This is a genomic window from Mesorhizobium sp. M7A.F.Ca.US.005.03.1.1 (assembly GCF_003997975.1).
Lineage (GTDB): Bacteria > Pseudomonadota > Alphaproteobacteria > Rhizobiales > Rhizobiaceae > Mesorhizobium > Mesorhizobium ciceri.
Genome location: NZ_RZRO01000008.1, coordinates 1 through 114,967 on the forward strand (window position 1 = coordinate 1; position 114,967 = coordinate 114,967).

105 protein-coding genes are annotated in these 114,967 nt (G+C 63.6%); 66 read left to right on the forward strand and 39 right to left on the reverse strand.

Translation table 11 applies throughout. From position 1 onward, the window contains the following. Positions 1-429 precede the first annotated feature (429 nt). The 4 genes from EN990_RS05790 to EN990_RS05805 all read left to right on the forward strand — a co-directional run bounded on the left by EN990_RS05790 (position 430) and on the right by EN990_RS05805 (position 4,486). Entirely contained in the window at positions 430-1,893 is a 1,464-nt protein-coding gene (locus EN990_RS05790) for a phosphatidylserine/phosphatidylglycerophosphate/cardiolipin synthase family protein (RefSeq protein ID WP_127366090.1), read from the forward strand. Between the two features lie 108 nt (positions 1,894-2,001). Further along, a complete protein-coding gene (locus EN990_RS05795; RefSeq protein ID WP_013529834.1) occupies positions 2,002-2,850 on the forward strand; it encodes an endonuclease/exonuclease/phosphatase family protein in 849 nt (282 codons plus the stop codon). A gap of 62 nt (positions 2,851-2,912) precedes the next feature. Continuing rightward, positions 2,913-3,248 carry a hypothetical protein gene (locus tag EN990_RS05800; RefSeq protein ID WP_127370322.1) on the forward strand — a complete coding sequence of 112 codons (336 nt, stop codon included), beginning with the start codon at positions 2,913-2,915 and terminating at the stop codon, positions 3,246-3,248. A 377-nt stretch (positions 3,249-3,625) separates the two neighbouring features. Then, on the forward strand, positions 3,626-4,486 hold the full coding sequence (locus EN990_RS05805) for a hypothetical protein (RefSeq protein WP_024502664.1): 861 nt from the start codon (positions 3,626-3,628) through the stop codon (positions 4,484-4,486). Positions 4,487-4,548: 62 nt separating this feature from the next. On the opposite strand, the gene EN990_RS05810 is transcribed toward EN990_RS05805, so the two are convergent. The 8 genes from EN990_RS05810 to EN990_RS05845 all read right to left on the reverse strand — a co-directional run bounded on the left by EN990_RS05810 (position 4,549) and on the right by EN990_RS05845 (position 17,167). Next, positions 4,549-6,063, reverse strand: coding sequence for an aldehyde dehydrogenase family protein (locus tag EN990_RS05810; RefSeq protein ID WP_127385386.1), 1,515 nt, complete (start codon positions 6,061-6,063; stop codon positions 4,549-4,551). Positions 6,064-6,248: 185 nt separating this feature from the next. Further along, positions 6,249-7,523, reverse strand: a complete 1,275-nt coding sequence (locus tag EN990_RS05815) for an RNA polymerase sigma factor (protein WP_013529830.1) — start codon at positions 7,521-7,523, stop codon at positions 6,249-6,251. Next, positions 7,520-7,894, reverse strand: coding sequence for a YciI family protein (locus EN990_RS05820; protein ID WP_013529829.1), 375 nt, complete (start codon positions 7,892-7,894; stop codon positions 7,520-7,522). Before EN990_RS05820 ends, EN990_RS05815 begins: the two co-directional genes overlap by 4 nt. A gap of 107 nt (positions 7,895-8,001) precedes the next feature. Then, the gene (locus tag EN990_RS05825; RefSeq protein ID WP_127369741.1) at positions 8,002-9,108 is read right to left on the reverse strand and encodes a DNA topoisomerase IB; all 1,107 of its coding nucleotides are present in this window, start codon (positions 9,106-9,108) and stop codon (positions 8,002-8,004) included. A gap of 84 nt (positions 9,109-9,192) precedes the next feature. Further along, the gene (locus tag EN990_RS05830) at positions 9,193-10,077 is read right to left on the reverse strand and encodes a transglutaminase family protein (protein ID WP_013529827.1); all 885 of its coding nucleotides are present in this window, start codon (positions 10,075-10,077) and stop codon (positions 9,193-9,195) included. A 3-nt stretch (positions 10,078-10,080) separates the two neighbouring features. Further along, positions 10,081-12,492, reverse strand: a complete 2,412-nt coding sequence (locus tag EN990_RS05835) for a circularly permuted type 2 ATP-grasp protein (protein ID WP_063173000.1) — start codon at positions 12,490-12,492, stop codon at positions 10,081-10,083. 6 nt (positions 12,493-12,498) lie between these two features. Beyond that, positions 12,499-15,858 carry a transglutaminase family protein gene (locus tag EN990_RS05840; RefSeq protein ID WP_127368320.1) on the reverse strand — a complete coding sequence of 1,120 codons (3,360 nt, stop codon included), beginning with the start codon at positions 15,856-15,858 and terminating at the stop codon, positions 12,499-12,501. 112 nt (positions 15,859-15,970) lie between these two features. Next, on the reverse strand, positions 15,971-17,167 hold the full coding sequence (locus EN990_RS05845) for an acyl-CoA dehydrogenase (protein WP_013529824.1): 1,197 nt from the start codon (positions 17,165-17,167) through the stop codon (positions 15,971-15,973). A gap of 137 nt (positions 17,168-17,304) precedes the next feature. On the opposite strand from EN990_RS05845, the gene EN990_RS05850 reads away from it, so the two are divergent. Beyond that, a complete protein-coding gene (locus tag EN990_RS05850) occupies positions 17,305-18,216 on the forward strand; it encodes a LysR family transcriptional regulator (RefSeq protein ID WP_127368319.1) in 912 nt (303 codons plus the stop codon). On the opposite strand, the gene EN990_RS05855 is transcribed toward EN990_RS05850, so the two are convergent. The 8 genes from EN990_RS05855 to EN990_RS05890 form a co-directional block, all read right to left on the reverse strand. Next, positions 18,217-20,541, reverse strand: a complete 2,325-nt coding sequence (locus EN990_RS05855) for a Tex family protein (protein WP_127368318.1) — start codon at positions 20,539-20,541, stop codon at positions 18,217-18,219. Between the two features lie 125 nt (positions 20,542-20,666). Then, positions 20,667-21,848 carry a serine hydrolase gene (locus EN990_RS05860; protein WP_127368317.1) on the reverse strand — a complete coding sequence of 394 codons (1,182 nt, stop codon included), beginning with the start codon at positions 21,846-21,848 and terminating at the stop codon, positions 20,667-20,669. A 37-nt stretch (positions 21,849-21,885) separates the two neighbouring features. Then, positions 21,886-23,082 carry a serine hydrolase gene (locus EN990_RS05865; protein WP_127368316.1) on the reverse strand — a complete coding sequence of 399 codons (1,197 nt, stop codon included), beginning with the start codon at positions 23,080-23,082 and terminating at the stop codon, positions 21,886-21,888. 64 nt (positions 23,083-23,146) lie between these two features. Then, positions 23,147-24,181, reverse strand: coding sequence for an extracellular solute-binding protein (locus EN990_RS05870; protein ID WP_027161445.1), 1,035 nt, complete (start codon positions 24,179-24,181; stop codon positions 23,147-23,149). Between the two features lie 23 nt (positions 24,182-24,204). Beyond that, the gene (locus tag EN990_RS05875) at positions 24,205-25,005 is read right to left on the reverse strand and encodes an ABC transporter permease (protein ID WP_013529816.1); all 801 of its coding nucleotides are present in this window, start codon (positions 25,003-25,005) and stop codon (positions 24,205-24,207) included. Further along, positions 24,998-25,918, reverse strand: a complete 921-nt coding sequence (locus EN990_RS05880) for an ABC transporter permease (RefSeq protein ID WP_013529815.1) — start codon at positions 25,916-25,918, stop codon at positions 24,998-25,000. Before EN990_RS05880 ends, EN990_RS05875 begins: the two co-directional genes overlap by 8 nt. 2 nt (positions 25,919-25,920) lie before the next feature. After that, positions 25,921-27,015, reverse strand: a complete 1,095-nt coding sequence (locus EN990_RS05885) for an ABC transporter ATP-binding protein (protein WP_027161444.1) — start codon at positions 27,013-27,015, stop codon at positions 25,921-25,923. A gap of 141 nt (positions 27,016-27,156) precedes the next feature. Further along, on the reverse strand, positions 27,157-28,836 hold the full coding sequence (locus EN990_RS05890; RefSeq protein WP_127369444.1) for an amidohydrolase: 1,680 nt from the start codon (positions 28,834-28,836) through the stop codon (positions 27,157-27,159). Between the two features lie 154 nt (positions 28,837-28,990). Between EN990_RS05890 and EN990_RS05895 the strand changes: the two genes are divergently transcribed. From EN990_RS05895 to EN990_RS05910, 4 genes are all read left to right on the forward strand, one after another. Further along, positions 28,991-29,752 (forward strand): TetR/AcrR family transcriptional regulator, encoded by a 762-nt coding sequence (locus EN990_RS05895; RefSeq protein ID WP_244506862.1) that lies wholly within the window; start codon positions 28,991-28,993, stop codon positions 29,750-29,752. Positions 29,753-29,778: 26 nt separating this feature from the next. Next, positions 29,779-30,810 (forward strand): histone deacetylase family protein, encoded by a 1,032-nt coding sequence (locus tag EN990_RS05900; protein ID WP_127367437.1) that lies wholly within the window; start codon positions 29,779-29,781, stop codon positions 30,808-30,810. A gap of 551 nt (positions 30,811-31,361) precedes the next feature. Beyond that, complete coding sequence (locus tag EN990_RS05905; protein ID WP_024502680.1) at positions 31,362-32,072, forward strand: helix-turn-helix transcriptional regulator; 711 nt, start codon at positions 31,362-31,364, stop codon at positions 32,070-32,072. After that, a complete protein-coding gene (locus EN990_RS05910) occupies positions 32,069-32,839 on the forward strand; it encodes a helix-turn-helix transcriptional regulator (RefSeq protein WP_027161441.1) in 771 nt (256 codons plus the stop codon). Before EN990_RS05905 ends, EN990_RS05910 begins: the two co-directional genes overlap by 4 nt. A gap of 16 nt (positions 32,840-32,855) precedes the next feature. On the opposite strand, the gene EN990_RS05915 is transcribed toward EN990_RS05910, so the two are convergent. The 6 genes from EN990_RS05915 to motA are packed head-to-tail and all read right to left on the reverse strand — an operon-like array spanning position 32,856 to position 37,694. Then, on the reverse strand, positions 32,856-33,293 hold the full coding sequence (locus EN990_RS05915) for a hypothetical protein (RefSeq protein ID WP_024502682.1): 438 nt from the start codon (positions 33,291-33,293) through the stop codon (positions 32,856-32,858). Further along, positions 33,290-34,372 (reverse strand): flagellar biosynthesis protein FlhB, encoded by a 1,083-nt coding sequence (gene flhB / locus EN990_RS05920; RefSeq protein WP_027161440.1) that lies wholly within the window; start codon positions 34,370-34,372, stop codon positions 33,290-33,292. The genes EN990_RS05915 and flhB overlap by 4 nt, the downstream gene beginning before the upstream one ends. Before the next feature lie 9 nt (positions 34,373-34,381). Then, positions 34,382-35,392: a flagellar motor switch protein FliG gene (locus EN990_RS05925; protein ID WP_013529806.1), complete on the reverse strand. Its 1,011-nt coding sequence runs from the start codon at positions 35,390-35,392 to the stop codon at positions 34,382-34,384. Between the two features lie 43 nt (positions 35,393-35,435). Beyond that, a complete protein-coding gene (gene fliN, locus EN990_RS05930) occupies positions 35,436-35,822 on the reverse strand; it encodes a flagellar motor switch protein FliN (protein WP_023809994.1) in 387 nt (128 codons plus the stop codon). Between the two features lie 16 nt (positions 35,823-35,838). After that, positions 35,839-36,786: a FliM/FliN family flagellar motor switch protein gene (locus tag EN990_RS05935; protein ID WP_013529804.1), complete on the reverse strand. Its 948-nt coding sequence runs from the start codon at positions 36,784-36,786 to the stop codon at positions 35,839-35,841. Positions 36,787-36,818: 32 nt separating this feature from the next. Further along, on the reverse strand, positions 36,819-37,694 hold the full coding sequence (gene motA / locus EN990_RS05940) for a flagellar motor stator protein MotA (protein ID WP_013529803.1): 876 nt from the start codon (positions 37,692-37,694) through the stop codon (positions 36,819-36,821). 147 nt (positions 37,695-37,841) lie between these two features. On the opposite strand from motA, the gene EN990_RS05945 reads away from it, so the two are divergent. The 31 genes from EN990_RS05945 to EN990_RS06095 all read left to right on the forward strand — a co-directional run bounded on the left by EN990_RS05945 (position 37,842) and on the right by EN990_RS06095 (position 66,624). Next, a complete protein-coding gene (locus EN990_RS05945; protein ID WP_013529802.1) occupies positions 37,842-39,653 on the forward strand; it encodes a DUF1217 domain-containing protein in 1,812 nt (603 codons plus the stop codon). Positions 39,654-39,660: 7 nt separating this feature from the next. Then, complete coding sequence (gene flgF / locus EN990_RS05950) at positions 39,661-40,383, forward strand: flagellar basal-body rod protein FlgF (RefSeq protein WP_013529801.1); 723 nt, start codon at positions 39,661-39,663, stop codon at positions 40,381-40,383. A gap of 3 nt (positions 40,384-40,386) precedes the next feature. After that, complete coding sequence (gene fliI / locus EN990_RS05955; RefSeq protein ID WP_013529800.1) at positions 40,387-41,790, forward strand: flagellar protein export ATPase FliI; 1,404 nt, start codon at positions 40,387-40,389, stop codon at positions 41,788-41,790. Next, complete coding sequence (locus EN990_RS05960; protein ID WP_063173011.1) at positions 41,777-42,616, forward strand: hypothetical protein; 840 nt, start codon at positions 41,777-41,779, stop codon at positions 42,614-42,616. Before fliI ends, EN990_RS05960 begins: the two co-directional genes overlap by 14 nt. An 80-nt stretch (positions 42,617-42,696) precedes the next feature. After that, positions 42,697-43,077 (forward strand): flagellar basal body rod protein FlgB, encoded by a 381-nt coding sequence (gene flgB, locus EN990_RS05965; RefSeq protein WP_127369911.1) that lies wholly within the window; start codon positions 42,697-42,699, stop codon positions 43,075-43,077. A gap of 2 nt (positions 43,078-43,079) precedes the next feature. Then, positions 43,080-43,496: a flagellar basal body rod protein FlgC gene (gene flgC / locus EN990_RS05970; RefSeq protein ID WP_013529797.1), complete on the forward strand. Its 417-nt coding sequence runs from the start codon at positions 43,080-43,082 to the stop codon at positions 43,494-43,496. Then, on the forward strand, positions 43,496-43,822 hold the full coding sequence (locus EN990_RS05975; protein WP_013529796.1) for a flagellar hook-basal body complex protein FliE: 327 nt from the start codon (positions 43,496-43,498) through the stop codon (positions 43,820-43,822). The genes flgC and EN990_RS05975 overlap by 1 nt, the downstream gene beginning before the upstream one ends. Before the next feature lie 11 nt (positions 43,823-43,833). Then, complete coding sequence (flgG, locus tag EN990_RS05980; RefSeq protein WP_013529795.1) at positions 43,834-44,622, forward strand: flagellar basal-body rod protein FlgG; 789 nt, start codon at positions 43,834-43,836, stop codon at positions 44,620-44,622. 3 nt (positions 44,623-44,625) lie between these two features. After that, entirely contained in the window at positions 44,626-45,153 is a 528-nt protein-coding gene (flgA, locus tag EN990_RS05985) for a flagellar basal body P-ring formation chaperone FlgA (protein ID WP_127385032.1), read from the forward strand. Then, a complete protein-coding gene (locus tag EN990_RS05990; RefSeq protein ID WP_013529793.1) occupies positions 45,150-46,391 on the forward strand; it encodes a flagellar basal body P-ring protein FlgI in 1,242 nt (413 codons plus the stop codon). Before flgA ends, EN990_RS05990 begins: the two co-directional genes overlap by 4 nt. Positions 46,392-46,394: 3 nt before the next feature. Next, on the forward strand, positions 46,395-46,982 hold the full coding sequence (locus EN990_RS05995) for a MotE family protein (RefSeq protein WP_164753689.1): 588 nt from the start codon (positions 46,395-46,397) through the stop codon (positions 46,980-46,982). Then, positions 46,979-47,686, forward strand: a complete 708-nt coding sequence (gene flgH / locus EN990_RS06000) for a flagellar basal body L-ring protein FlgH (protein WP_127369921.1) — start codon at positions 46,979-46,981, stop codon at positions 47,684-47,686. Before EN990_RS05995 ends, flgH begins: the two co-directional genes overlap by 4 nt. A 17-nt stretch (positions 47,687-47,703) precedes the next feature. Then, positions 47,704-48,198 (forward strand): flagellar basal body-associated FliL family protein, encoded by a 495-nt coding sequence (locus EN990_RS06005; protein WP_013529790.1) that lies wholly within the window; start codon positions 47,704-47,706, stop codon positions 48,196-48,198. Next, complete coding sequence (gene fliP, locus EN990_RS06010) at positions 48,195-48,926, forward strand: flagellar type III secretion system pore protein FliP (protein WP_013529789.1); 732 nt, start codon at positions 48,195-48,197, stop codon at positions 48,924-48,926. The genes EN990_RS06005 and fliP overlap by 4 nt, the downstream gene beginning before the upstream one ends. Positions 48,927-49,126: 200 nt before the next feature. Continuing rightward, on the forward strand, positions 49,127-50,128 hold the full coding sequence (locus tag EN990_RS06015) for a flagellin (protein WP_013529788.1): 1,002 nt from the start codon (positions 49,127-49,129) through the stop codon (positions 50,126-50,128). A 267-nt stretch (positions 50,129-50,395) separates the two neighbouring features. After that, the gene (locus EN990_RS06020; protein ID WP_024502691.1) at positions 50,396-51,460 is read left to right on the forward strand and encodes a flagellin; all 1,065 of its coding nucleotides are present in this window, start codon (positions 50,396-50,398) and stop codon (positions 51,458-51,460) included. A gap of 134 nt (positions 51,461-51,594) precedes the next feature. Continuing rightward, positions 51,595-53,241 (forward strand): flagellar basal-body MS-ring/collar protein FliF, encoded by a 1,647-nt coding sequence (fliF, locus tag EN990_RS06025; RefSeq protein WP_013529786.1) that lies wholly within the window; start codon positions 51,595-51,597, stop codon positions 53,239-53,241. Between the two features lie 3 nt (positions 53,242-53,244). Further along, complete coding sequence (locus EN990_RS06030) at positions 53,245-53,871, forward strand: hypothetical protein (RefSeq protein WP_127385033.1); 627 nt, start codon at positions 53,245-53,247, stop codon at positions 53,869-53,871. Next, entirely contained in the window at positions 53,868-55,205 is a 1,338-nt protein-coding gene (locus EN990_RS06035) for a MotB family protein (protein WP_127385034.1), read from the forward strand. Before EN990_RS06030 ends, EN990_RS06035 begins: the two co-directional genes overlap by 4 nt. After that, positions 55,202-56,584 carry a hypothetical protein gene (locus tag EN990_RS06040; protein WP_063173017.1) on the forward strand — a complete coding sequence of 461 codons (1,383 nt, stop codon included), beginning with the start codon at positions 55,202-55,204 and terminating at the stop codon, positions 56,582-56,584. The genes EN990_RS06035 and EN990_RS06040 overlap by 4 nt, the downstream gene beginning before the upstream one ends. Next, positions 56,581-57,957 carry a flagellar hook-length control protein FliK gene (locus EN990_RS06045; RefSeq protein WP_127385035.1) on the forward strand — a complete coding sequence of 459 codons (1,377 nt, stop codon included), beginning with the start codon at positions 56,581-56,583 and terminating at the stop codon, positions 57,955-57,957. The genes EN990_RS06040 and EN990_RS06045 overlap by 4 nt, the downstream gene beginning before the upstream one ends. Next, positions 57,887-58,474 (forward strand): transglycosylase SLT domain-containing protein, encoded by a 588-nt coding sequence (locus EN990_RS06050; protein ID WP_164753690.1) that lies wholly within the window; start codon positions 57,887-57,889, stop codon positions 58,472-58,474. The genes EN990_RS06045 and EN990_RS06050 overlap by 71 nt, the downstream gene beginning before the upstream one ends. Before the next feature lie 223 nt (positions 58,475-58,697). Continuing rightward, positions 58,698-59,366: a response regulator transcription factor gene (locus EN990_RS06055; RefSeq protein WP_013529780.1), complete on the forward strand. Its 669-nt coding sequence runs from the start codon at positions 58,698-58,700 to the stop codon at positions 59,364-59,366. A gap of 79 nt (positions 59,367-59,445) precedes the next feature. Then, positions 59,446-60,705 (forward strand): flagellar hook protein FlgE, encoded by a 1,260-nt coding sequence (locus EN990_RS06060; RefSeq protein WP_013529779.1) that lies wholly within the window; start codon positions 59,446-59,448, stop codon positions 60,703-60,705. A 27-nt stretch (positions 60,706-60,732) separates the two neighbouring features. After that, on the forward strand, positions 60,733-62,187 hold the full coding sequence (flgK, locus tag EN990_RS06065) for a flagellar hook-associated protein FlgK (protein WP_127369441.1): 1,455 nt from the start codon (positions 60,733-60,735) through the stop codon (positions 62,185-62,187). A gap of 4 nt (positions 62,188-62,191) precedes the next feature. Continuing rightward, a complete protein-coding gene (locus EN990_RS06070) occupies positions 62,192-63,235 on the forward strand; it encodes a flagellar hook-associated family protein (protein ID WP_127369442.1) in 1,044 nt (347 codons plus the stop codon). Positions 63,236-63,266: 31 nt separating this feature from the next. Beyond that, complete coding sequence (gene flaF / locus EN990_RS06075) at positions 63,267-63,614, forward strand: flagellar biosynthesis regulator FlaF (RefSeq protein ID WP_013529776.1); 348 nt, start codon at positions 63,267-63,269, stop codon at positions 63,612-63,614. Beyond that, the gene (gene flbT, locus EN990_RS06080; protein WP_064995636.1) at positions 63,611-64,054 is read left to right on the forward strand and encodes a flagellar biosynthesis repressor FlbT; all 444 of its coding nucleotides are present in this window, start codon (positions 63,611-63,613) and stop codon (positions 64,052-64,054) included. The genes flaF and flbT overlap by 4 nt, the downstream gene beginning before the upstream one ends. Further along, positions 64,054-64,461 (forward strand): flagellar hook assembly protein FlgD, encoded by a 408-nt coding sequence (gene flgD / locus EN990_RS06085; protein ID WP_013529774.1) that lies wholly within the window; start codon positions 64,054-64,056, stop codon positions 64,459-64,461. Before flbT ends, flgD begins: the two co-directional genes overlap by 1 nt. Positions 64,462-64,485: 24 nt before the next feature. Beyond that, positions 64,486-64,752: a flagellar biosynthesis protein FliQ gene (gene fliQ, locus EN990_RS06090; RefSeq protein ID WP_013529773.1), complete on the forward strand. Its 267-nt coding sequence runs from the start codon at positions 64,486-64,488 to the stop codon at positions 64,750-64,752. Between the two features lie 228 nt (positions 64,753-64,980). Then, a complete protein-coding gene (locus tag EN990_RS06095) occupies positions 64,981-66,624 on the forward strand; it encodes an MFS transporter (RefSeq protein WP_063168926.1) in 1,644 nt (547 codons plus the stop codon). A 13-nt stretch (positions 66,625-66,637) separates the two neighbouring features. On the opposite strand, the gene EN990_RS06100 is transcribed toward EN990_RS06095, so the two are convergent. Continuing rightward, a complete protein-coding gene (locus tag EN990_RS06100) occupies positions 66,638-68,419 on the reverse strand; it encodes a chloride channel protein (RefSeq protein WP_063168927.1) in 1,782 nt (593 codons plus the stop codon). 136 nt (positions 68,420-68,555) lie between these two features. Beyond that, positions 68,556-68,855, reverse strand: a complete 300-nt coding sequence (locus EN990_RS06105; RefSeq protein ID WP_063168928.1) for a putative quinol monooxygenase — start codon at positions 68,853-68,855, stop codon at positions 68,556-68,558. 147 nt (positions 68,856-69,002) lie between these two features. Here EN990_RS06105 and flhA point away from each other — a divergent pair, with 147 nt between their 5' ends. The 3 genes from flhA to EN990_RS06120 are packed head-to-tail and all read left to right on the forward strand — an operon-like array spanning position 69,003 to position 72,225. After that, the gene (gene flhA / locus EN990_RS06110; RefSeq protein WP_063168929.1) at positions 69,003-71,090 is read left to right on the forward strand and encodes a flagellar biosynthesis protein FlhA; all 2,088 of its coding nucleotides are present in this window, start codon (positions 69,003-69,005) and stop codon (positions 71,088-71,090) included. Next, positions 71,087-71,839 carry a flagellar biosynthetic protein FliR gene (fliR, locus tag EN990_RS06115; RefSeq protein WP_127385489.1) on the forward strand — a complete coding sequence of 251 codons (753 nt, stop codon included), beginning with the start codon at positions 71,087-71,089 and terminating at the stop codon, positions 71,837-71,839. The genes flhA and fliR overlap by 4 nt, the downstream gene beginning before the upstream one ends. 2 nt (positions 71,840-71,841) lie before the next feature. Beyond that, positions 71,842-72,225 carry a hypothetical protein gene (locus tag EN990_RS06120; protein WP_013529767.1) on the forward strand — a complete coding sequence of 128 codons (384 nt, stop codon included), beginning with the start codon at positions 71,842-71,844 and terminating at the stop codon, positions 72,223-72,225. Between the two features lie 185 nt (positions 72,226-72,410). Here the strand turns inward: EN990_RS06120 and EN990_RS06125 are convergent, their stop codons facing one another. The 3 genes from EN990_RS06125 to EN990_RS35420 form a co-directional block, all read right to left on the reverse strand. Continuing rightward, positions 72,411-73,106 carry a response regulator transcription factor gene (locus tag EN990_RS06125; protein WP_013529766.1) on the reverse strand — a complete coding sequence of 232 codons (696 nt, stop codon included), beginning with the start codon at positions 73,104-73,106 and terminating at the stop codon, positions 72,411-72,413. Then, positions 73,103-74,551 carry a HAMP domain-containing sensor histidine kinase gene (locus EN990_RS06130; protein ID WP_013529765.1) on the reverse strand — a complete coding sequence of 483 codons (1,449 nt, stop codon included), beginning with the start codon at positions 74,549-74,551 and terminating at the stop codon, positions 73,103-73,105. The genes EN990_RS06125 and EN990_RS06130 overlap by 4 nt, the downstream gene beginning before the upstream one ends. A 110-nt stretch (positions 74,552-74,661) precedes the next feature. Beyond that, positions 74,662-75,594, reverse strand: coding sequence for a hypothetical protein (locus EN990_RS35420; protein ID WP_164766086.1), 933 nt, complete (start codon positions 75,592-75,594; stop codon positions 74,662-74,664). Positions 75,595-75,651: 57 nt separating this feature from the next. On the opposite strand from EN990_RS35420, the gene EN990_RS06135 reads away from it, so the two are divergent. From EN990_RS06135 to EN990_RS06175, 10 genes are all read left to right on the forward strand, one after another. Next, positions 75,652-80,667: an autotransporter domain-containing protein gene (locus EN990_RS06135; RefSeq protein WP_164890629.1), complete on the forward strand. Its 5,016-nt coding sequence runs from the start codon at positions 75,652-75,654 to the stop codon at positions 80,665-80,667. 24 nt (positions 80,668-80,691) lie between these two features. Then, entirely contained in the window at positions 80,692-80,814 is a 123-nt protein-coding gene (locus EN990_RS36605) for a hypothetical protein (RefSeq protein ID WP_281040652.1), read from the forward strand. 274 nt (positions 80,815-81,088) lie between these two features. Then, positions 81,089-82,174, forward strand: coding sequence for a sn-glycerol-3-phosphate ABC transporter ATP-binding protein UgpC (gene ugpC, locus EN990_RS06140; RefSeq protein WP_127369293.1), 1,086 nt, complete (start codon positions 81,089-81,091; stop codon positions 82,172-82,174). A gap of 37 nt (positions 82,175-82,211) precedes the next feature. Next, the gene (locus EN990_RS06145) at positions 82,212-83,537 is read left to right on the forward strand and encodes an ABC transporter substrate-binding protein (RefSeq protein WP_013529762.1); all 1,326 of its coding nucleotides are present in this window, start codon (positions 82,212-82,214) and stop codon (positions 83,535-83,537) included. 94 nt (positions 83,538-83,631) lie between these two features. Next, complete coding sequence (locus tag EN990_RS06150; RefSeq protein WP_013529761.1) at positions 83,632-84,582, forward strand: sugar ABC transporter permease; 951 nt, start codon at positions 83,632-83,634, stop codon at positions 84,580-84,582. A 1-nt stretch (position 84,583) separates the two neighbouring features. Further along, entirely contained in the window at positions 84,584-85,477 is an 894-nt protein-coding gene (locus EN990_RS06155) for a carbohydrate ABC transporter permease (RefSeq protein WP_024502709.1), read from the forward strand. Between the two features lie 100 nt (positions 85,478-85,577). Then, on the forward strand, positions 85,578-86,189 hold the full coding sequence (locus EN990_RS06160; protein WP_164753790.1) for a rod-binding protein: 612 nt from the start codon (positions 85,578-85,580) through the stop codon (positions 86,187-86,189). 13 nt (positions 86,190-86,202) lie between these two features. Next, positions 86,203-86,628, forward strand: coding sequence for a hypothetical protein (locus tag EN990_RS06165; protein WP_013529758.1), 426 nt, complete (start codon positions 86,203-86,205; stop codon positions 86,626-86,628). Positions 86,629-86,725: 97 nt separating this feature from the next. Beyond that, positions 86,726-87,241 carry a hypothetical protein gene (locus EN990_RS06170; protein WP_013529757.1) on the forward strand — a complete coding sequence of 172 codons (516 nt, stop codon included), beginning with the start codon at positions 86,726-86,728 and terminating at the stop codon, positions 87,239-87,241. Between the two features lie 197 nt (positions 87,242-87,438). Further along, complete coding sequence (locus tag EN990_RS06175; protein WP_013529756.1) at positions 87,439-87,723, forward strand: SCP2 sterol-binding domain-containing protein; 285 nt, start codon at positions 87,439-87,441, stop codon at positions 87,721-87,723. 95 nt (positions 87,724-87,818) lie between these two features. On the opposite strand, the gene EN990_RS06180 is transcribed toward EN990_RS06175, so the two are convergent. Together EN990_RS06180 and odc2 are read right to left on the reverse strand one after the other, a co-directional pair. Continuing rightward, complete coding sequence (locus EN990_RS06180; RefSeq protein ID WP_127369146.1) at positions 87,819-88,388, reverse strand: N-acetyltransferase; 570 nt, start codon at positions 88,386-88,388, stop codon at positions 87,819-87,821. A 153-nt stretch (positions 88,389-88,541) separates the two neighbouring features. Continuing rightward, entirely contained in the window at positions 88,542-89,675 is a 1,134-nt protein-coding gene (gene odc2 / locus EN990_RS06185; RefSeq protein WP_013529754.1) for an ornithine/lysine decarboxylase, read from the reverse strand. A 540-nt stretch (positions 89,676-90,215) separates the two neighbouring features. On the opposite strand from odc2, the gene EN990_RS06190 reads away from it, so the two are divergent. From EN990_RS06190 to EN990_RS06205, 4 genes are all read left to right on the forward strand, one after another. Then, positions 90,216-91,412 carry an amidase gene (locus EN990_RS06190; protein WP_127385244.1) on the forward strand — a complete coding sequence of 399 codons (1,197 nt, stop codon included), beginning with the start codon at positions 90,216-90,218 and terminating at the stop codon, positions 91,410-91,412. A gap of 2 nt (positions 91,413-91,414) precedes the next feature. Beyond that, positions 91,415-92,314: a LysR family transcriptional regulator gene (locus EN990_RS06195; protein WP_024502714.1), complete on the forward strand. Its 900-nt coding sequence runs from the start codon at positions 91,415-91,417 to the stop codon at positions 92,312-92,314. 89 nt (positions 92,315-92,403) lie between these two features. After that, entirely contained in the window at positions 92,404-93,072 is a 669-nt protein-coding gene (locus EN990_RS06200; RefSeq protein ID WP_027161413.1) for a DUF1007 family protein, read from the forward strand. Then, positions 93,069-94,262: a nickel/cobalt transporter gene (locus EN990_RS06205; RefSeq protein ID WP_063173033.1), complete on the forward strand. Its 1,194-nt coding sequence runs from the start codon at positions 93,069-93,071 to the stop codon at positions 94,260-94,262. Before EN990_RS06200 ends, EN990_RS06205 begins: the two co-directional genes overlap by 4 nt. A gap of 25 nt (positions 94,263-94,287) precedes the next feature. On the opposite strand, the gene denD is transcribed toward EN990_RS06205, so the two are convergent. The 4 genes from denD to EN990_RS06225 form a co-directional block, all read right to left on the reverse strand. Then, the gene (gene denD / locus EN990_RS06210) at positions 94,288-95,265 is read right to left on the reverse strand and encodes a D-erythronate dehydrogenase (protein WP_127385243.1); all 978 of its coding nucleotides are present in this window, start codon (positions 95,263-95,265) and stop codon (positions 94,288-94,290) included. Between the two features lie 16 nt (positions 95,266-95,281). Continuing rightward, complete coding sequence (locus tag EN990_RS06215) at positions 95,282-95,494, reverse strand: hypothetical protein (RefSeq protein WP_013529748.1); 213 nt, start codon at positions 95,492-95,494, stop codon at positions 95,282-95,284. Positions 95,495-95,583: 89 nt separating this feature from the next. Further along, the gene (locus tag EN990_RS06220) at positions 95,584-96,552 is read right to left on the reverse strand and encodes a cation diffusion facilitator family transporter (protein ID WP_063168938.1); all 969 of its coding nucleotides are present in this window, start codon (positions 96,550-96,552) and stop codon (positions 95,584-95,586) included. 10 nt (positions 96,553-96,562) lie between these two features. After that, positions 96,563-97,249, reverse strand: a complete 687-nt coding sequence (locus EN990_RS06225; protein WP_127369688.1) for a GNAT family protein — start codon at positions 97,247-97,249, stop codon at positions 96,563-96,565. Between the two features lie 83 nt (positions 97,250-97,332). Here EN990_RS06225 and EN990_RS06230 point away from each other — a divergent pair, with 83 nt between their 5' ends. Both EN990_RS06230 and EN990_RS06235 read left to right on the forward strand, forming a co-directional pair. Next, positions 97,333-98,517, forward strand: a complete 1,185-nt coding sequence (locus EN990_RS06230) for a pyridoxal phosphate-dependent aminotransferase (RefSeq protein WP_024502719.1) — start codon at positions 97,333-97,335, stop codon at positions 98,515-98,517. A 152-nt stretch (positions 98,518-98,669) separates the two neighbouring features. Next, complete coding sequence (locus EN990_RS06235; RefSeq protein WP_013529744.1) at positions 98,670-99,044, forward strand: YciI family protein; 375 nt, start codon at positions 98,670-98,672, stop codon at positions 99,042-99,044. 101 nt (positions 99,045-99,145) lie between these two features. Here the strand turns inward: EN990_RS06235 and EN990_RS06240 are convergent, their stop codons facing one another. The 3 genes from EN990_RS06240 to EN990_RS06250 form a co-directional block, all read right to left on the reverse strand. Continuing rightward, the gene (locus EN990_RS06240) at positions 99,146-99,901 is read right to left on the reverse strand and encodes an SDR family oxidoreductase (protein ID WP_013529743.1); all 756 of its coding nucleotides are present in this window, start codon (positions 99,899-99,901) and stop codon (positions 99,146-99,148) included. A 257-nt stretch (positions 99,902-100,158) separates the two neighbouring features. Beyond that, the gene (locus EN990_RS06245) at positions 100,159-100,896 is read right to left on the reverse strand and encodes a tellurite resistance TerB family protein (protein WP_013529742.1); all 738 of its coding nucleotides are present in this window, start codon (positions 100,894-100,896) and stop codon (positions 100,159-100,161) included. Positions 100,897-101,011: 115 nt separating this feature from the next. Further along, on the reverse strand, positions 101,012-101,932 hold the full coding sequence (locus tag EN990_RS06250) for a rhodanese-related sulfurtransferase (RefSeq protein ID WP_127369681.1): 921 nt from the start codon (positions 101,930-101,932) through the stop codon (positions 101,012-101,014). A 311-nt stretch (positions 101,933-102,243) separates the two neighbouring features. Here EN990_RS06250 and EN990_RS06255 point away from each other — a divergent pair, with 311 nt between their 5' ends. After that, positions 102,244-102,882 carry a 2-dehydro-3-deoxy-phosphogluconate aldolase gene (locus EN990_RS06255; protein ID WP_127369680.1) on the forward strand — a complete coding sequence of 213 codons (639 nt, stop codon included), beginning with the start codon at positions 102,244-102,246 and terminating at the stop codon, positions 102,880-102,882. A gap of 87 nt (positions 102,883-102,969) precedes the next feature. Here the strand turns inward: EN990_RS06255 and EN990_RS06260 are convergent, their stop codons facing one another. The 3 genes from EN990_RS06260 to EN990_RS06270 form a co-directional block, all read right to left on the reverse strand. Then, on the reverse strand, positions 102,970-103,161 hold the full coding sequence (locus tag EN990_RS06260) for a hypothetical protein (protein ID WP_127369679.1): 192 nt from the start codon (positions 103,159-103,161) through the stop codon (positions 102,970-102,972). 176 nt (positions 103,162-103,337) lie between these two features. Then, the gene (locus EN990_RS06265) at positions 103,338-105,164 is read right to left on the reverse strand and encodes a DUF882 domain-containing protein (RefSeq protein ID WP_013529738.1); all 1,827 of its coding nucleotides are present in this window, start codon (positions 105,162-105,164) and stop codon (positions 103,338-103,340) included. Between the two features lie 409 nt (positions 105,165-105,573). After that, positions 105,574-107,109, reverse strand: a complete 1,536-nt coding sequence (locus EN990_RS06270; RefSeq protein ID WP_013529737.1) for a sigma-54 dependent transcriptional regulator — start codon at positions 107,107-107,109, stop codon at positions 105,574-105,576. Positions 107,110-107,284: 175 nt separating this feature from the next. Here EN990_RS06270 and EN990_RS06275 point away from each other — a divergent pair, with 175 nt between their 5' ends. The 6 genes from EN990_RS06275 (at position 107,285) to EN990_RS06300 (ending at position 114,688) form a co-directional block, all read left to right on the forward strand. Further along, positions 107,285-109,117: a M3 family oligoendopeptidase gene (locus EN990_RS06275; RefSeq protein WP_127368888.1), complete on the forward strand. Its 1,833-nt coding sequence runs from the start codon at positions 107,285-107,287 to the stop codon at positions 109,115-109,117. A gap of 361 nt (positions 109,118-109,478) precedes the next feature. Then, positions 109,479-110,234, forward strand: coding sequence for a proton-conducting membrane transporter (locus tag EN990_RS06280; protein WP_127368889.1), 756 nt, complete (start codon positions 109,479-109,481; stop codon positions 110,232-110,234). A 182-nt stretch (positions 110,235-110,416) separates the two neighbouring features. Next, a complete protein-coding gene (locus EN990_RS06285; RefSeq protein WP_127368890.1) occupies positions 110,417-111,562 on the forward strand; it encodes an aminodeoxychorismate synthase component I in 1,146 nt (381 codons plus the stop codon). Next, the gene (locus EN990_RS06290; protein WP_127368891.1) at positions 111,511-112,173 is read left to right on the forward strand and encodes an aminotransferase class IV family protein; all 663 of its coding nucleotides are present in this window, start codon (positions 111,511-111,513) and stop codon (positions 112,171-112,173) included. The genes EN990_RS06285 and EN990_RS06290 overlap by 52 nt, the downstream gene beginning before the upstream one ends. Positions 112,174-112,176: 3 nt before the next feature. Further along, a complete protein-coding gene (locus EN990_RS06295; protein WP_127385190.1) occupies positions 112,177-113,112 on the forward strand; it encodes a DUF3445 domain-containing protein in 936 nt (311 codons plus the stop codon). 130 nt (positions 113,113-113,242) lie between these two features. Further along, a complete protein-coding gene (locus tag EN990_RS06300) occupies positions 113,243-114,688 on the forward strand; it encodes a homospermidine synthase (RefSeq protein WP_013529731.1) in 1,446 nt (481 codons plus the stop codon). The last annotated feature ends 279 nt before the right edge of the window (positions 114,689-114,967 follow it).

The window sequence follows — 114,967 nt, forward strand, 5'->3', positions numbered from 1 at the left end:
ATCCGGCAGCGACGGCCGCCTGGACGATCTCGCGGACGAGAGGCAGCAATTGGCGTTGGCATTCTGCCGACGTGTCGGCAACTACGTCATCGCCGGGAGGTTCATCGAAGTTGAATTTCATCGTTAGGCGCCCCCCTCGCCATCAATCAAAGTGTTCATATCATTAAGTTCATTCATCCTGATATACAATAGAGGTCGCACCAAAGCATAAGAGGCTTCGGAGGCTCTGAGCAGAACAGGATGATGCCAGGCTCTATGCTTCCGCTAGGTCAGGTTTGTCCTTCTGAACAGGGTCCGTCGGGAAGCTTCTACCCATCAATCTCTGCGGCTGGTCGAAACCTTCGGCCAGGGCCGCATGCCACCATCCGGCGAATGCGCGGCAGGACCGGCCGCATTGCCTTCTGCAACCGCTCGCTGGATAGTCTCGGCATGTTGGCGACCCTGGCGACTCACTGGCCGCAAATTCTGGCGATCATCTCCGTGGTGATGGCGACGGTCGGCATCGTCCATGCCGTCATGACCAAGGAAGATGTGCGCGCCGCCACCGGCTGGGTCGGCGTGATGGTGCTGTCCCCGATCCTCGGCGTGCTGATCTACGCCGTCGCCGGCATCAATCGCATCCGCCGTGCCACGATCACCGCCCAGCGCCCGTTTGCCGACGGCGTGGTGTCCGCCAAGCATGAGCGCGACGTCGCTGTCGAAGAGGCCCTGATCGTCGAGCGATACGGGCAACGGTTCACGGGCTTGCGGACACTCGGCGACAGGGTGGCGCGGCGCGCGCTCAACCCTGGAAACGCAATCGATGTGCTGGAGACCGGCGACGAGGCCTATGCCGCCATGTGCGCGGCAATCGACGGCGCCGAGCGCAGCGTCCTGCTCGAGACCTATATTTTCGACAATGACGCCGTCGGCCTGCTCTTCGTCGAGGCGCTGGCCGGCGCCGTCCGGCGCGGCGTCACCGTCCGCGTGCTGATCGATGCCGTCGGCGCCCGCTACTCGGTGCCGAGCATCCTGGGGCATTTGCGCGAGGCCAACATCCCCGCCGACGTCTTCAACGGCAACATCGTCATGGGCCTGCGCCTGCCCTACGCCAATCTGAGGACCCACCGGAAGATCCTGGTGGTGGACGGCATCGCCGCCTTCACCGGCGGCATGAACATCCGAAAAGGCTTCTCCGCCGAATTCGCCGGCTCCAACAGCGCCAGGGACACACATTTCCGGGTGACCGGCCCGATCGTCGCCGACCTCTTTTCGGTCGCCGCCGAAGACTGGCGCTTCGCCACCAACGAGGCGCTGAAGGGCGACGCCTGGCGCATTGCCCCGCTGTCGCCATCGCCAGGCGCACCGATGATGGTGCGGGCAGTCGCTTCCGGCCCGGATGCCAGCAACGAGACCAACCACAAGCTGCTGATCGGTGCGTTCTCGGTCGCCCGCAAGTCCATACGCGTGATGTCGCCCTATTTCCTGCCGGATCGGGAACTGATCAGCGCCCTGATCACCGCCGGCAGGCGCGGGGTCGAAATCGACATCGTGGTGCCGGCGGTGAACAATCTCTTCCTCGTCGACCGCGCGATGATGGCGCAGTTCGATCAGGTGCTCAAACACTATTGCCGTGTCTGGCGAACCGAGGGACCATTCGACCATTCGAAGCTGCTTTCGATCGACGGCGCGTGGGCCTATGTCGGATCTTCCAATCTTGACGCCCGATCGCTGCGGCTCAATTTCGAGATCGACTTGGAGGTGCTCGATGCCGGCTTTGCCAGCGAGATCGAGGCGCGGATCGGGTCGGCGATTGCCTCCGCCGTGCCGGTAACGCTGGAAGCCTTGCGAGCCCGGCCGTTCCTTATCAGGCTGTTCGACCGGGCATTGTGGCTCGGTTCACCCTATCTCTAAGGCGGAGGCGCGCTTGAGGAACTCGTCTGTCATGGAACATACGCCGAAATTGCCTATTTTGACTGTATCCGGCTTCTGAATTGAAGCCAGCGAGAACGAGCAGCACAGATGCACAGAATTGGACGCAGCCTCCCGGCAAGCATGCTTCTGTCCCTTCGTGACCGCCGGATGCAGAAAGCTAACGCCGCCGCACTCAAGACGACAGCCACCACCGGCACGCTGGTTGCCTCCTACAATGTCCACAAATGCATCGGCGTCGACAGGAAGTTCGATCCGGACCGGACCATCCGCGTCATCCGCGAAATCGATCCGGATGTCATTGCCCTGCAGGAAGCCGACAACCGCTTCGGCGACCGTGATGGTCTTCTCGACCTGCCCCGGCTCGAACGGGAAACCGGACTGGTTCCGGTGCCGATTTCCGCTACCGGCAAGGGCCATGGCTGGCATGGCAACGTCTTGCTGTTCAAGAAGGGCGTCGTTCGCGACGTGCACCAGATCAAGCTTCCGGGGCTGGAGCCGCGCGGCGCGGTGGTGGCGGAGATCGACCTCGATGGAAGCCGGACGCTGCGCATCATCGCCGCCCATCTTGGCCTGCTGCGCCGCTCGCGCTCCCAGCAGGCGCGCGTCGTGCTCGACCTGATGAACAGCCCGGACGAAAGACCGACCCTGCTGCTCGGCGACCTCAACGAATGGCGGCTTGGCAACCGCTCCGCTCTCAACACGCTGCATGCGACGTTCGGCCCGCAGCCGCCGGCGGTCCCCACCTTCCCGTCGAACCTGCCGCTGCTGGCGCTCGACCGGATCATGGCCAACCGGCATGGCATGATTGCCGCCATCGACGCGCATGACACGCCGCTTTCACGCGTTGCCTCCGACCACCTGCCGCTGACGGCCTTCGTGCGCCTGGAGCGGGTGGACGATAACGCCTTGATGTCTCCCGCGTCGCAAAGAGTGTAAAATTAAGCGGAACGCCGGGTTCTTCCGCGAGTTACCATGTCTTGAACGTGTAGGAGGACGAGATGAAGAAGTTGATTCTGGCTTCCCTGTTGGCATTGGCCGCGACAGCGGCGATCACTGCGCCGACGCAAGCGGCAAGCGTGACCATCCAGTCCGACGACGACGACAGATATCTGCCGGATGACAATTCCGACAGTGGGATCGTTATTCGCCGTCACCACCGGGATCGCTATTACGACAATCAGTATGATGGCGACCGGAACGTTCAGTATGACGATGGCGAATACCGGTACGGCGAATATCGCCGCCACCACCGGCATCATCGCTGCCATATCGAACTGGTCAAGCACTGGCGCCACCACCACAGGGTGATCGAAGAGGTCCGCGTCTGCGGCTGATCCCGATCGAACCAACCGGCCGGCCAAAGCCGGCCGGTTTCATCGCGTATGGTGGCGAGAGATGCCGCCACCAGTTGGAAATGCCCCTGCAGACGACTGACGCGCGGCGCGGTTCGCGCAGCTGGATTACCTGGCTGATCTTGTCGCGATTGCGCTTGGCACGGTAACCCACTCTCCACCATCCCCGTCAAGCGGTACCGGCCCGCTTCCCAGGGCATGGCAATCGGTTAGCGGATCCCACCATGGACCGGTCGTTGCCCGACCCGTGTTCGGGTTGGGCTTGCTCTTCGCATTTGGTGCCTCTGGACACAGCCGTGGAAGGCTGAAAAATGTGGAGCGCAACTCGGCTTTTGGAGTTGAACCGGAACACCAGGAGGATGGCGCTGAAATTGGAAGATATTGCCGGCCATCCGGCGTTGCATCGCTACGTTCAGGAACAGTCCCTGGCGCTGATCCGAATCTATGAGGAGAGCCCTCGCCTGGCTTCCATTTTCGCCACGCAGCAGCGTTGGCTGATGGGTCATGTCGGCCTCGCCATGCATTTCAGGCGCGATCCGCACGACCGCCGCAAGGAACTGACGGTATCGCGGTTCATCGAGTTCGTGCACCAGCATGCGGTCGCCAGCCGCAACACGGCGGACGCTTTCATCAAGGAGATGCTGCACTACCACATCGCCGAGTATGTGTCGGGTGGCGACGGCCGTACGCACCCTTTGCAGCCGACGGCGGCAACCGTGCAGACCTTTACCGGCTGGGTCCTTGCCCATCTGCGGACGCTGGATCGCCTCGACGGCGCTGACCGCTTGGCCAGGTTCCTCGAACACCCCGAGATGGTTGCCGGGCTGCAGCCTCTGGTGGCGGACGGCCTGCTTGCCTCCAAGCCGGTGCGCGAACCCAACCAGACCTTTTCGCTGTTCATCTGGCTCAACAATGGCGGCATCGTCATGGACTGGCTGATGTCGGGCATCGACCCCGATCACGCCGGCCTGGACCAGATTCCGACCAGCGTGGTTTCGATCGGAGATTTCGCCAAATGGCTCAAGCTCTCGCGGACCCATCTGGCCCGCAAGCTGCGCGCTGCCGAGAATCTCGGCAGCATCGGCTGGCTCGGCCAGCGCGGCCATTCGGTGATGTGGGTGTCGAATACATTCTACCAGGAATACATGACAGTCCAGGCGGCCAAACTGGCCATCGTCGACACCGCTTTCAATGCCTGTTTTCCGCCGGCTGGAAGCTGATCGGTGCGGCATCCCCGTAACGGGGATGCCTTTCAATGCGGGCGATCAAAATCCCGAAGTTCTCAGTCGATGTCGAACGACACGCCCTGGGCGAGCGGCAGCGCCTTGGAATAGTTCACCGTGTTGGTGGCGCGCCGCATATAGGCCTTCCATGCGTCGGAGCCGCTCTCGCGGCCGCCGCCGGTTTCCTTTTCGCCGCCAAAGGCACCGCCGATCTCAGCGCCCGAGGTACCGATGTTGACATTGGCAATGCCGCAATCCGATCCGTCGACACCCAGGAAACGCTCGGATTCCTGCAGGTCGCGGGTGAAGATCGACGACGACAGGCCTGCGCCCACGGCATTGTGCTCGTCGAGCACGGCGTCGAAATCCGAATATTTCATCACATAGAGGATCGGCGCGAAGGTCTCTTCCGTGACAGGGGCCACCTGCTTGGGCATCTCGACCAGCGCCGGGTGCACGTAATAGGCATCCGGGTGCCCGTCCTCGACCCGGGTGCCGCCGGTCACCTTGCCGCCATGGGCGGCGGCTTCCTTCAGCGCCTTCTGCATGGCGTCAAAGGCCGCCTTGTCGATCAGCGGCCCGACCAGCGAGGAGGTCTCCAGCGGATTGCCGACAGACACACTCTCGTAGGCCTTCTTGAGGCGCGGAACCAGGGCGTCGTAGACGCTGTCATGCACGAACAGGCGCCGCAGCGTCGTGCAGCGCTGGCCGGCCGTGCCCATCGCTCCAAAGGCAATCGCGCGCAGCGCCATGTCGAGATCGGCGCTCGGGCAGACGATGCCGGCATTGTTGCCGCCGAGTTCGAGCACTGCGCGGGCAAAGCGCTTGGCCAGCCGCGGGCCGACGTCGCGGCCCATGCGGGTCGAGCCGGTCGCCGAAACCAGCGGCACCTTGGGGTGATCGACCAGGATCTCGCCGACGGCGCGGTCGCCGATCAGCACCGGCGCCAGGCCATCAGGTGCGTCCGCGCCGAAGCGCTTGACCGCACGCTTGAAGATAGCCTCGCAGGCAAGTGCGGTCAGCGGCGTCTTTTCCGACGGCTTCCACACCACCGCGTCACCGCAAACAAGCGCCAGGGCGGCATTCCAGGACCACACAGCGACCGGGAAATTGAAGGCGGAAATGACGCCGACGACGCCGAGCGGATGCCAGGTTTCCATCATCCGATGGCCCGGGCGCTCGGTGGCGATGGTCAGGCCGTACAATTGCCGGGAGAGGCCTACGGCGAAATCGCAGATGTCGATCATCTCCTGCACTTCGCCGAGCCCCTCGGACGGGATCTTGCCGACCTCGATCGACACCAGCCGGCCAAGCTCGGCCTTGTGCGCGCGCAGTTCCTCGCCGAGCAGCCGCACCAGTTCGCCACGCCGCGGGCCCGGCACCATGCGCCAGGCCTGGAAGGCCTTGTGCGCGGCATCGATCACCTTGGCCGCGTCAGCCGGCGAGATCGTCTTCAGCGCCGCGATCTGCTCGCCCGTCACCGGGCTGCGCACGATCAGGTCGCCGCCGACGAGCGCTTCCTTGGCCACGCCCAGTTTCGCCAGCAGTTCGGTCGTTTCCTTGCCTATCGTCATTCTTGTCCCTTTCAGATCCCGTCGCCATCATATGGCGCTGGGTTAAGCCTTCGCCGTGCCGCCCGTGTGCCGAAAGGCACTTCAGGCGCAGTCATGGCGTGGCATTACTCGTTTCAGGGGAAAATCGCCACCCCGGCATGGTCCAAGCCCAAACTACACGATTGAGCCAGATGGGGAGGTGACGCTCAGTTTGCCTTTTTCGCCGGCGGGCGCACCGCACCGTCCTTGATCAACCGGTCGATATGCATGCGGATATGGGCAGCTTCTGCCGCCGTGTTCGCAAGCGCTATGGCGCGGTCGAAGGCGACGCGCGCCTCGTCGCCCCGGTCGAGCTGCATCAAGAGGCCCCCCTTGAGCCCGAAAAAGTGGAAATAGCCGGAAAGCCGTTCCTCCAGCGGCTCGATCATGGCCAGCGCCTCCCCCGGTCCACGCACCTTCGAGACCGCGACGGCCCGGTTCAGCGTGACCACCGGCGACGGCTGCATCTGCTCCAGCAAGCGGTAGAGCAGGTCGATCTCGTTCCAGTCCGTATCCTCGGCCTTTTCGGCCCGCGCATGCAGCGCGGCAATCGCCGCCTGCACCTGGTAAGGGCCGGGCTTGCGATGGCGCAGCGCCTTGTCCACCAGTGCCAGCCCCTCATCGATCATCTTGCGGCTCCACAGGCTGCGATCCTGGTCTTCGAGCAGCACGATCTCGCCGCTCTCGTCGAAACGGGCCGGTGCGCGCGCATGCTGCAGAAGCAACAGCGCCGTCAGCCCCATGATCTCCGGCTCCGTCTGGAACAGCCGCAGCAACAGCCGTGCCAGCCGGATCGCCTCCTCGCACAGCGGCGCGCGGGCCGGCGCCTCGCCGCTGTTGGTCGAATAGCCCTCGTTGAAGACCAGGTAGACCATGGCGGCGACGGCGGCGAGCCGTTCCGAGCGCTCGACCGCGCCAGGCGTCTCGAACGGCACGCCGGCGTCCGCAATGCGCGCCTTGGCGCGAGTGATGCGCTGCTCCATGGCGCTTTCGCCAACCAGGAAGGCGCGCGCGATCTGCTTGACGGTGAGACCGGAGACGATGCGCAGCGCCACCGCGATCTGCTGCGTTGCCGGAAGATCAGGATGGCAGCAGATGAACAGCAGCCGCAATATGTCGTCGCGGTAGTGCGCCCCGTCCAGCCGCTCGGCGATATCGCTCTCGGCGTCTTCCAGATCGGAAACCTGGTCTTCCTCCGGCATCGGCGCCTGCTTGGCGCGCTTGCGCACCGCATCGATGCCGCTGTTGCGGCCGACGAAGATCAGCCAGGCCGCCGGGTCGCGCGGCGGCCCGTTCTGCGGCCAGTTCTTCAACGCCCTGAGGCACGCGTCCTGGAAAGCTTCCTCCGCCGTATCGAGATCGCGGAAATAACGCAGCAGCGCGCCCATCGCCTGCGGGCGGGCGGCGCTGATCGCGGAGCTGATCCAGGCCATTTCGGTCATGCGGAAACCGTTGTTGGGTTGAAGACCGAAACCGGCCGGATTTCATAGGAGCCGCCGCTCGGGTTGACCTCGGAAAGCTCGCGGGCGAACTCCACCGCCTCGTCGAGATCGGCGCATTCGAGCGTGTAGAAGCCGAGAAACTGTTCCTTGGTCTCGGCGAACGGCCCGTCGATGACGACCGATTCGCCTTTGACCTTCCTCAACGTCGTCGCGGCCGTGGTCGGCAGAAGCCGTGCCACCGGGCCGAGCCGACCAGCCTTGGCGTACTTGTCCTGAACGTCGAGGAGATTGGCCATGACCTCGTCGTCCTGTGCCTTGCTCCAGGAGCAGACGACATCTTCGGAGGCATAGCAGAGGATTGCGTAGAGCATGGCTGGTCCTTTTCTCTGTCAAAGGACGAAACAGTAAGACCGATCCCGACATGACGTCGATAAAAAAATCCAGATGTGACGGATTTGGCCACCGTCGGCCGCGTCGGTCAGCTTTCTCCCAGTTTCAGCCATCGCAACACGAGAGCTTCCTCGTCATCGAGACCGGCAATCGCCCGTTTGCGCTTGTTGGCCTGCGCCATTTCATCCAGCAACCGTCCCTCGGACCACGCTTCGAAGACCCGCGGATGGATATAGCATTTGCGGCAGACGGCACGCGTATTGCCCAGCCGCTCGGCAACCTTGTCGATGACGCTGTTCATCGCCCTGTTTCGCTGCGTCTGGCTTTGCGGCAGTTCCGTTTGCGCAAACAGCGACGCGGCGTGAATGGTGCCGCCCCAGGTGCGGAAATGCTTCGAACTGAAGGCGTCACCGACCGCCTCACGGATATAGCGGTTGACGTCCTCGGAGCGGACCGGCCGCCTGTCGCCATCCTCATCGAGATACTGGAACAGCTTCTGGCCTGGCAGGTCCTGCGCGCCACGCACAATCCTGGCGATGCGGCGGTCGGCCAGCTTCAGCTTCCACTCCTTGCCCGACTTGCCCTTGAAGGCAAAGCGCAGGCTTGAACCGACAATATCGACATGCCGGTCGCGCAACGTGGTCAGCCCGAAACTCTTGTTGTCGCGGGCGTAGGCGGCATTGCCGACGCGGATCATCGTGTTGTCGAGCAGCCAGACGACCGCGGCGACGACCCGCTCGAACGGCAAGCCACGACGGCGCAGATCGCTATCGACCCTGTGCCGCAGGTCCGGCAGGCTCTCGGCGAATGCGACAAGGCTCGAATATTTGGCACCATCGCGCTCTTCGGCCCATTGCGGATGATAACGATATTGCTTGCGTCCCCGCTGGTCCCTGCCGGTTGCCTGGATATGGCCGTCCGCGTCGGGCGAAATCCACACATCCGTCCAGGCCGGCGGAATGACGATCGCCTCGATGCGGGCTTTGGTGGCGTCCGAAACCGTCCGTCCGTCCGGTCCCTTGTAGGAAAACCCCTTGCCTGTCTTCAGCCGCCGGATACCAGGCTCGGCATCGCTGACATAACTAAGCGACGCATGATCGGCCGAGCTTTGTGCCCCGTTTTTGAACACGCCATCTGGCGATACAGCGTCCTCGCCAGCCGGTCGGCCGGGCGACAATCCGGATTTCTGCAACATGTCGGCTCCACGCGAATTCCGTAGATAAGCCACTGGCCGACCGCTGGTTCCACGCGCCGTCCGAAAACGGTGTCGAGCCTGCCTTCAGGCTTTCTCGAGCACAACCGGAATGACATCGACAGCCTGCTCGCCGACCTGTCCCCCCGTGGTCTTGAGCACGCCGACGATCGGCGCTACGTCCGAATAGTCGCGGCCGTAGCCGACGGTGATATGGTCGTTGCTGGCCCGCATGCCGTTGGTCGGATCGAATTCCTGCCAGCCTGCGTCGCGCCCGCACCAGACCTTGACCCAGGCATGCATGGCATCGGCGCCTTCCAGCCGGGGCTTGCCCTTCGGCGGGATGGTGCGCAGGAAGCCGCTGACATAGCCAGCGGGAATGCCGAGCCCACGCAGGCCGGCGATCATGATATGCGAAAAGTCCTGGCAGACACCGCGCTTCAGCCTGAAGGCATCGCTGGCCCGGGTCCGCACCGTCGTCGCCTCGCCGTCATAGGTGAAATCACGATGAATGCGATGGCACAGGTTCATGGCCGTGCTGGCGGCGGAACCGGCGATGCTGCTGCGTGCGTAGGCGGTGATCGCATCGTCGATGCCGGCATGGGTGCTGGCCGTCAGGAAATGGTGCGGTGCATCAGGTGCTAGAGACCGCACCGCGGCGAGCTCCTGCCTGAGCCGGGCGATATCGGGCGACACGTCGAGCCCGGGCTCGGGCCGAGACACCGACACGCGGGCGCTCATCCTGATGTCGAGCGCATCATGCGCGTCGCGAAAGGCGATCGAGGTGACGTTGTTGCCGAAGAAATCGGAAAAGTCGGAACGCTCGTTGGGCGCCGGCGCAAAGGACAGTGATGCGGCGATGACGCGCTGCACGCCTGATATCGTCGACGGCAGCACGCGCACCTGATGACGACCGCCGCCGGCAGCGGAAGCGTAATCATAGTGGAGATGAAGCCTGATATCGTAGAGCATGATTTATCCGAAATAGGCTTTGGCGAGGCTGTTGTAGAGGCCGCCGATTTCGTGGGCGAGCTCGTCCAGCGCCTTTGCCGTCATATCCGAAGGCTCCTTGATGGCGATCTGGGTGTTGAGCTGCAGGATTTCCTTCGCCGCCGGCGACATTTGCCCCTCCCCGCCGAGCGACGGCAACAGGCCGATTTCGGCCTTCAGCCTTTCGAGCTGGAACAGGATGGAGCGCGGGTTAAGCGGATCGAGCGCCAGCAGGTCGATCACCGTGCGCCGGCCGGCCTGCACCGGATATTGGCGGCGATGGGTCATCACGCTGTCGCCGATCTCCAGCATCATGTCGAGCGCGCCGTCCGGCGCCTTGGCGCTGGTCAGCCGCGACAGCGTGCGGGAGATCTGGATGCCGCGCTCCAGCCGGCGGCCGATCTCGAGGAAGCGCCAACCGGCGAAGCGGTACATGTTCTCGTGCAGCAGGCCGGAAAAGCCGGCGAGCTTACGCAGGATGACTGTCATCGCCCGGGTCGCGTCGTCGCCGGGCGCGACCGTCGTTGCGAACTGATGGATGGTTTTCGACAGGTCCTTCAGCGCCAGCCAGCCATCGGGCGAGAAGCGGTCGCGAATCTGCCCGGCGCTGTAGACCGCGCTATCCAGCGTGCCTATCAGCCCTGACGGGATCGCCGTCTCGACGTCGATGCCGAAAGGTTCGAGATAATCCCTGATGTCGGCGAGCAGCGGCATGTCCGGGTCGGACGTTTCGGCGAGCCGCACATGGTAGGCGCGCAGGATGCGCACCGTGTCTTCCGAGCGCTCGATGTAGCGGCCGAGCCAGGTCAGGTTCTCCGCCGCGCGACTGGGCAGGCTGCCGGGCCTGGTGCGGCTGAAACTGTCGCCTTCCTGCGGCAGCAGCGTCTCGCGCTCCACCGGTTTGTCGCTGACAACCCAGACATCCGCTGCCTGGCCGCCACGCTGCATGGCGATCGCCGTCGGGTCGAGCGACAGGCCGATGCGGGCAAAACCGCCCGGCATCACCGTCCAGCCCTCCGGCGTTCGCGCCAGGTAGACGCGCAGGCTCGCTGGCCGCGGCTCCAGCCACCCGCCGACATAGACGGGCGTCGTCGAAAGCGTCACCGCTTCCTGGCCGACAAAATCGCCGCCATCGCGTTCGATGCGCGCCACCAGCTCCGCCCGCTCTCCGGCCGACAGCGCCGAACCGAGCTTCGTTGAATCGTCATCCTCGAAGGCAAGTCTCGTCGATAGCGCCGGGCCGATCACCATGCGATCGATGTTGGCCAGCACATGCGCGCGTTCGGTTGCTTGCCCGCACCACCATGTCGCGACGCTTGGCAGCAGCAATTCCTCGCCCCGCAAGGCCCGTGAAATCTTGGGCAGGAAGGCGAGCAGCGCACGCGTCTCCATCAGGCCGGAGCCAAGCGCATTGACGGTAGCAACCGCGCCCTGGCGGATCGCCTCGACCAGGCCCGGCGTGCCGATCTGCGAATCCGGGCGCAGTTCGAGCGGATCGGCGAAGGCGGCATCGAGCCGCCGCCACAACACGCTGATCGGCATCAGGCCGGAAACCGTGCGTACCATGAGCCGGCCGCCTGAAACGGTCAAATCCTCGCCTTCGAGCAGCATGATGCCAAGGTAGCGGGCGATGTAGGCGTGTTCGTAATAGGTTTCGTTGAGCGGCCCCGGCGTGAGGATGGCGACGCGGCCGTCGGTCTCCTTGGCCATGCCGATCAGCGCGTCGCGAAAACGGCGGAAAAAGCCGGCAAGGCGGTGCACATGCATCTCGCCATAGATGTCGGACAGCGCGCGTGTGGTGGCGACGCGGTTTTCCAGTGCGAAGCCGGCGCCGGACGGCGCCTGCGTGCGATCGCCAAGCACCCACCACTGGCCGTCAGGTCCACGGCCGAGCTCGAAGGCGCAGAAATGCAGGAAGTGGCCGCCGGCCGGCTTGGTGCCGACGACAGGCCGCAAATATTCGGGGCTGGCGGCGATCAATCCCGCCGGCAGGATGCCTTTTTCGACCAGCCGGTTCGGCCCGTATATATCGGCGATGGTTTCCTCGAACAGTTCGGCGCGCTGCACGAGGCCGGCGCTGATCGCCGCCCACTCGCTCTCTTCGATGAGAACCGGGACATGCGCCAGCGGCCATTCGCGTTCATTGGCGCCGGCCTTGTCATAGACGCGGTAATAAACGCCGGCATCGCGCAGATACTGGTCGGCGCGGGCAAAGCGCTGGCCGAGCTTTTCAGCACCGAGTTCCTCGAGCGCCTCGACAAAATGCTTCCAGGCCGGGCGAGGATTGCCCGATGCATCGACCATCTCGTCGACGACGCCGTCGATAGGCTGGTAGTGCTCCAGCAGGCTGTGGGTCTGCGGCTTGCCGCGTCCCCTCTTGTGATTCCCCTTTGCCATTGCTGATCAGAGTCTTGCCGGCCGCCGAAGGTCAAGGGTCATCGGGAAATCTTCCGCCGGTTGTTCTTCACGGATCACATAGGCGGATGGCGTATGGCCACGCGGTTCGAAGCGGGCGAGCCGCCGAGCTTCCGCCTCGTTGCCATTGACCGGAAAGGTGTCGTAATTGCGCCCGCCGGGATGGGCGACATGGTAGACGCAGCCGCCGACCGCACGGCCCGACCATCGGTCATAGATGTCGAAGACCAGCGGCGTGTTGACCGGCAGCGCCGGATGCAGGCCCGATGCCGGCTGCCAGGCCTTGAAGCGCACGCCTGCCACCGCCACTTCGCGATTGTCAGTGACCTTCATCGGCACGATGCGGCCGTTGCAGACGACTGCGTGGCGCTCCGGGTTCAGCCCTTCGGTCTTGACCTGCAGCCGTTCGACCGAGGAATCGACGAAGCGCACGGTGCCGCCGATCGCGCCTTGCTCGCCCATGACATGCCACGGTTCCAGCGCCTGGCGCAGTTCCAGCTTGATGCCGGCATGCTGAACCTCGCCGCAGAACGGAAAGCGGAATTCGAGCTGGGCGTCGAACCATTCGGGACGGAACTCAAAACCGTTGAGCTTGAGGTCGTCGAGCACGTCGAGGAAATCGGCCCAGACATGATGCGGCAGCATGAAACGATCGTGCAGAGAAGTGCCCCATCGCACGAAGCGGCCGTCGAGCGGGTTCTTCCACGCACGGGCGATGATGGCGCGCACCAAAAGTTGCTGCGCGAGGCTCATGCGCGCATTGGGCGGCATCTCGAAGCCGCGGAATTCGACCAGCCCCAGCCGGCCGGTCGGTCCGTCGGGCGAAAACAGCTTGTCGATGCAGATTTCCGAACGATGCGTATTCCCGGTGACGTCGGTCAACAAATTGCGGAACAGCCGGTCGACCAGCCATGGCAAGGGTGCGTTGCCCTGGTCTGGATGCGGCACCTGCGCCATAGCGATCTCAAGCTCGTAGAGCGAGTCGTGACGCGCCTCGTCGAAGCGTGGCGCCTGGCTGGTCGGCCCGATGAACAGGCCGGAGAACAGGTAGGACAGCGACGGATGGCGCTGCCATTGCAGCACCAGGCTCTTCAGCAGGTCCGGCCTTCGCAGGAACGGGCTGTCATTGGGTGTCGCACCGCCGACCACGACATGGTTGCCGCCGCCGGTGCCGGTGTGGCGGCCATCGATCATGAACTTGTCTGCGCCAAGCCGTGTCTGCCGCGCCTCCTCGTAGATCGCCGTCGTCGTCGCCACGCAATCCTGCCAGTTGGAAGCAGGATGGATGTTGACCTCGATGACGCCTGGGTCAGGCGCGACGCGGATGACGTTGAGGCGCGGATCGTGCGGCGGGCCATAGCCTTCGATGTGCACGGGAAGGCCTATCGCCTTCGCCGCGTTCTCGGCCGCCGCGACCAGTTCGAGATAGTCTTCCAGCGCCTCGACCGGCGGCATGAACACGCAAAGCCGGCCATCGCGCGGCTCGACCGAAAGTGCGGTGCGCACCGCGCCGCCAATCTCGGTGATCTCCTGCTCGACCCGCTCCTGCTGGCCGGTCGCAGCGGTGAACGATGCCGCCTGCTGGCGGCGCGCCATCTCGTCGGCGCCTTCCAGTTCGGCTGGAGCCGGTCCGGCCAGTATGGCTTCACGCGCGAGCAGCGGGCCGCGTGGCAGTGATGGATCGACCGGCACGATATAAGGGAATTGCTCCGGCGGCACATAGGGCAACGTGCCGAGCGGCAGCCGGTAGCCGACCGGTGAATCGCCTGGCACCAGGAACAGCCGGCCACGCCGCGTCTTCCATTTTTCCGAACGCCAGCGCGGATCCGATGCCTGGCTGTTCCAGCGCTGGACGGGGAGCACATAGCCGGACGGTTTGGTCAGCCCGCGTTCGAACACTTTCGCCATGCGGCTGCGTTCTTCCGGATCCTCCAGCCTGGAGTTGGACGGATCGACATTGTCGGGCAGCTTGCCTTCCTTGAGCAGCCATTCGGCCGGATCCTCATAGGCTTCGCTCACCATGGCCTTGTCGATGCCGAGTTCGCCGGCAATCGCGGTGAGCAGGCTTTCGGCCTGCTTCGGGCCGATATCGGCCTCGCTCTTTTCGCGTGCGATCAGCGACGGATCGCTCCACACCGGCTGGCCGTCGGCACGCCAGTAGAGCGAAAAGGTCCAGCGCGGCAGGCTTTCGCCCGGATACCATTTGCCCTGGCCGTAATGGAGAAAGCCGCCCGGCGCAAAGCGCTCGCGCAGTTTACGGATCAGTTCGTCGGCCTTTTCGCGCTTGGTGGGACCGACGGCGGCGGTGTTCCATTCGGCCGACTCGAAATCGTCGATCGACACGAAAGTCGGCTCGCCGCCCATCGTCAGCCGCACGTCGCCGGCGGCAAGTGCTTTATCGACCTTGTTGCCCAGAGCGTCGAGCGCCTGCCAGCTTTCGTCCGAAAATGGCTTTGTGATGCGCGGATGTTCGGCGATGCGGTCGACCCGCATCTCGAAGCCGAATTCGACATTGGCGAAGCTCGCCATGCCGGAAATCGGGGCCGCGTTGCGGAAATGCGGCGTGGCGGCCAGCGGCACATGGCTCTCGCCGGTGAGCAGGCCCGAGGTCGGATCGAAGCCGATCCAGCCGGCGCCGGGAAGATAGACCTCGCACCACGCATGCAGATCGGTGAAGTCGACGGCGGTTCCGGCTGGACCGTCCAGCGCCACCAGATCGGGCTTCAACTGGACCAGATAGCCGGAAACGAAGCGCGCCGCGATGCCGAGATTGCGCAGGATCTGCACCAGCAGCCAGCTCGAATCCCGGCACGATCCCTTTTTCGCGGCCAAGGTCTCTTCCGGCGAGAACACACCGGTTTCCATGCGCACGATATAGGCGATCTCGCGCTGCAGCCGCGCGTTGAGATCGACCAGGAAATTGACGGTGTTGGCAGCGCTGCGATCGATGGTCTTCAGCAGCGCCGACAGCAGCGGTCCCGCCGGCTCCGGAGTGCGATAGATGGCGAGATCGTCGCGTATCTCTTCCGGATACTCGAACGGAAACGCCTCGGCCGACGGCTCGACGAAGAAATCGAACGGATTGTAGACCGTCATGTCGGCGACGAGGTCAACCTCGATCTTCAACTCCGTCACCGGCTCCGGAAAGACGAAGCGGGCGAGGAAATTGCCGTAAGGATCCTGCTGCAGATTGACGAAGTGGTTCGCCGGCTCGACCTTGAGCGAATGGCTCAGCACCTTGGTACGGGAATGCGGCGCCGGCTGCAGCCGGATGATCTGGGGCCCGAGAACCACCGGCCGGTCGTATTTGTAATGGGTCAGGTGGTAGACGGCTGCCAGAATTGCCATGGGGCCCCGGAATTCAGCGTTTCAAACGATTTCGCTGAACCCTGACACATCTGGCGACCATTCTCCAAGCAGAGATGTTGCGGTGCACCTAATTTAAGCAACGGTTACCGGCTCAGAAAAATGCCTGCAACCCCGTCTGCGCCCTTCCCAGGATCAGCGCATGCACGTCATGCGTGCCTTCATAGGTGTTGACCGTCTCCAGGTTCTGCGCGTGGCGCATGACGTGGTAGCCGATCTGGATGCCGTTGCCGCCATGCATGTCGCGGGCCTGGCGGGCGATATCCAGCGCCTTGCCGCAATTGTTGCGCTTGACGATCGAGATCATTTCCGGCGCCATCTTGCCTTCATCCAGCAGCCGCCCGACGCGCAAGGACGCCTGCAATCCCAACGCAATTTCGGTCTGCATGTCGGCAAGCTTCTTCTGGTAGAGCTGCGTGCCGGCCAGCGGCTTGCCGAACTGCTTGCGGTCGAGACCGTATTGGCGGGCGCGGTGCCAGCAATCCTCGGCGGCGCCCATCGAGCCCCAGGAAATGCCAAAGCGAGCCCGGTTGAGGCATCCGAACGGTCCGCCAAGGCCCTTTGCGTTGGGCAGCAGCGCGTCCTCACCGACCTCGACGCCTTCCATCACCACTTCGCCGGTGATCGACGCCCGCAGCGACAGCTTGCCGCCGATCTTCGGCGCCGAAAGCCCTTTCATGCCCTTTTCCAGCACGAAGCCACGGATCTCGTCCTTGCCGTTCTCCCCCTTCAGCTTCGCCCAGACGACGAACACATCGGCGACGGGCGCGTTGGAAATCCACATCTTCGAACCGGACAGCTTGTAGCCGTTGGCGGTCTTCTCGGCGCGCGTCTTCATACCGCCCGGGTCGGAGCCTGCATCCGGCTCGGTCAGGCCGAAACAGCCGATCCACTCGCCGCTGGCGAGCTTGGGCAGGTACTTCTTGCGCTGTTCGTCCGAGCCATAGGCATAGATCGGATACATCACCAGCGACGACTGCACTGACATCATCGACCGATAGCCGGAATCGACGCGCTCTACTTCGCGTGCGACCAGCCCATAGGTGACGTAGTTCGCGCCAAGCCCGCCGAATTCTTCAGGGATGTTGATGCCGAGCAGGCCGGCCTCGCCCATTTCACGGAAGATCGCGGTGTCGAAGGTCTCGTTGAGGTAGGCGTCCTCGATCCGCGGCGCCAGTCTGTCGGCGGCGAAGGCGGCCGCCCCGTCGCGCACCATGCGCTCGTCTTCCGAAAGCTGGCCCTCGATCAGGAACGGGTCTTCCCAGACGAATGCGTTCTTGTCGGCGGCCATGACGTTCTCCCAAACCAATGCATGTCGCTCAAAACGATGACACGCGTGAAGCAAAATGTTGGCCCGTTCTATCGGCCTGTGCCTCGAAAAAATCAAACGAAATTGATTCACCGATCAATGAGCATTAGGAATGGATCATGAGTGTCCAGCGCCGCCTTTTGCCCAACATCAGCGCCCTTGCCGCCTTCGAGGCTGTGGCCCGGCTCGGCAGTTTCACCGCCGCCGCCCAGGAGCTCGATCTGACCCAGGGCGCGGTCAGCCGCCAGATCAAACTTCTGGAAGATCAGTTCGGCCGCCGGCTGTTCGAACGCGACAGCCGCAATGTCAGGCTGTCGACATCGGGCGAGATCTACGCCGAGGCGGTGCGTTCAGCACTTGGGCAATTGCGTGACGCAGCCCTTGGATTGATGAGCAATCGGCATAGTGGTATCCTGAACCTTGCCATTTTGCCGACCTTCGGCACGCGCTGGCTGATGCCGATGATCCCCGATTTCGTCGAAAACAATCCCGATATCACCATCAACTTCGTCACCCGCGTCGGCCGCTTCGATTTCGCCAGGGAGAGGCTGGATGCCGCCATCCACTACGGCCTGCCGGACTGGCCGGAGGCCGACTCGACACTGTTGGTGCGCGAAACCGTGGCGCCGGTCGTGTCGCCCGAATTCCTCGCCGGCCGCGCCATCGCCTCAACGGCCGATATCGGCCGCTTGCCGCTGCTGCACATGGCGACGCGTCCTGGCGCCTGGACAGAATGGTTCGAGCATCAGGGCCTGAGCGCGCCGACCGGGCCCGGCATGCAGTTCGAACAGTTCGGCACCGCCGCCCAAGCCTGCATGGCGGGGCTCGGCGTGGCGCTGCTGCCGTTGATCCTCATTGCAGGCGAATTGCAGCGCGGCCAGCTGGTGCCGGCGCCAGGCCAGCCCATGCAAAGCCGCAGTGCCTACTATCTCGTCGTCCCGCACGACAAGCGCGGCCATCCGCCGGTCGCCAGTTTTCGCGACTGGCTGCTGGGCCAGGTCGAGAAGGAACCGGCCGTTCTGGCGTGGTAGCTACTTTCGCTTCAGCGCATCCGCCAAAGCAGCACCGAACGCTCCCTGTTGCGCCGGCCGCTCCGGCTGGCGTTGCTGGGGTGCCGGCGAACGTGGCGCCGGCCTGCCGCCATTGTCGCGCGGTCCGCTGCGCGGAGCACCACCCTCGCCGCTATCCTTGCGCATGGAAAGCGCGATGCGCTTGCGCTTGATGTCGACATCGACGACGCGCACCTTCACCACGTCGCCGGCCTTGACCACCTCATGCGCATCCTTGATGAACCGATCGGCCAGCTGCGAGACATGCACCAGCCCGTCCTGATGCACTCCGATATCGACGAAGGCGCCGAAGGCGGCCACGTTGGTGACCGTGCCTTCCAGCAGCATGCCGGGCTTCAGATCCTTGATGTCGTCGATGCCGTCGGCGAAGGTCGCCGTCTTGAAGCCTGGGCGCGGGTCGCGGCCGGGCTTTTCCAGCTCCGCCAGGATATCGCGCACCGTCGGCAAGCCGAAACGCTCGTCGACGAAGACGCGTGGGTCGAGTGCCTTGAGCGCGGCACTGTCGCCCATCAACGACCGCACATCGCGCCCGCAGGCAGCGACGATCTTCTTCGCCACGCCATAGGCCTCCGGATGCACCGACGAGGCGTCGAGCGGCTCGCTGCCATTGGCAATGCGCAGGAAGCCGGCGGATTGTTCGAAGGCCCGAGGTCCGAGCCGCGGCACCTTGAGCAGGTCCTTCCGGCTGGCGAAGGGCCCGGTCGCATCGCGATGCGCAACGATCGCGTCGGCCAGCGATGCGCCCAGACCTGAAACGCGCGCCAAAAGCGGCGCCGAGGCAGTGTTGAGATCGACGCCGACGGCATTGACCGCGTCCTCGACCACCGCTTCCAGCGAGCGGCCGAGCCGGTACTGGTCGACATCGTGCTGGTACTGGCCGACGCCGATCGATTTGGGTTCGATCTTGACCAGTTCGGCCAGCGGATCCTGCAGCCGCCGGGCGATCGACACGGCGCCGCGCAACGACACGTCGAGGCCGGGGAATTCCGCCGCCGCCGTCGCCGATGCCGAATAGACAGAGGCGCCGGCCTCGCTGACGATCACTTTCAGTGGCTTGGGGCCACCGTCCGCCGGCATGTCGGACAGCATGTCGGCCACCAGCTTTTCGGTCTCGCGGCTGCCGGTGCCGTTGCCGATCGAAATCAGCTCGACCTTGTGCAGGCGGATGAGCTTGGCGAGTTCCGCCTGCGTGCCACGCACATCGTTTCTGGGCGGAAATGGATAGACCGTCGTCGTTGTCAGCACCTTGCCAGTGCCGTCGACCACCGCCACCTTGACGCCGGTGCGGATGCCGGGGTCGAGCCCCATCGTGGCGCGCGAGCCGGCGGGAGCGGCCAGCAGTAGATCCTTGAGGTTGCGGGCAAAGACGTGGATCGCTTCCTCCTCCGCCCGCTCGCGCAGATCGCGCATCAAATCGAGCGTCAGATGCAGCGACAGTTTTATACGCCAGGTCCAGCCCGCCACCTCCATCAGCCATCTGTCACCCGCAAGGCTGCCGCCGATGGCATAGGCATCGGCGATCATCCGCTCGACCGGCTTCACCGGTGAGCTGTCATCGGCATCGACCTCGATGTCGAGCGACAGCACTTCCTCGTTGCGGCCGCGCAGCATCGCCAGCGCGCGATGGCTCGGCACATTTGCCCAACGCTCGACATGGTCGAAATAATCGGAGAATTTCGCGCCGGCCTCCTGCTTGCCGTCGACCACCCTGGCCCGCATGAAGGCGCGCTCCTTCATGTAGCTGCGCAATTTGCCGACCAGATCGGCATTCTCGGCGAATTGTTCCGACAGGATGTCGCGCGCGCCCTCGAGCACCGCCTTGGTATCGGCCACCTCTTCGTTGACATAGGCCAGCGCCAGTTCGGCAGGCACCAATGAGCGGTTCGCCAAGATGGCTTCGGCCAGCGGCCCCAGCCCGCGCTCCCTGGCGATCTCGGCCTTGGTCCGGCGTTTGGGCTTGTAGGGCAGGTAGATGTCCTCAAGTTCCGCCTTGGTGGTGGCGGCGACGATCTTGCCTTCAAGCTCCTCGGTCAGCTTGCCCTGTTCGCGGATCGAGCCAAGGATGGTGTCGCGGCGCGCGTCGAGCTCGCGCAGATAGGCAAGGCGTTCGGCAAGATCGCGCAATTGCGTGTCGTCGAGCCCGCCGGTGACTTCCTTGCGGTAGCGCGCCACGAACGGCACTGTCGCGCCCTCATCGAGCAGTTCGATCGCCGCGGCCGCCTGTTCGGGCCGCGCGCTGATCTCGGCCGCGATGATGGCTGCAATGCGCTTGATGTCGGATGCCATGTCGTTCCTGCTCTCATCCAAAGAGCGGCGACCATAGGCGCAGACGTCCGGCCCGCCAACCGCCGCGCTTCGATCAGCCCGGCGGGTCCACAGGAAAGCGTATGCTAATGTGGTGGACAGCCGCGCTAGATTATCCGGCTGAGCGCCTCGAAGAACGCGACGATCTCGATATCGAGCGGATCGTCGACAGGCTGCGGCTGCGACGACATCTTGGCGATCACCACTTCGGTCCTGGGATCGACATACAGCCACTGGCCATGGATACCGATGCCGCAATAGGCGCCGTTCTCGTGTCCAGTCTGGTACCATTTGTTGCGGTAGCGGCCCTTGGGAAACAGTGGCAGCATCGCGCCGCGCTGCCAGGCGTCCGCACTGCCGCCAGTGCTGGTCGTGTCGCGCACCCAGGCTTCCGGTACGATGCGGCGGCCATTGGCCATGCCACCTTGCCGCATCATCTCGCCGACACGCGCCAGGTCGCGCGGCGTCACCGAAATGCCGCCGGCCGTGCGCGCCGTGCCCTCCATGTCGACGCCGATCGAGGCTTCGCTGACAGCGCCGAGCGGCAGCCACAGCTTCTCGCGCATCAGGTCGGTGAACCGCTGGCCCGACGCACGCTCGAGCAGCAGGCCGAGCAGGTCGGAATTCGGCGAGCGGTAGCGGAAGGTCTGGCCATGCGGCTCTGCAAGGCGTTGCAGGGTCAGGATGAATTCGCGCAGGCTCTCCGTACCGCCGCCCGGATTCCACAGCGTGGCACGGCGATAGCGGGCGAAAGCACTTTCCGGATCGAGATAGGCTTCCTCGAAATCGAGACTGACGCTCATATCGAGCACATGCCGCACGCTCGCATCGCCATAGGCCGAGCCGGCGGCTTCGGGGATGTAGGCCGTCACCGGCGCTTCCGGGTCGAACACCCCCTCGCCTTCCAGTATGCCGGCAATGATGGCGGTCAGCGACTTGCTGATCGAAAAGATGATGTGGCGGGCGCCGAAATCCATATGCGGCGCGAACCAGTCGCCGACGATCCTGCCGCCTTTCATCACCGTCAGTGCGTCGGTGCTCGAACGTGCGAGAAAATCAGCCACTGTCTCCGGTGTGCCGGCGATCGCGACCTTCTCGCCGAGCAGGCCGCCCATATCGCGCACGGGGGTTTCGACAACGCCCGACGTCGCCGTCACCCGGGCGGTCGGCACCAGTTCGCCGAGATTCTGGAACGACCACCGGTTGAACGGGTTCTCGCGCCAATTGGCGAGCACGACCTGGTTGCGCCGGAAGCCATAGCGGGTCTCGAACACGGTTTTGCCGGTCATGGCGTTTCCTTCCGGGTCGTTTCTTCTTTGTGGGGGCTCAGCGAAGTGCCGTGGCGATAGCGTGCACGGCTTTCAGCGTCGCTATGGAATAGGCACCATTGGCGAAATCCGGCCAGGTCGAAAGCTTCACCACGACCATTCCGGTGTTCCAGTCGATATGGATCATCTGACCGAACACGCCGCGGCACATCAGTGCGCGCGAGCGCGGGTCCTCGATCCAGAACTGGTTGCGATAGCTGCCCTCCGGCAGGCTGGGGCTGAAGTCCGGCCCATGCCTGCCGTTGCGCGTGTCCTCGACCCAGCCGGCCGGCACGACGCCGCCACCATTGTCGAGGATCAATTGGCCGAAGCGGCCATAATCGCGCAGCGTCGCGTTGAAACCGCCGTCGGCCACCGCATAGCCGGCGCTGTCGACCGTGAAGCAGGCGCTTTCATCGGCGCCGAGCTTTTGCCAGAGTTCTTCCGAAACCAGTTGCGGCAGCCGTTTGCCTGTCACCCGCTCCATGATGAAGGCGAGCACATCGGTCTCGATCGAGCGGTATTCGAATTGAGCCCCGTGCGGACGGACCGTTTCCTTCAAGCCCAGGATCAGTTCGAACATGTGCGAGGGCCAGCGAAAATCCGGATCGCTGCCAAGCGGCACCGGCTTCCAGCCGGTGGCGACATCGACCTGGCCGATGTCGGAATAGCGGTCGGTATATTCCTCGGAGAAACGGACGCCGCTGGTCATGTCCAGCACATGCTGCACATTGGCGCCGGCCCAGCCGGTAGCGCCGAGTTCCGGCAGGTAGTCGCTTACCGGTCTGGCCGGATCGATCAGGCCGCGCCCGACCAGTATGCCGAACACCGAACCGGTGACGGACTTCGCCATCGACTGCGACAGGTGCAGCGTGCGCTCGTCCATGCCGTTGAAATAGCGCTCATAGGCAACCTTGCCGTCCTTGAGCACCAGAAAACCGTCCGTATAGGTCTCGTCGAGCAGCCCGGCGAGTGTCGTCGGCTTGCCCTCGCTGTCCTCGACCGCCAGCCCGTCAAGATCGACCTCGGCGCGTTCGAGACGGCGGCGATGGCCGTTGCCGCGCCAGACTTCGGCGGTCGGCAGAATTTCACGGATGTGCTGGAACGCCCAGCGGTTCCATGGCGGCCGGTCCCAGTCGAGCTTCGGCGGCACCATGGCGGGCGGCGAGCCCTGCATGATCGGCGGCCGCGGATCGCTGTTGCGATAGGAGTCCATGAAAGGCCATTCCCGGAAAAGAAAAGACCCGGCGGCATGTGCCGCCGGGTCTCTCATGCAGCGGTTACTTCTGCAGTTCGGTCCAGATCTTGGTGTAGAGTTCCTGCGTTTCCGGCGGGCACATCTTCTGGAATTCGCCTTTCGGCTTGGCATCGGCCGGAATGACGACTTCCGGCGCATCCTTCATGTCCGCCGGCATGTATTTGTCCGAGCCGGTGATGGCGTTGGCATAGCGGTGGAAGGCCGAGAGGCCCGCCGCGTTTTCCGGATCCATGATGAAGTTCTGGAACAGCTTGGCATTGTCGACGTTCTTGGCTTCCTTCAGAACGACGACGTTGTCGCTCCACAGGCCAAAGCCTTCCTTCGGATAGTTGTAGTGGATGGCCGGATTGGCCAGCCGCTGGCGCAGTGCCGAGCCGTTCCAGTCGCTGGTCGCCTTGAAATCGCCGGCGCCCATCTTCTCGATGGTGTTGTATTCCATGGCGATCCAGTTCGGCTTGGCCGCCACCAGGAGGTCGCGCACCTTCTTCAGCACCGCCTTGTCGTCGGTGCACTGCTGGCCGCCGACATATTTGATCGCCGCGAAGATGACGTCGCCCATCTCCGGAACGACGTTGACCTTGCCCTTCAGCTCGTCCGGCGTGTTGAAGACGATGCCCCAGCTGTCGGCTGGACCCTTGTAGGCATCGGTGTTGACGACGACGCCGATCGTGCCCCAGGCCCACGGCACCGAATATTTGCGGCCCGGATCGAACTCGGGATTGGCCCATTCCGGCGCGACGTTCTTGAAGTTCTCCATCTTGCCCGGATCGGTCTCGAGCAGGAGACCTTCCTTGATCCAGATCGGCACATAGGTCTGCGACGGCACCGCGATGTCGAAGCCGGTGCCGCCCTGGCGAACCTTGGCCAGCGCGGTGTCGTTGGAATCGTAATCGGTGATGGTCACCTTGACGTTGTATTTGGCTTCGAACTTCTTGATCACGTCGGGGCTGGTGTAGTTGCCCCAATTGTAGATGTTGAGCACGCCGTCGGCGCGGGCCAGGCCCGTCGAGGCGAGCAACGCCAACCCCATGGCGGTTGCTGTTGTCTTCCAGTTCATGGTTTTAACTCCCATTTTTCGGTTCAGTCTCGTTTCCTGCTGACGAAGAAAAACAACGTGACGATGGCAACCGAGAGCAGCAGGAAGGCGGTCGATATCGCGTTGATCTCGGGTGTGATGCCGCGGCGGATCTGGCCGAGCATGTAGGTGGGCAGCGTGTCCTGGCCGCCCGATTTGACGAACTCGGTGATGACGACGTCGTCGAGCGAGATGACGAAGGCCAGCATCAGCCCGGCCAGGATGCCGGGCCACAGAAGCGGCAACGTGATGCGCCGGAACGTCTTCCAGGGCGTCGCGTAGAGGTCGGCTGCGGCACGCTCCAGCGTCAGGTCCATATTCTCAAGCCGCGCCCGGATCGGCAAATAGGCAAAGGGAATGCAGAACGCCGTGTGCGCGGCGACCAGATAGCCGATGCCGGAATAGCCGGTGAAGATCTTGATGCGCGAGAAGAAAATCAGCAGCGCCACCCCGGTGACGATCTCGGGCACCATCAGCGGCTGGTTGATCGCCGCATACTTGAAGGTGAGGCCGGGATAGGACGCGGTGCGGGTGGTGGCGAGCGCCGCCATGGTGGCAAAGATCGTGGAGAGCACCGCCGCAATGGAGCCGATCTGGAAGGAACGCAGCGTGGCATCGACGACCTGCGTGTTCTGCCATGCCGACTGGAACCATTTCAGCGAAAAGCCGCCCCATTCGGAGGTCGAGCTCGCCGCGTTGAAGGCATAGATGACCAGCACGATGATCGGCAGATACAGCACGATAAAGCAGGTCGCGGCGATCGCGCTGAATCCTGGCTGGTGCTTGATGGAAAAGTTCTTAGCCATGACGCACCCCCGACTTGCCGGCATTGCGCACATAGGCAAGCAGCGCCACCATGACGATGATCATGACGGCGATCGACAGCGCCGAGCCGAGTGGCCAGTTGCGGCCCTGCCCGAACTGCAATTCGATCAGGTTGGACAGCATCATGTTCTTGCCGCCGCCAAGCACGCTCGGCGTCACATAGGCGCCAAGCGCTGGAATGAAGACCAGGATGGAGCCGGCGATGACGCCCGGCTTGACCATCGGAAAGATAATCCGCCGCAGCACCTGGAAGCGCGTGGCGTAAAGGTCATAGCCCGCCTCGACCAGCCGGAAATCGAGCTTTTCCATACTGGCGTAGATCGGCAGCACCATCAGCGGCAGGTAGACATAGGCCATGCCGATCAGGATCGCCGTGTCGGTGTAGAGGATCTGGATCGGCGCCGAGATGATGCCGAGCTTGAGCAGCATTGTGTTGATGATGCCTTCGTTGCGGATGATCTGCAGCACCGCGAAGGTGCGGATCAAAAGGTTGGTCCAGAACGGAATGGTGATCAGGAACAGCCAGAGATCGCGGGTCTTTTCGCTGCGCGTCGCCATGAAATAGGCGGTCGGGAAACCAAGCACCAAGGTGGCGATCGTCGTCACCACCGAGAGCTTGATCGAGCGCAGGAAGATGGTGACGTGGGCGGCGGCGATCGAAAGCGTGTCGTCGAAGATATCGCGTTCCAGAAACACCGCTATCCAGGCTTCCGGCGAGAACTGCCACTTCACGTCGCCATAGGAGCCTGGCGTCAGGAACGAGTAGACGAGCACGATCAGCAAGGGGCCGGTCGCGGCGAGGAAAATGACCAGCAGCGCTGGCGCTGACAAAAGCCAGCGGTCGCGGACATCGCGCCGCTCCGCTGCCTTGGCGACTTCTTCCGCGGTCGCCATCGTCAGTCCTTCAGGACCTGGGCGGCATCGCTGCCGATGAGGATGCCGACCGCGTCGCCCTTCTCGAAACCGCAGCCCGCGCTGCGCGTGTTCTGCTGGCGTACGGTGAAGAGTTCGCCGCTGTCGAGATGAACATGGATGTGGGTGTCGGTACCGAAATAGACGATATTATCGACCCTCCCCGACAGTTCGCCCTTGGCCTTGGTCAGCTTGGCGTGTTCAGGCCGAACCACGACCGTGGCATTGGGCTTGGGCTGGAAACCCTGGGCCACGGTCGCCTCGATGGTCGCACCGGACTTGAGCGTGGCGCGCGCCTTGCCGTTGGCCATCTCGCTGATGGCGGCCGTCAGGAAGTTGGTTTCACCGATAAAGTCGGCGACGAAGCGTTCGGCCGGCTTGTCGTAGATATCCCAGGGCGAACCGACCTGGAGGATCTTGCCCGATGACATGACCGCGATGCGGTCGGACATGGTCAGCGCTTCTTCCTGGTCGTGGGTGACGAAGATGAAGGTGATGCCGGTCTCGTGCTGCAACCGCTTCAACTCGATCTGCATCTCCTTGCGCAGCTTATAGTCGAGCGCCGACAGTGGCTCGTCGAGCAAAAGCACCTTCGGCTGCGGTGCCAAGGCGCGGGCCAAGGCCACGCGCTGCTGCTGGCCGCCGGAGATCTGGCTGGTGCGACGACCGGCGAGTGCCTCCATCTTGACCAGCTTCAGCATCTCGGCGACGCGCGCCTTGATCTCGGCCCTCGGCTTACCCAGCATTTCCAGGCCAAAGCCGATATTGTCTGCGACCGTCATGTGCGGGAACAGCGCATAGGATTGGAAAACGGTGTTGACCGGCCGTTTGAAGGGTGGCAGCGGCGCGATGTCCTGGCCGTAGAGCAGGATTTCACCGGCGGTTGGAAAATCGAAGCCGGCGATCAGCCTGAGCAACGTCGTCTTGCCGCAGCCGGATGGCCCCAGCAACGTGAAGAATTCGTTCTCGCGGATAGATACCGAGACCGTGTCGAGGGCAGCCACCTGCCCCTCACCTGATCCGAAAATTTTGCTGACGTTTACTACTTCAATCGCATTCCGATCCGGTTTGTCCGGCACGATTACGCCTCACTGTTGACCCCGCTCTTGCTGGCGGAGCTCTTCCCCTGTTCGATGTGACCACATGGCCGGTGGGTTGGCAAGCCCGGCATTGGGTCACAGTTCAGTCAGTCATTGAGGCCTGCAAGCCCCATGCCATAGTCAGGCCTGATAGGTGATCTTGCCGCCGCAAATCGTCGTCACCGGCCGCACCTTGTGCAGATCGGCCGGGGCGGTGTTCTCGATATCCATCGACAAAACCACCAGATCGGCCATGTAGCCCGATCTCAGCGTGCCCTTGCGGTGCTCGGCGAATTCGGCGTAGGCGCCCTCGATCGTGTAACCGGCGATCGCTTCATGCAGCGAGAAACTCTGATCCGGGTCGCTTTCTGCCCATGGTTTGCGCAACACTGCCGCCTGAATGCCCAGGATCGGATCGATCGGCGACACCGGCCAATCGGATGCGAAGACGACATGCGCGCCGGCATCCTTCAAGGTCCGCCAGGCATAGCTCAGCGGCCAGCGTGCCGGCCCGATGCGCGACACCGTCGGCTCCAGCGGAAAATCCATGGCGCCGGGCGGATGCGGCGGTTGCATGGAAGCAATGACGCCGAGTTCTGCGAAACGCGGCACATCCGATGTGGTGGTGACCTCGATGTGCTCGACCCGGTGACGGCTGTCGCGCTTGCCGTTCGCCTTCTGCGCCGCCTCATAACCGTCCAGCACCGCGCGCACCGCGCCGTCGCCGATCGAGTGCACGGCGATCTGCAGCCCGCGCCTGTCGGCCGCGACGGCCAGATCGATGAATTGTTGCGGCGTGAACAGCGGCTCGCCCACCCAGTCGGGCCGGTCGGCATATGGCTCGACCATGACAGCTGTCCAGGAATCGAGCACCCCGTCGTAGAACACCTTGACCATGCCCGACGACAGCCATTCGCTGTTATAGCTTTCGGCCATACCAGATGCCTTGTCGAGCATGTCGAGCGTCATGAAATTCTTGTAGTGGAACGGGATCTTGACGCGGCAGGGCAAGCCTTCCTCGGCTTCGATCTCGGCCAGCAGCTCAAGCTGATAGAGGTTGCCGTCCATGTTCTGGATCGAGGTGATGCCGTGGCGGGCGCACCAGGCGAGCCCGCGCCGCATAATGTCGCGGTCGGCGTCCCGCTCGGCCGCCGTCGGCATCGGGTCCGGCTCGCCGCCGGTCGACAGCCCCAGCCGCACCCGGCTTTCGCCGGCAAGGTCGAGCACCGGGCCAAAGGCCTCGCCTTCGCGCAATTCGCCGGCGGCCAGTCCATCGTCACCCATGACAATCTCATTGCCAGGGCCGAGCATGCGCCCCTGCAGGATGCCGGCCATTTCCAACGCCTTGGTGTTGGCCCACATGGTGTGATGGTCGGGCGCCGCCATGCAGAACGGACGATCGGGCAAAATGGCGTCGAGGTGATGGCGCGTCACGCGCTCGCTGCCGAGCACGGTATAGTCGACGCCTTGGCCGACCAGCATCTTCGCGTCGGGCCGGGTAGGCGCATAGTCGCGGATCGCCTTCTGCAGCGCCTCGAAGCCATGGATACCGGTGAGTTGAAGGTGGGCAAGTTCAGCCCCGCCCGAAAACAGATGCATGTGGGCTTCGATGAAACCCGGCAGGACGGAGCCGCCCTTGGCGTCGATTACCTTGGTGGCCGGTCCCTTGAACTCTTCGATGGAGGCGCGGCTGCCGATGGCGATGATTGCGCCGTCCTTGACGGCGACGGCCTCGGCGGTGGGATTGTCGTCGTCGATGGTCAGTACACGACCACTGATGACGATCAGATCCGCATTGTGACCTGCACCTGTGACAGACATCGCGACTCCGCGCTTTTGACGACTGACTGAGACCGACAACCTCTTGGCCAACGACCTGCCACTCCACCGGAGCGGCGCCATGGGACGAAAAAGAATGCCAGCGCGCTGTCTTGGAAATTCCCCTTGTCATCCCAAGAGGCAGCGTGGATAAAGAATGCGACTGATTATTCGCGTTTGTCAACATACCGAATCTGGAATGTATCGTGGACAGCAAGCTCCCACCATGTTGAGACCGGGCGGGGAACGAGGACATCGGACGGTGAAGCGCAGTCTCGACCGCAAAACCAGGATAGCGCTCGAACCGCGCAAACAGCCGCGGCAACAACGCTCCAGCAAGGTGGTCGACCGGATTCTCGACGCAGCGCTGGTCTTGACGCGGGAGCAAGGAACCAAGACGCCGACGACGCTCGCCATTGCGCAGCGCGCAGGCTTGTCGGTTGGTTCGATCTACCAATACTTTCCCAACAAGGAAGCCATTCTTCTGGACCTCGCCCGGCGCTGGCTGTCATCCTTTCCCGAGGTGATCGCCAAGCGTATCAAGGTCGCCCCGCCCACCAACCGTGAAGAGTTTCGGCAGGAAGTGCGCAAGCTCTTCATCGACACGTCCAGACTCTACCTCGAAAACGCCAGCCTGATGCCGGTGATCGAGGCCATTTCAGGCAACGCCGACCTCAGGCCGATCCAGAACGAATATGACGAGCAGATCATCGCGCTCTACGCCGCATGGCTGCAGCATGTGAACCCGGCGCTTGAAGACAAGATCGCCAGCCGGCTCGGCGTGCTGATGATGGACGTCGGGCACGCCTGCCGGCTTGTCGGGCTGAAAAGAGACCGCAAGACATACGACCTCATCGAGGACGATGTGGAAAGAATGTGGCTCGCTCTGGTGAGCCCTTATCTCAATCTTGAATCTTGACTGATTTCGCACTTCGAGAGGAATTTATGAAGACTGTTTTCTCCCCCCTTCACGCCGGCCATGCCGGTCAAATGGAACTGGTCACATCAGCCATCGTGCCGGGTTTCGAAAAGCCATCGAGGGCCGAATTCATCAAGGCGCGGGTCGAAAGCGAGAAACTGGGTCCCATCATCGCGCCGCACGAACATGACCTCGCCGCCGCCAAGCGCATCCACAAATCAGACTATATCGACTTTCTCCCGACGGTCTGGCCGCAATGGCTGGAAGCAGGCCTCACAGGCACGGCGATGCCCTTCACCTGGCCGACGCGCGGCCTGCGCGGCGACGTGCCGCCAAAGCGCGTCGACGCGCTGCTCGGCTATTATTCCTTCGATGCCGGCGCCACTTTCGTCGAAGGCACGTGGGCCGCGATCAAGTCTTCCTACGACGTAGCGCTGACCGCCGCCGGCCTGCTCAAGGATGGCGAGGCTTCCGCCTTCGCGCTCTGCCGTCCGCCCGGCCACCATGCCGGGGCTGGCTTCATGGGCGGCTACTGCTACATCAACAACGCCGCCGTCGCCGCGCAATGGTTCCGCGACCACGGCGCCAAACGCATCTCGATCCTCGATGTCGACTACCATCACGGCAACGGTACGCAGGAGATCTTCTACGACCGTGCCGACGTCCAGGTGCTCAATCTGCATGGCGATCCGATGGTCGAGTACCCGTTCTTCCTCGGCCATGCCGACGAACGCGGCGCGGGTGCCGGCGAAGGCTTCAACATCAATTATCCGATGCCCTTCGGCACCGACTGGGATGCATGGAACGCCTCGCTCGAGGATGCCTGCGGCAGGCTCGCCGCTTATGCACCGGATGTCGTCATCGTCTCGCTGGGTGTCGATACGTTCGAGAAGGACCCGATCAGCCAGTTCAAGCTGAAGACGTCTGATTATCCCAAGATCGGCCGCCGCATCGCCAGGCTCGGCCTGCCGACGCTGTTCATCATGGAAGGCGGCTATGCCGTCGAGGAGATCGGCATCAACGCGGTCGGCGTGCTGACCGGGTTCGAGGATCGGTAAATGCCTGTCGTCCAGGAGCATCTGGCGGTTTTGGGACAACGACAGGCATAAGCAAAGGACCACCGGGACCGGGCGGCAACATCGCCCGGCTCCCACTATCGGGCCAGGGCCCCAGCCTTCGGCACAGCAACCGGCGCGCCCGTCTGTCCAATGCTCCCGAGCCTGGCGAAATCGACCAGCCGCCGAGGTGGCCGGCGAAGACTTTCGCGTCCCGGTCTTCTGTCCAGGGCGCGAAAACCGACTTGTGAGTCGCACATGAGTCCACCGGATTCGATTTTGTCAAATCGCGTTTGATGTCAGATTCAACTGCGGGTAGATTAGACCCGAATCAGCCGGTCCTGGGGGGCGCGGCGACCACCCAAAGTCTTTTGTTCCGGAGCTTTTCCGGCACCAGACGCGGACGGCTTCGCGTTCCCTGAATGGATTCGGGATTTGGTTCGGTGCAGCCCTGCGCCACGCGTGTGTCTTCGTCAAAGTAATGCGTATTCGGGTTCGGCGGCTGGCTTCCAGTATCCGGACAGCAGAAACGATTCCGGCCAAAAGCAACAAGAATGAGCAGTCCCGCCGCACGTCTTCAATCCGACACATTGGGCTCGCGCCTGACGTCGCGCGGCGATCTCACCAGCTTTTTCATGCAACTGACCGCCGAGATCGGCGCCGACAGCTACATGTTGGTCGCCATCGTCCACGACCAGGACCGCAACGATGCGCGCATCGTCTCCTCCAACTGGATTTTCGATGCCATCGAGCTGATCGGCAAGCGATTGATCGCCGGGCTTGCGCAAGGCGCGCTCACCGTCGCGCCAGGCATCCGCCCACAGCCGCTGGTGGCATCTCAAGCACCAGAAGCAGACGGATTGGTCACCGGCGAGGAAGCCCGCCTTCTCGACGTGCTCGGCCATGCCGAGATCTATTCGCTGCGCCTCAATGTCGGCCGCCAGCGCCTGTTTGCCCTGTTCTCTGCGGCGACCGCCGGCAGCATCGACCAGCCGGCGCTGATGCGCGCGCAGCTGAAATGCTGCTACGCGCTCTCGCACATCCCGCAACTGATTGCCGCCGCCGCCATGCAGGACCCGTTGTCGGATCGCGAGCGCGAATGCCTGTTCTGGGTTTCCGAAGGCAAGACCACCGACGAGGTCGCCGTCATCCTTGGCGTCTCCTCCAACACCGTCAACAGCTACATCACCCACGCCATCCAAAAATTCGCGGCCAGCAACCGCGCGATGGCCATCGCCACGGCGATCAGGAGCGGCATCATTTGAAACACGCCGATATCAAGGAAACGGCCGAAGCCCTTTTCAACGAGCAGCGCAACCCGTTCGGGGCCTTCACCCTTGGCTCCGAAACCCATCACGCGGTCACCATTCCCGATGCCGTGCGCCGCTGCCGCTGGATCGCCGTTGACATGAATGCCTCGGCTTTCGGCCTCTTCTTCGTAAGCCCCTCGCCCGAGCGGGCGCGGCTCGTGCCATGCTTCGATTCCGATTATCCCGGCATTGCGGTGGCGACCAAGTTCATCTCAGGCGCCAACGGCGAGGAGATCGTGCGCCACACCCGCATCTCGACCGAACCGCGCTGGTGGACGGATGACGGCGTCCCTGCCACGGCGGAGCTGTTTGGCGATTTCGCCTGGACCGAGCGGATGGCGGCGCTGGTGCCCGGAACCAGCGGCATCGCTTTTCCCGTGCACGCCGACCGCGGCCAATGCGGTCTTGTCGTGTTCCTGGGCTCGGAGATGACCTTGCAGCAGGATGCGCTCTACGAAATACACGCCCGCTGCTTTTCGCTGTTCGCCGCCGTCGCCCGCATCCGTCCGGGCGATGCCGGCCGCATGCGTGCAATCTCCAAGCGCGAACTCGAATGCCTGAAGCTGACCGCCAACGGCAACACCAGCGAGGAGATCGCGCGACTCCTGAAACTGTCGGTGCACACCGCCAACCAGTATCTGACCCAATCGACCCAGAAGCTCAACGCCGTCAATCGCAACCAGGCCGTTGCCAAGGCGCTGCGGCTGGGCTTGATCGAATAGAGGAATTCGAAAGCGATCAGCGATAGGCCAGCGGCTCGACCTTGCGGATACGCGCCTCTTCGATCACCGCTTCGAGCAGCGCCGTGTTGCGCTCCGGGTCTTCGCCCGGCTTCTCGAACGATACGTAGTTGACCGCCACCGACGCGCCGAGCTCGCTCAGCGTCAGCTGGAAATAGACGGTGACGCCGGGCGGCCTCAGTTCCAGATCGAGCACGATGCGCGGGCTCCCGCTCCAGTCGACATGCGCCTCACCACCATGGCCGAGCCGCAGAGTGCCCGGCATGAAGAACAACTCAACCGCTGAATCGACCAGGTCCGACAGGCATGCGAAATGCTCCAGCCGGATAAAGGCGATGTAGTCGGCGACATCGATCAGCCTCAGTTCGCCCACCACCTGCTCGATGGCGCTGGCGACGATGATCTCGCGGGATTTTGCGTGCGGTTGCCGGTTCATGAAATCTGTCTGCGCTCAGCCTTTTTCGAGTAGACGATCCGCACCAGTTCGGCGACGGCCTGGTAGAATTGTGACGGGATCACATTATCGACCGAAACTTGCTTGTACATGGAGCGGGCGAGCGCCACGTCCTCGAAGACCGGGATGTTGTGTTCCCGCGCGATCTCGCGGATCTTGAGCGCCACCAGATCCTGGCCCTTGGCCAGCACCATGGGCGCCGAGTCCTCGTCGCGCACATATTTCAGCGCGATCGAGAAGTGCGTCGGGTTGGCGATGATCAGCGTCGCGCGCGGCACCGCCGTCATCATCCGTTTGCGCGCCCGGTCGCGCGCCAGGGAGCGCAGCCGCGACTTGACGATCGGGTCGCCCTCGGACTGTTTGAACTCGTCCTTGACCTCCTGCTTGCTCATGCGCAGATCCTGCTTCCAGTGGAAGCGCGACCAGACGATGTCGACTGCCGCGATCAGCCCCATGACGAAGACGATGGCCACCAGGATGTCGACGGCGATGCCGCGGATGACGAGACCGAAGGCGACCGGATTGGTGATCATCCCGGCGAGCAGCTTGCGGTGGTCTTCCGACAGGGTGAAACTCAGCACGACGATGGCAAACCCGACCTTGCCGAGTGACTTCAGGAACTCGACCCAACCCTGGATGCCGAACAGCCTGTTCCAACCCTTGGCGATCGAAATGCGCGAGAGTTGCGGCCGGACCCGCTCGCCTACGAATTGCGGCATGTTCTGGAACACCGAGGCGCCGACGCCGGCGACGGTCAGCAGCACCATCAAGCTCAGGACGGCGCGGCCGACCTCGAGCAGGACGATCTTGTAAAGCGCGATGACGTCGGTCTCGGTGTCCATTGGCCAGGCTTCCGGCTTCTCCAGGAACATCGACAGGAACATGCCGAGATCGATGATCGCATCCTTGGCGTAGAAGACGGTGAACACCAGTATGGCAACGAACGAGGCAAAGAGCGCTGTCTCCCGCGAATGGGGCAGCTTGCCCTGTTCGATGGTGTCGCGGATCTTCTTTTCCGTCGCCTCTTCGGTTTTCGAATCCTTGTCGACCGCGTCAGCCATGGCGCGGTCCTAGGCGGCGTCTTGGGTCGAGGGGAGTTCGAAGGCGCCTTCGCGCGACAGCCGGATCGTCGTCGTAACGATCGTCTTGCGGGCCGCCATGATATCGGCGAGGGGGATCCCGTCCGAGCCCTGCCCGAGCTCGGCTTCGATCATGCGCCGCGAGCGGGCGCCGATGGCCGACAGCACCGATTCTGCAAGGGCGGCCGACGTGCCACGCAAGGCCAGCGTGACCAGCTCCGTCGATAGCCCGTCGAACAGCAGCACCCGCGCTTTCTGGGTGAGCAGCGGCAGATCGTCGAAAGCAAACAGCCGGGCTCGCACGCCGTCGAGATCAGGCGTGCCGGCGGCTTCCAGATCCTGCATCACCTCCTCGAGCAGCGGCTTGTCGAGTTCGTTGAGGACGCTGGCGACACGCGCCTGTCCGGCCGAGGTATCCTTGGTCGAGGTTTCGGCCAGCACACTGGTGCGCAGCCGGTTTTCGACGATCCTGGCGGCAGCGTCGGGAACATTGGCCATCGTCACCATGCGCTTGATGATTTCTCCACGCATCGGCTTGGTCAGTGTCAGCAGCACGCTCGCCGCCACCTGCGGCGCCAGCTTCGACAACACCATGGCCGCTGTCTGCGGATGCTCACCGGCCAGGAAGGCGCCAAGCCGCGCCGGTTCGAGCTTTTCGAGCTCGGGCCAGATCGGCGGCGGGCCTTCCGGTGCGACCTCGAATTTCCTGTCGCCCATGATCGCGCTCATCTCTTCGGGCGAGAGCGATTCGTTGAGGATGGTGTCCATCCTGTCGGCGGAATCGAGCAATCCCGCCCCTTCGGTGAATTCGGCCTCGAACTCAGCGACAATGCGCTCAAGATCGCTTTGCGGAATCGTCCGCAGCAGCCGGGCGCCCTCGATCAGGGCCTTCAGTTCTTCCTGCTTGAAGAATTTCAGCAGGCGGCTGGCCGACGGCTTGCCCATCGCCACAAGTATGGCGGCCGCCTTCTGCGCGCGGGTCAAGGTCACCGGCGTCGTCATGCCACTCGCCTCCGCTGCCACCGGCAAGCCCCGCAAACCATGTCTAGGCGCCCTTCGTGCCGGCGATGATTTCGGTCAGCCTGATGCCGAAGCGCGAAGGATCGCTTTCCAGCACGGTGATCTCGCCGCGCGCGATCTTTCGGCCGTTGACCACGACGTCGACAGGTTCGCCGATGCGGCGATTGAGCGCCACGGTCGACCCTTTTTGCAGCGCCATCAGATCGGAGACCGGCATCTCGGTGCTGCCGAGGATGATCTGGACATCGACGGGGATGTTCATGATCACGCTCGAATTGGCCGACGAGGCCGCCCTGAACGCCGCATCGGGGCGTTGCTCCTCTTCATGCAGGACCCCGCGCAATTCTTCGATGGCACGGTCGAGTTGCTCGTCCGGCTGGTCGAGGTCGGCTTCCGCCTTGGTTTTGGCCATGATCGTCTCCAAATGCTCAGGCGCGTCCGGCGGCAGCCGGCATCAGCCCGTCGATAAAGTCCTGCCCGGCATCGTAAGGTTGCCTGATCCGGACGGTGTAATTCTGTCCCAGTTTGCCGAACTCGCATACGAACAGCGTCTTGCCCCGTGCGCTGAGACGCGCCTGGGACTGGGCCGTTTCCTCGAATTCGATGACATCGCCGATTTCGAAACCGGCGAGGTCGCCGAGCGTCAGCCGCGCCAGCGGCATCGTGGCCTCGAGCGCCACGGTGGAGCGCATCACCTCTTCCGAGAAGCGGGCGCGCCAGCTGGGGCCGTGATCGTCGTCGCTGACAGGCACGGCTCCGTCGCGGCTGGCCAGCACGACGCGCTGCGGCATCGTCACCGTCACGGTGCCACTGTCGGCCGGCGTCGAGATGCCAAGCACGATGCGGATTGCCGCGCCATCGCGCAGCACGTACCGCTTCGCCTCGGTGCCCGACATTGCCCGCGGCGCGGGCAGGCGCAGGTCGAGCGAACGCTTTCCCGATCCGTTGAGGGCCTGTGCGACCTGCTGGAACACCATGGTCGAAACATCGATTTCGATTTGCGACAGATCGCGTTCGATCGGCGATGCCGGCAGATCCGGGTCGCCGCCGAACAGCGTGCAGACCATGATGGCGATCGCCGGAGCATCGATCACCAGGGTCATCGCATCGGAGGACGCCGACGAGCCGATCACGGTCATCGCAAACGTGTCGCCGGCACGCGAACGCGCCTCGGGAACGCGGCTGACCTCGATCGCTTTGAGATCGACGACGACCGGAACGCCAAACTCGCTGGTCAGGGTTTTCTGCAGCAGCGGCACGGCGCGTTCGGCCATGGCGCGGCCTGCGTCGATGACCTGCGCGGCCTCGCCGCTGTCGCCGACCAGACGCTCGATGATCAGCGAGCGCGCTTCCGCTGGACTGCCCAGGCTGGTCATGACAGTGCCGGGACCGATCTGTCGCGCATCGTTCAGGCGGCCTTCTTTTCGACGGTGCCGGTATTCATCGTGCTCTGCTCGACCGCGTCGATCGTCGGCCGTTCATAGGACGAGATGGTCTTGCGGCCGAACTCGATCGCCACCTGCGGCAGCGCGCCGTTCATGTAGGCCAACAGCGTCTGCTTGACGATGATATAGAGGCGGTTCTTCTTCTCGCGCACTGTCTTGATCTTGGTGGCGACCGGTCCGACCACCGAATAGGACAGGAAGATGCCGAGGAACGTTCCGACAAGTGCGGCACCAATCAAACCGCCGAGAATTTCCGGCGACTGGTCGAGCGCGCCCATCGCCTTGACCACGCCGAGCACGGCGGCGACGATGCCGAGCGCCGGCAGGCCATCGCCCACCGCCACCATCGCGTGATAGGCCTTCATCTTGTCGGACCTGATGGTCTGGATTTCTTCGTCCATCAGCGCCTCGATCTCGTGCGAGCGGGCATTGCCGATGATGATGATGCGGCAGTAGTCGCAGATGAAATGCGTCAGGTCGTGGTTATGCAGCACGGTTGGGAACGCCTGGAAAATCGCCGACTCTTCCGGATTGTCGATATGCGCCTCGACCTCGCTGCGGGATTTCGAGCGCAGCTCGCGCATCAGCGAGTGCAGCACGCCGAGCGTTTCGAGATAGTCCTGTTCCTTCGGCACCGCCTGCTTGAAAGCTTCGAGAATGCCCTTGCCGGTATCCTTGACCGTCTTCATCGGATTGGCGACGAGGAAGGTGCCAAAAGCCGCACCACAGATGATCACTGCCTCCCAGGGCTGGATCAGCACGTGAAGATGGCCGCCCATGGCCATGAAGCCGCCAAGGACGCAGCCGAGCGTTACCACCAGTCCAATCAGAATGCCCACGACAGGTCCTTCCGCATTTCACATCAGGAGCTAGGGATAGCCCCCGTGCCTTGTGTGAGGCTTGAATCGAAGGCGTCGGAGACGATTCAGTTTCGCGCAAGGAAGTAGGGGTATTGTCCGGACATAGCTTCGGCCGGAGGCACCTCTTTGCTTAATACCTTTACCAGCTACCAGCTCATCACCAGGGACATTTCAAAGTCGATCGACAGGATCGAGCAGCAGCCCGTGGTTGATCGCGACACCAAGTATTATCTGGACAACATCACCAAGGTGAAATCGATCGACGATTTCGTCAAGAATGACCGTTTGTTCAAATATGCCATGAAGGCCTACGGGCTCGAGGACATGGCTTACGCCAAGGCCTTCATGGTCAAGGCACTCAAAGAAGGCGTCTCCGATCCCAACAGCTTCGCCAACAAGCTGACCGACAAGCGTTACGCCGAATTCGTCAGGGCCTTCAATTTCGCCGCCAACGGCACCAGTACGACTGTCTACAACAAGGCGCAGCAACTGGTGACCAGCAACTATGCGCTGCAAGTCCAGATCGGCGCCTCGCAGAAGGGGCTCCCTTACTACCAGAGCGAAACCGCCTACTACGTCACCAACATCGCCAAGGTTAAATCGGTCGACGACCTGATGGGCGACAGCCGCCTGCTGACATATGCGATGGCCGCTTTCGGACTCGACGCCGCAACCGAACCTGCCGCAACCGTCAAGGCGATGCTCGAAGGTGGCGTCAGCGATCCCGACAGTCCTGCCAACAAACTGCCCGACAAGAGCTACGCCAAATTCGTCGCAGCCTTCGACTTCGCCCAGTATGGCGATCAGACGACCATGCGCGACGATGTCCAGCAGGCGGTGCCGAAAGGATACATGGCCGGAGCCGGACTGACATTGGTCGAGCCAAGCGCGCAATATATCAAGGGCGAGGCCGACTATTACGCGGCAAACATTTCCAAGGTGACGTCGATCGACAACCTCATGGCGGACAAGCGCCTGCTCACCTTCGCCATGGCTTCCTACGGACTTGATGCGTCAACCGAAACGCCGCAGCAGATCCGCACAATGCTCGAGGGCGGCGTCAGCGACCCCGAAAGCCCAGCAAACAAGCTGACGGATAAACGGTACGCCAACTTCGTCACGGCCTTCAACTTTGCCCAATATGGCGATCAGACAACGTCGCGCGACGAAGTGCAGAAAGACACGCCGAAAATCTATACGACGGAGTCGGCGCTTGGCCTGATCGCGCCGAATGCGGACTACATCAAGTCGGAGACCGCGTACTATCTTGCCAACGTCACGAACGTGAAATCCGTCGACGACCTGATGGCCAACAGCCGATTGTACAACTACGTGCTCTCGGCCTACGGACTGGACCCGGCGACGGAAAGCAAGGACCTCATCCGCAACGTTCTTGCCGGTGGCATTCGCGACGCCGACAGCGTCGCCAACAAGATGACCAACAAGGCCTATGCCGGGCTGGCCGCCGCCTTCAACTTCGAACAATACGGCGAAGCGGCCACCACCATCAATCCGGCGCAGCAGCCGACCGTCGACAAATACATGCGCCAGACCCTCGAAGAGGATGCCGGCCAGACCAACCAGGGCGTGCGGCTGGCGCTTTATTTCGATCGCAAGGCCCCAACCATCACCAGTTGGTATGACGTGCTGGCCGACACTGCGCTTGCCAGTGTCGTGCGCACCGTGCTCGGCCTGCCCGATTCCTTCGCCACCGCCGATGTCGACAAGCAGGCGCAGCTGTTCGAGCAGAAACTCGACATCTCGGATTTCTCCGACCCCGAGAAACTCGGCAAGTTCCTGACGCGCTTCACCAGCATGTACGAGATCAACAACCCGACTTCATCGGCCGTCACCTCGGTCAGCGTGCTGTTTGCCCAGCCACTCACCGTCGGCATCTCCACCGACCTGATGATGGCCATGCAGAAACTGAGGTTCTGAGACCATCATGCGGGACAGCCTGTACGTCGCTCTTTCATCGCAGATCGCGCTCGAGCGGCGCCTCGACACCATCGCCGACAACGTCGCCAACGCCTCCACGATCGGCTTTCGCGCCACCGGCGTGAAGTTCGAGGACGTCGTCTCTGGCACCGGGCAGAAATCGGTGTCATTCGCCTCCCCGGGCAAGACCTACCTTTCCGGCGCCCACGGTGCCTTGAGCGAGACCGGAAATCCCTTCGATTTCGCCATCCAGGGCGATGCCTGGTTCGCTATAGAGACGCCGGTCGGCACCGTCATGACCCGCGACGGCCGTTTTTCGATGAACGAGAACGGCGAGCTGATGTCGATCGAAGGCCACCCGGTGCTCGATGCCGGCGGCTCGCCGATCCAGCTTGACCCCCGCAACGGTCCGCCCAAGGCCGGGGCCGATGGTTCGTTGCGCCAGAACGATCAGCTTGTCGGATCGATCGGCCTCTACAATTTCGATCCAGGCGCGAACTTCGTCCGCTATGGCAATTCCGGCATTGTTCCGGCACGCACCCCGGAGCCTGTCACCGATCGCTCCGATATCGGCGTTGCCCAAGGTTTTCTCGAAGAGTCCAATGTCAATCCGGTGCTGGAGATCACCAGGTTGATCATGGTCCAGCGCGCCTTCGAGAACACGGCCGCCCTGATGCGCCAGACCGACTCGTCCACCGACGAGGCGATCAAGACGCTCGGCTCGAAATAGTCCATGTCGCTCGACCAGCCATCCCTGCGGGCACTCGAAAGACAACTCCAGCCGGCACCGGAAGACCGGCTTGCCGCCCTGGAACGGGTCTGGCGGCGTTTCGCCGACGCCGAGGCACTGCTCAAGCGCGGCGGCCGCGTCATCGAAGTCACGCCCACGCACTACAAGGTGCACGGCCTTTCCAGCTTCGCCAGGCTGGGTGACATCGTCGAGCAGCCCGGCCATGCCGGTGCGCGCCGCGGCGAGATCGTCAAGATCGGCCGCGACGAGGCCGTCGTGGCACCCTTCGAACGCAGCGCCGATTCCGGCATCGGTGATGCCGTGTTCCGCCGCGGTCCGCTTGTGGTGGCACCGCATGCCTCATGGCGCGGCCGCACCATCGACGCACTCACCAGGGCGATCGATGGCGGCCCGCCGCTCGCCCGGGGAGACGACACATCGCGCGGCGCCCAGACGACGCCGGGCGCCATGGCGCGGCAACGCGTCGGCACTGCCTTCATGACCGGCGTCAAGGTCATCGATATCTTCACGCCGCTCTGCTTCGGCCAGCGCCTCGGCATCTTTGCCGGCTCCGGCGTCGGCAAGTCGACGCTGCTCGCCATGCTCGCCGGAGCCGACGCATTCGATACCGTCGTGGTGGCGCTCATCGGCGAACGCGGCCGGGAAGTCCGTGAATTCCTCGAGGACACGATCGGCGACAGCATGGCCAAGACCATCGCCGTCGTCGCCACCAGCGACGAAAGCGCCATGATGCGCCGGCGTGCGCCGGACACCGCCATGCGCGTCGCCGAGCATTTTCGCGACCAGGGGCATCGCGTTTTGCTGGTGCTGGATTCGATCACCCGCTTCGCTCACGCCTTGCGTGAGGTGGCGACGGGAACCGGCGAGCCGCCGGTCGCCCGCGGTTATCCGGCCTCGGTGTTCACCGAATTGCCCAAGCTGCTCGAACGCGCCGGGCCGGGTACGGAAGGCAAGGGATCGATCACCGCCATCATTTCCGTACTGGTCGACGGCGACGATCACAACGACCCGGTCGCCGATTCCGTGCGCGGCATCCTCGACGGCCATGTCGTGCTCGACCGCACGATCGCCGAACAGGGTCGCTATCCCCCCGTCAACCCGCTGTCGTCCATATCGCGGTTGGCCGGAAAGGCCTGGAGCGTCGAACAGCGCGCGCTGGTGACAAGGCTGAAGTCGATGATCTCGCGCTTCGAGGACACACGCGATATCCGCTTGCTCGGGGCCTATCAGGGCGGCGTCGATGCCGAACTCGACATCGCCGTGCGCCAGGTGCCGCTGATCTATGAAGCGCTGACGCAAGGGCCGAAGGATCGCCCCTCAGCCGACCCGTTCTCCGATCTCGCCCGCCACCTCAAGAGCAAGCTGAACGCCGATGCCGGAGACTGAACGCGAATACACCGAGCGCATCCTGCGCGACATGATCGCCGAGGCCAATGCCGCGCAGCAGGCAGAGGCTGACACGGCGAGAACTGCCAAAGCAAAGGCCGCCCGTGCCATCGCGGCCAAAGCCGAGGCCGTTCTGGCCAGAGCCGTCAAGCCAATCCTGCCACGGGCTGGCAAAGCCGATCCTGATCTGGCCAGGCCCGTCGAACCCGCTCTGTCCCGGGCTCCCCAGGCGGTGGCTGCCGAGATGACGCAGGCCAGCCGGGAATCGCTGATCGACGGCCTGTTCCCGCGCACCGAATGGCCGCAGCCGCCAAAGGCGCCGTTTCCCCGACTGGAGAAGAAGTCCGACCGACGCAGCGATTTCGTCATTGCCGCGCTCGGCATCGCGCTCGGCCTGATCTGCGCCCTGTTCCCCTGGTATATCTTCTTCAACCAGGACCAGTTTGGCGTCCAGGCGATGAAGTTCGGCGGCACAGGCTCTAATTCCGGGCGAGCGGGCGGCGGCGTGGTCGCCGAACGCAGCGCGCCGCTGACGGCAAAGGACGTTCCCGCGGCCAATCTCGATCTTCTTGCCACGGGGACGGTGCGGGATGATGCCGATCCCGCAGCCGCATCCGACGAGCAACCGTTTCCGGCCGACGCGGCGAAATTCCGCATGGTTCATGTCGCCAACGGCCGCGCCATGATCCAGGACGACGCTGGCCTCTGGATGGTCCAGCGCGGCTCGATACTGCCGGATTCCAGCAAGGTATCCTCCATCGAGCAGCGCAACGGCAAATGGGTCATGGTCACCAGTGCCGACCAGGTGATCGAACTGTCCCGATAAACGATCTCCGGCTTCCGGCCATCCGCAAGGCCCGCGCAAGACTGGCGGCCTAGTCTCTGGGTACCTGCTCGGAGATTCCCATGGAGCCCGTTTCCCTTTTCGACCTCGCCGCCAAGCAAGCGCAATGGCTGGCCGTGCGCCAGTCGGCCGTGGCCGGCAACATCGCCAATGCCAACACGCCAGGCTATACGGCAAACGACGTCGAGCCATTCGAAAAGGTGCTCGACCGCGCCACCGTATCGCTGCAGGCCACCCAGGCCGGCCATCTCGGCAATGCAGCGACCAATGCCGGCTTCACCATCAAGCCGCAGGAAGATGACGGCGTTGTCATGCCGTCCAAGAACTCGGTCGTGCTGGAAGACCAACTGCTGAAGGCCGGCGAGGTGCGCCGGTCCTTCGAGCTCAACACGGCGATCGTCAAGGCGTTCCATTCGATGATGATGATGGCGGTGAAGAGCTGACCATGGACGCACTGACCGCAGCCCTCAAAGTCGCAGCATCCGGCCTCGGCGCCCAGTCGGAACGCCTGCGCGTGGTTTCCGAGAACCTCGCCAACGCTCAGTCGACGGGCACCGCGCCCGGCTCCGACCCTTATCGCCGCAAGACCATCAGCTTCGTCTCCGAGCTCGACCGGGCCTCCGGCAGTTCAACGGTTGCAGTGAACTCGATCGATCGAGATCCCAGTGACTTTCCAGTCGAGTTCCAGCCCGGCAACGAGGCCGCCGACGAGAAGGGCTACGTCAAGATGCCCAACGTCAACGTGCTGATCGAAATGGCCGACATGACCGAGGCCAATCGCTCCTACGAGGCCAACCTTCAGGTGGTCAAGCAGGCCCGCGACTTGATTTCCATGACCATCGACCTGATGAGGAACCAGTAATGATCAGCGGTATCGGAGCCCTTCAGTTCAAGCCGTCGATCGGCGGCGATGACGCCGCCACAAGCCTGCTCCAGGGCGGCGCGACACCGTCGGCCGGTGGCAATGTCGGCACCTCCTTTGCCGAGGCGCTGAGCCAGGCAGCCTCCAAGACCGTCGACACGATGCAGAATGCCGAGCAGGTATCGATGCAGGCGCTCAAGGGCGATGCCGACACCCGCCAGGTGGTCGACGCCGTGATGAGCGCGCAGCAGGCGCTTCAGACCGCCGTCGCCATACGCGACAAGGTGGTCTCCGCCTATCTCGAAGTCAGTCGAATGGGCATCTGAGGAATTCCGACATGAAAGCACTCGCCATCGCCGCCACCGGCATGAATGCCCAGCAGACAAATCTGGAAGTCATCGCCAACAACATCGCCAACATCAACACCACCGGCTACAAGCGCGCCCGTGCCGAATTCTCCGACCTGCTCTATCAGGTCGACCGCACGCAAGGCGTGCCCAACCGCTCCAACGCCTCGCTGGTGCCGGAGGGCGTCTCGATCGGCCTCGGCGTCAAGACGACGGCGGTGCGCAACGTGCACACCCAGGGCGAACTGACCAGCACCGGCAACAGTTTCGACCTGGCGCTGACCGGCAGGGGCTGGTTCCAGATCGAGGGTGCCGACGGCGGCACGCTGTACAGCCGCGCCGGCGCTCTCAACACCAACGCCACCGGCCAGCTGGTGACGGTCGACGGCGCTGCGGTCATTCCGGCAATCAATGTTCCCGTTGATGCCGTCGAGGTCATCGTCAACAAGACCGGCCAGGTCTTCGCCCGCATCGACGGGCAGACCGACCTGCAGAACCTCGGTCAGCTTCAGATCGCCAATTTCGCCAACGAGGCCGGCCTGGCGCCGCTCGGCGACAATCTGTTCCAGGAAACCACGGCTTCGGGGCCGGCGAACGTCGGCGTGCCTGGCGATCCCGGTTTTGCCACCATCCAGCAGGGCTATCTCGAAGCCTCCAACGTCGACCCGGTCAAGGAAATCACCGAGCTGATCTCGGCGCAGCGCGCCTATGAGATGAACTCCAAGGTCATCCAGGCCGCCGACGACATGGCCTCCGTGGTCTCCAAGAACATCAGGTAACGCATGATGTCGACGCCCGGCCTCCTGTCTGCATTCCGCCGCACCGCGCTCGTCCTTGCGCTGGTGACCGGCACGATGCCGGCTTTTGCCCAGGAATCGGCCAACCAGTCGGCCACCCGGATCGCCAGCAATCAAGCTGGCGGCGAGGTGGTGCTTATTCCGAGCCGGGTTATCTATCCCGGCGAGACCATCAACCTGGCTGCCCTGAAACAGGTCACCCTTACCGTCGGCAAGCACAAGCCGGAGGCGGTCGCCACACGGGCCGAGGAACTGGATGGCAAGGTCGCCAAGCGCACCCTGCTGCCCGGCCGCTACATTCCCTCCGCCGCCATCCGCGAGGCCTGGCTGGTCGAACAGGGTGCCTCCGTGCAGATCTTCTTCATCGCCGGCGGCCTGACGATCTCGGCGACCGCCGTAACGCTGCAACCAGGAGCCGCGGGCGACCTCGTCAAGGTTCGCAACATCGACAGCGGCAAAATCCTGTCCGGCACGGTGATGGCGGATGGAACCATCCAGGTCAGCGCTTCATGATGCGCGGGCTTACCTTGATCCTGGCAGCCGTGCTTGGCCTGCAGCCGGCGCTGGCCGACGGCCTGACGCCGAAGGCCAAGCGCGAGCTCGCCGCCAAGAATGGCGGCGTCTACAACGATCCCGAATATGATCCGGCCACCACAAGCCGCATGTTCCGGGTTTCGACCGGGCCGAGTTCGCTGCCGCCGGGCCAGGTCGCCTCGCGTATCAAGGACATCGCCCAGCTGCAGAGTTCGCGCGACAATCAGCTCGTCGGCTACGGCCTGGTCATCGGCCTTGCCGGATCGGGCGACAGCCTGCGCAACTCGCCATTCACCGAACAGTCGATCCGCGCGATGCTCGAAAACCTCGGCATCGCCACCGAAGGCGGCAGCGCGCGCGCCAAGAATGTCGCCGCCGTCATCGTCACCGCCAACATGCCGCCCTACGTGCAGTCGGGCGCCCGCATCGACATCGACGTCTCCTCGATGGGCGACGCGACCTCGCTTTCCGGCGGCACGCTGATCATGACGCCGCTGAAGGCGGCGGACGGCGAAATCTATGCCGTCGGCCAGGGCTCGGTCATCGTGTCCGGCTTTACCGCGCAAGGACAGGCCGAGCAGCTGACGCAAGGCGTGCCGACCGCCGGCCGCGTGCCCAACGGCGCCATCGTGGAGCGTGCTGTCCAAGCCGAATTCGACGATCAGGCGATCCTGACGCTGCAGCTGCGCAATCCCGATTTCTCGACCGCTATCCGCATCGCGGATGCCATCAACGACTACACCGGCCAGCGCTTCGGCATGCGGGTGGCGGCCGAGCGCGATTCGCGCACCGTCCAGATCAGAAGGCCGAAGGGTGTCTCGGCGGCGCGCTTCTATGCCGAAATCGAGAATTTGGTGGTCGAATCCGACACGCCGGCCCGTGTCGTGATCGACGAGCGCACCGGCACCATCGTCATCGGCAATGACGTCAAGATCTCACGGGTCGCCATCAGCCACGGCACGCTCACCGTGCGCATCACCGAAGCGCCGCGCGTCGTGCAGCCCGAACCCTTCTCCAAGGGCGAGACCGCGATCGAACCGTTCACCGCCATCGACGCCAGCCGGCCCGACGCCCGCGTTGCCGTGCTTGACGGACCCGATCTCCAGACCCTCGTTTCCGGCCTCAACCGCCTCGGCGTCAAGCCGGACGGCATCATCGCCATTCTGCAGGGCATCAAGTCGGCCGGGGCCCTGCAGGCCGACCTGGTTCTGCAATAGGCGATGCCGATGAAGCGCTCCTTCCCACGCCACGACAGACACCGCAAAGCCGCGATCCTGCTTGCGACCGCTTTTCTCGCGGCTCTGCCCTTTGCCGGCGGCACCGCGCGCGGCGAGGAGACGTTCCGCCAGGTCCTGCCGGGAGCACAGGTGGCGGCGGCGCCGCAGCAACTGACACGGGAAAAGGCGCCGGACCAAAGCGAGATCGAGCGCTTCTGCTCAAACATCGCCGACGCCGCCCGCGACCGCCGCTATGTCCTGCAGGCGCAGGAACTGAAGCAGCTCCAGGCTGGCATTGACGAGCGCATGAAAGCTCTTGATGCAAAGAAAGCTGAATACGAGACCTGGCTGAAGCGGCGCGAGGTTTTCCTGGCCCGGGCCGAGGACGGCGTCGTCCAGATCTACGCCGGTATGAAACCCGACGCCGCCGCCGAGCGGCTGGCCATCGTCAACGCCGACCTGGCTGCGGCTATATTGATGAAGCTCGATTCACGCAAGGCGAGCGTCATCCTCAACGAAATGGACCAGAAGGCGGCGGCAACGCTCACCGGCATTATGGCCAGCGCAGCCCGAAGGGTAGATCCGTCATGATCCGGAAGATGCTTGTCCTGTGCGCGGTTACCATGCTGTCCGGTTGCGGAACCAACCTCAAGGAGGTCGGCAGAGAGCCGGCCCTGTCCCCGGTCGGCTCCGGCATCGATGGCGGCAGCACCGGCTCGCTCTATCGATATCCGCAAACGCCGCCAGTGCCGGTCAAGAAATTCTCGTTGTGGGACGACCGCCAGAGCCGGCTGTTCACCGACCCGCGGGCGTTGTCCCAGGGCGACATCCTGACGGTCAAGATCAAGATCAACGATCGCGCCAACTTCAAGAACCAGAACGACAGGAGCCGCACCGCCAATCGCAAGCTCGGTTATGACCTCAGCGCGCAGTGGGACAAGTGGAGCACCGCCGGCAAGGGCGCCGGGGCTCTCAGCTCCACCACCGACACGACGGCTGACGGCGAGATCAAGCGCTCGGAAACGCTTGAACTCAATGTCGCGGCGATCGTCACCGATGTGCTGCCCAACGGCAATCTGATGATCACCGGATCGCAGGAAGTGCGCGTCAATGCCGAGCTCAGGGTGCTGACGCTCGCCGGCATCGTGCGGCCGGCCGATATCGGCGCCGAAAACACCATCCCCTACGAACGCATCGCCGAGGCCCGCATCTCCTACGGCGGACGCGGTCGCATCACCGAGGTCCAGCAACCTGCCTACGGCCAGCAGATCCTCGACCAGGTTCTTCCGTTCTAGGATCGGGGCAGGGCGCCGTGGCAAATATTGAACAGGTTCAGCCGCGCAAGGGTCCCTCCCCTGTCATTCAGGCCGGCATGCTGCTGCTTGTGACGGCGGCCGCCATTGGCGTGGGCTGGATGTCCGGCGGTTATCTCAAGGGCGTCGGCGCACCGGCCTCGGTACCGGTCGCGCCTGAGAACGAAGGTAAGATCATGCAGCCCGCCGCAGCCGAGCAACCAGGCCTGGGCCCGATGCTTGTCGTGCTGGCGCCGATCACCACCAACATCGCCTCGCCTGCCGGCACCTGGATCAGGATGGAGGTGTCCGTCGTCTATGACGCGCCGCAGCCACAGGCAATGTCGGATGACATCCACCAAGATCTCCTGGCCCTGGTGCGCACGTTGAAGATGCATCAGATCGAGGGAGCCAGCGGCTACCAGCACCTGAAGGCCGACCTCGAAGAACGCGCCGCGATCCGCAGCCAGGGTCACGCCAAACAGGTACTCATCAGGACATTGCTGCTCGAATGAGAAAGTTCCTTCTCGCCACCGCCATGATCGCCGCCGCCACCTCCATCGCGGCGGCTCAGCAGCTCGATCTCGGCGGCATCGGCAAGGCTGACGGCACCACCGTCGGCTACATCATCCAGATGTTCGGCCTGCTGACTGTTCTGTCGGTCGCGCCGGGCCTGCTGATCATGGTGACCAGCTTCACCCGCTTCGTCATCGCCTTCTCGATCCTGCGCGCCGGCATCGGCCTGCAGTCGACACCGGCAAACCTCATCCTGATTTCGCTGTCGCTGTTCATGACCTTCTATGTCATGGCGCCGACCTTCGATCAGGCCTGGAACACCGGCGTCAAGCCGCTGATGGACAACCAGATCACCCAGACCGAAGCCTTCGACAAGATTTCCGATCCGTTCCGCACCTTCATGCTGCACAATGTGCGTGACAAGGATTTCGACCTCTTCGCCGATCTCGCCCGCGAGCGCGGCCAGACCGTTTCGCGCGACACCGTCGACCTGCGCATCCTGGTGCCCGCCTTCATGATCTCGGAGATCCGGCGCGGCTTCGAAATCGGCTTCCTGATCGTGCTGCCGTTCCTGGTCATCGACCTGATCGTCGCCACCATCACGATGGCGATGGGCATGATGATGCTGCCGCCCACGGTGGTGTCGCTGCCGTTCAAGATCCTGTTCTTCGTCCTGATCGACGGCTGGAACCTGCTTGTCGGCAGCCTGGTGCGCTCCTTCAACTGACACTGCCGCGCCGGCTCGAAATTCCAGCAATATATTTTCGATTAACCGTCCGGTTTAGCCCTTTGGTAGGGACTTGCCCGCATATTCGCTCGCAGATGGCGGGTGATCGATTTCAGAGATCATTGGCATGATGCCGCACCGTCATACCGGGAGGCCCGGTATGTCAAAAAAACACCTGTAAAAACCAAGGTACGAGTACCATGTCCAGCATCATGACGAACTCCGCCGCGTTGACGGCTCTGCAGAGCCTTAACGCCACCAGCAAATCCCTCCAGGACACCCAGGCCCGCATCTCGACCGGTTATCGCGTCTCGCAGGCCTCGGACAACGCCGCTTACTGGTCGATCGCCACCACGATGCGCTCCGACAACCAGGCAATGTCCACCGTTTCGGACGCTCTCGGCCTCGGCGCCTCGAAGGTCGACACCGCCTATACCGGCATGAACAGCGCGATCTCCACCATCAACCAGATCAAGGCAAAGCTGCTGGCTTCCTACGGCCAGACGGACGCCTCGAAGGAAAAGACCCAGACCGAAATCACCGCTCTTCAGGCGCAGATGAAGTCCTACGCCGACGGCGCCACCTTCTCCGGCACCAACATGCTGTCCGTAGACAGCGGCTCAACAGCCACGACGGCTGCCGATGTGAAGATCCTTTCGGCCTTCAACCGTGACGCGGCCGGCGCATCTTCGATCTCGACCATCGACGTCAAGGTGGAAAGCATCAAGCTCTATGAAGCTGGTACCACCTCGGGCCTCGCGAAGGGCATCCTTGACACGTACCGCCTCGGCAGCGACGGCAGTGTGGCCGCAGCGGTCTCCGGCACGCAGACAGCTCTAGGGGCGGCTGCACTGGCCACCGACACCTATTCGGCCGCCTCGCTTTCCATCTTCTCGGGTGGCACGGCTGCCAGCGATTCGCAGATCAAGCAGATGCTGACCGTCATCGACTCCGCGCTCGCCGATATGACCAACTCGGCCACCACGCTCGGCGCCGCCAAGAGCAGTATCGACCTGCAGAAGACCTTCACCTCGGACCTGATGGACTCCATCGACCGCGGCGTCGGCCAGCTCGTCGATGCCGACATGAACAAGGAATCGACCCGTCTGCAGGCCCTGCAGGTCCAGCAGCAGCTCGGCGTGCAGGCGCTGTCGATCGCCAACGGTTCCTCGCAGTCGATCCTGTCGCTCTTCCGCGGCTGATCGCCTCCGCTCAACCACAGTTCGCACTAGAAATTCGGGCCGCGCCAAAAGCGCGGCCCTATTTGCGTTTGCTCCAGCCCCGCACAATCCTCGATCCTTAACTCTCAAAAGCCAGCTTTTAACAGGCTGTTAACCATGCCGCGCTAGTTATGGTTAACCAATAGCTTACGACAGTTGGCGAATCGGTCCGACCGGCACGATGCCAATCGTTGAACAGGCCCATCCGGCATGTCTGAGCATGTCGGCTTTTGAGAAGGAGCGACTTTCTTGGCGAGCATCATGACCAACGCCTCGGCGTTAACCGCACTTCAAAGCCTCAGCGCCACCAACAAGTCGCTCGAACAGACACAGGCCCGCATATCGACCGGCTATCGGGTCTCGCAGGCTTCGGACAACGCCGCCTATTGGTCGATCGCCACCACCATGCGCTCGGACAATTCGGCCCTGTCGACGGTGCAGGATGCACTCGGCCTCGGCGCCTCGAAAGTCGATGCCGCCTACACCGGCATCACCAACGTGCTGACGACGATCGGCCAGATCAAGACCAAGGTGTTGTCCATGGTCGGCCAGACGGATGCCGCCAAGGCGAAGACCCAGACCGAGATCAAGGCGCTTCAAACGCAGATGAAGTCCTTTGCCGATGCGGCCACCTTCTCCGGCTCGAATTTCCTCGCGGTGACCTCCAAGCAGGTCACGTCCGCCAATGATGGCGTCCAGCCCGACTCGCAGATCGTGTCCTCATTCAATCGCTCTTCATCCGGCGCTGTCTCGATCGGAACGATCAACATCAATGTCGAGGGCACCAAGCTTTTCGACTACGGCCTTGCCGCCGAAGTCAAGAACCAGGGCGTCCTCGATCGCCAGACCTCCATCTATTCCACGGGCGCCGCCCAGACCCTGTATGACAACGCCTATGCTGGCGTGATCGCGGGCGGAGGAACGGATATCGCCGCGAACACTGCCGGCCAGACGGCGGCGGGAGCGGTCACCAAGGTCGACAATATTTCCGCCTACAACCTCGACATCACGGCCCCAGGGGTGACCGACGGCATCATCACCCAGATGGTCACCATGATGGACAAGGTCATGGCCCAGTTGACTGATTCCGCCACCATCATCGGTTCGGCCAAGAGCTCGATCGACCTGCAGAAGACCTTCACACAGAGCCTGATGGACTCCATCGACCGCGGCGTCGGCCAGCTCGTCGACGCCGACATGAACAAGGAATCGACCCGCCTCCAGGCCCTGCAGGTGCAGCAGCAGCTCGGCATCCAGGCACTGTCGATTGCCAACAGCTCCTCGCAGTCGATCCTGTCGCTGTTCAAGAACTAATCGCGGGCGCCACCGGCGCCTCCTTTTCGCACTCCGATTGACGGGCCGCGCCGCAAGCGCGGCCCGATTTCATTTTCGCACAAGCTTCGAAGACTAGAGTTCCGGCGGACAATCATGCTGGGAGTCGTTGAACCGTGCCGGAACAGATCCAGAGCATCATCTCGAATCTCCGCGGGTTTGGCGTGAAGCGCCTCGCCATGCTGGCGGGCATCGCCGTTCTGGTGATGGGCGTCATCGGCATCGCCTCGGTCTATCTCAACCGCCCCGCCTACGACACGCTCTATGTCGGACTCGACCGCGCCGACGTGAACCAGATCGGCCTGGTGCTCGGCGAAGCCGGCATCGGCTTCGATGTCGGCGCCGACGGAACCTCGGTTCTGGTGCCGGCCGGCACCACCGCCCAGGCGCGCATGCTGCTTGCCGAAAAGGGCCTGCCGACCAGCGCCAATGCCGGCTACGAATTGTTCGACAATGTCGGCTCGCTCGGCCTCACCTCGTTCATGCAGCAGATCACCCGCGTGCGCGCGCTGGAAGGTGAGATCGCCCGCACCATCCAGTCGATATCGGGCATCAAGGCGGCGCGGGTCCACATCGTCATGTCCGAACGCGCCAATTTCCGCCGTGACGAGCAGCAGCCTTCCGCCTCCGTGGTCATCCGCTACGCCGGCATCGACGCCGAAAAGAGCGCCATGTCGATCCGCCATCTCGTCGCCGCCGCCGTCCCCGGCCTGTCGGCCGACAAGGTGACGGTGCTCGATTCCAGCGGCAATCTGCTGGCTGCGGGCGACGACCCTTCCAACACCAGCGCCGCCCGCACGCTCGGCGTCGAGCAGACCGTCGAGGCGCAGATCGGAGACAACATCCGCCGTGCGCTGACGGCCTATCTCGGCCCCGACAATTTCCGCGCCAGCGTCAAGGCCGAGGTCAACACCGACACCCGCCAGACGGAAGAGACCATCTTCGATCCGAATTCCCGCGTCGAGCGCTCGGTGCAGTCGGTGCGCGCCAACGAGAACAACAACCAGAAGCAGGCTTCCACTCCGGCCAGCGTCGAGCAGAACCTGCCCGAGACCCAGGCAACCGCCACCGATGGCCCGCAATCCTCCTCGCAGAACGACCGCAGGGAAGAGATCACCAACTACGAGATCAATTCCAAGAAGATCGCCACCGTCTCCAACGGCTACACCGTCACCAAGATGTCGATTGCCGTGGTCGTCAACCAGCAGCGGCTGACGACCATCCTCGGCAAGGACGCCACACCGGAGCAGATCGCCAAGCGCGTCGCCGAGATCCAGAAGATGGTTACATCCGCCACCGGCCTGGATGAAAAGCGCGGCGACATCATCGACGTCTCGGCGGTCGAGTTCATCGATGGCCTGGATGGCGAGGCGATCCCGCAGGCGGGAATGCTCGATTCGATCGGCCAGCATGCCGGCACGATGATCAATGCAGGTGCCTTCATCGTCGTGGTGTTCCTGGTGGCCTTCTTCGGCCTGAGGCCGATGGCCGCGGCGCTGACGGCAAAGGCTGCTCCAGCCCTGGCAGGTCCCAGCTTCGACGACGTCCAGCGCTCGCTGCCGACGCCGGAGGCAATGGCGGCCACCGACAATGCCGCGGTTGGCGCCTTGCCAGGCACACGCCCAGGCCCCACTCCGCTCGACGATCTTCGCCAGAAGATCCGGCCGGCGCCGCAGGACCGGCTTGCCAGGATGGTCGACCTCAACGAGGAGCGCACCGCGCAGATCCTGCGCAAATGGGCTTCCCAGGAAGTGGCGGTGTAAACCATGCCTTCCGTAGCCCTCTTCGACCTTCTGCCTGATTTCGGCACGCGCGCGCAGCGTGCCGGCCAGCCCCGGGCAGCAGTCGATCCCGAACACAAGCCCGAGACGCCGGCGCCGCAAGCCGATATCGGCACGCTGATCGCCGAGGCGGTTGCCCAGGCGGAGGCAGCGCTGGAGGGCCGCCTGGCGGCTGCGCATGACGCCGCGCTCGAAGCCGAACGCCAGGCCAGTGCTGAGGAAACAAGGATATTTCTCGAAAGCCTTGGCGACGATGTCGGCAAGGCGGTCTCGTTGCACATTGATGCGATGGAGGCGCGCGTGACCGGACTTGTCGCCGGCACGGTCGCCCGCATCATCGGCGGCATCGTCAGCGACGATCTGCAGAAACGTTCGATCGATGCGTTGGCAGACGCCGTCCGCGAAGCGGTTGGCGACGCCGAGGCTGTGCGCATCGTCGTGCGCGGCCCGCTCTCGATGTTCGAAACACTGAAGGCATCGCTCGGACCCCGCGCCGCCAATCTCGATTTTGTCGAGGCCCCAGGCTTCGACCTGACCGTGGCTATCGACGAGGCGGTGTTCGAAACGCGCATGGCCGAATGGTCGACGACCCTCTCGGAGGTCCTGGCATGAGCGTCGCCAACGCCGATCAGGGCCGCCACGAGATCATCATCGTGCGGCGCAGTCATGACGACCATGACGAGGCCCACCATGGCGGCGTCTGGAAGATCGCCTTCGCCGACTTCATGACGGCCATGATGTGCTTCTTCCTGGTCATGTGGCTGATCAACGCCGCCAACGAGCAGACCAAGGCAGCCGTGGCCAGCTACTTCAACCCGGTCAAGCTGGTCGACCGCAATTCGAGCCGCAAGGGCCTGGAGGATCTCGGCGACGGCCCGCGCGCCATGGGACTGACGGCCGACGATCCGCAAGAGGCGACCAGCAAAGCCGGACAGAACGGCAATGCCGGCGCGGGCGCGTCGGAGCGCAAGCAGGACAAGCAGGAGCCACAGCAGGCGGAACACTCCGACGACCATCTCTTCGCCGACCCCTACGCGGTGCTTTCGGAAATCGCCACAGATACCGGCGTCATGCAGAATGTCAGCCAGAAAGGCGATGGCGGCGTGCAGGCTGCCGGCCCGGCTACCGGCGCCTCCGGTGGCGCCTCCTACCGCGATCCTTTCGAGCCGGATTTCTGGTCGCAGCAGGTCGCCGCGCCCGGCGCCGAGGCCAGCGCCCAGCGCACCAAGATCGAGGGCGATCCGGCCAAGCCCGGCGACAAGACCGCCGAAACGCAGGTGCTCAAAGTCAAAGCCGTGCCGCCTGTCGCGGCACCGCTCGAGCCACTGGCAAAGGACGCGACCAGTAAACAGGCCGCGAACCCTGCCACGGCATTGGCCGGCGAGACCAAACCGGACGGCACCAAGGCCGCGGTAGCGAAGGCTAAGCCTGAGGCGCAAAAGGCCGTCCAGCCCGACATCGGGGAGAAGCCGCCAACCGCTGCTGCCGTGAAGGCAGCGGCCGACGTCAAGCGGCAGTTGGCCGATGCTTTCAAGCCTGGCGACAAGCTGCACGACGGCGTCTCGGTCGAAGCCACCGACAAGGGCGTCGTCATCTCGATCACCGATCAGCTCGACTTCGGCATGTTCGAGGTCGGCTCGGCGTTGCCGAGACGCGAACTGGTGCTGGCAATGGAGAAGATCGGCCGCATCGTCAACAGCCAGAAGGGCACCATCAGCATCAACGGCCACACCGATGCCCGGCCGTTCCGCAGCGACAGCTACGACAATTGGCGGCTGTCGACGGCGCGCGCGCATTCCGCGTACTACATGCTCGTGCGCGGCGGCGTCGACGAACGCCGCATCACCGAGGTCGCCGGTTTCGCGGACCGCCAGCCGAAAATAGCAGCCGATCCATTGGCGGCCGCGAACCGCCGCATCGAGATCCTGATGGCGACCGGCGGATGAAGCGAGCGGCCGTCACCCGCCGGTTGATTGGCCTGTTGCTGCTGGCCGGCGGACACCCGTCCACTGGTTTCGCCCAGGAGGCCCTGCAGCCGTATCAGCTGGTGCGCTCGCTGCAGCTCATCCAGGACCGCATAGCCGCCGGCGATCATGCCGCCCTGCCGATGCAGGCCAAGCTGCTCGAGATGACGGATGCGCGCCTGCGCGCGGCGAATGCCGAGGACTACAAGGATCCCAAGAATTTTCGGGCCCTGCTTGTCTACGGCATGAGCGGCGGCAACCCGGTGACCGTCGAAGCGGCCACGTCGCGCGCTACGGCGGACCCGCAAAGCCTTGCCATCGCAAAAGGCGTGATTGAGTACCTCAACGGCAGGCCCGGCAAGGCTATCGAAGCCTTGAGGCCGATCGATCCCATGGCGCTGCCTCCGGATCTCGGCGCCTTCCTCGCTTTGGTCAAAGGCTCGCTGCTTGCCGGCGATCAACCGGCGACCGCACTCGGTCTGCTCGACGAGGCAAGATTGCTCAGCCCCGGCACGCTGGTCGAGGAAGCGGCACTTCGCCGTTCGGTCGGCCTTGCAGTCGCGCAAGGCGACGCGGCACGTTTCGCCCTTGCTTCCACCCAGTATGTCGAGCGCTACCTCTATTCGCCCTATGCCAGCCAGTTCGCGGACTCCTTTGTCTCCGGCGTCATCGCGCTGCACATGTCGATCAGCCAGGACAAGCTGGGCGACATCACCTCGATGATGGATCCCGAGCGCGAGAAGGTGATCTATCTGCGCATCGCCCGCCGTGCCGCGATAGACGGCCTGAACGACCTTTCGGCCTTCGCTTCGGCGCGGGCCGAGCAGGGCCGTGACGGCAACACCAATCAGGACGATCCACGCGCCCTGCTCTATGCCAGCCTTTCCACCGTCACCTCGGGCACAATCGAGGACATTCGTGCCAAGCTCGGCAAGATCGATCGCAGCCGGCTGTCGGAGGGCGACCGCGCCTTGCTCGACGCCGCTCAGGCCATTGCCGGCGAGGTCGTCGCGCCGCCCACCGCCCTTCCGGCGGAAAAGCCTGCCCCTGTCGCGGCCGAGCAACCTCCGGCTCCCGAGATCGCCACGCCGCAAAACGCCGATGACAGTGGCTTGCCACCGGTCGAAGGCGCCATCTCGGAGCAACCCGCCGCCACCGCGGCCTCCGGCGGATCGGCCGCCAATGCGCCGGACACGGCGGCAGTTGCAGCCACATCCGCCGAGCCTGCGACCGTCGTGCCGGCGTCGGCACCTTCACCCGCCGCCGGTCCAGAACCCGCCGATCCGACCGACGCCGCCATGACCAGAACACGTCGACAGCTCGACCTGATCGACCAGATGCTTGGAGCCGCCCCTAAATGACCACCAGCCTCGGCTCGGCCTTGCCAGGATTTGCCTCCACGCGCGCGACGTCGGAGCAGCCGGCCGCGAACGGCAGAAACGATGACGCCGGCTTCGGCAAAATGCTGCGCGACGATGCCCGCCCGGAACGGCAGGCGTCGACAGAGGCGGGATCGCGCGACCGGCGCTGGAGCAAGCTCGCTGCCGGCCTCGCCGGGCATGGCGCCAAGGCCGAACCGGCATCGGCCGAGCCCGGAAGGACCACCTCGGCCAAAGGCGCAAGCGTGAAAACCGGCAAGGACGAATTGGAAGCAAAGGCGCACAAGGCCGACGCCGAACAGACGGCGTCGGATACCGCGCCGCTTCAGGACGACCTGCCGCTGCTGATCGCGTTTCATGACCTGCGGCATTTCTCGACAGCGGCCAAGGCAGCGGGGGGCAATGCGGCCACCGGCGAGAATCCGTCGGACCCGGCGCTCGGCGGACAGGCTGCACTGCCAAAGACCTACCGCTCAAAATCGTCGGGCGGACGCGAAGCACTCGAAACCGTGTCGAAGCCGGAGCAGGCGTCGACCGTCGACGGACCTTTGACGGCGCTTGACGGTCAGTCGCCGAGCGCTGCCTCCAGCGCGCCAAAACGCGACGTCACAGCGGCGGCCCAGAAGCTGTCGGACGCGCCGGCTGCCGATGTGCCCGGCGTGCCGTCGAAGCCCACCACGAATGCGATGAGGAGCATCGAGGATGTGCGGTCCTCGATGCGTCCCGAAGCCGGAAAACAGTCCCTGTCCGCCGCGCGCATCGACGTGGTGTCGGAACGGAGCTTCCCCGCGCCGCCGCAGGGTCCCATCAGCCAGGCGGCCCTCAATGTGATCAACGCCATAGCCGCCGACGCCGGGCCGCAAAAGGCGCTTTCAGCCTCACCCACGACCACCCATCTGGCCAGCTCTGTTGCCGTTCCGACACATGTGTTGAAGATCGAACTTCACCCTGCCGAACTCGGCATGGTGACGGCCAATCTTCGCCTCTCCGGGGAACAACTTTCGATTGAGCTGAAGCCTGAAACACACGATGCCTATCGTCGGCTGTCGGCCGACAGCGAGGCCATCGTCAAGTCGCTGCGAGGGCTCGGCTTCGAGGTTGACAAGGTCACGATAATGCAACCTTCGGTAGCAGTTCCCGCTACAACCCGGACGGATGCAACCGCTCCCTTGGCGGCCGCAACAGGCCGCGATCCAGCATCCTTTCAACCGGGGAATTCGGGCGGCGGCAATGGTGGAGCCGGCGGCCAGCAACCGGGTCAGCAATCCTCAGGGAACCGCAACGATGACGCGCAGGACTACGGCCGCGGCACTTCGCCTTCTCGCGAGCGCGCTGGCGGCGATATCTTTATCTAGCGCGGTAACAGCTGCCGCAGCCACGACCAACCCTTGCGAGCCGGAAATCCTGCGCGCCGCCGACCGCTATGGCGTTCCCGCCGGCATCCTTTATGCCGTTGGCCTGACGGAGACCGGCAACAAGGGCAGCCTTCAACCCAACGCTTTGAATATAGAGGGAAAAGCAGTCTTTCCCAGGAGCCGGACCGAGGCCCTTGCCGCCTTCGCCAATGCCCGGCGCGAGGGCAAGACCCTGATCGATCTGGGCTGCATGCAGATCAACCACCACTACCACGCATCGCATTTTCGCAGCGTCGAGGACATGCTCGACCCACGTCAGAACGTCGACTATGCGGCGCGCTTCCTGGCCAGCCTTCATGCCCGTCACGAGACCTGGTCGATGGCCGTGGCCCGCTATCATGCCGGCCCCGACAATGACCCGGCGCAGAAGATCTATGTCTGCCGTGTCATTGCCAACATGGTCGCCACCGGCTTTGGAAAATGGACCGCGAACGCCCGCGGATTCTGCAACCCATAAGCGCATTTCCCATTACTAATAGACCTGCCACACAACCCCGAATTGTTGTTCTGGCCTGGCCAAGACTTGGCGCCGAATGCGTATCTGGCTGCACGCTAATGCAACCGATACGATTCCAGACTCCCAAGAAACTAGCTATAAGAAATGACGGTTGTTCAGGATTCTCGCCAGCGGATAGGCCTCTCTTCACGGGGCAAATGATTTGATTCGGAAGGCGGGGCCGATGATTGTGATCGTTGACGAGCGCGAGCTCGTAACAGAGGGATACAATTCACTTTTCGATCGTGAGGGCATCGCCTGTGCAGGCTTTGCATCCGGCGAATTCGGTGAGTGGGTGAATTCGGCCGCCGACACCGATCTGCGCTCGGTCAGGGCCTTCCTCATCGGCGATTGCCGCGAAGGTTCCATCTCTCCGCGCCAGATCCGCGACCGCACCGGCGCCCCGGTGATTGCGCTGAGCGAACAGCATTCGCTGGAGAACACGCTGCGGTTGTTCGAGAGCGGCGTCGATGACGTCATTCGCAAGCCCGTCCATATCCGTGAGATCCTGGCCCGCATCACCGCGATCCGCCGCCGCGCCCAGGAAGACGTCGCCTACACCGAGATCGGCGCCATGCGCATCTTCATGGACGGCCGCGACCCCGAGATCGACGGTCAGCCCCTCCCCCTGCCGCGCCGCGAGCGCCGCATCCTCGAATATCTGGCGAGCAATCGCGGGCGCCGGGTCACCAAGACCCAGGTCTTCAACGCCATCTACGGCATCTTCGACGAAGAGGTCGAGGAGAACGTGGTGGAGAGCCACATCAGCAAACTGCGCAAGAAGCTGCGCGAGAAGCTGGGCACCGACCCGATCGATTCCAAGCGTTTCCTCGGCTACCGGCTCGTCTTCTGATGCAGCGCCGCGCCAGCCTCGCGCAAGAAAACATGCGTAGCCTCGCAGCCAGCAGCATGGACACAGCGGAGACGTTTCGATGAGCCTCTATGGAATGATGCGGACCGGCGTTTCCGGCATGAACGCGCAGGCAAACCGCCTGTCGACGGTCGCCGACAACATCGCCAATTCAGATACCACGGGTTACAAGCGGTCCTCCGCCGAATTTTCGACGCTGGTCATGCCGTCGACCGGTGGCGCCTACAATTCCGGCGGCGTCACCACGACGATCCGTCAGGCGGTCAGCGATCCGGGCGTGCTTCAGTACACGACCTCGGTTTCCGACCTTGCCGTCAGCGGCGATGGCTTCTTTGTCGTTCAGGATCCGAGCGGTACCCCCTATCTGACCCGAGCCGGCGCTTTCGTTCCCGACGGTCAGGGCAGGCTTGTCAACTCGGCCGGTTTCCAGCTGATGGCCTACAGTTACGAGAACGGCGTACCGGCAGCGACGGTCAACGGCTTCGAGGGATTGGTCCCGGTTGTCATCTCCGACCAGGGCATGACCGCAACGCCGAGCACCGAGGGCAGCTTTGCCGGCAACCTGCCGGCGGGTGCGACCCCGGTCGCGACCGCCAATCTGCCCGCCGCCAACGCTGCGACCGCGCAATACACGTCGAAATCCTCCATGGTCGCCTACGACAATCTCGGCAACAAGAAGCTGCTCGACGTCTATTTCACCAACACCGGCGCCGGCACCTGGCAGGTGGCGGTCTTCGATCAGTCGAAGGCCACCGCTGGAACATCGTTCCCCTACACCGCCGGCGGCTTGCTGGGCTCGGCCAACCTGACCTTCGACACCACCACCGGCAAGCTCACCGGCACGCCCACCAACGTTTCATTTACTGTGCCGAACGGCGCCACCCTCAATCTCGATCTGTCGGCGCTGACCCAGCTTGGCACCGGCTTCACGGTTTCCGACGCCCAGGTCAACGGCAACGCACCGAGCACCATCGACAAGGTCCAGATCAGCAAGGACGGCACCATCTACGCTCAGTACAAGGACGGCTCGACCAAGCCGCTCTACAAGATCCCGCTCGCCGACGTACAGAGCCCGGACCAGCTCAAGGCGCTGCCTGGCAACGTCTATTCGCAAGGCACCGAGTCCGGCGCGGTTCGTGTCGGCTTTGCCAATGAAGGCAAGCTCGGCTCCATCATCTCCGGCGCGCTCGAGAATTCCAACGTCGATATCGCCGAAGAACTGACCAACATGATCGCGGCGCAGCGCAGCTACACCGCCAATTCGAAAGTCTTCCAGACCGGTTCCGATCTGATGGACGTCCTTGTCAACCTGAAGAGATAAGACGGGCGTCGCCCGCGAAAGACCCGCATGTCACTGTCTACCGCATTGAGTATCGCCCAGTCGGCGCTTATGAACACCGCGCGACAGACCAGCGTTGTCTCGCGCAATGTCGCCGACGCCTCCAACCCGGACTATTCGCGGCGCCAGGCCGTCGTCACCAGCACGGCGCCGGGTGCGCGCTCGGTCGATATCCAGCGCGCAGCCAACGAGCTTCTGTTTCGCCAGAATCTCGCCGCGCTATCGGCCTGGAGCGGCCAGAACGCTCTCTACAACGGCATGGATCAGTTGGGTGTTGCGGTCAATGGCGTCGACAATGCGTCCTCGCCCTCGACTGCGATCGCCAACCTGCAGCAGGCGCTGCAGCTCTACGCCACCTCGCCGTCGAATCAGAACCTCGGCGCCTCCGTCATCGACGCCGCCAAACAGGTCGTGCGCTCGCTCAATGAGGGCTCCAAGGCAGTCCAGGATTTCCGCACCCAGACCGACGGTCAGATTGCCACCGCCGTCGACGACCTGAACTCGCTGCTCGGCCAATTCCAGGATGCCAACACGGCCGTCATGTCCGGAACCCGTTCCGGCACCGACGTTTCCGATGCGCTCGACCAGCGCGATGCGCTTTTGAAGAAGATTTCGAACTATGTCCCGGTGTCGACCTTCACGCGAGGCGACAATGACATGGTCATCACCACCGGCGACGGCACGACCTTGTTCGAGACGATACCGCGCACGGTCACCTTCGCGGCGTCGGCAGGCTATACCGCGGGTGCCGCCGGCAATGCCGTCTACATCGACAATGTGCCGATCTCGGCGGGAGCCGGTGGCAACACCAGCGCCAGCGGCACGCTTGCCGGCCTGCTGCAATTGCGCGACGGCGTCGCCTCGACCATGCAGAGCCAGCTCGACGAGACCGCGCGTGGCCTGATCACAGCCTTTGCCGAGACCGCACCCTCGATGGCCAACGCCGCCGGCCTGTTCACCTGGTCTGGTGCGCCGGCCGTGCCGGCGGCCGGCACGCTGGTCAACGGCCTTGCCGCGTCCATCAGCGTCAATGCAGCGATGGACCCGGGCACCGGCGGCAACCCGATGCTGCTGCGCGACGGCGGTGCCAACGGTGCGGCCTACGTCGCCAACACGGGCGGTGGCGCGTCCTATTCCACCCTTCTGGTTGCCTATGGCGACCGGCTCGACCAGCCGATGATTTTCGACCCCGCCGCCGGGGTTTCGGCAACGTCCAGCGTGTCCGATTACGCCGCCAGTTCGATCGGCTGGTTCGAGGGCGTGCGCCAGCAGGCTTCGACCGCCTCCGACGCCAAGGAAGCGCTGGCGTCGCGCAGCGCCGAGGCGCTGTCCAACGCGACCGGGGTCAATGTCGACCAGGAAATGTCGCTGCTGCTCGACCTCGAACACACCTACCAGGCGTCGGCCCGGATGATGAAAACCGTCGACGACATGATGACGGCCTTGCTCAACGCGGTGGGATAATTCCATGACTTCAGTCTCCTCGGCCGCAATCTCCAATGCCATGCGCTCCCAGCAGATGCGCATGCAGGCCGAACTCGTCAAAGCCACGAAAGAATCCTCGACGGGCAGGGTCGCCGACGTCGGCCTGGCTCTCGGCGGGCGCACCACCCAGGCCGTCACTTTCCAGCGCGATCTTGACCGGCTCAACGTCATCATCGATTCCAACGGCCTGGTCGGCGCCCGGCTCTCCTCGACGCAGACCTCGCTTGGTCAACTCTCGACCGCCGCTCAGACGTTCCTGTCCGCCCTGACCACCGCCTCCTCAAGCGACTCGTCCAACAGCCTCACCCAATCCTCCGGCAAGGCGACCATCCAGCAGCTGACCTCGATCCTCAACACCAGCGTCAATGGCGAATACCTGTTCGCCGGCACCAACACCGACGTCAAGCCAATCAACGACTTCACAGCTGCCGGCTCCCCCGCCAAGGCGGCATTCGACGCCGCTTTCGTCGCCAATTTCGGCTTCACCCAGGATGATCCGCTCGCGGCCGACATCACGGCTGCCCAGATGGACGATTTCATCACCAATGATGTCGCCCCGCAGTTCACGGGCGCTGGTTGGCAGGGCAACTGGTCGAACGCCACCGACCAGCAGATCGTCAGCCGCATCGCACTCAACGAAACCACACCGACGTCGACCAGCGCCAACAGCGCCGGCATCCAGAAGCTCGCAATGGCGGCAGCCATGGTCAGCAGCCTGATGTCCAGCAACGTCAGCCAGGCGGCGAAGAATACGGTTGTCAGCCGCTCCACCACATTGGTTGGCGAAGCGCTGAGCGGCATTGGCCAGCTTCAATCCGAGACCGGCATCGTCCAGAAGCGGGTTTCCGATGCCAACGATCGGATGAAAACGCAGGTCGACCTTTTCGAACGGCACATTCTCGACCTGGAAGCCGTCGATCCGGCCGAAGCCGCGACACGGGTCGCGGACCTGACACAGCACATCGAAACGTCTTTCGCGTTGACCGCACGCCTGCAGCAGCTCAGCCTGTTGAATTACCTGACCTGACAACGCTTAACGGAACGGTAGAGCCCCAACGATGTACCAATTCTCCTACGCCGACATCCAGAGCAACTCCGTTGCCGACGCGAAGGACCGCGAGCGCGAGCTTCTGACCCGCTCGATCGACATGCTGGCGGCAGCAGCAGTGGCCGGCCACGGTTCGATGGAGGCGATAGAGGCGCTTCACTTCACCAACCGCGTCTGGACCGCCTTCGTCGAGGATCTTGGCTCCAGCGACAACGCCCTGCCAAAGGAACTGCGCGCCAACCTCATTTCCATCGGCCTGTGGCTGCTGCGCGAGGCGGAGGACATCCGTCAGGGCCGCACCAACAATTTCGAAGGGCTGATCGAGGTGTCCCAGATCATCAGGGACGGCATTCAATGACCAACACGCTGAAGATATCGCTGAAGCCGAACGAAAAGATCTATATCAACGGCGCCGTCATCCGGGTCGACCGCAAGGTCACCGTCGAATTGATGAACGACGTCCAGTTCCTGCTCGAAAACCACGTGATCCAGGCCGAAGATGCCTCGACACCGCTCAAGCAGCTTTATTTCATCCTGCAGGTCATGCTGATGAACCCGGCCGGCGCCGCCGCCGCACGCGAGATGTTCCGTCGTTCGCTGCCGCTGCTTCTGGCAAGCTTCGAGGACGGCCAGATCTGCAGCGCGCTGAAACAGATCGACCGCATGGTCGGCGAGGACCATATCTACGAAGCGCTGAAGGCGATCCGCGCACTTTATCCGCTCGAACGCCGCGCGCTGGGTGGCAATGACGATATTTCGGGTGCCGAGCGCCCGTTGGCTGTGGGAGCACGATACTGATGAACGTGGACATGACGACGACGATTCCGACCGGCGCCAATCAGGCCACCGCGTCCACCTCGAAGACAGCGGTCGACTACCAGTCCTTCCTGAAGCTTCTGATCGCCGAGATGAAGAACCAGGATCCGACCAAGCCGATGGATTCGACGCAGTATGTCGCCCAGCTCGCCACCTTCTCGCAGGTCGAGCAATCGGTGCAGACCAACACCAAGCTCAACCAGATCATGCAGTCCTCGGCGCTGTCGCAGGCCGACGCACTGATCGGACGCTCGATAACCTCCGCCGACGGCCTAACGACGGGCACCGTGGCTTCGGTGCGCCTCGCCAGCAACGGTCTCATCGCCGTGCTGCAGAACGGCACCGAAGTCGCGGTCGGTCCGGGAGTTTCGGTCAAGGCGGCAAGCTGACGCTTTCGACAGAGAGCCAGTCCCATGAATGAGGCCGACGCTCTCGACATCGTCCAGTACGCGGTATGGACGGTGCTCGTCGCGTCCGCTCCGGTGGTGCTGGTCGCCATGGTGGTCGGCATCGGCATCGCCCTCATCCAGGCGCTGACCCAGGTGCAGGAAATCACCTTGACCTTCGTGCCGAAGATCGTCGCCATCATGCTGGTGGTGGCGCTGACCGGCCCCTTCATCGGCAGCCAGATATCGGCCTTCACCAACGTCATCTTCGAGCGCATCCAGAACGGGTTCTAACCTGTTTTGGGAAGGCGTGCCGCGGCATGCCGTCGTAATTGTCCGAAGACAGACGCCGCCGATCCCCTTGGCGCCTCCGCACGCACGGCAGACAAGGCCTGGACCGCCTCTATCCCATTGTTGGACCATGAGCTTTTTTGCCCTTTGCGGCGCCATGCCCTACTTTCGGCAAACGGTCTGCGCAAACGGATTGTCTGACGGGCAGGCACGACATGGCAGGAATTCCAAATGATTGACGAAAAGCCGGACAGCGAGAGCGTCTCGGCGCTGGCGCCCTTCCGGCACGGCATTTTCCGCGCCGTGTGGGGCGCAAGTCTCGTCTCGAATTTCGGTGGCCTGATCCAGGGTGTCGGCGCCGCCTGGATGATGACCACGATCGCCACCTCGCCCTATCAGGTGGCCCTTGTCCAGGCTTCGACCACCTTGCCGATCATGCTGTTTGCGTTGGTCGCCGGCGCCATCGCCGACAGTTTCGACCGGCGCAAGGTGATGCTGGTCGCCCAGACCTTCATGCTGGTGGTGTCGGTGCTTCTGACCCTGTTCACCTATTCGGGCCTGATCACGCCATGGACGCTGCTTGCCTTCACCTTCCTGATCGACAGCGGCACCGCGCTCAACAGCCCGTCATGGCAAGCCTCCGTCGGCGATATCGTTCCCCGCAACAAGGTGCCGGCGGCCGTCGCCCTCAATTCGATGGGCTTTAACCTGACGCGCAGCGTCGGTCCGGCGATCGGCGGCATCATCGTCGCCGCCGCCGGTGCGGCAGCCGCCTTCGCGGCGAACGCGGTGAGCTATATCGGCCTGATCGTCGTGCTGGCGCGCTGGAAGCCGAACGTGCCGGTATCGACCTTGCCGCGCGAGTCGCTGGGGGCCGCCATGGGCGCCGGCCTGCGCTATGTCGCCATGTCGCCCAATATCGGCAAGGTGCTGGTCAGGGGTGCTGCGTTCGGCTTCAGTGCAGGCGCTGTGCTTGCGTTGCTGCCTCTGGTGGCGCGCGACGTCGTCAAGGGCGATGCGCTTACCTATGGCATCATGCTCGGCGCCTTCGGCATCGGCGCGGTCGGCGGCGCCTTGATCAGCGTCAGGCTGCGGCAGTTGCTCTCCAGCGAGACGATGGTGCGCTGTGCGTTCGCCGGCTTCGCCGTCTGCGCCTTCAATGCCGCCGTCAGCCAGCATGCCTGGCAGACGTCGCTCGGCCTGCTTGTCGGCGGTGCCTGCTGGGTGATCGCGCTTTCGCATTTCAACGTCACGGTGCAGATGGCGACGCCGCGCTGGGTGGTCGGCCGGGTGCTGTCGGTCTACCAGACCGCGACCTTCGGCGGCATCGCGCTCGGCAGCTGGATCTGGGGCGTCGTCGCCGACGCGCATGGCGCCGAAACCGCGCTGATCGCCGCCAGCATCGCCATGCTGGCCGGCGGCGCCATCGGTCTTTTGCTCCCGCTGCCGCAACAGCAGGTGCTCAACCTCGACCCGCTCAATCGCTTCAAGGAACCGCATTTGGCGCTTGACCTGAAGCCGCGCAGTGGTCCCATCGCCATCATGATCGAGTATGTGATCCGCCACGAGGACGAACCGGAGTTCCTCGCCATCATGGCCGAACGCGGCCGCATCCGCCGCCGTGACGGCGCCCGCAACTGGACGCTGGCGCGCGATCTCGAGAATCCCACCGTATGGATCGAGCATTATCACACGCCGACCTGGATCGAGTATATCAGGCACAATGGACGCATCACCCATGCCGACGCCGTCATCGGCGAACGCGTGCGGGCCCTGCACAGCGGCGACGAACCGCCCCGCGTACGCCGCATGATCGAGCGCCCGACGACCGCCGGCACGGCCCTCGTGATGGCCAAGGGACCTATTGAGCACTGACTCCGGGTGTCCCTTAGCCCTCGCCCGACAGGTCCCGGCGGGCCTTGTCGAGTTCCTCGGCATAGCGTCGCATCAGATGGCCTTCGGTCAACAGGCCCAGCACGATATGGTCGGTGAAATCCTCGACCACGGCGAGTTCTTCGGCGCCCGCCCGCTGGAATGTTTCCGCGGCGGCCTGCACGTTCATGCTCGGCACCAACACCGCGTCCTTGTATTTGGCGAGATCGCGCACCGGCACCTCGCCATCGGACGGATCGCTGTGCAGTTCGGCCACGATCAGCACGCCGACATAGTGGTCGCCCGCATCGACGGCGATGACGCGCTGGGCAGAGCCGAGCGGCACCTCCTTGCGGAAGGCTGCCAGCGTCGTCGAGGCATAGATGGTCTTGATGTCCTTGCGCATCATCGAGCCGACTGTGAGGCTGCGCATCCAGCCGACATCGTGGGCGCTGCGGATGGTCTCGCCGCGCAGATGGAAGCGCCATGTCGAGAACGAGTAGCCGAAGGTTTCGCGCACCAGGATGGCCGACATGATCGAGGCGGCCAGCACGACGCCGGTCAGCGTCAGGTCGCGGGTCGATTCCAGCGCCAGGAAGGTCATCGTCAGCGGACCGCCGACGACACCGACGGCGAGCGACGTCATGCCGACGACGGCGGCGACGGCAGGGTCGATGCCGGTTGCCGGAGAAATAACAAGCATCACATCCGCGAACGCCTTGCCGAGCAGCGCGCCGAGGAACAGCGAGGCAAAGAACAGTCCGCCGCGAAAACCCGACCCCAGCGAGACCGCCGACGCCGCCAGCTTGAGCACGAAGACGCTGGCCACCACGGCCAGCCCGTAATTCATCGAGAATTCGCGATGCAGCGCGCCATGGCCGCTGGACAGCACTTGCGGCGTGATCAGCCCCAACAAGCCAACGATGACGCCGCCAATGACGGGGCGCAGCGACGCATCGATCGACAGCCTGGCGAAACCGCGCTCGATCAGCGTCACCAGATGCATGATGGCGATCGAGGCGGCACCGCCGAGCAGCCCGAGCAGCAGGAACGGCACATACTGGCTGGCGGTGAGCGCCGGCAGACCCGAAAGCTCGAGCGGGAAAGGCACCCCGCCGAACATTTCAGCGGTCAGCGAGGCTGAGATCGCGGCGGTCATGACAGGCGCGACATTGGCGACCGAGTAGATGCCGATGACCAATTCGAAGCCGTAGAAGGCGCCGGTCAGCGGTGCATCGAAGGCAGCGGCGATGGCGCCGGCCGCACCACAGCCGACCAGGATACGGACATCGTTGCGGCGCAGCCTGAAGATGCCCGCCAGCCGCGATGCCAGCCCGGAGCCAACCTGCGTGTAGCCGGCTTCCAGCCCGACCGAGGCGCCAAAACCGCTGGAGATCATCGTCTGGCCGGCGATGATGAAGGTGTCGGTCAGCGACATGCGCCCGCCATAGAGCGCATTGGCTTCGATCGGGTCGATCGGTGTGCGGAATTTCCGTATCCGGAGCCAGACCACCGTCAGCCCCAGCAGTATGCCGCCGATCGCCGGTATCAGCGCCTGCATCGGATTGGCGAGCGAGAACATGCCGGAAAGCCGGCCGCCTGGCTGAACGCCGAACAGCAGCCCGTGCAGGTCCTGCACGATCTGGCTCATCGCCGTGACCAATATGCCAGCCATGACGCCTACGACACCGGCGAGGATGACCACCACGATGCCGCGTGCCTCGAGCAGGGGCAACGACCTGATCAGCACCGCGCGCAGCCGGCGGGCGTAAACTTCGCTGTGGTTTCTGGAAAGCACCGGGGCGGCTCGCCGATATCGAAAGGCAGTGGAAAGCCAGCCTGATACGCCCGGCGGCACGGCATGGCAACCACAATGCCGACAGACACCACATTGGCGACAAGTGGACGCGATATCGATCGGGCCGATGGACCGTTCAGGTCGGCATGGGCTCGCCGGCTTCATAGAGTACGAGGTTGCGCTCGCCTATGCCCAGCGCCGGCCAGCTCGCACGCCAGTCCGCAATGTGCGGCGAGGCGAAGTGCGCGTCGAGCGCTGCCCTGTCGCTCCAGACTTCCGTGACCCGGATGAGCCCGGCATCAAAAACATCCTGCGCATAGGAATATTGGATGCAGCCGACCTCGGCGCGGCTGCCTGAAACCATGCGTTCCATTGCGGGCTTGGCTTCCTCAAATTTGTTTGGCGGCAAGCGGATGGTGCCGATGATCAGAAGCATGGGTTTCCCTTTCCTGGCGAGGCTAGCCGACACGGCGACCTGCGCATGATCGTTCGAACTAGCCAGTCTCCCACCCTCGCGCAAGCTTGGCGGACTACCCTCACAGGGCTGTCGCGCGCTCGGCAGTCTATGGGGTTTGAGGACGATATGGCGATCAGCGAAAGCATTCAGCCCGGCGCGGCCGCCAAGAACGGCCGCGACGTCTTCTTCGCCATCGGCATCGTCATCATACTTGCCGTGCTGTTCCTGCCGATCCCGGCCTTTCTCATCGATGTCGGCCTCGCCTTTTCGATCGCGCTTTCGGTGCTGATCCTGATGGTGGCGCTGTGGATCCAGCGGCCGCTCGATTTTTCGTCTTTTCCAACCGTGCTGCTCATCGCCACCATGCTGCGGCTGTCGCTCAACATCGCCACCACGCGCATGATCCTGTCGCATGGCAATGAAGGGACGCATGCCGCCGGCTACGTCATCGCCGGCTTCTCCAAGCTGGTGATGGCCAGCGACTTCGTCATCGGCCTCATCGTCTTCATGATCCTGATCGTGGTGAACTTCATCGTCATCACCAAGGGCGCCACGCGTATCGCCGAAGTCGGCGCGCGCTTCACCCTCGATGCCATCCCCGGCAAGCAGATGTCGATTGACGCCGACCTCTCGGCCGGCATGATCGACGACAAGACCGCGCAGCTGCGCCGCCGTGAACTGGAAGAAGAATCTTCTTTCTTCGGCTCGATGGACGGCGCCTCGAAGTTCGTCCGCGGCGACGCCATCGCCGGCCTCATCATCACCGCCATCAACATCGTCGGCGGCATTGCCATCGGCTACATCAGGCACGGCATGGGCATGGGCGAAGCCGCCGACGTGTTCATCAAGCTGTCGGTCGGCGACGGCCTCGTCACCCAGATCCCGGCACTGATCGTGTCGCTCGCCGCCGGCCTGCTCGTCTCCAAGGGCGGCACCCGCGGCTCGACCAACCAGGCGGTGTTCGGCCAGCTCGGCGCCCACCCGCGCGCCCTCTATGTCGCGGCATCGCTGCTGGTCCTGCTCGGCTTGATGCCCGGCCTGCCGCTGTTCCCGTTCTTTGCGCTCGCCGCCGGCATGGCCGGTCTCGGCTACGTCATCCCGATGCGCGCCAACCGTGTCCTCGCCGAAGCCGAGGCGATCAAGGACCAGGAAAAGGCGACCAAGGTCGAGGAAGAGAAGAACTCGGTCAAGGCTTCGCTCGCCACCGCCGAGATCGAACTCTTGATCGGCAAGCAGCTGTCGACAAGGCTGCTGACGTCGCATCAGGAACTGGTTTTCCGCATGGGCAAGATGCGCAAGAAATTTGCCACCCAGTACGGCTTCGTGGTGCCGGAAGTGCGCGTCGCCGACGATTTCGCCATCCCGCCGAAGAGCTACCAGATCAAGGTGCACGGCACCGTGGTGGCCGAATACCAGATGCGCGTCGGCGAGATCATGGTTCTGCTCGGCAATCGCGACATACCCGAGATACCGGGCGAGGAAATCCGCGAGCCGGCCTTCGGCATGCGCGCCTATTCCGTCGTCGAAGCCTTCGCCGAGGATCTGAAGCGCGAGAACTACACCTTCGCCGACAACATGTCGGTGCTGCTCACCCACCTCTCCGAGGTCATCCGCAACAACCTGCCGCAGCTTCTGTCCTACAAGGACATGAAGGCGCTGCTCGAACGCCAGGACCAGGAATACCGCAAGCTCGCCGACGAGATCTGCACCACGCACATCTCCTATCCCGGCCTGCAGGCGGTGCTGAAGCTGCTGCTCGCCGAGCGCGTCTCGATCCGCAACCTGCACCTGATCATCGAGGCGATCGCCGAGATCGCGCCGCATGTGCGCCGCACCGAGCAGATCGTCGAACATGTCCGCATCCGCATGGCCCAGCAGATCTGCGGCGACCTCTCCGAGGGCGGCGTGCTGAAGGTGCTGCGCCTCGGCAACCGCTGGGACCTCGCCTTCCACCAGAGCCTCAAGCGCGACGCCAAGGGCGAGGTGCGCGAATTCGACATCGACCCGCGTCAGCTCGAGGAGTTCGGCCAGGACGCCACCAAGGCGATCAAGAAATATCTGGAAGCCGGAGAGCGTTTCGTCCTCGTCACCGCGCCCGACGCCCGCCCCTATGTGCGCATGATCATCGAGCGCCTGTTCACCACTCTGCCGGTGCTCAGCCATGTCGAAATCGCCAAGGGCGTCGAGATCAGGGTGCTCGGAACCATATCGTGAGCGTGCTGTCGCAAGGCGTCGTCATCGCGGCGTTCCTCGCCTTCTGCCGCATCGGCGCCTGTTTCATGCTGATGCCGGGCCTGTCCAGCGCCCGCGTCCCGGTCCAGGTCAGGTTGTTCATGGCGGTCGCCGCCACCGGCGGCCTGCTCGCCTTCCTGTGGGACAAGATCTTTCCTTTCGTCGACCCGCGCCCGCAGATCCTTGTGCCGATGATCATCTCGGAACTTCTGGTCGGCGGCCTGATCGGCGCCATGACCAGGCTCTACATGGAAGCCCTGCGTTTCATGGGCTCGGCCATCGCCATGCTGGTCGGTTATGGCGGCACCGGCGGACCGGCGATCGAGGAGCCCGAACCCCAGGCAGCCCTTGCCGCCATCATCTCGTTCTCGGCGCTGTTGATGCTGTTCGTCTTCGATTTCGACCACGAGATAATACGCGCGCTGGTTTCCTCCTACACGGTCGCGCCGGTCAACATCTTCTTCAACCCGCAGGCAGCCCTCGTCGATGTCACCGACACGGTGTCGGACACCTTCTTCCTGGTCATCCGCCTCGGCAGCCCGTTCGTCGCCTATGCCATTCTCGTCAATCTGACGATCGGCTTCGTCAACAAGCTGACCCCGCAGATCCCGATCTATTTCATCTCCCAGCCCTTCATCATCGCCGGCGGCATGATCATCTTCTATTTCGCCGTCGGCACCATGCTGTCGCTGTTCGTCGACGGCTTCGTCGACCTGACGCTGGCGAGATGACCATGAGCACGCGCAAGGACCGCCTCAAGAAACTGGTCAAGGTGCAGGAACAGCTGAAGGCGCTGCACGAAACCCGCCACGCCACCTTCCTTGCCGCGGCCAGTGCCGCCGAGGCTGAAGCCAGGGAACTGGTCGGCCATTTCGACCAGCCCGATTCGCTTTCCGCCCTGTTCCCCGATCTCTACCACCGCCGCATCGCCCAAGCGGTCGTGCGCCAGGAGGCGAACCTGGCAAGCGCGAAGCAAGAAGCCGGCCTCATCGCCGCCGCGACCGCCCGCACCAACATGGTTGAGCGTGCCTACAAGGACGTGCGCAACCGCGACGAGCGCGAACGCTCCGACCGCGAGCGGCTCGACATCATCGCGCAGAAGCAGGGCGAGGAGTAAGCTGAGGGTGTTCCGCTATGGGCCAACGGTGAGCGTCATTGACCAGGTTGCGAATGGCGGCAATCTCGGTCTTAGGGGCGGGCATGGTGGCTTCCTGAGAGCGGACATTGCAGGCTGCACATCGAGGTCCTGCCGCGCCATGACCAGTCGATGCTTCGGTCTGGAAGCAGCCGTTGAGCAGACGTTCATTGCACGGCGGCGGCTGCGGTGAAGATGTAGCCAACGCCATAGACGACCTTGATCGGCGCGGGCAAGCTGATGTGCTCCTCCAGTTTGCGGCGTAGCCGGCTGACGACTGCGTCGAGATGCCTGTTGTCGAAGTTCGACCTGGGACGGGCGACAAGCTCCACCAGATCCTCGCGCTGGCAGATTTCGCCGCTACGGTTGCAGAGCACGTTCATGAAGGCGAACTCGGCCGCCGTCAGTTTAAGCGAACGGTGATTGGGCGCGATCAGCATCCAGTTCGTGCCGTCCAGCACCCACCGATCGCTGCTGCCGTTGGCAGAGTCGGGCGGGGCTCCCGTCCGTCGCAGCAGGCTGCGAATTGCGGCGTCGATCTCGCGCAGCGTGCTGTGCTTGACCAGGTAGATGTCGGCGCCGCTCTCAAAGCCACGGATACGGTCGTCGCTGTCACCGAGTGCCGTCAGCATGATGATGCCGCAGGCATGTGATTTGCGGATTTCGGTTGCCAGATCGAACCCGTTCCCATCGGGCAGCCCGACATCGAGGATGATGACAGCGGGCGAGCTGCCGTTGGCCAGCGTCTGGCGCAATTCCCCTGCCGTGGCGACGCCTTCGGCCGTGAAGCCCGTCAGTTCCAGGAAATCCGCCAGATCCTTGCGCAGCCGGGGCTCGTCCTCGACGATCAGAATATGCGTCATGCGGTCAGTTCCTCGGGCGAAAGTCGATCCGTTGCCTCGCCTGCCAGAGGCAGGCTGACGATGGACGTAATGCCCTGGTCGTCGTTGGCGAGCAACTGCAGCTTGCCGCCGTGATAGGCCAGCAATTTGCGCGAAGAATAGAGGCCGAGACCGGTTCCGGTTCCCGCCATCGTATTGGAGGCCCGGAAAAAGCGCCTGCCGATCTTGTGAAGCTCGGCCTGTGGAATGCCGATGCCACGGTCACGCACCCGAATGACCGCACTTCGACCTTCGCTGCGCACATCGATATCCACTGGCTGGTCCTCCGACGAATATTTGAGCGCATTGTCGATGAGGTTGATCAGGACGGTCGCCAGCATCTCGGGATCGGCGACAAGCGAAACGGCGTCGTCATCCGCCGTAAAGATCAGGCGCTCGCCGCGCCCGGTCATCCCGAAATGCAGCCGCACATCGGCAATAAGCAAACCGACGCGTATCATCTCCGGCTGAAACCCGCTGTCGCGATCATTGGCCATGAAGCGGTCGATCAGGGAAAACAGGCGATCGAGCGCCTCGCCAATACCGGCAATCCGTTCTCGTGTCGCTTCGGGCGACTTGTGGCCGACAAGGCCGATCATGTCGGCCGCGTTGCGGATGATGGCGAGCGGGGTGCGAAACTCGTGGCTGACGACGCGCATGAAGTCCGCCTGCTCGTCGCGAAGCACACGTTCGGCCGCCAGGCTCGCGTTCAACCGGCTTTCCAGCCGTCGTCGTTCCCGTACCTCCCGCGACAGGGCGATATTTTTCTCCAGCAGCGCAGAGGACAGCCGCGAACTGACCATGAACAGCAGGCAGCCGAAAAAGGCGATCAGGAACAGCGCGCCCTGCAGCAGATACCAGGCGTTGCGGTCGGCCAGAACCGAGGCGCCTTGAAAATCGACCGGCAGCCGGTATTCGATGATGCTCTGGAGAACGCTAGCCGCGATATACTCGGCAAGCACACCGATCGTGATCCAGCGCAGGAGGGTTGGTTGCGTCCGGTCCCGCATCAGCCCAAGACACATCACCGACATCATCACGACCGTAAAGAAGGTCGATGCGTGAATGCGTATAGCAATGTCGCCCGGATCCATCGCGAGGGCGGCACTCCATGCGACAATTTGGAAAATCAGCAGTGAAATGCTGATCCAGGTATAGCGTGGCTGTCCCAGAAAGCGCGCCAGACCCTCGGCCAGCAACACCAGGCCTAGCTTGATGATCGTGTTGTGGAGCACGATGGCCCAGGCCGCCGGCTGCTCCCCACGCAGGAGAATCAGCAGCACCCCCGCCGCGATAGCGACGAAGCCGGCCGCAAGAAACTTCAACTCATAGAGGCGGCGCCACGCCAGCCACACAAACAACCAGGTGACGGCCTGCAGGCTTGCGGTTGCAAACGTAACAACCAGAACGGTCTTCAGATCAAGCATGGTCGAGTATTCGCACGGGGTTCCCCTGCCGCACCCCCCGATGCGCCAAATGTTGAATCTCGCAGGAGTTGTGCGGGGAGGCAAGCGCGATCCGCCCGTGCAAGAATTGGTCAGAATTCAATAGAATTGATCGGTGGAATTGTCGGGAGAGGACGTTTTATCATCGGCCGCGATCGTCTTGGTGGTTTCGCCGGGCGGATTGTGAGGAAGCAGTCGGGGCGATGTGCGTGGCGGACGCACGCGACCCGACGCAGCGGCAAGCGATGATTTTCGCGGGACGCCCGGCGATCGGGCCGGCCGCGGAATCGTTGCTTGCGGCACACGGGGGGAATTCCATGACAATTCGCGATCGTCGCTCGCTCATACGCCCGCTTGTACTTTTGTGCTCCACGGCGCTCGCGGGGTCGTTGCTGCTGCCAGTCATCCTGACGGCGCCGGCGCATGCACAGGCTCTTTATGGTGCGACCGGAGGCAGGGGCGGTGATGGTGACGTAGACAGCAACGGCGGCGATGGTGGCGATGCAGGTGACGCCGGCGTCGCGGGCAACGGTCCGGATGCAGGGACCGGTGGGGCGGCCGGCACGCAGGCCATTCCAGACGGTGGAAATGGTGACAATGGCGGCTCCGGTGGCGGTGGTGGTGGCGGCGGCGGCGGTGGTTACAGCAATATCATTGCTGGCGACATTTCCGCGCCCCTCAATGGTGGCAATGGAGGCTATGGCGGCGGCTTTTTGGACGGAGGCTATGGCGGCGGCGGCGCTGGTGGCGATGGCGTGCGTAATGAAGAGGTGAACCCGGCAATTTCCGTGACGGCTGATGTTCATGGCGGCGATGGCGGCGATGGCAATGGCAATGGCCCGTTTGCCGGCGGCGGCGGCGGCGGGGGCGGGGGCGCCGGCATGGTGCTTCTGAACAACGGCGCCATCACTGTTGAAAGCTCGGCCACCGTTGCTGGCGGAAACGGTGGCAATCCTGGCGCCAATTTCGGCGGTGGTGGTGGTGCGGGCATTGTTTTGAACGCCGGCGGCGACTTGACCAACCATGGCGATGTCCTCGGTGGCACGGGCGGGGCTTTAGCCACCGGCGGAACAGCCATTGTGATGGGAGATTCTGGCAGCATCGTCAACGACGGTCGCATTACCGGTGGCCGCGCCGGGGTTTCTGCATCCGCCGGTGCAGCGATCGACCTCAGAAATGGTGGGACGGTTTTTAACAGCGGAGTGATCATTGGCGGCGAGGGCAACGGTGGCCATGCCGGCGGCTCTAACGGCCCTGCTGGCGGAACCGGCAGTGGCGGCGCCCCCGGCTATATTCCCCTGACGCCCAGCAATGGAAACGGTGGTACCGGCATCGTTGGGGCCAATTTGGCGGTGCTTAACGTTGGGGAGATTACTGGGGGAGATTCTTTCTTTGGCCGGGCTAACGCCATCACCTTCACCGGCGGCGTCAACACGCTTTCCCTGCGAAACGGCTCGATTATCACCGGCAATGTCGTGGTGGAGAGTGGCGCGACCGGCTCATTGATGCTCGGGGACTATGACACGCTGCCTTCCACACCGGCCTTCAATGTCTCGAAGCTCGTGAATACGGCCACGGTAGGCGCGAGTGACGAGTTCGTCGGCTTCACGAGCTTTAACAAGGCCGGGACGAATACCGTTACCCTGACCGGCACGGGTGCGCAGGACTGGACCATCGATCAAGGCACCTTGGTCGGCGACACCAACAGCTTCGGCGGCAATCTCACCTTCTCAGGCGTGAACACCGGCGCCGTCGTCTTCGACCAGGCGAGCGACGGTACCTATGCCGGGACCATTACCGGCCCCGGCCATTTCGGCAAGGCCGGCGCCGGTACGCTGACGCTGTCAGGCGACGCTTCCGACCTCGCGGGCAACCTGGGCGTCATGGGGGGCACGCTCGACATCGACACACAGCTCACCTCTTTTACCGGGATCATTGCTACTGACGGAACTGATCCGGACGAGTGGGCAACCGCAAGAGTTTCAGGGTCGGCCACCTGGACTGCCGACGTCCTTAGGGTCGGGGATTCCAATGGGGATTCCAAAGGGAAAGGGAGCTTGATCGTCGAGAATGGCGGTCAGGTTTTCAACGATTCGGGAGTTGTGGCGTATGGCGCGGGCAGCACTGGCTCCGCGGTGATTTCCGGAAATGATTCGGGTTGGACGCTCGTTGATGCCATCGCAGTTGGTCTCTTTGGCAATGGATCGCTCAGCATTGAAAATGGCGGACAGGTTTCCAGCGGCAACAACGCCATTGTTGGTTGGGATGCTCAAGCCACCGGAATTGTGAATATTACGGGCCCCGGGTCGGTTTGGACAGGCGACTCCATCATTGCCGTTGGCGTCTTGGGCAAGGGCACGCTGACTCTGTCGGAGGGCGGGCAGGTTTCGCTTGCCGGGGGTCCTGCTATCGTTGGGTTGGCGGCCCAGCCAGGATCATTCGGAACGCTCAACATCGGTGCGGCAAGTGGGGAAGTGGCGAAGGCCGCCGGCACGGTTGATGCGGCATCGATAGCTTTTGGCGCTGGCACAGGCACGGTTGTGTTCAATCATCTGGGAAATCCCGATGGGTCCGATCTGATTTTCAGCCCTTCCCTGACCGGCTTGGGGACCATCCTCCATGAAAGCGGCACGACCGTTTTGGCCGCGGACAGTTCCAGCTTCACCGGTGCCACCACTGTTGCAGGCGGCACGCTTCTTGTCGGGAACCATGCCAGTGCCGGCTTCCTCGGTGGCACGATCAATGTCGAGGACGGCGCCACGCTCGGTGGCTCGGGCACGGTGGGCACGACGACGGTTGCCGATGGCGGGCATATCGCGCCAGGCAATTCGGTTGGTACGCTGACGGTTGCCGGAAATCTGGGCCTCTCTTCAGGGTCGGTTCTCGATTACGAATTCGGCAATCCAGGCGGTTCAACCGGCTCTCCGGGGATAAGCGACCGCATCGGGGTGAGTGGCAATCTGACGCTCGACGGTACGCTCAATCTTGCGCAGAGCGGCGACGTGGCCGATGGCACGGCGGGCCTCGGCTATTACCGGCTGATGACCTATGGCGGCAGCCTCACCGACAACGGCCTGGAGATCGGCACGAAGCCGCCGCTTTCCGATCCGGCCGCCTATGAGATCCAGGCGGGCGGCGGCAATGTCGACCTCTTCATCGGAGCGGCCGGCGACGACACGCTGCAGCACTGGCAAGGCGGCGACGGGACCTGGAACACCACGAACGAAAAATGGCTGAACCAGGGCGGCGATACTCTCGTCTCCTGGGCAGGAAACCATGCGGTGTTCAAGAACGAACCGGGCGGCTTCGACGGCGGCACGATCGCCGTCGAAGGAGCGCAAAGCTTCAAGGGGCTGCAATTCGTCGACAGCGGCTACCGCCTGGAAGGTTCCGGCACGCTCGCGATAGATGGTTCCGACAGCGCCGATGGCAATGCCGAGATCCGCGTGCTGGCCGGCACGGCAGCCACCATCGCGACGACGATTACCGGCGCGGGCGGGGTCAGCAAGACGCAAGGCGGCACGCTCGTCCTGGAAGGCAGCAACAGCTATCAGGGCGGCACGCGGCTTCTGGGCGGGACTATTTCCGTTTCGTCCGATGCCAATCTCGGCGCCGCAAGCGGTGCCCTGACATTCAATGGCGGCACGCTGCGGAACACGGCGGCGTTCGCGACGGCGCGCAACGTCACCCTGGATGCCGGCGGTGGGACGTTCCAGACCGATGCCGACCTGACGGCGAACGGCGTCATCTCCGGGACCGGCGCGCTCACCAAGACCGGGGCCGGCGGGCTGGTGCTTTCGAGCGCCAACAGCTACGCCGGTGGGACGACGGTTTCGGCAGGATTCATCACCGCGGCGACGACAGGCGCGCTGGGCAGCGGACCGGTGAATGTCAAGGCCGGTGACCTCCGCTTCATCAATGATGCAAGCGCCGAGAGCCTCGACATCGTCATGGAAACAAACGCAACGATGCGCTTCGATGGCAGTGCGTCGGCGGGAACGGCGACGATCGTCACTACCCAAAGCCGCATCAACTTCAACGACGAAACATCGGCCGGTGCGGCTTCGATCACCGGCAATGGTAGCAGGACGTCCTTCAACGGCAATTCGAGCGCCGCCAATGCCACGATTGGCGTTACAATCCAAGGAACGCTCGACTTCTACGACACCGCGTCTGCCGGCAGCGCCGCCATCACCAACAAGGGCGGCTTCGTTGGCTTCCATGGCGCTAACACGGCGGATGGGGCCGCGATCATAAACGATACGGGGGGAAAGGTCGACATCTCCGAAATGACGTCGGACGGTATCGCGATTGGCTCGCTTTCGGGCGATGGTCTCGTCTTTCTCGGCTCGAAGTCGCTGACGCTTGGCGGATTGGATAAGAACGACACCATCGGCGGCGTCATCCAGGATGGCAGCACTGGCATCGGAGGGAGCCTCGTCAAGACCGGCGCCGGCACGCTGACGCTGAACGGCGTCAGCACCTATACCGGTCTGACCACCATCGGCGGCGGCAAGCTCGTTGTCGGCGACGGCAGCCATTCCGGGGCAAGCATTGCTGGCGCCATTGCGGTTGCAGCCGGCGGCACGCTCGGCGGTTTGGGAACGGTGGGTACGACCACGATCGCTTCTGGCGGCACGATTACGCCGGGCAATTCGATCGGCACGCTGAATGTGTCAGGCGATTACACGCAGGAGATAGGCTCGACCTACGAAGTCGAGATCAATCCGGCCGGCAATTCCGACCTGATCGACGTGACGGGCAAAGCCACCATCCAGGGTGGCACCGTCTTCGCGCTCAAGGCGCCGGGCGGCTACAGTGCCGGAACCCGCTACACGATCCTGAGCGCGGATCAAGGCGTGACCGGCACCTATGATGCGTTCGACCAGAACGCCCCGTTTGTCGACCTGGCACTCGCCTATGACGCCAGTAATATCTATCTCGACGTTGCCCGCAATGACGTGTCGTTCTGCGACGTGGCCGGCACCCGCAACCAGTGTGCCACCGCCAATGGCGCCGAAAGCGCCGGGCCGGGCAACCCGATCTACGATGCAATCGCCGGCCTTCCGGACGATGAAACCGCACGCGAAGCCTTCGATGCGTTATCTGGCGAGATCCATGCGTCCGCCAAATCGGCGCTGATCGAGGACAGCCATTTTGTCCGCGATGCCATCAATGACCGCCTGCGTGCGGCCTTCGAGGGGGTAGGGATCCCGGCAACGCCGGTGCTGGCCTATGGCGAAGGCGGTCCGATGCTGGCGCCTGCCACCACCGATCGCTTTGCCGCCTGGGGCACGGCTTTCGGGTCATGGGGCACCTTCGACGGCGACGGCAATGCCGCAGGCCTCGATACCTCCACCGGCGGCTTTCTTACCGGCGTCGACGGCCTTGTCGCGGAGGATGTGCGGCTTGGCATCATGACTGGCTACAGCCACACGAGCTTCGATGCCGACGGCCGATCCTCGTCAGGCTCGAGCGACAATTATCATCTCGGCCTTTATGGTGACACGCAGCGGGGCGCTCTCGCCTTCCGCTCCGGGCTTGCCTATACGTGGCATGACATGAAGACATCGCGCTCGGTGGCCATGCCCGGCTTTGCCGACAGCCTGAGCGGCGACTACAACGCTGGCACCTTCCAGGCGTTCGGGGAACTCGGCTATCGCATCGATACGCCAGTCGCGGCCTTCGAGCCTTTTGCCAACCTCGCTTATGTCAACCTGCATACGGACGGCTTCACGGAAAAGGGCGGTGCGGCGGCATTGACCAGTGCAAGCCAGACCACCGACGCCACCTTCACCACGCTTGGTCTCAGAGCCTCCGCCGGCTTCACGCTCGGCGCCATCAATGCCACGGCGCGCGGCATGCTGGGCTGGCGCCATGCCTATGGCGACGTCATACCGACCAGCACACATGCCTTCTCTGCCGGTGATGCCTTCACGATCGCTGGCGTGCCGATCGCCAAGGACAGTGCCGCCATCGAAGCGGGGTTCGATCTCAACCTGACCGATGCCGCAACCCTCAGCGTCGCCTACCAGGGTCAGTTCGGCTCCGGCGTCCAGCAGAACGGCTTCAATGCAAAACTCAACGTGGAATTCTAATCAAGCGGGAAGGATCGTTCCGGAATGACTGCCCCTGACGGAAAAGGGGCCATTCAATCCGCTTATCGCATCGCCCAGGCGGTCGTACGCCAGGAAGCGAACCTCGCGAGCGCCTGGCAGGAAGCCAGCCTTATCGCCGCCGGTTGAGCGAGCCTACAAGGACGTGCGCAACTGTGATGAACGCGAACGCTGCGACCGCAGGTGCCGGACTTGATCGCGCAGAAGCGGACGCAGGAGCAGCTGGGAGGATTGTGTGGCGCGAAGCGGACCCTCCCAAGGTTCGGCTTTCCCCTAAACGCTTTACAGCCCGGTTTGGTAGCGCTACCGTTTCGGCCTAGCGTGAGCCTGGGAGGAGCCAGGGCTGTAGCTGGCGGAAGCGTTGTTCCTTCGACGACGTCGCGGGAATTTGTTGGGAGGATCGATGGCGTCTGTCGCAATTGGCGAAGTCTACAAATCATTCGGCGCTGTCGAGATCCTGCACGGGGTCAGCGTGAACATCGAGGACGGCGAGTTCGTCACTCTGGTCGGACCATCGGGCTGCGGAAAATCAACCCTTCTCAGAATGATCGCCGGCCTGGAAAAGATTTCACGCGGCCAGATCGCGATTGGCGAACGGGTCGTCAACAACGTTGCGCCCAAGGAGCGCGACGTCGCCATGGTCTTCCAGAACTATGCGCTCTACCCACACATGACCGTTGCCGAGAACATGGCGTTCTCGCTGATGCTCAAAGGAGTTTCCAAGCCGGAGAGCGATGCAGGCGTGCGCCGCGCGGCCGAAATCCTTGGGCTGGTGCCGTTGCTGGCGCGCTATCCTCGGCAGCTTTCCGGCGGCCAGCGCCAGCGCGTCGCAATGGGCCGCGCGATCGTGCGTGATCCGGCGGTCTTTCTCTTCGACGAACCGCTGTCCAATCTCGACGCCAAACTCAGGGTGCAGATGCGCGCCGAGATCAAGGAACTGCACCAGCGCCTCAAGACCACGACAGTCTACGTCACGCACGACCAGATCGAGGCCATGACCATGGCTGACAAGATCGTGGTCATGCATGACGGCATCGTCGAGCAGATAGGGCCGCCGCTGGAACTCTATGACCGGCCGAACAATCTTTTTGTCGCCAGCTTCATCGGCTCGCCGGCCATGAATTTGCTGAGGGGCGAGATCGCTATTGACGGCTCACCCTCGTTCCGCGGCGCCGGGGGGATTTCAGTCCCGTTGGCCTCGGCACTTTCCATCCCCAATGGCGAGCCTGTGGTGCTGGGAATAAGGCCCGAGCATTTGCGGCTGTCCGACGACCAGGGCATTCCGGTCACCGTCGCGGTGGTTGAACCAACCGGGTCCGAAGTGCAGCTCATCGGCCGGACAGCCGGCGGCGAAGAGATCGTCGCGAATTTCCGGGAACGACATTCCTTCACGCCGGGCGAAACCATCCGGCTTACGGCCGAGCCCGGCCTCATCCATCTCTTTCACGGAGAAACCGGACAGAGGTTCCAAACACGTACCGATCAGTAGGACCACAGGCAAGGACAACAAGCAGGAGGAAACGAGCATGAAGTTCACCAGACGTGACGTGATCCGCACCACCGCCGGCGCGGCGGCAGGTGCCTTGGGAAGTCGGTTCATCAGCTCTCCGGCCCTTGCCCAGGACGGACCGAAATACAAACCCGAGGATGGCGCCAAGCTTAGGCTGCTGCGCTGGTCGCCCTTCGTCCAGGGCGACGAGGACCAATGGCTGGCCAACACCAAGCGCTTCACCGAAGCGACAGGTGTCGCGGTCCGCGTCGACAAGGAAAGTTGGGAGGACATTCGCCCCAAGGCGGCAGTCGCGGCAAATGTCGGCTCCGGCCCCGACCTGATGTTCGTCTGGTTCGATGACCCGCACCAATATCCCGACAAGCTGCACGACGTGAGCGAACTGGGCGAGTATCTCGGCTCGAAATACGGCGGCTGGCATGATGGACCAAAGCAATATGCGACCCGGGAAGGCAAATTCATCGGCCTGCCACTGGCCACGATCGGAAACGCCATCGTCTATCGGGAAAGCTGGGTGAAAGAGGCCGGCTTTTCGGAGTTTCCCAAGGACACGAAAGGCTTCCTGGAACTTTGCAAGGCCTTGCAGGCGAAGGGACATCCGGCCGGCTTCACGCATGGCCATGGCGTCGGCGACGGCAACAACTATGCTCATTGGCTGCTGTGGAGCCATGGCGGCCAGATGGTCGACGAGAGCGGCAAGGTAACGATCAACAGCCCCGAGACCCTCAAGGCCATCGAATACGCGCAGGAACTCTACAAGACCTTCATTCCAGGCACGGAAAGCTGGCTCGACGTCAACAACAACCGCGCCTTCCTGGCCGGCGAACTGGCTGTCATCGCCAACGGCATCTCGGCCTACAACACCGCCAAAATCAATAAGGACAATGATCCGAAGCTGGCTGAAATCGCCAAGGACATACGCACCACCAACCTGCCCATCGGCCCTGTCGGCAAATCCGTCGAATTGTTCCAGGTGACCACGGCTGTCATCTTCAATTACACGCCCTACCCCAACGCGGCCAAGGCGTATTTGCAGTTCATGTTCGAGGAACCGCAAATGAAGGACTGGATCACCTCCTCGGCCGGATATTGCTGCCAGACCCTGAAGGCATTCGACAACAACCCGGTATGGACTGCCGATCCCAACAACGCCGCTTACGCCAAGGCTTCGGCTACTCTGCGGCCTAACGGCTATGCCGGGCCGCTCGGCTATGCTTCGGCGGCAACCATGGCCGACTACGTGCTGGTCGATATGTTCGCCAAAGCGGTGACCGGCCAGGCGACGCCACAAGAGGCAATGGAAGAGGCCGAGAAGCGGGCAAATCGCTATTATCGCGTTTGAGCCGGTTCAGCCGGGCAGCGCGGCTGCCCGGCTGGCTTCGGATTGCATCGTGGCCGATCCGGCCGATCAATGAGACCTCAGCAGGAGCCGACCCATGGCCGTGCCGTCAGCTGCTATCCAGCCGCGATCTTCGATCTTCTCACGGATTCTATCGCGCTGGAGCGAAAGCCGGAACGCACTTGGCTTCGGCTTCATGCTTCCGGCGGCTGCACTGCTGCTTGTCTTCCTGACCTATCCGCTGGGGCTCGGCGTCTGGCTCGGCTTCACCGACGCCCGCATCGGCCGCCCCGGCATCTTCATCGGCATCGAAAACTATGAATATCTGTGGAGCGACGCCGTCTTCTGGCTCTCCGTCTTCAACACCTTGCTCTACACGATCAGCGCTTCGATCCTGAAATTCGCGCTCGGCCTCTGGCTGGCGCTCCTCCTCAACCAGAACCTTCCCTTCAAATCGTTCTTCCGCGCGATTGTCCTGCTGCCGTGGGTGGTGCCGACGGTGCTCTCGGCCATCGCCTTCTGGTGGATCTACGATTCGCAGTTCTCCATCCTCTCCTGGGCGCTGCAGCAGATGGGACTGATCGACCACCGCATCAATTTCCTTGGCGATCCGGAGAACGCACGCGCCTCGGTGATCGCCGCCAATGTCTGGCGCGGCATTCCTTTCGTGGCCATCACGCTGCTGGCCGGCCTGCAGACGATTCCCCAATCGCTTTACGAGGCCGCGACGCTCGACGGCGCCAGCCGTTGGCAGTTGTTCCGCTATGTGACGCTGCCGTTGCTGACGCCGATCATCGCCATCACCATGACCTTTTCGGTCCTGTTCACCTTCACCGATTTCCAGCTGATCTATGTGCTGACTCGCGGCGGGCCGGTGAATGCCACCCATCTGATGGCGACGCTCTCGTTCCAGCGCGGCATTTCCGGCGGCCAGCTTGGCGAGGGAGCCGCGATCGCGGTGGCGATGATCCCGTTCCTGCTTGCGGCGATCCTTTTCAGCTATTTCGGCTTGCAACGTCGTAAATGGCAGCAGGGCGGTGGAGACTGACATGGCCGCGATCGAAACGAGCAACCGTCCGAACACGGATGAAGGCGGCATGGGCTATCTTCAGAGCCTGCCCCGGCGCGTGGTGACCGTTTATCTGCCGCTCCTGATCTTCGTCATCGTGCTGCTGTTCCCGTTCTACTGGATGACGATCACGGCGGTGAAACCCAATCTCGAGATGACGGATTATGCCAATTTCAACCCGTTCTGGGTCGTCCATCCGACGCTCGAGCATATTCGGTATCTGCTCTTCGAGACGTCCTATCCGGGTTGGCTCCTCAACACGATCATCATCTCGACCGCCTCAACTTTCCTGTCGCTGCTGGCGGCGGTGTTCGCTGCCTATGCGATCGAGCGCTTGCGGTTTTCCGGGGCGCGGCAGGTCGGCTTGGCGATCTTCCTGGCCTATCTCGTGCCGCCCTCGATTCTGTTCATTCCACTGTCGGTAATGGTGTTCAACCTCGGCCTTTACGATACGCCGTTCGCACTGATCCTCACCTATCCGACGTTCCTCATTCCATTCTGCACGTGGCTCTTGATGGGCTACTTCCGCTCGATACCCTTCGAACTGGAAGAATGCGCGCTGATCGACGGAGCGAGCCGCTGGCAAATCCTGACCAAGATAGTTCTGCCGCTGTCGGTGCCCGGCCTGATCTCCGCCGGCATCTTCGCCTTCACCCTGTCATGGAACGAATTCATCTACGCCTTGACCTTTATCCAGTCGTCCGAAAACAAAACCGTGCCGGTCGGCGTGCTTACCGAGCTGGTACGTTCGGACGTCTATGAATGGGGAGCCCTGATGGCAGGCGCGCTGATCGGCTCCCTGCCGGTGGTGGTGCTCTATTCATTCTTTGTCGAGCACTACGTCTCCTCGATGACGGGGGCGGTCAAGGAGTGAGGCTGAGGCGGAAATCCGCCCCTCGGCCGGCAGCTTCGATCCGATCCCCCGCACTCCGCTCCCTCTCCTTCCCGCAAGCCTGCCACAAGCTTGTTGAGGCATGGTCTGGTCAGGGAAAACCGGTAAAAGGCGGACTTTCTTGGCGATTTCTCCACCCAGCGACATCGTTATGGATGTGGCCCGAGCCGTCGACCCGGCGGATATCGAGACCGCCCGCGCCGCGCTGGCAAAGCGGGCCGGCGGCGCTACGGGCACATTTTCACTCGACACAGCCGCTTCCGTCGATGCCGGCGCGATCCTGTCGCGCGCCACAGCCGACAAGGCCGCCGCCGCAACCGACCCGGCCAAGAAATTCAAGAAGTTCGAGGCGATGGTGCTGCAGACCTTCATCCAGAACATGCTGCCCAAGGACACCGAGGGCGTCTACGGCAAGGGCCTGGCCGGCGACATGTGGAAATCGCAGCTTGCAGAGCGGGTGGCCGACGTAATGGCCGAACGCGGCGGCATCGGCATCGCCAAATCGATGCTCGCCGACCACTATCTCGAAGGCAAGCGCGTCGTGCCCGTCGGTCCGGTTTCGGGCGGGCCGGAAAAGACCGAGGTCGACCAGCAAAACAGCCTGTCGACCTCGCTGGTCCATCAATTGCAGCGCAAGGCTGCGGGATCGATGACCGGTGACGAGACGACCATAAAAACAAATATCAAGATCTAAACTGGGAAACGCCATGGCCGACTTTTCGGAATCCACCCCCAACCTGCCAGCACGCACGACCACATCGGAAGCGCCGATCCCGTTCGCGCGGCCCGGCAATCTCGCCGCCATCATCGGCCGCATCGAGGAAGTGGTCGAGGAAGAGACGGCAGGCATCCGCAACGCCACCAACTATGATCTCAAGGCATCGAACGCCCGCAAGAGCCGCTACCTCTACGAGTTGACCCGCGCCATGAAGGGCGGCAGCGAAGCCGAATTCCTCGAGCAGCACCGCGAGGGCCTGACCCGGCTGCGCCAGAAGCTGGCGAAGAACGAAGCGGCGATCCTGGCGCATCTCAGCGCGGTCAACGAAGTCGCCAGCCTGCTGCGGCACGCCATCCAGCGCGCCGAGACCGACGGCACCTATTCCGCCGGCGAGTTCGGCTGGATAAAGGCGTGATGGCGAACACAGGCGACACATCGGAGATCCTGCCTCGGCAACGGCGCCGTGCCGCGTTGCCATTGCAAGGGACTGACCAAGGGACTGACAAGGCCCGATGATCAAGGTCATCGCCATCGCCGTCTGGATCTGCGCCGCAACGCTGGGCGCCGTATTCTATTCTTTCCAGGCGGCCGGCGAGCGCGGTGTCGGCGAAACGCCGAAGCCGATGCTGGGCGGCCTCGACTACGTCAAGACCGACATCATTTCGGTGCCGCTGATCCGCGATTCCGAGATCGGCGGCTATTTCCTGACCAAGCTTGTCTACACGGTCGAACCCGAGCAGATCAAGAAACTGTCCATTCCCGCCGAAGCGCTGATCACCGACCAGGTTTATTCCTACCTCTATTCCAATCCGCAGATCGACTTCACCAACAAGGCGACGATCGATCTCGATGCCTTCCGCGCCGCGATCCGCGATACCGTCAACACGCGTGTCGGGGCGCCTTTGGTGCATGAGGTTCTGATCGACCAGGTCAATTTCCTGTCGAAGGACGAAATCCGCGACAACTGGCTGCGCCGCAAGAAAAGCGAGACGGCGAGCGAAATGACCAAGGCGTTCAAGGAACACTGAGTTGCCGGGCTCGCATTCCCGGCCTCCTCCAGGCTCGCCTGCCGCAACGGCAGGAACCAACCGCCTGAATTCGCGTTGACGTAAACGTCAACCCAAAGCTATATGCGGCAGCGACCGTGATCGCGAAACCGCGGCACGGGCTTCGGCTGGATCGAAGCGCCGTTGCGAGACAGATGCAACCAGACAAGGAGAACAGCGTGAGCGTTCAGGAGATTGCCGAGAAGATCAAGTCGCGCGTGGCCAGCAGCGGGTTCGATCGTTCCGTGAAATTCGACACCGGCAGCGACGGCGTCATCGTCATCGACGGCGCAACCGTCTCGAACACCGATGCACCCACCGACTGCACCATCAAGCTCTCGCTCGACGATCTCGATTCGCTGATCGCTGGCGACCTGAACCCGACAATGGCGTTCATGACCGGCAAGATAAAGGTCGAAGGCGACATGACCGTTGCCATGGCGCTCAGCCAGCTGATCGGCTGAAGGCATGCAGGCGCCCAAGGTGGCGCCCACCAATCGCGAAAAAACGCCGCCTTTTCGGGCGGCGTTTTTGCGTGAAATGCTGGCGGCTTCGTATCTCAGGCCGCCGATATCAATTCCTGCGCCTTCAGCTTGCGGCCGGCCGCCCTCAGCGTGCCGTGCACGCCGTCAAGCGCGCCTTCCACCAGTTCCAGCGCCAGCAGGCGGTGCCGCTCATAGGGTCCCGGCATGGCAAGCGAACCGGTCTTCTCGGCCGAGAAGCCGAAGCGCGCGTAATAGGGCGCATCGCCGACCAGAAGGATCGCGGCATGGCCAAGACGTGCCGCCTCGGCGATGGCATGGCGCATCAGGGCCGAGCCGATGCCGGCGTTCTTGAGCGACGGATCGACGGCAAGCGGGCCAAGCAGCAGCGCGGCCGCACCGCCCTCGCCCAGCCTGACGTCCCACAGCCGCACGGTGCCGGCGACGCCGCCCGAAGCATCGCGGGCGACGAAGGCCAGGCCTTCCGAGGGCCGCCGGCCACGCCGCAGCTTCTCCGACGACTTTTTCCTGCGCTTCGGCCCCATGGCCCGATCGAGCAACGCCTCGCGCGCCGCAACATCGGCGGCGGTTTCGGCAACCATCACAAAGGCCGGTGCGTGGCCCCCAATTTCAACTGGCATTTCCATTTCCGTAATCCCTGGCGAGCGGAGATCTGTTCCACAGGCGAGCCCGGGTGGACGAAAGTCGCCCACCTGGGATGATCTGATCGGCTCTCTCAGCGCATTTTCAGGCGAAGTTGTGTCCGGTTCGCCGTTCGAAAATGCGCTGAGCAAGCGCCGTCAGATCACGTAGGATCGGAGAGGCTCGAAGCCGTTGAAGGCGACCGCCGAGTAGGTGGTCGTGTAGGCGCCGGTGCCTTCGATCAGCACCTCGTCGCCGATGGTCAGCGACAAAGGCAGCGGATAGGGCGTCTTCTCGTACATCACGTCGGCCGAATCGCAGGTCGGGCCGGCGAGCACGCAAGGTGCGGTCTCCGTGCCGTCATGCGCGGTGACGATCGGGTAGCGGATCGCCTCGTCCATCGTCTCGGCCAGGCCGCCGAACTTGCCGATGTCGAGGAACACCCAGCGCACATTGTCGTTGGCGGCCTTCTTCGAGATCAGCACGACTTCCGACTTGATGACGCCGGCATTGCCGACCATGCCACGGCCCGGCTCGATGATGGTCTCCGGAATGGCATTGCCGAAATGCTTGCGCAGCGCCGAGAAGATCGCCTGGCCATAGGCCTGGGCGGCCGGCACGTCACGCAGATAGCGCGTCGGGAAACCACCGCCCATATTGACCATCTTCAAGACGATGCCTTCCTCGGCGAGCGTCGCGAACACCACCTTGGCGTCGGCCAACGCACGGTCCCAGGCGGTCAGGTCGGTCTGCTGCGAGCCGACATGGAACGACACGCCATAGGCGTCGAGGCCGAGCCCCTTGGCATGGCGCAGCACGTCGACGGCCATCGCCGGCACGCAGCCGAACTTGCGCGACAGCGGCCACTCGGCGCCCTCGCCATCGGTCAGCACGCGGCAGAACACGCGCGCACCGGGCGCGACGCGGGCGATCTTCTCGACCTCTTCGACGCAATCGACGGCGAACAGGCGGATGCCGAGCTGGTAGGCGCGTGCGATGTCACGCTCCTTCTTGATGGTGTTGCCGAAGGAGATGCGGTCCGCCGGCGCACCAGCGTCCATCGCCATCTCGACTTCGGCAACGGAAGCGGTGTCGAAGGACGAGCCCATCGCAGCAAGCAGGCGCAGGATTTCCGGCGCCGGGTTTGCTTTCACCGCATAGTAGATCCTGGAATCGGGCAGCGCCTTCTCGAAGGCGCGGAAATTGTCGCGCACGACATCGAGGTCGACGACGAGGCAGGGGCCGGTCGGACGTCGGGTGGCGAGGAAGTCAAGGATGCGCTGGGTGGCCATCGGGGTCTCTCCATCAGCGCCTTTCGGCGCGCAATAAGGCTGCGGGACGCGGGCTGTCGGCCTCGCGAACTCGCGGTGGACAAAGGCGGGACGGAAATCCATGGAACCAGCCGGTGGAGACCCCGGAACCATGAAGCGCCGTCTCGCGGCGGTGAACCTTGGCCTTGCCCGGCCTCGGTTCGCTTTGTCTGCCTTGGCTTGGATGGGAGACCCGTCCGCACTGCCGGCAATGAAGGTGTGCCTCTTCAGTAACCCCGGTTTTTGGACAACCGGCAGAACACCAGAAAGGCCCGCACCGTCGTTGCTTCAAGGTGTCCTCGGGCTGGCGGTTGGCCGCTAGACCGACTGGAGGGGTTGGCTCCAGTTACCTTACCGATTTCCCTCACCATTCGAGGATCGGCGGACACCCACAGGCACGTGCGACTTTGGGCAAGCGCGATATAAGGGCGAAGACTTTCACAATCAATAAAAATCGTATCGCAGGTTGTAAAATTTCTGGCGTCGAACAATGTTGCGGCAACCGTATCCGGATATCGAACGATGACAGGCACGCACGGCCCTCTCAACGCCTTTCTCGATCTTCGCCAGATGCCCGTGGCACATGCCCAGCTTGGCCCGCTGGCCGGCCTGCGGCTGGCCGTCAAGGACATATACGACGTCGCCGGCTACCGCACCGGTTGCGGCAATTTGCAAAAATTCGCCGAAAGCCACGCAGCCTCGCGCACCGCACCCGCCGTGCAGATGATCCTCGATGCCGGCGCACGCTTCGTCGGCAAGACGCAGACCGACGAGCTCGCCTTCGCGCTGTTCGGTCAGAATGCGCATTTCTCGTTTCCGGTGAACCCGGCGGCACCCGACCGCGTCACCGGCGGCTCCTCATCGGGGTCGGCGGCGGCGGTGGCGGGCAGGCTGGCCGATATCGCCACTGGTTCCGACACCGGCGGCTCGATCCGAGCACCGGCGAGCTTTTGCGGACTGATCGGGCTGCGCACCACGCATGGCCGCATTTCGCTCGACGGCACGATGAAGCTGGCGCCGAGCCTCGACACGTTCGGCTGGTTCGCCGACGACATCGAGACCTACGAGACCGTCGGCAAGCTGCTGCTCGGCCGCGATCCGCACCAGCACGTGTTGGACCGGCCGCTGGCGCTGGATTGGCTGGACGGATTGGTCGCCCGCCCGGCGCTGGCCGAATATGCCGGAATGAAGGGGCTGGCGGGCGCGGTTTTCGGCGCGCCGGCGACGCCGGCAATCCGCTTCTCCTCATCTCCCGATGAACTTTACTGGTGCTTTCGCCGGCTGCAGGCCAGGGAGGCCTGGGCGGTGCATGGCGAATGGATCACCAGCGGCGAGCGCGACCTCGGCCCCGGCGTCGAGGAGCGATTCGGCTTCGGCCGCGCCGTCGACGACAAGACAGCCCAGGCCGAGAAGGTGCGGCGTCTGACCTTTCGCGGCGAACTGAGCGCCCTGCTCGGCAAGGACGGCTTCCTTGTCCTGCCGACGGTGCCTGGTCCGGCGCCTTACGTGGACAGCACGCCGGAGCAGTTCCAGGCCTATCGCGAACGGGCGCTCCAGCTTCTGTGCCTGGCCGGCCTGTCCGGTTTTCCACAGATCACACTGCCCGTCGGCTCGGTCGCCGGCGCCCCGTTCGGCCTGTCGCTGCTTGGCCCTTCCGGCAGCGACATTGCCCTGATACGGCTCGGCCGGAAACTTCTCGACGCGGCACGAAAGGCCTGACCATGGACACACTGACGCGCATGCGTGCCTTCATCGACGTGGTCGAGGCCGAGGGCTTTTCCGCGGCGGCGCGCAAGATCGGCCGCTCCAAGGCCTTGCTGTCGAAATATGTGCGCGAGCTGGAGGACGAACTCGGCGCTTTGCTGCTCAACCGCACCACGCGCCAGTTCTCGATGACCGAGGCCGGCCACACCTATTACCGGCGCGCCTCGGAGATCGTGCGCGAGGTCGACAGCCTGGCCGACGCGGTGCGCGAATCCTCCGGCGACGTGCGCGGCCGGATCAAGCTGTCGGCGCCGCGCACCTTCGCCGACGCGCCGATCGGCCAGTCGCTGATCGACTTCGCCAAGCAGCATCCAGACATCGTGCTCGACATCCAGCTCGACGACCGCTTCGTCGATCTGGTCGAGGAAGGCTTCGACCTTGCGGTGCGCATCTCGCGGCTGGAGAACTCGTCGCTGATCGCCAGGCGTCTGGCGCCGTTTTCGATAAAGCTCTGCGCCTCCCCCGAACTGATCGCCAAGCATGGCACGCCGACACGGCCGCAGGATCTCAGCCGCATGCCTTGCATCGTCGACACCAATGGCCGCGGACTGAACAACTGGCCGTTCAAGGGCGACAATGGCGATCCGGTCAGCGTTTCGGTGTCGGGTCCGATCGAGGTCAACAGCCCGATGACGGCGAGAGCCGCGGCCGTGTCCGGGCTGGGATTCACCGTCCTGCCGGATTTCATTGCCGCGCCCGACCTCGCGAGCGGCCGGCTGGTGTCGGTGATAGATGACCGTATCCTGTCGGGCGGCGGCATCTTCGCCGTCTACCCGCACCGCCGCTATCTGCCGGCCAAGGTCCGCGTTTTCGTCGACTTCCTGGTGCAGTGGTTCAGGACGCGTGAAGTTGCCTGACCCACTTCAGCCGAGCAGCGGTCCCAATTTCGCCCCCTTTCTGGTAACTCTCGGCAACTCTTCCGAAGCCTAGGGAATCGCGACCGAGAATGCACCTGAAACGGCACGCAATCATGCTGGCTTCGGCCTTGGCGGCTAGCTTTGCCGCCACTGGACCCGCTTACGTGCATCCACACGTCTTCGCCGAGGCTCGCCTCGATGTGATCCTCTCCCCGGATCACCAAAGCGTGAAGGCTCTGCGTCATCTCTGGCGCTTCGACGACCTGTTTTCCTCGACGGTGATGATGGAGTTCGACAAGAACTCCGACCTGAAGCTCGACGACAAGGAGCTGAAGGAAGTCGCCGACACCGTTCATGCCTCGCTGGCGGAGTTCAATTACTTCCAGCTCGTCACCGTCGACGGCAAGGACGTGGCGATGACGCCGCCGCCGCATCTGATGGCCAATTTCGACAACGACCAGCTGATCATCCTGTTCGAGTCCGAACCGAAGGTGCCGATCAAGCTCAACGGCAAGATCGATATCGGCGTCTACGATCCGACATTCTACACGGCGATCGACTTCACCGAGGACTCCAACATCACGGTCGAAGGCCTGCCCTCGAACTGCACCAGCAAGGTGGTCCGTCCCGACCCCGACGAGGCCATCAAGGAAAACCAGAAGACCCTCACCGATGCCTTTTTCAACGATCCGACCGGCACCGATATGAGCAAGATCTTCGCCACCAAGCTCGAACTGACCTGTCAGCCAGAAGGATGAAGCCGGTGACGAAACCGTCCCTGCGTTTGGCATTCGGCCTGTTGGCCCTCACAGTCGCCATGATGCATTTCGCCGACGCCGCTCATGCCCAGAGTTCGCTCGGCATCGGCGTCAATGACGGCATGGCGCCCACCACCGGCCCGTTCGCCCATATTCTGATGTGGATCAATCTCAGGCAGCAGGAATTCTACCGCGCGCTGGCAACGGCGATGAAGGCGATGCGCCAGGACGGCAGCAAGATCTGGATACTCGTCGGCCTGTCCTTCGCCTACGGTATTTTCCATGCCGCCGGCCCCGGTCACGGCAAGGCGGTGATCTCGTCCTACATGGTGGCCAATGAAGTGGCGTTGCGGCGCGGCATCCTCTTGTCCTTCGTCTCGGCGCTGCTGCAGGGCCTGACCGCGGTCGCGGTGATGGGGGTCGCCTATTTCGTCCTGCGCGGCACCTCCGTCTCGATGACGGACGCAGCCTGGTTCATGGAGATCATGAGCTTTGTCTTCGTCACCCTGTTCGGCGCCTGGCTGCTGTGGCGCAAACTCGGTCCTTCCGTCCTGCGTCTGTTCGGCAAGGGCCCGGCCTACAGCCTGTCGGCGGCTCATGCCGGCCATTCTCACGCCGGTCATTCTCACGGGGGTCATTCGCACGGCGCGCATTCGCATGCCGGCCATTCCCATGCAGCTCACAGCCATTCGGCGCATGCCCATTCGCACGCGCTGCACGCGCATGACCATGTGCACGGCCCTTCGCACGATCATCACGATCATGCCGAACACGATCATGCTCATCACGATCACGCGGCCGGCGAAGTCTGCGACACCTGCGGCCATTCGCACGCACCCGATCCGGCGCTGCTGTCGGGCGACCGCTTCGACTGGCGCACGGCCTGGACAGCGGTGGCGGCGGTCGGCATCCGCCCCTGCTCCGGCGCGCTGATCGTGCTCAGCTTCGCCCTGCTCAACGGCCTCTGGCTCGGCGGCCTGCTGTCGGTGCTGGCAATGTCGCTGGGCACCGCCATCACCGTTTCGGCACTGGCGACGCTGGCGGTGACCGCCAAGAACTGGGCGGTCTATTTCGCCGGCGACGGCCGCATGGGCAACCGCATCCACTCGATCGTCGAGATCGGCGGCGCCGCCTTCGTGTTCCTGTTCGGACTGCTGCTGCTGTCGGCAAGCCTGGCGAGCGGCGGATGATGCCCGGCGCCACGAGGGTCGGAGTTTAACCCGCGATCTTGCCGCCGAGCTCATCCTCGATGTGAGCGCGGATGATCTCGTCAAAACTCTTTTCGGCGCTGAAGCCAAGCTCCCGCGACCGCTTTGCCTCGAAGCGCGTCGGCCAGCCCTTGACGATCGCCCAGATCGTGTCATCCGGAACCTCGCGGATCAGGCCTGCCGCCTTCGGCCCGGCGATGCGTTCCAGCGCCTCGATCTGCTCGCCGACGGTGACGGCGACGCCGGGCATGGTCAGATTGCGGCGTGGCCCGACAGCGCTGCCGTCGATCCCCGCCGCATGGATCAGGAAGTTGACCGCCGAGCGCGGGCTGGCATGCGTGTGCACGACCGAGCGCGGCACCGGCAGGATCGCCTCATGGCCGCTCAACGGCTCGCGGATGATGCCCGAGAAGAAGCCGGACGCCGCCTTGTTCGGCTTGCCCGGCCGCACGCAGATTGTCGGCAGCCGGATGCCGATACCGTCGAAGAACCCGCGCCTGGAATAGTCGGCCAGCAGCGCTTCGCTCATCTGCTTCTGGGTACCATAAGAGGTCAGCGGCGTCGGATGGAAGTCATCGGGAATGACGTCCGGGAACGGCGCGCCGAACACCGCGATCGACGAGGTGAAGACGACGCGCGGCGCAAAGCCCGCCACCCGGATGGCATCGAACAGGGCGCGCGTGCCATCGAGATTGACGTGGTAGCCGAGATCGAAATTCGCTTCCGCCTCGCCCGACACGATGCCGGCAAGGTGGAACACGACGTCGGGGCGCGATGCGACCAGGCGCTCGGTGGCACCCGCTTCGGCGAGATCGCCGGTGTGCAGCGTGACGCTGACGCCATCCAGGCTCGGCGCCTGTGGCGGCACGATATCGTGGAGATCGAGCGCGGTGATCTTGCCCCCGCGCAGCGTCCCGTCCTTGGCCAGCCGGGCGATGAGCTTGCGGCCGACCATACCCGCGGCGCCAGTGATCAGAATGCGCATGTCGAAGATCCCTTGCCTATTTACCCTGGTTTTTGCGCTGGTTGCGGGCGCGCAGCCAGAACACCGAGAAGAACGCCAGCACGAAGACGATGCCAAAGGCGCCGGCCAGCACGGTGGAAAGGCTGCCGAGTGCCAGCATCACGGTCGGCAGATAGTAGGCGCCTATACCGAACAGCAGCATGATCCACGCGGCGGCGATGACCGCGTTCCTGGTGTCGCGGTCCATCATGCCGCGTCCGGAGGATGGGCGTTCGTCAAGCTGGTTTTCAAGGTTTTGCAACTCCTGAGGCAGGACGATCGACATCGATCGATCCGGTCCTAGTGATGGTGGTCGTGGTATGCAGCCGCTTCATGCTCGTGCCCGTGGTCGTGCTCGTCGCCATCGTCGGCGCATTGGCCGAATTCCGGTTCCACGGTGGCATGGCTGATGCCGTGCTCGCTTGCAAGCCGCTTCTTGACGGCACTCACCGCCTGATGCGCATCGACGCCCTCGTCGAGACAGGCATGCAGCGTCGCCATATTGCTGGTCCCGTCGAGCGACCAGACATGCATGTGGTGCACTTCGCGTACGCCGTGGATCGTCGTCTGGATATCCCTGGCGATCAGATCTCGGTCGAGGCTTGGCGGCACGCCCTCGAGCAGGACATGGGCGGCCTCCCGCATCAGCGACCACGCCGTGTAGAGGATCAGCAGTGAAACCAGGACCGACAGGATCGGGTCGATCGGCGTCCAGCCGGTCGCCAGGATGACCAGCGCCGCCGCGATGGCCGCCGCCGAGCCGAGCAGGTCGCCAAGCACATGCAGGATGGCGCCGCGCATGTTCAGGCTCTCGCGGTCGCCACCATGCAGCACGAAGAACGAGCCGAGGTTCACCAGCAGGCCGAGGATCGCCACCACCAGCATCGGCCCGCCAAGCACCGGCGCCGGCGCCTGCAGGCGTCCCCAGGCCTCATAGACGATCCACAGCGCGATGACGAAGATGGCGATGCCGTTGGTATAGGCCACCAGCGTCTTGACCCGGCCGAAGCCATAGGTGAGGCGAACGGTCGCCGGCCGGCCGCCAAGATGAAACGCATACCAGGCAAGGCCGAGCGCGATCGAATCGGCGAGCATGTGGCCGGCATCGGCCAGCAGCGCCAGCGAGCCCGTGAGGATGCCGCCAAGCGCCTCGGCGACCATGAAGCCGCCGGTCAGGCAGGCTGCGATCAGAACGCGTTTCTTGTCGGTCGAGCCATGCACATGACCAGGGCCGTGACCGTGCCCGGTGTGATCGTGGGTATGTGCCAATAGTGAACTCCTAAGCGCCGAATTCCGCGCGAAAATCCTCGAGCCGTCGCTTCTGCCGGCCGTCGCCATCGAAATTGGCCGGATCGAACCACGCCTCATAGGCACTGCGCAGCGCCGGCCATTCCTTGTCGATGATCGAATACCACGCAGTGTCGCGGTTTTCACCCTTGACGATGAGATGCTGGCGGAAAATGCCTTCGAACTTGAAGCCGAACCGCTCGGCCGCCCGCTTCGATGGCTCGTTGCGGTTGTTGCACTTCCATTCATAGCGGCGATAGCCGAGCCCGTCGAAGATGTATTTCATGAACAGGAACTGCGCTTCGGTTGCTCCCGGCTTGCGCGAGATGAGCGGTCCCCAATAGATGTTGCCGATCTCGATGACGCCGTAGGCCGGATCGATGCGCATCAGCGTCTGGCGTCCGGCGACCTTGCCGCTGGCCTTGTCGATGACAGTGAAGAACAGCGGATCCTCGCTGGCTTCGACTTTGTCCAGCCATGGCTGGAAGGCGGCGCGGGTCTCCGGCGGATAGTCGGGCAACCAGGCGAAGCGGTCGTCGATATCGGACACGGAGGACGCTTCATAGAGGCCGTCGCCGTGTTTTGCAGCGCTCAGCGGTTCAAGCCGGACGTATCGACCGTCGATGGTCTTGCGTTCGGGCCGCGGACGCGGTTGCCAACCCTTCAGATTTTCCGACACCGAATGCTCCAATCCGTTTGACTTTTGCGGGCTGAGGCTCACAAAAACGCGACCCAACAGCAAGAACCACACGGACGGGAAAAATGCTCCACACGATTTCGGCCTTCGACCGCCTTGGCGAGGAAAACGCCTTCGCCGTGCTTGCGAGGGCCACAGCACTTGCCCAACAAGGCCGCGACATCGTCAATCTCGGCATCGGCCAGCCCGACTTCAAGACGCCGCAGCACATCGTCGAGGCGGCGATCAAGGCGCTGCGCGACGGCCATCACGGCTACACGCCGGCCAATGGCCTGCTGGCGACGCGCGAGGCGGTGGTGCGCCGCACGCTGACCACCACCGGTGTCGAGATATCGCCCGAAACGGTGATGATCCTGCCCGGCGGCAAGCCGACCATGTTCGCCGCGATCCTGATGTTCGGCGAGCCCGGCGCCGAGATCCTCTACCCGGACCCCGGCTTCCCCATCTACCGCTCGATGATCGAGTTCACGGGTGCGGCACCCATTCCCGTGCCGATGCGCGAAGAAAACGGCTTTGCCTTCTCGGCCGAGGAGACGCTGGCGCTGATCACCTCGAAGACCAGGCTGCTGATCCTCAACTCGCCCGCCAATCCGACCGGCGGCGTCACGCCTCGCGCCGAGATCGAGAAACTGGTCAAGGGGCTGGAGGCGCATCCGCAGGTCGCCATCCTCTCCGACGAGATCTACGACGTCATGACCTATGATGGCGAGACGCATTGCTCGCTGCTCGGCTTTCCCGAAATCCGCGACCGGCTGATCGTGCTCAACGGCTGGTCGAAGACCTGGGCGATGACCGGCTGGCGCATGGGCTGGTCGATCTGGCCGAATGGCGACAAGGGCGCCCATCTCTACGACAAGGTGCGCAAGCTGGCGGTCAATTGCTGGTCCTGCGTCAACGCGCCGAGCCAGTTTGCCGGCATAGCCGCCATCGACGGCCCGCAGGACGACGTCGACGAGATGATGCGCGCCTTCGACCGCCGCCGGAAGATCGTCGTCGAGGGACTGAACGCCCTGCCCAACATATCCTGCATCACGCCCAAGGGCGCGTTCTACGCCTTCCCCAACGTCTCGAAGACCGGCTGGAAGGCCAAGAAGCTCGCCTCGGCGCTGCTCGACGAGGCCGGCGTGGCGCTGATCGGCGGCCCCGATTTCGGCATTCTCGGCGAAGGCTATATCAGGCTCTCCTACGCCAATTCCGAGGAGAACATCCTGCGCGCGCTGGAGCGGATCGGAGCATTCCTGGCGAAGTAGGCTTCAAAGCAGGCCGGTGGCCTCTTTCCGGATGGTTGCGGCTGGCGACCATGATGGTGTCATGATCTGTCCGGACACGCACGGCCAAGGCTGGGCGGGCGTGTCGGGAACCGCTACGCTCCCTGGATCAGGATCGAAGCAGGTGACATAAAATGTTCTACGCAATCCTTGCCTATCACGTGGAAGATGCGATCAAGGCGCTGACGCCGCAGGAAGATGCAGCACTTATGGCCGACCTGCTGAAGATCAACACCCGGCTTCATGAGGAAGGCACGCTGGGGCCGTCCGCGCGTCTGGGCGCAACACAGGATGCCATCACCCTGCGCGGCCCGGGCGACGGTGTGATCATCGACGGTCCTTTCGCCGAAACCAAGGAACAGTTGCTCGGGCTCTATGTCGTCGACTGCGCCACGCGAGACGAGGCCATCGCGATCGCCCGCGACCTTCGCCGCGTCAATCCCACCGCCGTTTACGAGATCAGGCCCATTCTGCTGTTCAAGCCCGGCGTGCCGCTGGCCGGGAAATAAAACCATCCGGCTGGGTCCCCGCTGCTTCGCAGCGTCCCAGCGTTCGCCGGCCTTTCATCGTGCCACTGGCACGATGAATTCGCTTACGCGAACCGGGCTGCTCACCCACGCCCGACAAACGGCATCTTGGTCGCCATCACGGTCATGAACAGCACGTTGGCGTCGAGCGGCAGGCTGGCCATGTGGACGACGGCGTCGGCGACGCGCTGAACATCCATCACCGCTTCGGCTGCGATCGAGCCATTGGCCTGCGGCACACCGACCGTCATCGGCTGCGCCATGTCGGTCAGCGCATTGCCGATGTCGATCTGGCCGCAGGCGATGTCATAGGGCCGGCCGTCGAGCGCCAGCGTCTTGGTCAGTCCGGTGATGGCATGCTTGGTCGCCGTGTAGGGCACCGAGCCTGGGCGCGGCGCATAGGCCGACACCGAACCGTTGTTGATGATGCGGCCACCCATCGGCTTCTGCTTGCGCATGGCGCCAAAGGCGGCACGGGCGCACAGGAACGAACCGGTGAGGTTGACGCCGACGATATCGTTCCACACTTCGACCGGTATCTCGTCGATCGGCGTCGATTTGTAGCCCATGCCGGCATTGTTGAAGAGCAGGTCGACACGGCCGAAGGCCGCCGCCACGGTCTCGAACAGATCGTCGACCTCGCCTGCCTTGCTGATATCGCAGGCAACCGCCAGGGCCTTGGCGCCGGTGGACCCGGCCTCAGCCACGGCTGCATCCAGCACGGATTTGCGGCGTCCGCAGAACACCGTGTTCCAGCCGGCCTTGAGCAGCGCCGTGGCGACGCTCTTGCCGATGCCCGTGCCGGCCCCGGTGACGATGGCGGTTCTTTGCTCGGTCATGGCTATTGTCCTCCGGCAGCGCTGCGCTTGCTCGACTGATTTTGGGGGGTTGGCTCGAAAAGGAAGGCATCGCAAATGACGGCGGCGATGGCAAGCGTGTCCATCCGGCCGGACCGACAAAAAGGGCGGCCATTGGCGACCGCCCCTGATCTGAACCGGGCTTGGGAGGAGGAAAAGCCGATCCGACTGTGTTGAATGATGCGCTTGCTGGGTTAATGAGCGGTTAACCCGGAAAGTGCCCCCTGTGCCGTTTTGGCCTACCAGCGCGGATTGGGTGACGTCCCGGCCTTGGCCGGCACCTTGGCCGCCGAAACCGTCGCCTCGACATGGTCGACCAGCGCGTCCGGCAGGCCGAGCCGGCCGGCGAGCAGATCGAGATAACCGCGCTCGGCGCGTGTGTCGGGATCGATGGTCAGGCGCGACGCCGTGTAGAGTTCGAGCTTCTGCGCATCGGTCTTGGCGCCGGCCACCAGCGTGTCGAGGTCGAGCGGGCTTGCCAGCTCCGCCATCAGGAACTTTTCGGCATCGGAGCCTATGCCGGCCAGGCTGAGCTTGCCGGCGATCTTCTGGCGCTCTTCATCGTCGATATGGCCATCGGCTTTCGCCGCCGAGATCATCGCCCGCACCAGGGTCAGCGTGAATTCGTCCTCGCCTTGCGGCGCCTGCGACGGGTGGAAGGGGGTATCCTTGGGCGGCGGCAGCAATTCCGGTTGGCCGGCCGCCGGTGCTTCCGCGGGCGCGTTGCCGGCCTTGTAATTCTGGTAGGCCTTGTAGGCGAGGCCGCCGATCGCGGCCAGTCCGCCAAGCTTCACCGCGGCGCCCGTCACGTTGCGGCCAGTACCGGTTCCGAGCAGCACCGCGGCCAGCGCACCGGCGGCCAGCGGATTGTCCTTGGCCATCTGCACGGCCTGCCCCGCCTTGTCGCGAACGGTGCCGCTGGTGCCGGGGATTTGCGAGCCGAGCAGATCGTCGAGAAGCTTCTTGGGATCGAACATTCAGTGCCTCCAGGATTTGCCCGGCCAACGGGCGGGTTTCGAACGTCGAAGACGTAGGTCCCGAAACTTGAGATTGCAATGACAGGCAGCCGCTTTGCAGCAGCACGATGCTGGATCAGGAGCCGATATGCGGCCCCCTGCCCCGCGCCTGCGCAAGCTCGACCTGGCGCTGGCGCTCGGCATAACGCTGGCGGTCCTCGTCCGAACGCGCATCGAAGCAATGCGGGCACGAAATACCGGCAGCGAATTTGGGCGACGTCAGCTCGCCCGGCGTCAGCGGGTGGCGGCAGGCGCGGCACAGTTCCGCGTCACCCTCGGCAAGACCGTGCGACACCGAAACCCGCTCGTCGAAGACGAAGCACTCGCCTTGCCAGAGGCTCTGTTCGGCCGGAACCTCCTCGAGGTATTTGAGGATACCGCCCTTGAGATGGAAGACATCCTCGAAGCCGAGCGATTTGACATAGGCGGTTGCCTTTTCGCAGCGTATGCCGCCGGTGCAGAACATCGCAACCTTGCGGCCTTCGAGCTCCGCCCGGTGCGTTTCCACCCAGGCCGGGAACTCGCGAAAGCTTGCGGTGGCCGGGTCAATCGCACCCTTGAACGTGCCGATCGACACCTCATAGGCGTTGCGCGTGTCGATGATGACAGTGCCGGGCTGCGAAATCAGAGCGTTCCAGTCGGCCGGCGCGACGTAGGTGCCGGCACTTTTCGAAGGATCGATGTCATCGACACCCATGGTGACGATCTCGCGCTTCAGCCGCACCTTCATGCGATGGAACGGCATGTCCGCGGCCGCGCTGTACTTGACCTCGAGTCCGGCAAGCCCTTCGATGGCTTCGAGATACGCGATCAGTTCGGCAATTGCCGTCTCGCTGCCGGCGACGGTGCCGTTGATGCCTTCATGCGCCAGCAGCAGCGTTCCCTTTATGCCGCGCCCGCAGCAGAATGCGGCGAGCGGCGCGCGCAGTTCTTCGAAAGCGTCGAGCCGGGCAAACCGGTAGAGCGCGGCGACGCGAAGGGGTGGAAGTGATGTCATTGCCGAAGCCACTAGACGCTCGAGCAAGCCGATTCAAGGCAAAGCAGGCATCCTGTTCGGCGGGTCGCTGGCGCAAATCTGCACCATGGGCGAATTTGTACCATAGCTGAGATCAGGGAGTCAAGAAAAAATTCCTATCCTGAAAAGCCACCGGGGCAAAAGCTGTCGGCACCATCGAGCCGGCAGCCACCCTTGTCAACTTGGGCTTGGCGAGTATGGGCGACGCGTGACATCGCGACACGGCCGGTTTCGTGGACAGGAAAACGGCCTTCTGCTAATCGGTTGAATTGTCCCACGCCACGGAGAGACACATGCCCAGCAAGACCGAAAAACTTCTGTCGCTCCTCAACGGCCAGCCCGTCATCCCGGTGCTGAAGATCTCCGATGTCGCCAATGCCGTGCCGCTGGCCCGCGCTCTGGCGCGCGGCGGCCTGCCTGCGATCGAGATCACGCTGAGGACCGCCGACGCGCTGGAAGCGATCCGGCGGGTCGCTGGTGAAGTCGAGGAAGCCATCGTCGGCGCCGGCACCATTCTCGATGCCAGGCAGTTCGAAGAGGCGGCTGCCGCGGGCTCGCGCTTCATCGTCAGCCCCGGCATCACCTGCGAGCTTCTGTCGGCAGCCGCCGCCAGCGATGTTCCGCTGCTGCCCGGTGCGATCACCCCCGGCGAGATCATGGCCGCGCGCGAAGCCGGCTTGCGCTTTCTGAAATTCTTCCCGGCCGAGCAGTCGGGCGGCATCGCTTCGCTGAAGGCCTTCGCCTCGCCGCTCGCCGATGTGAAATTCTGCCCGACCGGCGGCATCTCGGCCAAGAACGCGGCTGACTATCTCAGCCTGCCCAACGTGGTCTGCGTCGGCGGTTCCTGGGTGGCGCCCGACGACCTCGTCAAGGCCGGCAAATGGGACGAGATCGAAGCCTTGGCGCGCGCGGCGAGCAAGCTCGCAAAATAAGGCTTTCATGGCGGCATGGAAAAACCCGGCCGACTTGCGTCTACCGGGTTTCCGCCGGATGTTTTTTCCAGGCCTGCCTTGGCCGGATCAGTTGCAGACCCTGACTTCCCTGACCACCCTATGATGATGCTTCCAGGTCGTGACAACCTTGGTCCGGCAGTGCTTCTTCATGTGCATGTGATCGTGGGTCTTGACGACAATGGTTTCGGCCTGCGTAGGGGCGACGGCCGCCGAAGCGGTTGCCAACGCGATGACCGATGCCAGTAGAATCTTCTTCATGGGTATCCCCGGGTTTGAACGAACGAGGGAGAAACCGTTGACGGCCCGAGGCGTTCCACGATCACGGCAATGTCAGGCCGGTGTGATCGGAAGCCGGCGGGCCGCGCGACCGGATCCGGCCACGCAGCAAAAAGCCGCGCTGGTTGCCCGGCGCGGCTTTGTCGATTGGTTTGCCGTCATTTGGTCTGGAAGCGGGCTACCGACATGAACTTGACGGCGTTGCCGGTGAAGCGATTGGCATCGGCCACCTGGCTGCTCGGCTGGAAGCCAGCGGTGTAGACCTCGCTCGGCGGCGTGTGCACGATGCTGTAGGCGTAACCCGGCGCCGTCGTCGCGCTTGAAACGGTGGCGACCTGCTCGCCGCTGGTCAAGGCCCAACGGGCGGCCTGCGGTGCGGCTGCAACCACCATGGCCTTGGGGCCTGGCTTCAGGTCGCGGGCGGTGGCTCTCGATTCCTTGCGCGTCGTCTTGACGCCGGCGCCGATCGCGGCGGCCGGATCGGAACCGACTGGGCGGGCCACGACAGCATCGCGCGGCGATGCGGCGTTGGTGCCCGGATCGTTGAACGCCGAACGCGGCTCGGACCCGGACAAGGAAGCAAGCTGGTAATCGGCCGCACCGACCTGGGCATTGGCCTCGTCGAGCACGGCCTTGACCGCGTCCGGCCTGGCCATCTCGGGCCGCGCCGTCGGCAGCACCGAGAACGCATCGGTCGCGGTCTTGCCTTGGTCGGCCGTCTCGGCCAGCGCCATCAGCACATCCTTGCTGGGCGGCGCAGCCAGAGCGGCCGGCAGCGAATTGTCGGGACGCCATGTCGGCAACGGTATGTTGTTGACCGCGACCTGGGTCGCATCAGCCGAAGCCGTTGCATCGGCCATGCCGAAAGGAACGCTCGCCGGCGCATGCGCGGTCGCCACGGCCTGCTCGGTGGTGGCTGTCGCCTCCGCCATCGCGAAGGGAACATTCTCAGGCTGCTGCGCGCCGACATCGGCTTTCGGCCGCGGTGCGAAATCCGGCAGCGGAATGCTTCGGGCCGGCAATGCCGCGATGATCGTCTCCGGCGTGTCCTGTTCAGGCTCCGGAGCCTGCTGTTCGGTCACCTGCGGAATCTCGGCGCGCCGCGCATTCTCCGGCGCCACGATGGCGATGCCCGGGAGGTTGCTGGTCTTGGCCGCCGCTGCCGGCTTCAGGTTTCTCGCCTTGGGCGGGGGGGCGGCCGAAGCGGTCTCGACATCGGCGCTGTCGTCGGCCTCGTCGTCGCCGCCGCCACCGAAGAAAGCCGACAGGAATCCACCCGATTTCTTGCTGCTGCCGCCGGCACTGGCCATCTCGATGGCCGGCGAGCCCGATCCCTTGCGCGCCTTGTAGGAGGCGAGCGCCTGCTCAAAGCCGGGCAGCGGCCTGCCGTCGCTCGGCACATGCAGCGTCTTGCCATTGGGGAACAGGGAGACCAGTTCCTGGCGGCTGATACCGGGCCAATGGCGCACATTGCCGACATCCATATGGACGAACGGCGAACCCGATGACGGATAGTAGCCGACGCCGCCGCCCTGCATCTTGAGGCCGATGTTGCGCAGCTTTTTCAGCGGCACGCCGGGAATATAGAAATCCATCGCCTTGCCGAGCATGTGCTGGCTCTTCTCGGCCACGCCCCTGCTGCGGCTGCGCAGCATCGAGTTCGTCGACGGCGAGCGATAGCCGCACACGACCTGGATGTAGTCCGTGGCACCTGCTTCCCGATACGCCTCCCAGACGAGATCCAGCAGGCGCGGATCCATCTTGGTCGGCTCGTTGCGACGCCAGTCGCGCAAAATGATGTTGATCTTGCGGAGACCCTCGGGAACGTAGCGGCCGTTGCGCTTGTAGACGATCTCGGCCTTCTCGTGGGTGTGGAGATGATAAAGCTTCAGCGACCGTGTTTCGGCGCTGGCTCCGCTCGCAGCCGCGGCAACAAAACCAAAAGCGACAACCAACACTGCCAGCCACTTCGGCCAGACGCTCAAATGATGGTGCCGCCTGTTTGTGTGTCGTTCGATTCTGTTCAAATCAAAAGGCCTTGCAGGCTGCCGTTTGTCCCCGGATTTGTCCAAACGGATGTGGCATTAGCACACCCGAATATCGATCCTAATGGTTAATCATCGCTTATTGAAGCCGAAATGCGGTAACACCGTGGCGATATCCCGTCAAAAATTGTTCACAAGGTTTCTTGGTAAACCGCTGGTTTAGATCAGATTTTCGCCTTCGCCCCGAACACGATCTGTTACCGTTAGCCTTAATGCGTGAACAGAGCTGTCCACGGGACAGCCACAATGCCGCTGAAACGGCGACACAAGGCCCGTTGTGGCATTGCAAGCTGGCGCCGGCCTTGTGGCAAAGCCGGAAGCCGGGCCAAAGCTCAGCCCGGCATCGCCCTTAGGAGGCGAGTCGATCGACGCGGCCTGTCTCCGGATCGATGCCGTGTTCCTTGAGCTTGCGATAGAGCGTCGAGCGGCCGATGCCGAGTCGGCGGGCGACTTCGCTCATCTGTCCGTTGTAGTGATCGATGGCAAGCTTGATCATCTCGAGTTCGACATCGGCAAGTGCCCGCACATTGCCGCGCTCGTCGAGCGCCCGCAACGTGCCGAAGCGAGGCTGCAGCCTTGCCGGCGGATCGAACGCGATTGCCGGGCCGCCCTCGCCGGGCAAGGCTTCGTCATCGCGCGCCTGCAAAGGCAAGGACGGCGACGGCGCGTCGCCATCCATATCGAGGTTGACGGTGCCTTCCACTTGCGCCCGGATCTGCGGGAAGTCCTCCGCGGTTAACATATCGCCTTCGCAAAGCACCGAGGCGCGAAAGACGGCGTTTTCGAGCTGCCGGATGTTTCCGGGCCAGTCATAGGCCTGCAGCACGGCGAGCGCTGCCGCCGAAATACCTTGCAGGCGACGGTGCGGGTCGGCCGGCGCGACCTTCTCCATGAAATGGGTGACCAGATACGGGATGTCGTCGCGGCGGTCGCGCAGCGGCGGCACGAAGATCGGATAGACGTTCAGCCGGTAGAACAGATCCTCGCGGAACTTGCCGTCCTTGACCTGCTGCAGGAGGTTGCGGTGCGTCGCCGAAATCAGCCTGATGTCGACCCTGACGGTCGAGCGCCCACCGACCGGGTCGACCTCGCCGTCCTGGACCGCGCGCAACAGCTTGACCTGCACGTCGAGCGGCAGGTCGCCGATCTCGTCGAGAAACAACGTGCCCGAATGCGCTTCGACGAACTTGCCGGTGTGCTTGTCGGTGGCCCCGGTGAACGAGCCCTTCTCGTGACCGAACAGGATCGATTCGACCAGATTGTCTGGAATGGCGCCGCAATTGACGGTGACGAAGGGTTTCGTGCGGCGGTCGCCACTGCCCTGGATGGCGCGCGCCACCAGTTCCTTGCCGACGCCGGACTCGCCCTCGATCAGGATCGGGATGTTGGATGCCGCCGCTTTCTGGCCAAGACGGATCACCCTGTCCATGGCCGGGCTGTGCGTGATCATGTCCTTGAAGGTCAGGAGGCCGCCGCGCCGGCGCGATGTGCGCTTGACCTCGCCCTCGACGGCCTCGACCTTGAGCGCATTGCCGATCGATGCCTGCAGCCTGTCGGGAGACGCCGGCTTGACGACGAAATCGAAGGCGCCATGACGCATCGCCGAAACCACGGTCTCGATTCCGCCCTGCGCGGTTTGCACGATCGCCGGCACGTTGATGTCGCGCTCGCGCATCGCCTTCAGCACGCCGATACCGTCGAGACCGGGCATGACCAGATCGAGGATGACCACCGACACCTCGCGGGCGCCGGGTCCATCGAGGATGTCGAGAGCGGCCGCGCCGCCGTCGACGACGATTGCGCTGTAGCCGAACCGCGTCACCGCCGCTTCGAGCAGCCGGCGTTGCACCGGATCGTCATCGACTATGAGTATGGAACCTGTCATGACTGGTGTGACTGCCCGCCCGAGGAATTCTGCCCTGTGGACCATCTTGGCACAGGGTTCTAAATAAGGTTTCAAAAAACCCGGTGAATGAATTCCTTAGGATTTGACCGGCTTCTCGTTTCTCCTTGAACCTTGGCCACGGAAGGTGTCGGCAATGCATAGGGATTCTGGGCACATGGTTTCCGCACGGCGGCTGGCGGCGCCGGCGTCGGGTCAAGGCGCGGCCGAGCTGGGCGACCTGCCGGAATGGAACCTTGCCGACCTCTATGCCGGCATGGACGCGCCGGAGCTGAAGCGCGACATCGCCAAGGCCGCCACCGATGCCACCAGTTTCGAGAGCCGCTGGAAGGGTACGCTGGCCGCCGAAGCCGAGCGCGGCAGCGCCGGCAGGCTGGGCGAGGCGCTTGTCGCCTACGAGGCGCTGGAGGAACTGATCGGCCGCATCGTCTCCTATGCGGGACTGGTTTATGCCGGAAACACCGCCGATCCCCAGCGCGCCAAGCTCTATGGCGACATCCAGGAGAAGATGACCGACGCCAGCGCGCACCTTCTGTTCTTCGCGCTCGAACTCAACCTGATCGACGATGCGTCGATCGAAGGCGCGCTCGCCGGCGATCCCGCCTTCGGCCACTATCGGCCATGGGTGCTCGATCTGCGCAAGGACAAGCCTTACCAGCTCGAGGACCGCGTCGAGCAGCTCTTCCACGAAAAGTCGATCACCGGACGCGGCGCCTGGAACCGCCTGTTCGACGAGACGATGACCGACCTTCGCTTCCACATCGACGGCGAGGAACTGACGTTGGAGCCGGCGCTGAACCGTCTGCAGGACGCCGACGGCGAGGTGCGCCGCCGGGCGTCCGAGGCGCTGGCCACGACCTTCCGCAAGAACTTGCGCACCTTCACGCTGATCACCAACACGCTGGCCAAGGACAAGGAGATATCCGACCGCTGGCGTGGCTTCGAGGACATCGCCGATTCACGCCATCTGGCCAACCGCGTCGAGCGCAGTGTGGTGGACGCCTTGGCCTCCGCCGTTCGCGATGCCTATCCGCGCCTCTCGCACCGCTACTACGCGATGAAGGCACGCTGGCTGGGCATGGAGGTGATGAACCATTGGGACCGCAACGCGCCGTTGCCGGATACGCCCCAGGCGATCATCGGCTGGGACGAGGCCAGGAACACCGTGCTGTCCGCCTATCAGCGCTTTTCGCCCGACATGGCCGAGATCGCGCGAACCTTCTTCGACCGCAACTGGATCGACGCGCCGGTGCGGCCCGGCAAGTCGCCTGGCGCCTTCGCGCATCCGACCGTACCGTCGGCGCATCCCTATGTCCTGCTCAACTACATGGGCAAGCCGCGCGATGTGATGACGCTGGCGCACGAGCTTGGCCATGGCGTGCATCAGGTGCTGGCCGGCGGCCAGGGTGCGCTGATGGCCTCGACGCCGCTGACGCTGGCCGAGACGGCATCGGTCTTCGGCGAGATGCTGACCTTCCGCTCGCTGCTCGACCAGACCACCGACCGGCGCGAGCGCAAGGCCATGCTCGCCCAGAAGGTCGAGGACATGATCAACACGGTCGTGCGCCAGATCGCCTTCTATGAATTCGAGCGAAAGGTGCATGCCGAACGCAAGAACGGCGAACTGACCTCCGACAGGCTGGGTCAGTTCTGGCTCGAAGTGCAGGCCGAAAGTCTGGGTCCCGCCATCAAGCTGCGCGAAGGCTATGAGGTGTTCTGGACCTACATCCCGCACTTCATCCATTCGCCCTTTTATGTCTATGCCTATGCTTTCGGCGACTGCCTGGTGAACTCGCTTTACGCGGTCTACCAGAACGCCGAGCGCGGCTTTCAGGACAAGTATTTCGAAATGCTGCGCGCCGGCGGCACCAAACATCATTCCGAGCTTCTGGCGCCATTCGGGCTCGACGCCACCGATCCCGCTTTCTGGCAGATCGGACTTGGCGTCATCAGTGGCCTGATCGACGAGCTGGAAGCGCTCGACACTTGAAATGCGCGCCCAGGCGTCGCTCTAACAGTTTAGCCGGAATGCATGTTGGGACAGCTCTACTATCACCCTAAATATCTGTTCTTGAAGTACTCTCCACCGAAGTTTTCCGATAGCTTTCCACAAGCTCTATGATAGCCTTCGCTCCAAGCTCAGCCGGAGCGCATGCGGATCGGCGAGGAGAAATCTCAGCCGGCCGTGGCGCTCAGGCGAACGCGACAACGGCCGTTGGCCATGGGCAAGCAAAGCCGATCGCCGACAGCTCGAACCGAAGCCGGCTGTTCTGCTTACCGCGGAACCACCAAGAGTAGTCCTTCGCCGAAGATCATGACCCACGGCAGACGGATCTGACTGGAGAGAGACAATGGGCACTTTTTTCTACGTGGTCCTGGCGTTCCTGATAGGCGTATTGGTCGGCTGGTTCCTTTGGGGGCGCCTGCGCGGTGAACTCGACAGCTTGCGCGGCGATCTCGACCGTACACGCAGCGAACGCGACAGGCTGCGCACCGACAGCGACCGCCTGACCGGCGAACTCGATGCATGCGGCAAGACCCGCGCCGACCTTGAGCGCCGGCTGCGCGAAGCGTCGGCCGCACCTGCCGCCGGAAGCAGCGCGGCAAAACCGGCAAGCCAGGCGCCGGCGGCCCTGATGTCGACCCCCGCGACGGCCAAATCCGCCACCACAAAGCCCGCGACGGCCAAACCGGCCGCTGCGAAAGCGGTCTCTGCCAAGGCGGTCCCTGCCAAGCCGGCGGCGAAACCCGCCGCCACCAAAACCTCGGCTCCAGCCAAATCCGCAACGAGCAAGCCTGCAACAGTCAAGCCTGCAACAGCCAAGCCTGCAACAGCCAAGCCAGCATCCGGAAAGCCCGACAATCTGCGTCGGCTGATCGGTATCGGTCCGGTCAATGAGAAACTGCTCAAGGCACAAGGCGTCACCAGCTTCGCCCAGATCGCGTCCTGGACAGCGGCCGATATCAAACGGATCGAAGACGTCATGAATTTCGATGGCCGCATCGCGCGCGAACGCTGGATCGAGCAGGCCAAGCTGCTCGCCGCCGGCAACGAGAAGGAATTCGCCAAGCAGTTTCCAACAGCCGGAACCTCCAGCAACAGCTGATCGCCAGGCACGACCTGAAGATTGCAAGCGGCGGCGCCATATCGGCGTCGCCGTTTGCTCTTGGTTCCTGAGTTGGCCCAAAGGTCGGCTTTAAGAGGCAGCGTGCCGTTCCCTCGATTGCGCGCGGGCGGCACCCCATATAGAGCGGTTGATGGCTTCATTGACCGCAGCATTCGGTGCCCATGTCCCTGCCCGCCGCAATTTTTCGCAATGACAAAAGCGCGCGCCAGCTCGTTTTCGACCGGCCGGCCAATATCATCGTGGCGCACGACGCAGGCGATTTCGGGCCGGCTCTGGAAGCAGCACAAGCCGCGCATGATGCAGGCAAATGGCTTGCCGGCTATTTCTCGTATGAGGCGGGCTACTTGCTCGAACCCAAGCTCGTTCCCCTGCTGCCGAATGGACGCCGCGCTCCACTCGTGTGCCTTGGGGTTTTCGATGCCCCGGTCGAACAGGCGGTGCCGCCGCGCAATACGGCGGCGACCAATGGCCCGATCTTCGACGCCCGTGCGACGTGGTCGCCCGAGGATTATGAAAAACGCTTCTCGCGGCTGCACCAGCACATCCGGCAAGGTGATTGCTACCAGGGCAATCTGACCTTTCCCGTGCATGCGCAATGGTCAGGCGAGCCGCTGGCCGCCTTCGATGCGTTGACTGAACGTCAGCCGGTGAAATATGGCGCGCTGATCGCGCTCGGTGAACCCATCGTGCTGTCGCGCTCGCCTGAACTGTTCTTCGAGATCGACGCCGAGGGCATGATCGAGACGCATCCGATGAAGGGAACGGCGCCGCGCGGCGCCACCAAAGCCGAGGACGAACGGCAGAAGATCTTCCTGCGCAATGACGAGAAAAACCAGGCCGAAAACCGGATGATCGTCGATCTCCTGCGCAACGATATCTCGCTGATCAGCGAGGTGGGCACGCTGGACGTGCCGGCGCTGTTCCGCATCGAGACTTACCCGACCGTGCATCAGATGGTGAGCGACGTCAGGGCCAAATTGCTGCCGGGTCTCTCTATCCGCCAGATCTTTGCGGCGCTGTTTCCTTGCGGTTCGATCACCGGCGCGCCTAAGATCCGGGCCATGGAGATCCTGCGCGACCTGGAAGGCACGCCCCGCGATGCCTATTGCGGCGCCATAGGCTGGATCGCGCCCGGCGGCCCGATGCGCTTTTCCGTGGCGATCCGCACCATCTCGCTCTTTTCGGGCGGCGAGGCCGTCTACAATGTCGGAGGCGGCGTCGTCTTCGATTCGACGGCGCAGGAGGAGTATCAGGAGTGTCTGCTGAAAGCGCGCTTCGCGACGGGAACACCGCCGACTTTCAGTTGATCGAGACCATGCGCTGGGAACCCGGCTCGGGCTTCCTGCGCTTCGATCGTCATCTTGCGCGCCTCTATGGCTCGGCGGCGGAACTCGGCTTCCGCTGTGATCCAGGCACGGTCGGCGAGGCGCTGAGCAGCGCGGTCGGCGGTTCCGGCGTTGCCATGCGCACGCGCCTCGTCCTGTCGCACGATGGCGAGGTGACGGCCTCTGCGCAGCCTTATGAACCGCTCGCCGCCGACAAGGTCTGGATGCTGCGGCTGGCGCGGACGAGGCTCGATTCGAACGACACGCTGCTGCGCCACAAGACCAGCCGGCGACAGCTTTACACGCGTGCTCGTGCCGAACACCTCATCACGCAGGCCGACGAGGTGCTTATGGCCAACGAGCGTGGCGAGATCTGTGAAGGCACGATCACCAATGTCTTTGCCGATCTCGGCGACGGCGTGCTGGCGACGCCCCGGCTCGATTGCGGCCTGCTGCCTGGCGTATTGCGCGCGCAGCTTCTGGATGAAGGCCGCGCCCGCGAAGCGATCTACAGCTTGGACGATCTGAAATCCGCCAAGTCCCTGTTCGTCGGCAATTCGCTGCGCGGACTGATCCCGGCAAGACTGACCTGAGACATGACGTCCCCAAAACATACGCTGCCCACCCACACGCCCTATGACGGCTCGTCGAAACTGTTCAGCATCGGGCTGAAGCCGCTCGACCCGGCGGCCTGGATCGAGGTCGACGGCCATCTGCTGCCGTATCTCGCCGAAAAGCACCGGCTCTATGCCGAAATCCCAGAGCGCGTTTTCGTCGAGGAGGACGGCACGCGCGACGCCCAGCAGGAAGTGCTCGACTTGCTCGCTGCGCATCTCCCGGAGAGGTTCCCCGAAACCCATCGGCTCGGCGGATCAGGCGTCGAGGTGGCGGGCGCGGCGAGCCGTCTGCCTGCTTCCCTCGCCGATGCGCCGCTGGCCAAAGCCTCACTGCTCGTCCAGGAAGACCTGATCCTGATGCGCAGCAGTGACAGCGGCTGGCGGCTGGTCGCCGGCTCGCTCTGCTTTCCCTCCTCCTGGTCGCTCCTGGAAAAGTTCGGCAAGCCGCTGCAGGACATCCACGCGCCGGTGCCGGGTTTCGGCCCGGGCACGCGTCCGGCGGAACTCATCAACCGGATGTTCGATGGCCTCCAGGGGCAGGCCGTCGAGCGCTACAACTGGTCGATCCAGTCCGACAACGCGCTCTACCATCCGCTCTCCGACCTGCAGCGCATCGACCGCGCCACCAACCGGCCGTCGCGCTTTCCCGATGGCGACATCGACGCCCATGCCTTCATTCGCGTCGAGCGGCAAACCCTGCGCAAACTGCCTGTTTCACGCGATATCCTGTTCACCATCCGCATCCATCTCGACCCGCTCGCCGTGCTGGCCAGGCACCCTGATCGGGCGAAGCTCGCGGTGTCTTTCGCCGCCCAGCTCGAAGCACTCGATCTCGCCCAGCTCGACTACAAGGGCCTGACATCGGACCGTGATCGGCTGATGACGGTCCTTAACCACATGGCCAATGACGACTGATCGCTGGTTGGCGCTTTTCGCTGGTTTGTGACAATGATCTGTGATGTAGCGCATGGCCGCCGGGCAAAGATGCCCGGTTTTGTGTGTGCGTTTTCCCAGTTTCCTGGGCTTTGAAGGAGTGCTCGATAAAATGGCGAATGAAAACTGGCCCGTTTACGGTGAGATCAGCGGCCCTGTCGTGATGATCGGCTTCGGCTCGATCGGCCGGGGAACGCTGCCGCTGATCGAACGCCATTTCAAGTTCGACAAGTCGCGCATGACGGTTATCGATCCGCGCGACACCGACCGCAAGCTGCTCGACGAGCGCGGCATCACCTTCGTCCAGGAAGCGGTGACCGAGAAGAACTACAAGAAGCTCCTGACCCCGCTTCTGACCAATGGCGGCGGCCAGGGCTTTTGCATCAACCTGTCGGTCGATACCGGCTCGGTGGACCTGATGCGGCTCTGCCGCAAGCTCGGCGTGCTCTACATCGACACCGTCGTCGAGCCGTGGCTCGGCTTCTATTTCGACGCCAAGGCCGACAACGCCAGCCGCACCAATTACGCGCTGCGCGAGTCGCTGCTCAAGGAAAAGCACGACAAGCCCGGCGGCGCCACAGCGGTCTCCACCTGCGGCGCCAATCCAGGCATGGTCTCGTGGTTCGTCAAGCAGGCGTTGGTCAATCTCGCCACCGATCTTGGCCTGGAGTTCTCGGAGCCCGCGCAGGACGACCGCGAGGGCTGGGCCAAGCTGATGAAGAAGGCCGGCGTCAAGGGCATCCACATCGCCGAACGCGACACCCAGCGCACCAAGAAGCCGAAACCGATGGATGTGTTCTGGAACACATGGTCGGTCGAAGGCTTCATCTCCGAGGGCCTGCAGCCCGCGGAACTTGGCTGGGGCACACACGAGACATGGATGCCGAAGAACGCCAAGAAGCACAAGCACGGCTCGAAGGCAGCCATCTACCTGGAGCAGCCGGGCGCCAACACGCGCGTGCGCTCGTGGTGCCCGACGCCCGGCGCGCAATACGGCCTGCTGGTGACCCATAACGAGGCGATCTCTATCGCCGATTTCTTCACCGTGCGTTCGAAGAAGGGCAAGGTGCATTACCGCCCGACCTGCCACTATGCCTATCATCCCTGCAACGACGCGATGCTGTCGCTTGACGAGATGTTCGGCGCCGCCGGCAAGCCTCAGCCGGTGCATCATGTGCTCGACGAGAACGAGTTGATCGACGGCGTCGACGAACTCGGCGTGCTGCTCTACGGCCACGACAAGAATGCCTACTGGTACGGCTCGCAGCTGTCGCTCGCCGAGGCGCGCAAGCTGGCCCCCTACCAGAACGCCACCGGCATGCAGGTCACCTCGGCGGTGCTCTCGGGCATGGTCTGGGCGCTGGAGAATCCCGAGGCCGGCATCGTCGAAGCCGACGAGATGGACTACAGGCGGTGCCTGGAAGTGCAGTCCCAGTATCTCGGACCGGTCAAGGGCTACTACACCGACTGGACGCCGCTCGATAACCGTCCCGGCCTGTTCCCGGAAGACCTCGACCGGAACGACCCGTGGCAGTTCCGCAACATCCTTGTGCGATAGCAGCACCGCCCACCTGCCTCACTGCCTTGCAATCGCCCGGAAATCGGGCGATTGAAGGGATGCGGACCATAGCGATACGTATTCATCTGGACGCACGTCGCTCTGGAAACTTGGATGCACGCCTCGTGCTTGTCGAAAATCGATTTCCGATTTTTGGGCCGATGCGAGAGGAGAGGATTTTCACATGATCATTGCGCGCAAAATTCTTTCGATGAGCGTGGCGGGTGCCATTGCGGCGATGCTCGCCGCCTGTGCGACCAGCGGCCCCGATCAACCGCC

Excerpts from the sequence above, each read along its gene's own strand:
- EN990_RS05790 (WP_127366090.1), top strand. The coding sequence starts at position 430 with ATGTTGGCGACCCTGGCGACTCACTGGCCGCAAATTCTGGCGATCATC.
- EN990_RS05795 (WP_013529834.1), top strand. The coding sequence starts at position 2,002 with ATGCACAGAATTGGACGCAGCCTCCCGGCAAGCATGCTTCTGTCCCTT.
- EN990_RS05800 (WP_127370322.1), top strand. The coding sequence starts at position 2,913 with ATGAAGAAGTTGATTCTGGCTTCCCTGTTGGCATTGGCCGCGACAGCG.
- EN990_RS05805 (WP_024502664.1), top strand. The coding sequence starts at position 3,626 with ATGGCGCTGAAATTGGAAGATATTGCCGGCCATCCGGCGTTGCATCGC.
- EN990_RS05810 (WP_127385386.1), bottom strand. The coding sequence starts at position 6,063 with ATGACGATAGGCAAGGAAACGACCGAACTGCTGGCGAAACTGGGCGTG.
- EN990_RS05815 (WP_013529830.1), bottom strand. The coding sequence starts at position 7,523 with ATGACCGAAATGGCCTGGATCAGCTCCGCGATCAGCGCCGCCCGCCCG.
- EN990_RS05820 (WP_013529829.1), bottom strand. The coding sequence starts at position 7,894 with ATGCTCTACGCAATCCTCTGCTATGCCTCCGAAGATGTCGTCTGCTCC.
- EN990_RS05825 (WP_127369741.1), bottom strand. The coding sequence starts at position 9,108 with ATGTTGCAGAAATCCGGATTGTCGCCCGGCCGACCGGCTGGCGAGGAC.
- EN990_RS05830 (WP_013529827.1), bottom strand. The coding sequence starts at position 10,077 with ATGCTCTACGATATCAGGCTTCATCTCCACTATGATTACGCTTCCGCT.
- EN990_RS05835 (WP_063173000.1), bottom strand. The coding sequence starts at position 12,492 with ATGGCAAAGGGGAATCACAAGAGGGGACGCGGCAAGCCGCAGACCCAC.
- EN990_RS05840 (WP_127368320.1), bottom strand. The coding sequence starts at position 15,858 with ATGGCAATTCTGGCAGCCGTCTACCACCTGACCCATTACAAATACGAC.
- EN990_RS05845 (WP_013529824.1), bottom strand. The coding sequence starts at position 17,167 with ATGGCCGCCGACAAGAACGCATTCGTCTGGGAAGACCCGTTCCTGATC.
- EN990_RS05850 (WP_127368319.1), top strand. The coding sequence starts at position 17,305 with ATGAGTGTCCAGCGCCGCCTTTTGCCCAACATCAGCGCCCTTGCCGCC.
- EN990_RS05855 (WP_127368318.1), bottom strand. The coding sequence starts at position 20,541 with ATGGCATCCGACATCAAGCGCATTGCAGCCATCATCGCGGCCGAGATC.
- EN990_RS05860 (WP_127368317.1), bottom strand. The coding sequence starts at position 21,848 with ATGACCGGCAAAACCGTGTTCGAGACCCGCTATGGCTTCCGGCGCAAC.
- EN990_RS05865 (WP_127368316.1), bottom strand. The coding sequence starts at position 23,082 with ATGGACTCCTATCGCAACAGCGATCCGCGGCCGCCGATCATGCAGGGC.
- EN990_RS05870 (WP_027161445.1), bottom strand. The coding sequence starts at position 24,181 with ATGAACTGGAAGACAACAGCAACCGCCATGGGGTTGGCGTTGCTCGCC.
- EN990_RS05875 (WP_013529816.1), bottom strand. The coding sequence starts at position 25,005 with ATGGCTAAGAACTTTTCCATCAAGCACCAGCCAGGATTCAGCGCGATC.
- EN990_RS05880 (WP_013529815.1), bottom strand. The coding sequence starts at position 25,918 with ATGGCGACCGCGGAAGAAGTCGCCAAGGCAGCGGAGCGGCGCGATGTC.
- EN990_RS05890 (WP_127369444.1), bottom strand. The coding sequence starts at position 28,836 with ATGTCTGTCACAGGTGCAGGTCACAATGCGGATCTGATCGTCATCAGT.
- EN990_RS05895 (WP_244506862.1), top strand. The coding sequence starts at position 28,991 with ATGCGACTGATTATTCGCGTTTGTCAACATACCGAATCTGGAATGTAT.
- EN990_RS05900 (WP_127367437.1), top strand. The coding sequence starts at position 29,779 with ATGAAGACTGTTTTCTCCCCCCTTCACGCCGGCCATGCCGGTCAAATG.
- EN990_RS05905 (WP_024502680.1), top strand. The coding sequence starts at position 31,362 with ATGAGCAGTCCCGCCGCACGTCTTCAATCCGACACATTGGGCTCGCGC.
- EN990_RS05915 (WP_024502682.1), bottom strand. The coding sequence starts at position 33,293 with ATGAACCGGCAACCGCACGCAAAATCCCGCGAGATCATCGTCGCCAGC.
- flhB (WP_027161440.1), bottom strand. The coding sequence starts at position 34,372 with ATGGCTGACGCGGTCGACAAGGATTCGAAAACCGAAGAGGCGACGGAA.
- EN990_RS05925 (WP_013529806.1), bottom strand. The coding sequence starts at position 35,392 with ATGACGACGCCGGTGACCTTGACCCGCGCGCAGAAGGCGGCCGCCATA.
- fliN (WP_023809994.1), bottom strand. The coding sequence starts at position 35,822 with ATGGCCAAAACCAAGGCGGAAGCCGACCTCGACCAGCCGGACGAGCAA.
- EN990_RS05935 (WP_013529804.1), bottom strand. The coding sequence starts at position 36,786 with ATGACCAGCCTGGGCAGTCCAGCGGAAGCGCGCTCGCTGATCATCGAG.
- flgF (WP_013529801.1), top strand. The coding sequence starts at position 39,661 with ATGCGGGACAGCCTGTACGTCGCTCTTTCATCGCAGATCGCGCTCGAG.
- fliI (WP_013529800.1), top strand. The coding sequence starts at position 40,387 with ATGTCGCTCGACCAGCCATCCCTGCGGGCACTCGAAAGACAACTCCAG.
- EN990_RS05960 (WP_063173011.1), top strand. The coding sequence starts at position 41,777 with ATGCCGGAGACTGAACGCGAATACACCGAGCGCATCCTGCGCGACATG.
- flgB (WP_127369911.1), top strand. The coding sequence starts at position 42,697 with ATGGAGCCCGTTTCCCTTTTCGACCTCGCCGCCAAGCAAGCGCAATGG.
- flgC (WP_013529797.1), top strand. The coding sequence starts at position 43,080 with ATGGACGCACTGACCGCAGCCCTCAAAGTCGCAGCATCCGGCCTCGGC.
- EN990_RS05975 (WP_013529796.1), top strand. The coding sequence starts at position 43,496 with ATGATCAGCGGTATCGGAGCCCTTCAGTTCAAGCCGTCGATCGGCGGC.
- flgG (WP_013529795.1), top strand. The coding sequence starts at position 43,834 with ATGAAAGCACTCGCCATCGCCGCCACCGGCATGAATGCCCAGCAGACA.
- flgA (WP_127385032.1), top strand. The coding sequence starts at position 44,626 with ATGATGTCGACGCCCGGCCTCCTGTCTGCATTCCGCCGCACCGCGCTC.
- EN990_RS05990 (WP_013529793.1), top strand. The coding sequence starts at position 45,150 with ATGATGCGCGGGCTTACCTTGATCCTGGCAGCCGTGCTTGGCCTGCAG.
- EN990_RS05995 (WP_164753689.1), top strand. The coding sequence starts at position 46,395 with ATGCCGATGAAGCGCTCCTTCCCACGCCACGACAGACACCGCAAAGCC.
- flgH (WP_127369921.1), top strand. The coding sequence starts at position 46,979 with ATGATCCGGAAGATGCTTGTCCTGTGCGCGGTTACCATGCTGTCCGGT.
- fliP (WP_013529789.1), top strand. The coding sequence starts at position 48,195 with ATGAGAAAGTTCCTTCTCGCCACCGCCATGATCGCCGCCGCCACCTCC.
- EN990_RS06015 (WP_013529788.1), top strand. The coding sequence starts at position 49,127 with ATGTCCAGCATCATGACGAACTCCGCCGCGTTGACGGCTCTGCAGAGC.
- EN990_RS06030 (WP_127385033.1), top strand. The coding sequence starts at position 53,245 with ATGCCTTCCGTAGCCCTCTTCGACCTTCTGCCTGATTTCGGCACGCGC.
- EN990_RS06035 (WP_127385034.1), top strand. The coding sequence starts at position 53,868 with ATGAGCGTCGCCAACGCCGATCAGGGCCGCCACGAGATCATCATCGTG.
- EN990_RS06040 (WP_063173017.1), top strand. The coding sequence starts at position 55,202 with ATGAAGCGAGCGGCCGTCACCCGCCGGTTGATTGGCCTGTTGCTGCTG.
- EN990_RS06045 (WP_127385035.1), top strand. The coding sequence starts at position 56,581 with ATGACCACCAGCCTCGGCTCGGCCTTGCCAGGATTTGCCTCCACGCGC.
- EN990_RS06050 (WP_164753690.1), top strand. The coding sequence starts at position 57,887 with ATGACGCGCAGGACTACGGCCGCGGCACTTCGCCTTCTCGCGAGCGCG.
- EN990_RS06055 (WP_013529780.1), top strand. The coding sequence starts at position 58,698 with ATGATTGTGATCGTTGACGAGCGCGAGCTCGTAACAGAGGGATACAAT.
- EN990_RS06060 (WP_013529779.1), top strand. The coding sequence starts at position 59,446 with ATGAGCCTCTATGGAATGATGCGGACCGGCGTTTCCGGCATGAACGCG.
- flgK (WP_127369441.1), top strand. The coding sequence starts at position 60,733 with ATGTCACTGTCTACCGCATTGAGTATCGCCCAGTCGGCGCTTATGAAC.
- EN990_RS06070 (WP_127369442.1), top strand. The coding sequence starts at position 62,192 with ATGACTTCAGTCTCCTCGGCCGCAATCTCCAATGCCATGCGCTCCCAG.
- flaF (WP_013529776.1), top strand. The coding sequence starts at position 63,267 with ATGTACCAATTCTCCTACGCCGACATCCAGAGCAACTCCGTTGCCGAC.
- flbT (WP_064995636.1), top strand. The coding sequence starts at position 63,611 with ATGACCAACACGCTGAAGATATCGCTGAAGCCGAACGAAAAGATCTAT.
- flgD (WP_013529774.1), top strand. The coding sequence starts at position 64,054 with ATGAACGTGGACATGACGACGACGATTCCGACCGGCGCCAATCAGGCC.
- fliQ (WP_013529773.1), top strand. The coding sequence starts at position 64,486 with ATGAATGAGGCCGACGCTCTCGACATCGTCCAGTACGCGGTATGGACG.
- EN990_RS06095 (WP_063168926.1), top strand. The coding sequence starts at position 64,981 with ATGATTGACGAAAAGCCGGACAGCGAGAGCGTCTCGGCGCTGGCGCCC.
- EN990_RS06105 (WP_063168928.1), bottom strand. The coding sequence starts at position 68,855 with ATGCTTCTGATCATCGGCACCATCCGCTTGCCGCCAAACAAATTTGAG.
- flhA (WP_063168929.1), top strand. The coding sequence starts at position 69,003 with ATGGCGATCAGCGAAAGCATTCAGCCCGGCGCGGCCGCCAAGAACGGC.
- EN990_RS06120 (WP_013529767.1), top strand. The coding sequence starts at position 71,842 with ATGAGCACGCGCAAGGACCGCCTCAAGAAACTGGTCAAGGTGCAGGAA.
- EN990_RS06125 (WP_013529766.1), bottom strand. The coding sequence starts at position 73,106 with ATGACGCATATTCTGATCGTCGAGGACGAGCCCCGGCTGCGCAAGGAT.
- EN990_RS06130 (WP_013529765.1), bottom strand. The coding sequence starts at position 74,551 with ATGCTTGATCTGAAGACCGTTCTGGTTGTTACGTTTGCAACCGCAAGC.
- EN990_RS35420 (WP_164766086.1), bottom strand. The coding sequence starts at position 75,594 with ATGGTTGGTCAAGTCGCCGCCGGCGTTCAAAACAATGCCCGCACCACC.
- EN990_RS06135 (WP_164890629.1), top strand. The coding sequence starts at position 75,652 with ATGGGAGATTCTGGCAGCATCGTCAACGACGGTCGCATTACCGGTGGC.
- EN990_RS36605 (WP_281040652.1), top strand. The coding sequence starts at position 80,692 with ATGACTGCCCCTGACGGAAAAGGGGCCATTCAATCCGCTTATCGCATC.
- ugpC (WP_127369293.1), top strand. The coding sequence starts at position 81,089 with ATGGCGTCTGTCGCAATTGGCGAAGTCTACAAATCATTCGGCGCTGTC.
- EN990_RS06145 (WP_013529762.1), top strand. The coding sequence starts at position 82,212 with ATGAAGTTCACCAGACGTGACGTGATCCGCACCACCGCCGGCGCGGCG.
- EN990_RS06150 (WP_013529761.1), top strand. The coding sequence starts at position 83,632 with ATGGCCGTGCCGTCAGCTGCTATCCAGCCGCGATCTTCGATCTTCTCA.
- EN990_RS06155 (WP_024502709.1), top strand. The coding sequence starts at position 84,584 with ATGGCCGCGATCGAAACGAGCAACCGTCCGAACACGGATGAAGGCGGC.
- EN990_RS06160 (WP_164753790.1), top strand. The coding sequence starts at position 85,578 with ATGGTCTGGTCAGGGAAAACCGGTAAAAGGCGGACTTTCTTGGCGATT.
- EN990_RS06165 (WP_013529758.1), top strand. The coding sequence starts at position 86,203 with ATGGCCGACTTTTCGGAATCCACCCCCAACCTGCCAGCACGCACGACC.
- EN990_RS06170 (WP_013529757.1), top strand. The coding sequence starts at position 86,726 with ATGATCAAGGTCATCGCCATCGCCGTCTGGATCTGCGCCGCAACGCTG.
- EN990_RS06180 (WP_127369146.1), bottom strand. The coding sequence starts at position 88,388 with ATGGAAATGCCAGTTGAAATTGGGGGCCACGCACCGGCCTTTGTGATG.
- odc2 (WP_013529754.1), bottom strand. The coding sequence starts at position 89,675 with ATGGCCACCCAGCGCATCCTTGACTTCCTCGCCACCCGACGTCCGACC.
- EN990_RS06190 (WP_127385244.1), top strand. The coding sequence starts at position 90,216 with ATGACAGGCACGCACGGCCCTCTCAACGCCTTTCTCGATCTTCGCCAG.
- EN990_RS06195 (WP_024502714.1), top strand. The coding sequence starts at position 91,415 with ATGGACACACTGACGCGCATGCGTGCCTTCATCGACGTGGTCGAGGCC.
- EN990_RS06200 (WP_027161413.1), top strand. The coding sequence starts at position 92,404 with ATGCACCTGAAACGGCACGCAATCATGCTGGCTTCGGCCTTGGCGGCT.
- EN990_RS06205 (WP_063173033.1), top strand. The coding sequence starts at position 93,069 with ATGAAGCCGGTGACGAAACCGTCCCTGCGTTTGGCATTCGGCCTGTTG.
- denD (WP_127385243.1), bottom strand. The coding sequence starts at position 95,265 with ATGCGCATTCTGATCACTGGCGCCGCGGGTATGGTCGGCCGCAAGCTC.
- EN990_RS06215 (WP_013529748.1), bottom strand. The coding sequence starts at position 95,494 with ATGATGGACCGCGACACCAGGAACGCGGTCATCGCCGCCGCGTGGATC.
- EN990_RS06230 (WP_024502719.1), top strand. The coding sequence starts at position 97,333 with ATGCTCCACACGATTTCGGCCTTCGACCGCCTTGGCGAGGAAAACGCC.
- EN990_RS06235 (WP_013529744.1), top strand. The coding sequence starts at position 98,670 with ATGTTCTACGCAATCCTTGCCTATCACGTGGAAGATGCGATCAAGGCG.
- EN990_RS06240 (WP_013529743.1), bottom strand. The coding sequence starts at position 99,901 with ATGACCGAGCAAAGAACCGCCATCGTCACCGGGGCCGGCACGGGCATC.
- EN990_RS06245 (WP_013529742.1), bottom strand. The coding sequence starts at position 100,896 with ATGTTCGATCCCAAGAAGCTTCTCGACGATCTGCTCGGCTCGCAAATC.
- EN990_RS06250 (WP_127369681.1), bottom strand. The coding sequence starts at position 101,932 with ATGACATCACTTCCACCCCTTCGCGTCGCCGCGCTCTACCGGTTTGCC.
- EN990_RS06255 (WP_127369680.1), top strand. The coding sequence starts at position 102,244 with ATGCCCAGCAAGACCGAAAAACTTCTGTCGCTCCTCAACGGCCAGCCC.
- EN990_RS06260 (WP_127369679.1), bottom strand. The coding sequence starts at position 103,161 with ATGAAGAAGATTCTACTGGCATCGGTCATCGCGTTGGCAACCGCTTCG.
- EN990_RS06270 (WP_013529737.1), bottom strand. The coding sequence starts at position 107,109 with ATGACAGGTTCCATACTCATAGTCGATGACGATCCGGTGCAACGCCGG.
- EN990_RS06275 (WP_127368888.1), top strand. The coding sequence starts at position 107,285 with ATGGTTTCCGCACGGCGGCTGGCGGCGCCGGCGTCGGGTCAAGGCGCG.
- EN990_RS06280 (WP_127368889.1), top strand. The coding sequence starts at position 109,479 with ATGGGCACTTTTTTCTACGTGGTCCTGGCGTTCCTGATAGGCGTATTG.
- EN990_RS06285 (WP_127368890.1), top strand. The coding sequence starts at position 110,417 with ATGTCCCTGCCCGCCGCAATTTTTCGCAATGACAAAAGCGCGCGCCAG.
- EN990_RS06295 (WP_127385190.1), top strand. The coding sequence starts at position 112,177 with ATGACGTCCCCAAAACATACGCTGCCCACCCACACGCCCTATGACGGC.
- EN990_RS06300 (WP_013529731.1), top strand. The coding sequence starts at position 113,243 with ATGGCGAATGAAAACTGGCCCGTTTACGGTGAGATCAGCGGCCCTGTC.